The sequence below is a fragment of the Nocardioides sp. BE266 genome (genome assembly GCF_031457855.1).
In the GTDB taxonomy this organism is placed as follows: domain Bacteria; phylum Actinomycetota; class Actinomycetes; order Propionibacteriales; family Nocardioidaceae; genus Nocardioides.
The window spans coordinates 1-111633 of the sequence record NZ_JAURTI010000002.1; the positions used below are offsets into that span (position 1 = coordinate 1).

Genomic DNA, 111633 nt, shown 5'->3' on the forward strand with positions numbered 1-111633 from the left:
TCGGCGGCTGAGCGTGGCGGCGTCGGGGTGGGCCTGAACTTCCACGCGCTCGGGTGGAAGTCCATCGGCGGCTGAGCGTGGCGGCGTCGGGGTGGCCTGAACTTCCACGCGCTCGGGTGGAAGTCCATCGGCGGCTGAGCGTGGCGGCGTCGGGGTGGCCTGAATTTCCACGCGCTCGGGTGGAAGTCCATCGGCGGCTGAGCGTGGCGGCGTCGGGGTGGCCTGAACTTCCACGCGCTCGGGTGGAAATCCATCGCGGGGCTGGTCGCGGGCCCGCCAGAAAATTCGTCGGCTGGATCGGGAACACCCCGCCTCGCCGTGCGTTACATCGAGTGATGCAAGTTGAGCCGCTTCGACTCAACTGTTTTGCCTCTCCCGGCGCGACGCGTCAGGATGGCAGGCATCGGCGGGTGGCACAGCCACCCGCGCCCCAGACACAGACCCCGGACCGACCGGGGCGCAGCAGGAGGTAGACACACATGGCACGAGCGGTCGGCATCGACCTCGGTACGACGAACTCCGTCGTCGCCGTCCTCGAGGGTGGCGAACCCACCGTCATCGCGAACGCCGAAGGTGCGCGGACCACGCCGTCCGTCGTGGCCTTCACCAAGTCCGGCGAGGTCCTCGTCGGAGAGGTCGCCAAGCGACAGGCGGTCACCAACGTCGACCGCACCATCCGGTCCGTCAAGCGCCACATGGGCGAGGACTGGAAGGTCGAGATCGACGACAAGACCTTTACCCCCCAGCAGATCAGCGCGTTCGTGCTGCAGAAGCTCAAGCGCGACGCGGAGGCCTACCTCGGCGAGACCGTGACCGACGCGGTCATCACCGTGCCGGCGTACTTCTCCGACGCGCAGCGCCAGGCCACCAAGGAGGCGGGCGAGATCGCGGGCCTCAACGTGAGCCGCATCGTCAACGAGCCCACCGCGGCCGCGCTGGCCTACGGCCTCGACAAGGGCGAGGACCAGACCATCCTCGTCTTCGACCTCGGTGGCGGCACGTTCGACGTGTCCCTGCTCGAGATCGGCGAGGGCGTCGTCGAGGTCAAGGCGACCTCCGGTGACAACCACCTCGGTGGCGACGACTGGGACAACCGCGTCGTGGAGTGGATGGTCAAGAAGTTCAAGGACAGCAACGGTGTCGACCTCGGCGCCGACAAGATCGCCAAGCAGCGCCTCCAGGAGGCCGCGGAGAAGGCGAAGATCGAGCTGTCGTCGTCCAGCGAGACCACGATCCACCTCCCCTACATCACCCACGGCGAGGGCGGCCCGCTCCACTTCGAGGAGAAGCTGACCCGCAGCGAGTTCCAGAAGCTCACCGCCGACCTGCTCGAGCGCACCAAGGCGCCGTTCCAGTCCGTCCTCAAGGACGGCGGCGTCGCGGTCTCCAACATCGATCACGTGGTCCTCGTCGGCGGCTCGACCCGCATGCCGGCCGTCACCGAGGTCGTCACCGACCTGCTCGGCGGCAAGCAGCCCAACAAGGGCGTCAACCCCGACGAGGTCGTCGCCGTCGGCGCCGCGCTCCAGGCCGGCGTCCTCAAGGGCGAGGTCAAGGACGTGCTGCTCCTCGACGTCACCCCGCTCTCCCTCGGCATCGAGACCAAGGGCGGCGTGATGACCACGCTCATCGAGCGCAACACCACCATCCCCACCAAGCGGTCCGAGATCTTCACGACCGCCGACGACAACCAGCCGTCGGTCGAGATCAAGGTCGCGCAGGGCGAGCGCCAGATGTGGAGCCAGAACCAGCCCCTCGGCAACTTCGAGCTGACCGGCCTCCCGCCGGCCCCGCGCGGCGTGCCGAAGATCGAGGTCACCTTCGACATCGACGCCAACGGCATCGTGCACGTCTCGGCCAAGGACCAGGCGTCCGGCCGTGAGCAGTCGATGACCATCTCCGGCGGCTCGGCGCTCGGCAAGGACGAGATCGACCGCATGGTCAAGGAGGCGGAGCAGTACGCCGAGGAGGACGCCAAGCGTCGCGAGGCCGTCGAGGCCCGCAACCAGGGCGACCAGCTCGTCTACACCACCGAGAAGTTCCTCACCGACAACGCGGACAAGCTGCCCGACGACGTGAAGACCGAGGTCCAGGCCGACGTCGACGCGCTCAAGGAGACCCTCGCCAAGGAGGAGGCGTCCTCCGAGGAGATCACCGCGGCGGTCACCAAGCTCGGTGAGTCCAGCCAGAAGATGGGCGCCGCGATGTACGCCGCAGCCGAGGCCGACCAGGCCGCCGCAGGTGGTGCCACCGGCGCCACCGGCGAGGCCGACGACGACGTCGTCGACGCCGAGATCGTCGACGAGCCGTCCGACGAGCAGGCCGCGGACGACACCTCGGAGGGTGAGTCCAAGTGACCGGGTCCGGCAGCGCATCGTTCGGTGACGCGGCCGGCGAGATGGCCAACGAGACCGAGGTCGAGGTGCCCGTGGAGGGCGCCTCGGCCTCGGCCGGCCAGCCGGACGCAGCGTCCGACCCCACGTCCGACAGCACCACCGACCCCGGGACGGAGGGCGACATCAGCGGTGTCGACAACTGGCTCGAGGAGGGTGGCCCCCTGGAGCCGCAGGACCTGGCTGACGACGAGGTCGTGGCCCCGTCCGCCGACGTACAGCTCGCGGAGCGCACCGCCGACCTGCAGCGCCTGCAGGCCGAGTACGCCAACTACCGCAAGCGCGTCGACCGCGACCGCCAGCTGACCGCCGAGAACGCCACGTTCCGGGTGCTCGCGCCGATCATCGAGGTGCTCGACACGATCGACCGGGCCCGTGAGCACGAGGAGATCGAGGGCGGCTTCAAGGCCGTCGCCGACCAGCTCACCGGCGTCGTGACCAACCTCGGCCTGACCCGCTTCGGCGAGCCGGGCGACGCGTTCGACCCCAACCTGCACGAGGCGCTGAGCCACCTGGGCACCGACCCGGAGGTCAGCGTGGTGACGTGCAAGCACATCGCCAAGGCCGGCTACAAGATCGGCGACCGGGTGGTGCGCGCGGCGCAGGTCCTGGTGGTCGACCCTGTCGACGCCTGAGCCGATCCTGACGTCGTACCCGTTCGTGACCGTTCCGAGGACCGAGAGGAGGTCCACCCATGGCTGATGAAGGCTTCCGCAACGACTGGGCGACCAAGGACTTCTACAAGGTCCTCGGGGTCGCGCAGGACGCGAGCGCGGCCGACGTCAAGAAGGCCTACCGCAAGCTCGCCCGGGAGAACCACCCCGACTCCAACCCGGGCGACGACGCCAAGCACGAGAAGTTCAAGGCCGTCGCCGAGGCGTACGACGTCGTCGGTGACGAGGTCAAGCGCGCCAAGTACGACGAGTTCCGCGCGCTGCAGTCGCGTGGCGGCTTCGGCGCGGGCATGGGTGGTGGCGGCTTCAGCGGTGGCGGCTTCAACCTCGACGACCTGCTCCGTGACGGCAACGTCCGGTCGGGCGGCGGGCTCGGCGACATGTTCGGCGACCTCTTCGGGGGCGGCGCCCGCAGCCGCACCCAGCAGCAGGCGTCGCGTCCGCGCCGGGGCGCCGACGTCGAGAGCACGGCCACGATCGGCTTCACCGAGGCGCTCGAGGGGGTCACGGTCTCGCTGCGGCTGACCACCGACGCGGCCTGCCCGACCTGCCAGGGGACGGGCGGCAAGCCCGGCACCCGGCCGCACATCTGCCCCGAGTGCGAGGGCGCCGGCTTCGTGGTCGCGGGCACCGGCGGTGCCTTCTCGATCAACGAGACCTGCCCGGCCTGCGGTGGTCGCCAGCTGGTCTACGACGAGGCGTGCCCGACCTGCCACGGCAGCGGCCGCGGCACCTCCGCCCGGGCGATCCAGGCGCGGATCCCGGCCGGGGTCAAGGACGGCGCGAAGATCCGGATCAAGGGCAAGGGCGGTGCCGGCGACAACGGCGGCCCCGCCGGCGACCTGTTCGTCACCGTGAAGGTCACGCCCCACCGCGTCTTCGGCCGCAAGGGCGACAACCTCACCCTCGACGTGCCGGTCTCCTTCGACGAGGCGGCGCTCGGCGGCGAGGTGCGGATCCCGACCCTCGGCGGCTCGCCGGTCACCCTGAAGCTGCCCGCCGGCACGCCCAACGGCCGCACCTTCCGGGTGCGCGGCAAGGGCGCGACGCGGCGCGACGGCACGAAGGGCGACCTGCTCGCCACGATCGAGGTGCAGGTCCCGGCCAACCTCGACCCGACGGCCAAGGAGGCCCTCGAGGCCTACCGCACCGCCACCGCCGGGAAGCCGCTCCGCGAGGGCCTCTTCTCATGAGCACCCCGTTCGGCACGCCGTCCCCCGACGCCGCGGTGTACGTGATCAGCGTGGCGGCGGAGCTCACGGGGCTGCACCCGCAGACCCTGCGGGCCTACGAGCGGATGGGCCTGATCGCCCCCGGTCGCACCGGGGGCGGCGGGCGCCGCTACTCCCACCGCGACCTCGAGCGGCTGCGCGAGATCGCCGACCTCACGAGCGCCGGCATCGGCATCGAGGGCGTGCGCCGGATCATGGAGCTCGAGCACCAGATCGACGCGCTCCGCGCCCGCAACGAGGAGCTCGTCGCCGAGCTCGATGCCGTACGACGTGGGCTCGCCGCGCGCGCGGCCGCGGCCCAGCCGGCCAACAAGCTCCCGGTCCTCCACCAGGCGGTCGGCCAGTCGATGGTCGTCTGGCGTCGGGGCGGCTGACGCCCTCCGGGTCGCCCGGCGCTGTCGTGCCGGGCGGCTACGCTGCCCGCGTGCGGCAGCGTGGACTCGAGACGGCGGACCGGTGCGCGTCACCGGTTTGCTTCTCCGGGGCTACCCCGGGGACCACCGGTACGTCCGGGCACGGCACCGCGCGCGACCCGCTGCGCTCCGCTGCAGGTCATCGCGCGCACGACGGGACAGGTCGGGACGCGCTGCCGCACCCGAGCCACCGCGCCTGATGCGGGCCGACCTCGCGCGGGCCCTCGCGGCCGGCTTCCTCGCCGGCGAGTGGACCCAGGAGGGGCTCGTCGCGAGCGGCGTCGTCGTCCTCGGACGTAGGGCCCCGTGGCTGTCGCCGCTCGCCCGGCAGGTGCTCGCGCTCTACCCGCGCCCGCCCGCCGACCGCCCGCGCGAGCTGGCCGCCAACCTCGCGTCGCGACCGGCCGCGGCCAGGGCGCGTCGTGCCAGCCCGGTCGTCCAGCCGGTCGTCGCACCGCGGATGCTCACCAACCGGTGGCGGCTCCCGGCGCTCGACGACGTCGGCGCCCTCGCCGACTTCCTCCGCGTGACTCCCGGCGAGCTCGACTGGTTCGCAGACCCACGCCACCTCGCCCGCACCGCCTCTGTCGTGCCGCTCCAGCACTACCGCGTCAGCCACCGCGTCGCGCCCAGCGGTGCGATCCGCGTCCTGGAGGCGCCCAAGCCGCGGCTCAAGGCGATCCAGCGCCAGCTCCTGCGCGAGGTCGCCGCGCTGATCCCGCCGCACGACGCGGCCCGCGGCTTCCGGCCCGGAGGCTCCGTGCGGTCGTACGCCGCTCCCCACGCCGACCGGCCCGTCGTGCTCCGGCTCGACCTCGAGGCGTTCTTCGCCAGCGTCAAGGTCGAGCGCGTCTTCGGCATCTGGCGCGTGGCCGGCTACCCCGAGCCCGTCGCGCACTGCCTGGCCGGGCTGGTGACCAGCGTGCTGCCGCTCGCGCAGTGGCGAGCCGTGCCGCAGCCCGCGGACGACGGCCTCCTCGACGCCCACTGGCGGCTCGGGCGGCGGCTGGCGGCGCCGCACCTTCCGCAGGGAGCGCCGACGTCGCCGGCGATGGCCAACCTGGCGGCGTACCGGCTCGACGTGCGGCTCACTGCGCTGGCCGCGTCGTGGGGCGGGCGCTACACGAGGTACGCCGACGACCTCGCGTTCTCCGGCGACCGGGGCTGGGGTCGCGGCACCTCGCGGCTGGTCGACGCGATCGAGGAGATCGTGCGCGACGAGGGCTTCCGGCTCAACGCCCGCAAGACCGGCGTGATGCCGCGCGCCGGGCGCCAGCGCCTCGCCGGGCTGGTCGTCAACGAGCGGCCGAAGGTGGCCCGCGACGAGGTCGACGTGCTCAAGGCGATCCTGCACAACTGCCACCGCTTCGGGCCGAGCAGCCAGAACCGCGACGACGTCCCTGCCTGGGAGGAGCACCTGCGCGGTCGCATCGCGTGGGTCGCGCAGCACGATCCCGTCCGCGGCGCGCGGCTGCAGGCCGTGCACGACACGATCGACTGGAGTCGGTGACCGGGTGTGTCGGTGCGGCCGCGTAGGTTCTCCACCGTGAGTGAGCGATGAGCAAGATGGACAACCTGCGGGCGATGCGCGAGGCCCGCTACGCCGAGGCGCAGAAGCGGTCGGCGGCCGCGCCGGCGAAGCCTGCCGTGCGGGCGCCCGTGGCGCCGCCCACCCCGAAGAAGGCGCCCGAGCAGGCGGCCGCGGGTGACGACCTCTGCGGCCACCGCAACATCAGCGGCCGCACGTGCACGCGCGAGAAGGGCCACGCGGCCAAGAGCCACCGCTACTCCTGAGGCGCGAGCGCCTCCTCGGGCACGCCCAGCGGGTACGGCGCGACCTCGCCGCGGAGCTCGGCCACCCGTCTGACCAGCTCGGACATCACCTCGTCGGCGACCCGACGCACGGTGGCGTCGTCGACGTCGGTGCCGCCGGCGAGACGTCGTACGTCGATCGGGTCGCCGACCTCGACGCTGACGATCGGGCGGGTCAGCACGTTGCCGAGCAGACGGGCGAGGATGTTGCGCTTGCCGACCACGCGGTGCGCGCCGACCATCGCCACCGGCACGATCGGGGCGCCCGTTCGCAGGGCCAGCCGGACGGCGCCGGTCTTGCTGCGCTCCGGCCACTGGGCCGGGTCGCGGGTGATGCGGCCCTCCGGGAAGAGCCCGACGGCCTCGCCCGCGTCGAGCGCCTGGGCCGCGGCGTCGAGCGAGCCGGCGGCACTGCTGGTGCCGCGTAGCACAGGGATGAAGCCGAGCCGGCGCACGACCGGGCCGACCAGCCCGGAGCGGAAGACGCCGCCGGTGGCCATCAGGCGGAGCGAACGCCCGAGGCGGCGGCCGACGAGGGCGAGCAGGATGCCGTCGGCGAAGCTGGTGTGGTTGGCAACCACGATGACCGGCCCGTCGGGCAGGTCGTGGGTCGGCACGTTGCGGCGGGTCAGCTCGAACCGGCTGACCAGCGAGACCACCGACCCGAGGAGGCTCGCAGCGACCGCGTAGAGGAGGGCGGCGCGCAGGCCGGGGCGTTGCCAGGAGGAGTCCATGCGCCGAGTGTCGGGCACCGCGCGCCGCGCCGCCCCCGGTATGAACACTCAGATTCGGGTACACATGTGAGCCATGCGCCTGTTCCTGCGGATCCTCGCCGGCCTCGTCGCGCTCGTCGTCGTGGGCTACCTCGCCGTCAACGGCGCGGTGCTCGTCCGCGCGCACCAGCAGCGCGACGACATCGCCGGCCAGGTGACGACCGCGCTCGAGGAGGCCGTGCCGGCTGCGGCCGACCGCCAGCAGGACCTCGCGGCGGCAGCGGGTCGCGAGCCCGACGCGTACTGGATCGAGCAGGCGTGCGCGTTCGACACCGACGACGCCGGGTGGATGGTCCAGAGCTATCGCGAGGTCTGCGCGGTCCGCAGCGTCAGCGCGTGGCAGGTCGCGAGCCCGGGTGAGGGCCAGTCCCTGCTCGCGGTCGAGGGCCAGGGCGCGACGGCGTACGACGGGTGCCAGCCGCTCGGCACCGTCGACAAGGCCCAGGTGACGTACGTCGATGCCGGCACGGCGGACGGCGAGCCGTGGTGCACCCACAGCCTCGGCACCTCGTCCTCGGCCCGCGGCCTGGTCGGCGACCGCGCAGCGCTCGAGCCAGGTCGCTGGGTGCTGGCCATCGATGCCGAGCCGCTGGTCGACGAGCCGATCGGGTGCGTGCACTGGTCGGTGATCTTCTGCGACAACCCGTTCGGCGACCGGCACGCCTTCGGCGAGGCGCCGTCGCTCTAGCTCCAGTGGCCGGGGCGGCGCAGGCCGTTGGGCAGCCGGGTGGCGGCGTCGCCGGTCGCCGCGTTGACCTGCGGCTGGGTGAGGAAGAGCGTGGTGGAGAGGTCGCAGCCGCGGAGGTCGGCGTCGCGCAGGTCGGCGCCCAGCAGGTCGGCGTCGGTGAGGTCGGTGTCGCGCAGGTCGGCGCGGATGAGCGTCGCGCCGCGGAACGACGTCCCGCGCTGGTCGCCCGCGAGGCGCTGGCCAGCCAGGTCGGCGCGCGTGCGGTCGGTCGCGGCGGGGTGCGGGCGGCGTACTCGGGTGCTGGCGTCTGCGAGCAGCGTGCCGACGCGCTCGTGGAGGTCGTCGAGGTCGAAGGTCAGCAGCGCCTCGGGGTCACGGCCGGTGAGGTCCTCGATCTCGGTGCGCGCGGCGGTGGCTGCGGGGTCGGGGGAGCGGCGCTCGACCTCGGTGAGGTGGACGAGCATCTCGTGGAGAAAGCGCATCACCGAGAGCACGGCAGCCATCTCGGGGAGGTTGTCCTGGTCGCGCCAGGAGACACCGGCGTAGGTCACCTGCGAGACCTGCTGGCCCGCGCCGAAGCACTCGAAGACGGTGCACCCGGGCCAGCCGTCCTCACGCAGGGTGGCGTGGATGCGACAGCCGTCGTCGGCGGCGAGGTTTTGGCACGGCGTCCCGCCGGGCTTGTCGACCCCGAAGCCCGCCGAGGCGGAGAAAGGGAGCAGCACGCAGCAGAGGCCGAAGCACTGTGAGCAGTCAGAACTGAGCCCCGGTGTCGCCACCGGGGAATCGTGTCATGCGAGTGAGTCGACTAGTACCAACCGCTCTGGATCGCGAACGCGTTGAGGAACGAGAGCGCAAGGAACGCGACCACGACCACTCGGTTGTCGAAGATCAGCTTGCCCATACAGCAACTCTGCCCGACTGTCTCAGGAATGAAACAGATGGCCGGTAAAGATTCCGTCTGGTCTGGTCGCAGGCCGATCTTCGCCGGTCGAGTCCCGAGCGGAGCGAGGGGTGTCGAGACCCCTAGGCTGGCTCCGTGAGTGCGCTGCTGGTCGCCGGGACGACGTCGGACGCAGGCAAGACCATCGTCACCACCGCGCTCTGCCGGGCCTTCGCGCGTCGCGGGGTCAAGGTCGCGCCGTTCAAGGCACAGAACATGTCCAACAACTCGATGGTCTGCGCGACGCCGGATGGCCGGGGCGCCGAGATCGGGCGCGCGCAGTGGATCCAGGCGGTCGCCGCCGGTGCCGAGCCCGAGGCCGCGATGAACCCGGTGCTGCTCAAGCCCGGCGGTGACCGGCGCAGCCACGTCGTCGTGATGGGCAGCCCCGGCGGCACGATCGACTCGACGAACTTCGTCGGCGGCCGCAAGCACCTGCGCGACGCGGCCTACGCCGCCTTCGACGACCTGTCGTCGCGCTACGACCTCGTCGTGGTCGAGGGCGCGGGCAGCCCGGCCGAGATCAACCTGCGCGCCGGCGACTACGTCAACATGGGGCTCGCGCAGCACGGCGCCGTCCCGACCGTCGTGGTCGGCGACATCGACCGGGGCGGCGTGTTCGCCGCGTTCTTCGGCACGGTGGCGCTGCTGTCTGCGGCCGACCAGGCGCTCGTCGCGGGCTTCGTGGTCAACAAGTTCAGGGGCGACCTCGACCTGCTCCGGCCGGGCCTGTCCGAGCTGAAGTCGCTGACGGGACGTGAGGTGTACGGCGTCCTGCCGTGGCACCCCGACCTCTGGCTCGACTCCGAGGACGCGCTCGACCTCGCCGGGCGTCGCGCGTCCGAGGCGGAGACGCGGCTGCGGGTCGCGGTGGTGCGGCTGCCGCGGATCTCCAACTTCACCGACGTCGACGCGCTGGGCATCGAGCCCGGGGTGGACGTGGTCTTCGCGTCGGACGAGCGCGGGCTGGCCGGGGCCGACCTCGTCGTGCTGCCGGGCACGCGCGCGACGATCTCGGACCTCGTGTGGCTGCGGTCCCGCGGGCTCGACCGGGCGGTGCTCGCCCATGCCGCTGCCGGGAAGCCGGTGCTCGGGATCTGCGGCGGCTTCCAGATGCTCGGCCAGCGGATCACCGACCCGGACGGTGTCGAAGGGGCTCCCGGCGCCGACGTCGAGGGGCTCGGGCTGCTCGACGTCACGACCACGTTCGGCGCGGACAAGGTGCTGCGCCTGCCCACCGGTACGGCGCTCGGCGCTCCCGCCGGGGGCTACGAGATCCACCACGGGCGGATCGCCCGGCACGGTGGCTCGGAGTTCCTGGGTGGCGCTCGCGAGGGCGCGGTCTTCGGCACCATGTGGCACGGCAGCCTGGAGGGCGACGACCTCCGGGGGGCGCTCCTCGCCGACGTGGCTGCGGCGGCAGGGGCGTCGTACTCGTCGGCGGGGGTGAGCTTCGCCGAGATGCGGGAGCGGCGGCTCGACCTGCTCGGCGACCTGGCCGAGGAGCACCTCGACGTCGACGCGCTGCTCGCACTGGCGACGACCGGCGCGCCGGCCGGACTGCCCGCGCTCGAGCCGGGGGCGTCACGATGAGGGTGCTGCTGCTCGGAGGTACGAGCGAGGCGCGCGAGCTCGCTGCGCTGCTCGTCGAGGCGGAGGTCGACGTGGTGTCGTCGCTCGCCGGCCGGGTCGAGCGGCCCCGGCTGCCGGTCGGCGCGGTGCGGATCGGCGGCTTCGGCGGGGTCGACGGCCTTCGCTCGTGGCTGCTCGACCACCGGATCGACGCCGTGGTCGACGCGACGCACCCCTTCGCCGAGAGCATGTCGGCCAACGCCGTCGCCGCGTGCGCTGAGCTGGACCTGCCACTCCTGCGGCTGGCTCGCCCGGGCTGGTCCGAGGCGCCGGGGGCTGAGGGCTGGCACTGGGTCGACGACCACGCCACCGCCGCGTCGCTCGCCGCCTCGTTGGGTCGCCGGCCGTTCCTCACCGTCGGGCGCCAGCCGCTCGGGCACTTCGTCGGGCCGCTTTGTGGTCACCGGGTCGTCGCGCGCGTCGTCGACCCCCCGGAGATGGAGCTGCCCGAGCCGTGGGAGGTCTACCTCGACCGCGGCCCGTACGACCTCGCCGGCGAGCTCGCGCAGCTGGCCGAGCACGGCATCGACGTACTCGTCACCAAGGACTCGGGCGGCACCTACACCTGGCCCAAGATGGCCGCCGCCGACCAGCTCGGCGTGCCGGTCGTGGTGGTCCGCCGGGCCGGTGCGACCGACGGCGTCGAGACCGTGCCGGACGCTCCTGCAGCAGCGCGCTGGGTGGGCGAGCCCTTCGGCTGAGCTCGGGCATGGTGCAGGCAGTTCGCGCCCTGTCTGGCCGGCTCCACGCTCAGCCGTGCCGGATCAGCCCTGAACTGCCTTCGTGGTGCGCAACGCGATGAGCGCCGCGACAACGATGGCCCCGGTGCCGACGTGCTTCGCGAGCCGGACGGCGCGGTCGATGTCGTCGCGGGTCGGGGGAGGGCCGTCGCCGAGGAGCACGCGGTCCTCGGCGCCGTGGGCGTAGTGGTTTCGCCCGCCGAGTCGTACGCCGAGCGCGCCGGCGAAGGCGGCTTCGACGACTCCCGCGTTGGGGCTGGGGTGGCGCCTGGCGTCGCGCGCCCAGGCACGCAGGGCGGCGACCGGTGAGCCACCGACCGTCGAGGCGAGGGCCGCAGCGAGCAGGCCACTGAGCCGGGCGCCGGGCAGGTTGAGCAGGTCGTCGAAGCGGGCGGAGGCCCAGCCGAACCGGCCGTAGCGCTCGCCGCGGTGGCCGACCATCGCGTCGAGGGTGTTGGCCGCGCGGTAGCCCAGGAGCCCGGGCACGCCGAGCACGGCGCCCCAGACGAGTGGGGCGACGACGGCGTCGGAGGTGTTCTCCGCCACCGACTCGACGGTCGCCCGGCTGACCTCTCCCTCGTCGAGGACGGAGGTGTCACGACCGACGAGGTGGGTCAGTCGCTGCCGGGCTCCGGGAAGGTCGTCGGCGACCAGGAAGCCGTGGACCGCCGTGCCCTCGCGGCCGAGCGAGCTGCCGCCGAGGACGGTCCACGTGGCGGCCGCGGTGACGAGCGTGTGCGCGACCGGGTGATCCCGGGTGCGACGCTCCAGGCCGAGGCCGATCCCCGATACGGCCCCGGCCAGGAGGGTCAGGTGGACGACGCCGCGCGCCCGCGAGTCGGCGTACGTCTGCTTCTCCAGCGCCGCCGCAGCGCAGCCGAAAAGGGCGACCGGGTGCCCGCGGCGCGGGTCGCCGAAGGCCCGGTCGGCGAGGTGGCCGAGCACGATCCCGAGTGCCCGGCTCACCATTGCTGCCCTTGGTTTCGACACGCTCGCTGGCGCTCGCTGCTCAACCGGCGGGTGGGTCACAGCGATGCCGCGAGCTCCCGCTTCGCCTGGAGCGCGCTCTGCTGGCGCCAGGTGCGGTCGACGAGCGCGGTGAGGGCCGCGCCGATCACCGCCCACATCGCCAGCAGGGTCAGCAGCGACGACACCCGGAAGTCCCAGAGGATGCTGGCCGGGAAGTCGCCGAGCTCGTCGATCTTCGGGAACGCGACGGCGGCCACGGCCACCACCACGACGTACGTCGCTGCGCCGGCGAGGACGCCCGGCACGCCGGTCCACCGACGCGCCGCCCGGCGCGCGACGGACACGGCGGCGAGGACGCCGACGACCGAGATCGTGAGGAAGCCGAAGTAGACGGCCGTGCGGCTGTCGATCGTCTCCCCGGAGCCGACGGCGGGCGGGGTGGCGGGGTACTTCAGGAACGGCACCACGCTGAAGGACACCGCGGCCAGCAGCGCCACGAGGGCGGTGCTGGCGGCAGGACGCAGGCCGCCGAGGCGGCCCAGGCCGACCGCGGCGAGCAGGCCGGTGAAGCCGCCGAGCACGACGCCGAGGCCGAGGGTGCCGGTGGCCAGGCCGAGGGTCGACTGGGTGCTGCGGGAGACGACGGCGTCCTCGTCGTCGTGGGAGTGAGCGGCGGCGCCGTCACTGTGCTCGTGGTCGGCTGCCGTGGCGCTGGCAGCCTCCTCGAGGGCGATGGCCTTGTCGATCTGGGGCTCGCCGACGGTGTAGGCCACGACGAACGCGGCGACACCGGCGAGGAGACCAGCGAGGAGACCGTGGACCAGGAAGGTACGGGTGCTCATCCGGCCGTCAGTGGCAGGGGAAGCCGAGCAGGTGCCGGCCGTCGTGGACCCACTCGTGGATCGCAGTGCCCTCGGGGATGGTGATTGCGCCCTGCACCGAGCTGATCAGCACCAGCACGGTCATGGCGAACAGCGCGCCGAGGACGAGCCATGGAGCGAGCTCCTTGACCGGGATGACGAGGTCGGACGGTGCGGGGCCCGCGATGGGGCTGGAGATGGCGGCTGCCATGGTTCCTCCTTCGGGATGAAAGCGTCCCGGGTTGATGGGGAGTGACTTCCAGTCCGTCGGGTCTGACTTCACCGCTCAGAGCGGTGTCACAGTAGCGCCACTGTGCCGGATTCGCACCGGCTTCCTCAGGACTGGGTGGAGCGAGCGTAGCGCACCCAGCAGCTCGTCCGTCACCACCTTTCGTCGGGCTGAGATCCGGACCCATTCGTCGTCGAGCCCGGGGAACGTGTCGGCCCTCCGGACCGCGAAACCCAAGCCCCGCAAGGCTTCCCGGCTTCCGCCACCGGTGCGGGCGAGGACGTACGGCGCGGTGCTGGGGATCGTCTCGATGCCGAGCTCGCGCAATCCGTCTTCCAGGTGGCGGCGCCGGTCCGCCAGCTCCTCTGCCCGTCGTCGTGCCTCGTCCCTCGCCTGCTCAGTGCTGGTGGCGATGAGGGCGGCGATGGCGCTGGCGGAGACCGACCACGGCGTCTGGTGCTGCCTGAGCTCCTCGACTGTCCGGGGCTCGGCGAGGAGGTAGCCCGCGCGGATGCCGGGGATCGACCAGATCTTGGTGAGGCTCCTGAGGACGACGAGCCCGTCGATCCGCTCGTCGGTCAGGGTCTCGACGTCGTCGTCGAGGAAGGCCTCGTCGACGACGACCAGCCTGTGGGGTCTCGTCAGGCTCCTGATCGTGTCGGCCTTGTGGCGCACGCCGGTCGGGTTGGTCGGGTTGCCGATGATGACGAGGTCGGCGTCGTCGGGGACGTCCTCGGCCTTCAGCCGGAAGCCGTCTTGGTGGCTGAGCAGCACTTGGCCGGGGGTGTGGCCGGCCGTGCGGAGTGCGACCTCGGGCTCGGTGAACTGGGGATGTACGACGACCGGGTGCCGCCAGTCCCTCAGCCTCGCGATGAGGGTGAAGGCCTCCGCGGCTCCGGCCGTCGCGAGGACGTCCGCCGCGTCCCTTCCGTGCCTCGTCGCCACCGCCCGCTCGGCCTCGGTGGCGTCGGGGTAGGCGTCCGCAGCCTCGACCGACTCCCGGAGCGCGCGGTCGAGCCAGGTCGGGCGCGGGCCGTCGAAGACGTTGACGGCGAGGTCCACCAGGCCTTTGGTGGCTTCCTTGTCCCCGTGGTGGCGGAGGTCGGGGCCCTGGTGCTTCCTCGCGGCCTCGACGAACCGGCGGGCGAGCTGGGGGTGGCCGGCCCAGTGGGTGTGGAGGTACGACGCGTGCAGGCTCGGCGTCGCGACGCCCTCGTCGTGGGGGAGGCGCCAGGCCGGGTCGCCGGTCGCAGCCCGCGTCAGGTGGGTGCGGTGGAACTCGTGCCCGGTGATCTCCTCGTGGGCCCTCGCCAGGAGGTTGTCGGTCGCGGCCGTCGCGATGCGGTAGGACAACGTGAGCCGCGGCGCCATCTCGGCGACGGCGTCGATCGCGCCGACCATCGGGACCGCCGGACCGTCGGGCCCACGGACGGACTCGCAGAGGTAGAGCAGGCCCGCGCACTCGGCCACGGTCGGCAGCCCGCGCGCGATCGACGTACGGATGTCGCGGCGCAGCCGCTCGTTGGCCCCGAGCTCGGCCGCGTGCATCTCCGGGAACCCGCCGCCGAGGTAGAGCCCGGTCGTCCCCTCGGGCAGCCGGGCGTCGGTCAGCGGGTCGAGGTCGACGATCTCCGCGCCCGCCGCCCGAAGGAGCTCGACGGTCTCGGCATAGCGGAACGTGAACGCCCGCCCCCCAGCCACCGCGATCCGTGAGCCGTCGCCTGGTTTCGACACGGGCGCCAGGGCGCCCTGCTCAACCGACGGCGAGTGGCTCGCCGGTTGAGCAGCGAGCGAGTGACTCGCTGGTTGAGCAGCGAGCGAAGCGAGCGTGTCGAAACCAAGAGCCTCATGGGGATCCCAAGCCCGCTCGTGCAGATCCTCCGCCGCCGACGCCAGCCGTACGACCGCCTCCAGATCCACCTTCTCCGCGATCTGAGCGGCAAGCCGATCCAGCGCCGCCGCCGCATCCTCGCGCTCGGCGGCCGGCACCAGCCCGAGGTGCCGCGAGGGCGCCTCGATGCCGTCGTCGCGTTGGAGGATCCCGAGCACCGGCAGCCGGTCGCCGATCGAGCGCACCACCTCGTCCGCGTGCCGCGCGGAGCCCGCCTTGTTGAGGATCACCCCGACCACGTCGACGGGCGGCTGCGACCAGGTCATCAGGCCGTGGATGGTCGCGGCGATCGTGCGCGAAGCCGACGAGATGTCGACGACGAGGACGACGGGGGTGCGCGTCACGGCGGCCACGTGGGCCGTCGATGCGAAGCCGTCGCCACCGATCTGGCCGTCGTACAAGCCCATCACGCCCTCGATCACCGCGAGGTCAGCGCCGGCGGCGCCGTGCAGCAGCAGCGGGACGAGGCGCTCCTCGCCGACGAGGTGCGGGTCGAGGTTGCGGCCGGGGCGGGCCGTGGCGAGGGCGTGGTAGCCGGGGTCGATGTAGTCGGGGCCGACCTTGTGGCCGCTGACGGTGTGGCCGGCGTGGGCAAGCGCGGCCATCAGCCCGGTGGCGACGGTGGTCTTGCCGTGCCCGGACGCGGGCGCGGCGACCATGAGGCGGGGGAGGGCTACCACTCGATGCCCCGCTGGCCCTTCTGCCCGACCTCCATCGGGTGCTTCACCTGGCCCATCTCGGTCACGAGGTTGGCGGCCTCGATCAGCCGCGCGTCGGCGTGCCGGCCGGTGATCACGACGTGCTGGCGGCCGGGGCGGCCGACGAGCGCGGAGACGACGTCGTCGACGTCGACCCAGCCCCACTTCATCGGGTAGGTGAACTCGTCGAGGACGTAGAGGTCGTGCCGTTCCTCGGCGAGAGCCCGCTTGATCTCGGCCCACCCCTCAGCGGCGTCGGCCGCGTGGTCCTCCTCGGTGCCCGCCTTGCGCGACCACGACCAGCCCGAGCCCATCTTGTGCCAGGTGACCGGGCCGCCCTCGCCCGTCTCCTCGTGCAGATCGCCGAGCCGCTCGAGCACGGTCTGCTCGCCGATGCGCCACTTGGCGGACTTCACGAACTGGAAGACCCCGATGCTGAAGCCCTGGTTCCACCCGCGCATCGCGAGCCCGAAGGCGGCGGTCGACTTCCCCTTGCCGGGGCCGGTGTGGACCATGAGCAGCGGGCGGTTGCGCCGCTCGCGCGTGGTGAGCCCGTCGTCGGGGATCGTGGTCGGGACGCCCTGCGGCATGTCAGCCCCTCCAGCTCTCGAGGTGGATGGCCTCGTCGAGCGAGCGCCCCTTGCGCCAGCCGTGTCGTACGAGGTCGGGCACCGCCTGCAGGTGCCGCACCGGTCCGAGGCAGAGCCACGCGACCGGGCGTACGCCATCGGGCAGCCCGACGAGGTCGGCGAGGAACTCCTCCCGGTAGAACGACACCCACCCGACGCCGAGGCCCTCGGCGGTGGCAGCGAGCCAGAGGTTCTGGATGGCCAGGCAGGTGGAGTAGAGGCCGGTGTCGGCGATCGCGTGGCGGCCGAGCACGTGCTGCCCGCCGCGCTCGGGGCTGTAGGTCACCACGACGCCGAGGCCGGACTCGCGGATGCCCTCGACCTTGATCTTCTCGAAGGTCGTCCGGCGCTCGCCCTCGAGCTGCTCGGCGAAGGCCCGGCGCTCGGTCTCGACGTGGTCGGCGAACTGCTCGCGGGTGTCCTCGTCGAAGACGAGCACGAAGTCCCACGGCTGGCTGTGCCCGACGCTCGGCGCCTCGTGGGCAGCCTGGAGGACACGCCGCAGCTGCCCGAGGTCGACGGGCTCGCCACTGAACTCGGCACGTACGTCGCGCCGGCGGGCGATGACGTCGTACAGGTCTGTGCTCACGCCACCCTCGCCACGCCGGTCAGGGCTTGTGCGCTGACCTCGGCGATCGGCAGGTGGGTCGCCTGCAGCTGCTGGGCAAGCTGGGCGGCGAGGCCGAGCCGGATCGGGCCGTTCTCGCAGTCGACCACGACCGAGCTGATGCCCTGCTCGGCGATCCACTGCGCCGCCTTCCGGCTGCGGACGACGGGGTCGTTGCCGTGGGTGGCGCGGCCGTCCGTGATCACGATGAGCAGCGGTCGCCGTCGTGGGTCGCGCACCTTCTCGACCCGCAGCACCTCCGCCGCGGTCAGCAGGCCCTCGGCGAGGGGGGTACGCCCTCCTGCCGGCAGGTCGGCGAGGCGCTTGGCCGCGATGTCGACCGAGTGGGTCGGCGGGAGCGCGACCTCCGCGGTGTCGGCGCGGAAGGTGACCAGCCCGACCTTGTCGCGGCGTTGGTAGGCGTCGAGCAGCAGGCTGAGGATCGCGGTCTTCACCTGCTCCATCCGCTTGCGCGCGGCCATGCTCCCGCTCGCGTCCACGCAGAAGAGCACGAGGTTGGCCTCCCGGCCCTCGCGTCGTGCGGTGCGGAGGTCGGTGTCCTCGAACCTGATCCGGCCGTCGGTCCTACCGCGGCTCTGCTGGTGTGGTGCCGCTGCCCGGATCGTCTCGACCAGGTGGAGCCCGCCCTTGCCCGTCGGGTCGGACCCGACGCGTCCACCGTTGGTCGTCAGGGCCCGCGACCGCTTCCCCGACTCACCCGCGCCGGTCCCGGTGACCTCGAACCGCCGCACCTTGTACGGATCCGCCGCGCCCACAATCTCAGTTGGTCGAGTAGCCGACGAGGAACGAGGAGGCGTATCGAGACCCTCCTCGCGATCCGTCGGTTGAGCAGGGCGCTCCTCGTGATCCGTCGGTTGAGCAGGGCGCTCAGCGTGATCCGTCGGTTGAGCAGGGCGCTCAGCGTGATCCGTCGGTTGAGCAGGGCCCTCCGGGCCCGTGTCGAAACCAGGATCATCCGACCCGTCACCCTCCGGCTCCGGAGGCGCAGGCGGCTCAGGCTCCGGCTCCTCATCGCCGAGGATCTGGTCCAGCAACTCCTCATCCAGCCCAGGCGCATCGAACGGGTTCCGCCTCCGCCGGTGCGGAAGCGCGAGCAGCGCAGCCTGGCGGATGTCGGCCCTCGTGATGAAGGTACGACCGTGCCAGGCGGCGTGCGCGATCGCCGTACGTGTGGTGACGATGTCGGCGCGCATGCCGTCGACCTCGAAGGCGGCGCAGACCTCGGCGACCTTGGTCAGCACCGCGTCGGTGAGCTCGACCTCGGGCAGCAGCTTGCGGGCGGAGGCGATCCGGTCGGTCAGCGCGCGCTCGGCGTCGGCGTACGACTCCACGAACGCGTGCGGGTCTGCGTCGAAGGCGAGGCGACGGCGTACGACCTCGGCGCGCAGTTGAGGGTCGCGCGGTGCGGCGATCTCGACGGTGAGGCCGAAGCGGTCGAGGAGCTGGGGGCGGAGCTCGCCCTCCTCGGGGTTCATGGTGCCGACGAGCACGAAGCGGGCGGCGTGGGCGACCGAGACGCCGTCGCGCTCGACGGTCGAGCGGCCCATCGCGGCGGCGTCGAGCAGCAGGTCGACGAGGTGGTCGTGGAGGAGGTTGACCTCGTCGACGTAGAGGATGCCGCGGTGCGCGCGGGCGAGGAGGCCGGGCTCGTACTCGGCGACGCCGTCGGCCAGCACCTTGGAGAGGTGCAGCGAGCCGAGCACGCGGTCCTCGGTGGCGCCGACGGGCAGCTCGACGAGGCGTACGGGTCGGGTCTCGGTCTCCGCGTCACGCGGCCAGGTGCCATCGGGCGAGGTGTCGCCGGGGGCGCTGGAGAACCGGTCGCCGGCGACCACCTCGATCGGCGGTAGCACGGACGCGAGGGCGCGGACGGTCGTGGACTTGGCCGTGCCCTTCTCGCCGCGCACGAGGACGCCGCCGACCTCGGGGGAGATCGTGGTGAGGATCAGGGCGAGCGTCATGTCATCAGATCCGACGACGGCGCATAGGGGGTACTGCAGTGGCATGGGGGCTCCCGCTCTCGTTGCCAGGTTGGAACTGACTGGCGGGAGGCCGGTCTTCGGACTTCCGAGGTCGTGCCTCGGTCACCGCAGCGGGCCCTGTGCCGGAATCTCACCGGCTTCCCAGATTCTCCCCAGACTTCGGGGCACCTCTCGCCTTGTGCGCGTCACGATAGCGTCTGCGGCCATGTCGTCCACTGGTGTGCCCACGGAGATCGTGGTCGTCGGGATCGGGGCCGACGGGTGGGCCTCTCTTTCGCCGTCGTCGCAGGCCCTGGTGCGCGAGGCGTATGTGCTCTGGGGCGGCTCGCGGCACCTGTCTCTGGTGCCTTCCGTGCCGGGCCAGACGCGGGTCCCGTGGCCGTCGCCCTTGGCCTCTGAGCTGCCTTTGCTGCTTGCCGAGTACGCCGGTCGACCCGTCGTCGCGTTGGCCTCCGGCGACCCGTTGGTCTCCGGGATCGCGACAACCTTGCTCGAGTACGGCGCCCCGGTGCGGGTGGTGCCGGCGGTCTCGTCGGTGTCCCTGGCTCGGGCTCGGATGGGGTGGTCGTCCTCGTCCTGTGCGGTGGTGACGGTGGTCGGTCGGTCCGTGTCGTCCGTGCTCCGCGAGTGTGCGCCGGGGCGGCGGTTGCTGGTGCTGTCGTCGGACGCCTCGACCCCTGCCTCGGTCGCTGCGCTGCTGACCTCGTCGGGCTGGGGTGCGTCCTCCATGACCGTGCTCGGCGACCTGGGCTCGTCGTCGGAGTCCTCGGTGTCTGGTGATGCCTCATCATGGTCGGCTTCGTCGCCGGCTCTCAACGTCATTTGCATCGAGGTTTCTGGAAACGGCCTCGCTTCCTGGGCGCCTGGCCTCCCCGACCCGGCCTTCGAGAACGACGGCCAGCTCACCAAGCGCGACCTCCGCGCCTCCGCCCTCGCCCGCCTCATGCCCACCCCCGGCCAACTCCTCTGGGACGTCGGCGCCGGCGCCGGCTCGGTCGGCATTGAATGGATGCGGTCGCACCCCACCTGCCGCACCATCGCCATCGAGTCCGACCCCGAGCGAGCCGCTCGCATCGCGCGCAACGCTGAGGCCCTCGGCGTCCCCGACCTCCAGGTCGTCGAAGGCCGCGCCCCCTCAGCCTTGGATGGCCTCGAAGCTCCGGACGCCATCTTCATCGGCGGAGGGGTGACCCGGGAAGGCGTCCTCGACACCTGCCTCGCCGCCCTCAAGCCCGGCGGCCGCCTTGTCGTCCACGGCGTCACGTTGGAGACCGAGACGTTGCTAGCCAAGGCGTCCGCCGACCACGGCGGCGAGCTCACCCGCATCAGTGTCGAGACGGCCGCGCCTGTGGGGACGTTCACCGGCTGGAGCCCAGCACGGGCAGTCACTCAATGGGCGCTAACGACGTAGGTCCAAGTAGGTCTTCGACCTAGGGCACCCCGCCCAGAATGCTGCGTCGGCACGTGTCGCGTTCTCGTCCGACCGTGGGCGCCGACTGCTCTCTTATGGGGCGACAGCTCCGAAGAATCCGGCGGTTGATCGAGCTCGTCCCCTCCGGTCGGTCTAGTTGCGGGAAGTAGGCCGCGAGGCGATCACGCAACCCAGGCTTCTTGAGCGGCCTTGTCAGATGTTCACGGTGCCGTTGAGCTGTGAGAACAGCGCCGCGAACTGCTTCACCGTCTTCGGCTTGATCGATTCGAAGAACTCTTCGCGGTGATCAGTCAACGCGTGGGCCGGCACTGCGTGATCAAACGCTCCGCGGACACCCGTGATCTTCTTGATGATGGGCTCATCGGTATTGGGCAGGTCCGAGGCCTTGACGTCTTCGTTGAAGGCCCAGTTAAACAGCTTCAGGTAGTCGGCAACGTCGAACAGATCCTCGATGTCTGCGTTCGACGGCAACTTGTCGAGGTCGGAGCACACGACGATTGCATCTTCGCCGACCCCGTTGTGCCGCGCGGCCTTCTGGATTCTTTGCAACTTCGCGTTGGTCCGATCGCCATCAACGAGCGCCGTCACGGCGAGACGTCGTCCAAGCAGCGCCACGAAGGCTGGCATGTTGTCGATGCCGCCAACCGGCAGGATCGCCAGGCGTGGGTCGAGGCCATGGTTGTCTCCTTCAGGCTTGACGAGGAGGTACTCCGTTAGCCGCTGCAGGTAGACGAAGTCACTGCTGCCCTCGACGAGCAGGTGCTGCCCAGAGCCAATGAAGAGATGCTGGCTAACCGAATAGCCGAGTGCCGACTCCACCGGGAGCATCGTGGAGGGATCCGCGCTCAAACTGATCGGCGTCACGACGACTCCTTGGTCGGGATCAGATCGAGTTGCTCGATCGTGAACCCCACGTAGCTTCTCGTACTTGGTCGGGTCGACCATGTGTTGCGAGTGAGTCGTGTAGATGGTCTGCTTTGACGAGCCGAGCTCCTCGAAGATGAAACGCACGAAGTCGCGCTGGGCATCGCCGTGAAGACTGGTACCTGGCTCATCGAGCAAGACGATGATTGGACTCTTCGAGTGCTGGTACTCACTGAAGGCGGCGAAGAACGAGAAGAACCACTGGAACCCAGTGGAACGCGTTGAAAAGTTCGTCTCGACGTTTCCGTGGCGGCCGTCGCGCAGTTCGATCTTGAGGATGCGGTGCGGGCGCTCCACGCCATCAGGTTCCTCCACCATGATGCTGTCAGTGTCGAAGATGACGTCGAGGTCATTGTTCTGACGCCAGTACTCGAATACGTGCTGGCTGAGGTCGACGCTCGCCGCTTGAAGTTCCGCCTTCCGACTGTCGTAGTCGGAGTCCATGAAGTCCTGCGGCCTCTCGCCCGCGTGCGCGAGCAACGCGACTACCGAGCGCTCTCGGTCGGTGAGTGGTTTGCCAGCCGCGATCTTTGATGCGAGGTCGTTGAGGTCTGTTTCTCCGGGAAGCACGTTGTAGGAAGAGAAGTAGAAGAACTTTGGGAGCCGATCCCACACGGTGTCGACTTGTTCCTGCTCCCACCCGCCTTCGAGAAAGCCGTACTTGTTAAGAGCTGTGCCGAAAGCCGTCATCGCCTTTGCGCGCAAGGGCTCATCGGCGTCCTTGAGCGATTTTGCCTGCTCCTTCGCGACCGACCTTGCATCGACAAGGTCCTCGCAGGCAGTGAGGGCATCCAGGTCGTCGCCCGTGATTTCTACGTCCGCCGCAGCCTGAACAATCACGTCGGCATCGTCATAGGAGAACCAGATCTCAGCGTCGTTGTCGTAGTCTCGAGACGCATGCACACTGACATTCTCGGGAATACGCACACCAAATGTCCCCGCGAGGGCGTCAATGTCAGCTGCATCCAGTGCAAATGTTGCTTGGATAGGCCGTGTCTCAGACAGCCCAGAGTTCGCGCGGCGGTCGCGGGCAAGTCGCCACCGCGGATACTCCTGAGTCATGTTGAACTTCAGGCTGGTTCCGTTCGCGGGGTTTAGTCGGTGCGGTGCCTTAAGGACGGTGGTCTTCCCGGACTCATTCTTCCCGACAAGGCAGGTGACGTCATCCTCGATATGTATCTCTTGGTCTTCGACGAAGTTTCTGAATCGCCGGACCGTTATACTGGTCAAACGCATTATTGCTGCTCCTCAATGAAAGAATCAGTTTGGCAACAGGCAAACTTCCCGGCGAGCATAAGCGGAACCACCGACAGTCCGGCGCCACTCGACGAGAACCGACATCAACTCGCAGCCGTCATTGCCGGGGACACGAGCTGTGCCTGTGCGGCTTCTTCGAAGGCGTTCAGGGCGGCGGCCCGAGGTGCCTGGAACTTGGCTTGGATGTCTTCATCGCTAGGGCGGGGATGGTAGGTCCGCGAAGCGTTCATTAGCGCCTCTGCTGATGGCGCGAGAGCCGGGTGCAGCAGGCGGATGAGTGCCAATGCGCGGCGGCACTCTTTGAGCGCCGCCTCGATGCCCTCAAAAGCTCGCCCGCGCCTGTCGAAAAGGTCCTGTCGCCCGTTGCCGTTGCCGGTCTGCCGGCTGACCATGAGCTCCAAGTTGGTGAGACCTAGGTCTTGCTGGGCGACCCAGAGTGCGTCGCAGCCGCCCCAAAACTGCGCGATGAGAGCGTGCAACTCGTCTCGGCGCTGCAGCCCCTTGCTCGCCTCAATCTGCCTAGTCGCCACAACGGTCGCTGCCTTGGCGCCCACGAGCGCGCCAATCACGGCTCCCACTAGGCCGCTCAAGAGATTGCCCAGCGCCGCAACGTCCACAGCTGGTCCCCCCTTTTCGTCTTGTGGGACGCTACAACGTGGAGGGGATCTGGACTCCACATTCATGCGTATGCGAAGGACGCGGGGTCGGCCAGTGGCGCTCAAACGTTCGGGCGGCGACCGGCATTCCGCTTGGAAGTTCGACGAGCTGCGTGATGCCGAGACCGCGTCTTGGGTTCACGACAGCATGGATCACGAGTCAGGCATCGCTACGCCGTGCAACAGTGCCCTTCGTGACTGCCGAAGAAGCACCAAGCACTGACGCCAGCGGCGGCAGACAGACGGACTCGCCTGAAGGTCGAACGTACCTTCTCGAAGGCGTGTTGGGCTCAGTGCTGATTCTCGGTCCCGCGATCTGCGTCGGTGTCGCAATGGATGCTAGGTGGGGATCCATCGCCGAATGGGTTGCAGGTCTGGCAACGGTCGCAGCCTTCCTCGCCGCAGTGCTAGCGGCACGTTTTGCCGCCCGGGCACTCGAAATTGAGCAGGATCGCGAGAGGGATCGGCAGAACGCGATCATTCGAGAGCAGGCCGTACTCGTCGCTGCATGGATCGAAGTTGACTACATCAAGAGCTTGGCCGGAGCGCGCGTCCACGCGAAGACGATGACGTGCATCTTGCGTAACGCGTCGCCCGTTCCGGTTCATGACGTCGAGGTTCGCGTCTTGCTTGATGCGGCAGATGGAGTGGGTCGGAAGTTGATTGGGACGGTGAAACTCGCAACGCTCCCCCCATCCACAGACCCCATCTCGGAGCGGATAGCGCCATTTCAGAGGACCGACCCGATCGCCGCCGTGCGGGAACGAGCCGATGTGCCGGCTCTTCGTTGTTCAATGGACTTCACTGATTCTGCCGGGACTCGATGGTTCAGGGGGGCCAATGGTGAGCTCGAAATTGACCAGGACTACGACCCTCTGAAGCAAGGAGGTGCGTAGGAGCACGCATGGCGTGTCGGATGTGGCTCCGGACTGCGTCTTTCCGCCGCCTAACAGCGTGCCGCGAGGTGAGTTGCCTCTCTTCATCCGCACAGCACTATAGGGAGGCCAAGAGACCGGGATGCCAGTCGAGTCGTTCTTTAGCCCGACGTCTGGCCAGTCGGCGTCTCCAAGGTTCGCTGAGTTCTTCGTCTCTGCCGTTTGAGGCCTGGGGTCATAACGTGGGCTTTATGGCTTGCTTCGAGGAATGCGGCTGCACTTGTTACGAGTGGCCGGGGGACGCCGTCTTCGACTCCGCGATTGAGCGGGAGACCCGCATCAACATCACCCTGCGCGGCCTAGTCGAGACGCACCCGGGGTGGTACTCGGAGGGGGCGGACGGGATAGCCAACAACGATGTGACGTGGATCGGCCTCAGAAATGTGCCTGGTGTATACGTCCTATGGCAGCAGGCTGACTACTGCTCAGAACACAATGCTGACCACCTGCGGGCGTTCTACGTTGGCAAGGCCGGCAAGAACATTGAGGCCCGCCTCAAGGTTCATCAGGGCAAGAAGCAGATCAACGACATCCTCAGTACCCAGGTCTCGATTTGGCAGGGACCTAACCGCCTCGCCAAGTACATCGAGCAACTGCTCTTGGACTCATTCAGCTTCCCGCTCAACGGCTACGAGACGGGTGGAACCCTACCGTTGTGTCATCACATCCTCCCGGCCGCATGGAACTAGGGGTCATCGCTCCTCGGGTAGTCATGCCCGTCCGGTTGCGAATGGCCTTGAGTCACTTCGCCGCGTACCGTCCGGCGCGCGACATTGCGCCGCGTCCGGCACGGCAACGTGCCACGGCACGCATCTGCCGTGTATGGCGCGCCGCGCGCCTGCGCTCAGCACCAAGTGGTATCCATTCAGACCCGATCTCAGTTCGTGCGGTTCGTAGTAGTGCGGGCCGGCTTAGCTCGCTCCCGCCGGAAGAGGTTCCGGCTTGACGAGGTCAAGACCGCTGAGATGCTTGTCCAACCGCTTCGCCATTGGCCGGAACGTAGCGAAGGTCAAGCCGCCCGATGCGATGCCCCCGATCACAGGCACGAACTTGGCGACTCCGTTCGCGAAGATCTGCTTCGTCATTCGAGCGCCGAGTAGACCAGCCACCTTCTTGACTATGGGATAGACGGTTCCCTGTGTGAGCGCCTTCTGCGGAAGCTTCTTGACGACCTGGCCAGCCATCATGGCTGAGACCTTTGTAATCCCGGTCTGGGCTGTCTGAACGCCGAACATGACGCCGATGAAGAGTGTGAGTAACCCTGCCGTCGCCTCGTCGAGCTCCTCGTCGTCGGCGAACAAGTCGGGCCAGCTGTGGATGTAGGCCAGCTTCTGCGTGATGCGAATGACGTGCCCGAAGTACTGCGCCACGTCGGCGGGCACCGTGCCTGCCATCGCCATGCCACCGGGGATGCCGGCTGCCGCTGAGATTCCGGTGACCTTGGCTGTTTCGAAACGGATCGAGGTCCTGGCTACCTTCTCGATCACGCTGCGCGGGATCCCCGCCGCGGCTGGCGTTTGGGCAATCGCTTGAGCGATCTGTTCCTCAGAACAGTGCCGCTTCAAGGCAGTGCGGAGGTAGGCGGACCGGTCGATTCGGACACCTGGCAGCCGAGCTGACGCGTCGAGAATCTGCGTGAACTTCGTGCTGGCGACTTCAATCTCGTTGCTCCCCGTCATGCCCCGGATCGTAGTCACGGGGTGCGACGTCACGCTGGCGATCAAGTGACACGAGCGCGTTGCACGTTTCTCTGTGAGGATGTAAGCGCTTGCGCGTGTCCCATCTCGCCACAGGGAGGCAGACGTACCGCTTGCGATCCGTTCGTGCGTCAATCCGCCGCGTGACGGCAGCGAGCACTAGACCTTCACTTGGATCTTCTTGTACCGGGAAAAGCGAAGCTCGAGTCCGAACTCCTCACCCTCGAGCGTGAGTGCCCGGCCGTCGGTGTGACCGCCTTGCCACAACCAGGGAAGGACGAACCGAGTCGCGTCGTCCGGCGGCATGCTGTCGATCTCCGCAAGTGCGCGGTCGCGGAGCGCTTCGAGCGCTTCCGGATTCTGAGCGCCGACGCCTCGTTGGCGACCGTCGGCGGCAGTTGCGCGAGCGAGATCCAGCAACACAGGTGGACCCCCCTTTGAGACGTCTGTCTCCCGTTCGGAGACCACCCCGCGCTCCGTGGCAGTGGGAAGGTCGGGGCGTGGCAAGCCCAACACCACCTGGCGCTGCTCCGTGGGCTCGAGCAGGCTCAGGTTGCTCACGACCGAGGCGACCATCTTCACGTACGCCTCCACCTCTGAGCGTTGGTCGTCGCCCCAAGCGCTATCGACGAGGGGGAGGACGTTTTGCCAGGTGAGGTGGCTGTATCGCTGGCCCTGGAGCAGGGCTGGGGCGGGCTTGGTCAGAGGACCGGTGATATAGGTCAGATCCAGGTTGCAGCCGGGGTGTGCCGCGGCGGCGAGCCTCAAGTAGTACGGCAGTTGATCGGCGCGGTGGCTGCCGGCTTCCGTCTTCAGTTCGATGACCCACACGCGGTCATCAGATAAGACGGCCCAGTCCGGCCAGCCGTTCGCCGCTTCGTCCTCGAGCTTGGGTAGCAGGTACTCATCGATGAACACCTCTGGAGAACTCGACGATCCATCAGTGGCGTGAGAACCGTGAGCTGCTTCATCCAAGAGTTCGAGGAACCGTCGCCCCGCAGCGCCTGGTGACCGCGGCGTGTTCCACGGTGGCGCCTCGCCGTCGAGGATCAGCGTGGTGAGGAGCCGCTGGAGATACTCCTCGCGGCCCAGCTTCAGTCGTCCCCACAGGGCTGTCGGGCTTTCCCACATGCCGGCAGCGTAGGCCCGCGCCCTGACACTGATGTCGTAGCTCCGCGTCACTTCGCCGCCGGGCTAGCGGACGCCGACGAATTCCGCGAACGCCACACGATCCGCGCAGTCATCCCGCATCCTGTCGGATGTGAAGCGGGGTCAGGATCTCAAGGGAAACCCATCACTCTTGGCGGGGCGACCGTCGGCGCCTCGGTTCGCCGAAGGCAAGAAGTGCAGATGGTGCGACACGCCCGTGTTCGCCAGCCAGATGCCGAAGCCGCTCGGGCGCGGCAATTGGTCCCACGGCTCTGGCTGCGTCAGCGACCCAAAGCCGTTCGAGCTCGAGCGTGTGGCGGTGCGTCGGCTGCGGGACCGGGGAGTCGACGATGACCGCGACGCGATCTTTGCCGAGGTGGAGGCCATGCGGTTAGAACGCGACGCGCAACTGCTCGCGTACCTGGCTCACAGCATGCGCCCGGGAATTGGTGACCAGGAATGGGAGCAACTCAACCGGTCACTCCCAGACCGAGCACCGACGCCACAGATCCTCCAGGCGATGGATGTCGCCGGCGACACCGACACGACGCGCTGGCTTCGCACGGAAATGTACTACGACCACTTCAACCCTTGGGACGAAGGCGAGCTTGAGTACGAGTGACGCTTGATGTCGACTGGCCAAGCGCCATCAACCCGTATCGTCGACGTGCGTCTTACCGCCGCCCTTAGGCGTGTGACAGGTCGTGATGCGGGTGCTTCGTCGGTCAGACCATCGCGTCGATTCGTGAGCGAGTCCGTCTCCGGGGGAAGTAGCGTCCCCACATGACGCGGTACGAATACGACGAGGAAACCAGCGAGCGGCTTCACATGGACGTCGTCCTCGAGGTCGACGATCGGCCGACTCCTGTGGCGCGATGGGTCGACGCTATGCGTCGATTGAATTCGATCGACGATCCTCTCGCCCGCCGCGTTCTGGCTCTCCATCGAGATTGCGGATCTGGCGGTGGCACGTGCGATGGAGGCTTTGAAAGTGAGCCGATCTCTCGCAGAGTTGGTTGGGGTTGCGAGACCACGTCGGCGATCGCTGACCACTTCGGAGTCGACTACCCGGTGGCACAGCCCGAATCCGACTGAACGCTCCGCCCGCCGCTGATCAGGCGTGGTGTCCGGCCTTCGGCGAGCAGACAGAACGCGATGCGGATGGTTCAGCCGCGGAAACGGGCTCGGACCTGATCCGCCTGTTCCGCGGTCAGCGCCCAGCGGGCGTATGGCATGTTCTGCCAGCCCTGATCGCGGAGCCACTGTCGAATTGCTCTATCGCTGACGCCCAATTCGGCGGAGAGCTGTTTCGGTGTGATCGGCTCGGTCATCTGGTGAACCTAGGCGCCCAACGCAAGCATGTGAAGACGGATGCGCGCCCTGACCGGCCCGAATCCGCCGCCTTCGGGCCACCGAAAAGGGTCCGCCAGCGCGCGGGCGAGGCGACTCCGTTCGAAGCGGCGGCCCGGATAGCGTCCGGAGGTGGCCAGCTCCCGACGATCCAGCAGTCGTCGACGGAGCGTGCCCCCGCGCCGGAGGCGCACCACGCAGCCGCGACCGTTGCCGACAGCCGGGCGCGGCGAGCCGGTGTGGGTGCTGGATGTGCCGTACGGGACCCAGGTCGACGGCGCGAGTTGGCACCCGGCAGTGAAGACCCATCTATACGTCGGCAGAAGACTTCCCGAGCACCTGAAGCCGTACGCACCAGGGCCCCACACGCTCGGGCGGTTCATCGAGAACTCCCTCAACCCCGGCGATCCGGCGCCGAACCCCGAGCCTACGGATGCGCTCGAGCCCAGACGGATCCAGTTCGAAGCAGCAGATGCGATCGCGGCACGCGCGGAGGCGGGTGGGCGGCTGTTCCTGCTCGCTGACGAGCCCGGGGTGGGCAAGACGATCTCCGCGGTCCTGGGCGCGAACGCGGTCGGTGACATTCGAGGCGCGCAAAGAGTGCTGGTCGTCGCGGACCGGCCGCGATCACGATCGGCCACTGGTGCCGCACGATCACGGCGCTGGGCGACGGCGGCCTGGAGTGGGTCGTCATCACGTGGGACCGGCTGGAGAAGGTCAAGGACCACGCCTGGGACGTGATCATCGCCGACGAAGCCCACGCCCTGCGTCGTACGACGACGAAGCGGTGGAAGCTGTGGGCGCGGATCTCCGGGCACGGGAAGCCGCACGACACGGCGCCGTTCGTCATCGCGACCACCGCGACGCCGGGGCACACGCCGCTCGAGCTGCCGTACCTCGCGCCGGCCTATGCGCAGGTCCTCGGCGAGTCGATAAAGGAGTGGACGAGCGCCACGAAGCCCGGCGAGCTGTACGCCGACGCGCTCGAGCGCCACGGCGTCGGGGTGGAGCGGGGACGGTACGGCGCGGCGTGGACCACCGATCCCGCCCGGCGAGCTGCGGACCTCAAGCTCGTGCGCGGCTGGCTCGACGAGGAGCGGCCGCCGGCGATGCTGCACCGCGCGGCCCCGTGGGGAGCGGTGCCGATCTCCGGGATGCCGGTGGCGCTGTCGCCGGCGGAGCGGACGGCGTACGAAGCGGAGTGGGGCGAGTTCTGCCGGGAGATGGACATCGCCCGGCGCGGTCGCAACGTCGCGAAGGGGCGGGCCGCGCTCCTGCGCTTCCGGCAGAAGGCCGGGCTCATTCGCGTCGACTCGACGGTCGCCTGGATCGCCCAGCAGGTCGAGGCGGAGCGACAGGTGGCGTGCTCGGTCGAGTTCGTCGCCACGGCCGCGGACCCGATCGCCGACCGGCTGCGCGACTCCGGCATCGAGGTCGCCACGATCTACGGCCGCGATCGGTTCGACCCGGAGGCCGAGCGGCTCAAGTTCCAGACCGGGCAGGCGAAGGTCTGCGTCTTCACCACCGTCGCCTCGATCAGCCTGCACGCCGGCGAGACCCTCGCCGACGGACGCACCGCGAGCACCGAGCCGCGGGTCGGTGTCTTCCACCAGGCCCGCTTCTCCGGCATCGCCGGGCGTCAGGTCACCGGCCGCACGCACCGCGACCACCAGGTCTCGCCGTGGCACATCGCCTATGCCGAGGGCACCGTCGAGGAGCAGGTCGGCAAGGTGATGGTCGAGCGGATCGCCGCGGCCTCCGACACCGTGGGCAGCGACACCTCCGGCCTCACCGACCTCGCCGAGCTGCTGGGTGCAGACTGGCTGCCGGTGACGACCCTGACCGAGGACGGCACCTGACCACAGCCGCCAAAAAGGTGGACCAGTAGCGACAGCAGGACCCTGAGCCCCCACACTGGTGCACAGGCACGCACGCACCCGTGGAGGACACATGTCGAGCTCCGAGTACTTCCCGCACGAGGACGCCACGTCCGCGCCGGGCTTCGCGCCGGACGCATCGGCCGAGAGCCCCCGCGCCGTACCGACTCCCGCTGCCCAGGCAGACGCGTCCGCGGCACGCACGCTCGAGCTCGCTGCGATGACGGCCGACCAGCTCGTCGCCGACGCGCGGGCGGAGGCCGAGTCGCTGGTGAACGAGGCGCGGGCGTCGGCCGACGAGGCCGCGCAGGCCAGCCGCACCGAGTCGGACCGGGTCGCGGCGGAGCTGGCCAACGCCAGGTCGGAGCATGCTGCCGGCCTCGAGAGCGAACGTACGACGGCCCTGTCGGGGCTCGCCGACGAGAAGGCCGCCCTCGAGGCCGAGGTCGCGTCGCTCCGGCAGATGGCGACCGAGCAGCGCGACCAGATGCGACGACTCCTCACCGAGCAGCTCGCCTCCATCGACGAGACGCACCTCGAGCCGCAGGAGCGCCCCGCCGAGTGAGCGAGGCCGGCCTCAGGCCGGAGCGATGTTCTGGTTGTGCCGGAACAGGTTGCCGGGGTCGTACTTCGTCTTGGCCTGCTGGAGCCGCTCGTAGTTCCCCTTGTAGTTCACGCGGATCCGCTCCTGGTCGTCGTCGGCCATGAAGTTGATGTAGCCGCCCTCGTCGGAGTGGGGCGCGATCGCGGCGTAGTAGTCGCGCACCCACGCGGTGTTCTGCTCGTCGTCCGCTGCGTCCGGCCACATGCCCGCGATGACGGTCGCGAAGCTGGCGTCGCGGTAGGCGAAGGCCGTCGCGTCCGACTCGACCCGTTGGCAGGCGCCGTTGATCGGGTAGATGTGCATCGTCGACGTCATCGCCGGCACCTTCGCCCCGTGCTCGACGTGTGCGTCGATCGCCTCGTCGGTCAGCTCCGTGGCGAAGCTGGCCTTCCAGTAGTGCCTCAGGCCCGCCGGCAGGAGGTCGTCGAAGGCCATGTTGAGCGCCGGGTAGGGCATCGGGCCGACCATCTCGGCCACCGTCGGCGCCAGGTCACGGAGGGGCTTGAGCACCTGCTCGCCCTTGTCCAGGTCGCCCGCCCAGCACGCCACGAACAGCGCGAGCGTCGTGCCGTGCCGCTCCTCCGGGATGAACGGCAGGGGCGGCGCGATCTGGTAGGCCGGGAAGCCGCCGAACTGCTCCGGCGCGTCCGCGATGAACTCTCGGTAGAAGCGGAAGAGGTCGCCGGCCCGATCGAGCTCGAAGAACATCGGCCCTCCGTAGATGTCCTTCACCGGACTCAACCGGAACTCGAAGGAGGTCACCACCCCGAAGTTCCCGCCGCCGCCGCGGATCGCCCAGAACAGGTCCGCGTCGTCCTTCTCGCTCGCGAGGTGGAAGGTGCCGTCGGCCGTGACCACGTCGGCCGCGAGCAGGTTGTCCAGCGACAACCCGAGGCCGCGCGAGAGGTAGCCGATGCCGCCACCGAGGGTGAGTCCGCCGACGCCCGTGGTCGAGATGATGCCGCCCGTCACGGCAAGCCCAAAGGGGTACGTCGCCGCGTTCAGGTCGCCCCAGGTCGCGCCGCCGCCGACCCGGGCCGTGCGGGTCGTCGGGTCGACGCGCACGCCGCGCATCGCCGACAGGTCGACGACCACGGCCCCGTCCGCCGTACCGAAGCCGGGGACGCTGTGGGCGCCTCCGCGGACGGCGACCGTCAGGCCGTTGTCGGCCGCGAAGCGTACGGCGCCCATGACGTCGCCGGCGTTGGCCGCCTGTACGACGACAGCCGGCCGCTTGTCGATCATGCCGTTGCGCACTGCCCGAGCGGCGTCGTAGTCGGGGTCGGACGGTCCGGTGACCGTTCCCCTGGTCTGGGAGCGCAGCGTCTCCACGTCGATGCTCATTGATGACCCTCCTCGGGCTCGGACGGTGTCGGTCCGGGCGACAGGGGGCGTCGAGGAGCAGGTGCTGGGCGGGGCGTCACGAGCGCCGCGGTACGCGGCATTGGGTGGGGCCGACGTTAGTCCCGGGCGTCGGGCGCTCCCAGTTCCCAAAGAGGTCAATTGTCTGCGCCGTCGAGGCCCTCGGTTTGAGTGCGCGGGCGATCTTCGCAATGGTGGAGGGGACACATTCGCCATACGGGAGGAGAGCCATGCTTGCTCTCACCGAGAACGTGACCGAGATCGTCAACAAGCTCGCGGAGGAAGTGCCGGAGATGTCCGGCGTCCGCATCGCGACCGAGCCCGACGGGCAGTCGCTGTCCGTCAGTCCCGCCGACCACGCGGCCGCCGGCGACGAGGTGATCGAGCAGGACGGTGCGACCGTCTGGGTCGACGCCAACGCTGCCGAGGTCCTCGACGGCATGGTGCTGGACGGGGGCGTGGACGAGGACGGCAACATCCAGTTCGCGCTGGGTCAGCAGGCCTGACGTACTGCTCCAGGAGCCCCGGATCCCGTTGTGGGTCCGGGGCTCCTTGGTTTCGACACGCTCGCTTCGCTCGCTGCTCAACCGGCGAGGTGGCGGAGAGGTCGCGGAGGTGGCTGGCGGTAACGTCGCCACGTGCCCGAACCGTCCTTCGAGGTGCGGCTGGTGCAGGCCGACGACGTCGCGGCCCTGCACGCGCTGGTCGTGGCCAACCGTGAGCACCTGGCTCCGTGGGAGCCGCTTCGAGACGAGTCGTTCTTCACGCTCGAGCACCAGGCGGGTGTCGTCGCGGGGCAGGTCGAGCGCCACGCGCTCGGCCAGGAGCACCCCTTCGTGATCACGCTCGACGGCCACCTCGTCGGCCGGATGACCCTCTCCAACGTCGCCCGCGGTCCTTTCCAGAGCGCCAACCTCGGCTACTGGATCGACGCCGGCCACCAGGGTCGCGGACTCGCGACCCGGGCGCTCGAGCGCGTGGTCGAGGTGGCGCGCGACGACCTCGGCCTCCACCGGATCGAGGCCGGCACGCTGGTCCACAACGTCGGCTCGCAGACCGTGCTGCGCCGCTGCGGGTTCGAGGAGTACGGCATGGCGCCGGCGTACCTCAAGCTCGCTGGCCGCTGGCAGGACCACCTGCTGTTCCAGCGCATCCTCCACGAGTGAGGGGTGCGCGGGCTCCTTGGTTTCGACACGCTCGCTGGCGCTCGCTGCTCAACCGGCGGAGTGAGGGGTCAGGTGCGGGGGCGGTTGGACTTGTAGAGCCAGGACTCGGCGCCCTCCCGCGCTAGCGCCCAGCCGACGAGGATGACGGCTGCCTGCTTCAGGCTGGCCTTCTCGACCTGGTCGGCGATGTCGGCCAAGGTTCCCTTCAGCACGAGCTCGTCGGGCTGGGTGGCGCGGTGGACCACGACGGCGGGGCAGTCGGCGCCGTACTCACTCACCAGTGACTCCGCGAGCTCGCGGGTCCTCGTGATCGCGAGATGGAGGACCAGCGTCGCCCTCGTGGCGGCGAAGGCCGCGAGCGATTCCGTCGATGGCATCGCGGTGGATCGGGCCTGCGTGCGCGTCAGTACGACGGACTGCGCGACGAGCGGGACGGTGAGCTCCCGGCCGACGGCGGCGGCAGCGGCGGCGTACGCCGGGACTCCCGGGCACACGTCCCACGGGACGCCGGCGGCGTCGAGTCGTGCGGTCTGCTCGGCAAGGGCGGAGTAGAGCGACGGGTCGCCGGAGGTGAGGCGGACGACCTCGAGTCCGTCGGCCGATGCGTCGACCATCACCGCGGTGATCTGGTCGAGGTCGAGCTTCTGGGTGTCGACCTGGCGGGCGTCGGGGCAGTGGGAGAGGACCTCTGCGTCGAGGTAGGTCCCCGGGTAGAGCACGACGTCGGCGGCCGCGAGCAACGTTGCGGCGCGCAGGGTGATCAGGTCGGCCGCGCCCGGGCCGGCGCCGACGAAGTGGACGGTCACTCCGACTCCACGAAGCGCGGCGTCCAGACCTGGCCGGCGGTGGTCACCGTGGTCGAGGAGGCACCGACGATCAGCAGGCACTTCATGTCGATCGTGTCGGCCTCGAGCTCGGCGAGCGTCGTGACGGTCAGCGACTCCTCGGCCCGCCCGACATCGCGGCCGACCACGACGACCGTGTCAGGGCTGCGATGCTCGAGGAAGAGCTTCTGCAGGTCGGCGACGTGGCTGGTGCGGCTGCGCGAGGCGGGGTTGTAGACCGCGAGCACCAGATCGGCCTCGGCGATCGCGCGCAGGCGCTTCTCGATCACCGACCATGGCTTGAGCCGGTCGCTCAGCGACACGACCGCGAAGTCCGCGCCGACCGGAGCGCCGGCCTTGGCGGCGACGGCCTGGACGGCGCTGACGCCGGGCAGCACCTCGATGGGTACGTCGGGGTGGTCGGCCGCGGCCTCGAACACCGCACTCGCCATCCCGAAGACTCCGGCATCTCCGCCGGACACGACGGCCACCTTCTCGCCCTGCGCGGCCAGCTCCAGCGCGAGGCGGGCGCGGTCGACCTCGACGGTGTTGCCGGACGCGTGGCGGGTGAGGCCTTCACGCTGGGGGACGCGGGCGACGTACGGCCCGTAGCCGATGACGTGGTCGACGTCGGCGAGTGCCTCGGAGGCTTCGGGGGTGAGCCACTTGTCTGGACCCGGGCCGAGGCCGATGACTCGCAGTGGGTGGATGGGTCTCGATGCGCCCGCTCGTTCCTCGCGGGCTACTCGACCAACGAGAGAATCGCGGCGGCCTTGCGGGTCGGACGCGACGCTGTCGCCGGGGACGACGATCAACGAGAAGTAGGGGACCGTGGCTGGGTCCACGTCGACGACCGGCATCCAGCGCTCGGCGGGCATGGAGGCGCGCTCGACGTAGAGCGCGTGCTCGAGGCGACCCGCCTGGCGGAGGGCGTCGACGACGCCGGGGAAGCGGCGGCCGAGCTTCATGATGATCGCGCCGTCGGTGTCGGCGAGGCGGCGGGCGAGCTCGGGGACCGGGAGGGTGCCGGGGAGCACGGTGAGCACGTCGGTCTGGCGCACGAGCGGCGAGGCGAGGACGGCGGTGGCGGCGGCGAAGGCGGGCACGCCCGGGACGACCTGGGTCTCGAAGCGGTCGGCCAGCCGGTCGTGGAGGTACATGAACGACCCGAAGAACAGCGGGTCGCCCTCGGCCAGCACCACGACCATCCGGCCTTCGGAGAGATGAAGAGCCAGGCGCGAGGCGCAGGACTCGTAGAACTCCGCCATCGCGCCGGCGTACCCGCCCGGGTGCGCGGTCTCGCCGGTGGTGACGGGGTAGCGGAGCTCTTCCTCGATCGCCGTCGGCGGGATGAGCGAGGCGGCGATCGTGCGGGCGTTCGAGGTCTTGCCGACGCCGGCGTGGAAGGCGATCACGTCGGCCGACTCGATGAGGCGCGCGGCCTTGAGGGTGATCAGCTCGGGGTCGCCGGGGCCGAGCCCGACGCCGTACAGCCGGCCGGTCACTCCCGCTCCTGGGCGAGCGCGTTGAGCGCGGAGGCGGTCATCGCCGAGCCGCCGCGGCGGCCGCGGACGGTGAGGTACGGGATGTCGAGGTCGACCTCTTCGAGCGCCTGCTTGGACTCGGCGGCACCGATGAAGCCGACCGGGCAGCCGACGATCGCGGCCGGTCGGGGGGCGCCGTCGAGCAGCATCTCGAGCAGGTGGAAGAGCGCGGTCGGAGCGTTGCCGATCGCGACGACCGAGCCCTCGAGCCGGTCCTCGAGGAGCGAGAACGCTGCCGCCGACCGGGTCGTGCCCATCAGCATCGCGAGGTCGGGCGTGCGCGGGTCGTGCAGCGCACAGAGCACCTCGTTGTCCCGCGGGAGCCGCTTGCGGGTGACGCCGCTGGCGACCATGTGGGCGTCGGTGATGATCGGTGCGCCGGCCTCGAGCGCCCCTCGCGCCGCGCTGACGAGGCGCGGGTGGATGACGAGGTCGTCGGTGAGGTCGACCTGCCCGGTGCCGTGGACCATGCGCACGGCCACGCGCTCGGCGTCGGCTGGCAGGTGGTCGAAGCGGGCCTCGCGACGGATGGTCGCGAACGACTCGTCGTAGATCGCGGCGCCGTCGGCGACGTAGTCGAAGCGTCGGGTCGGACGGGACAGCAGGCTCATCACGGCTCCTCGGGGTTCTCGCCCCTGGTCGGCAGGTACGCCGCGCGGACAGTGTCTGGCTTGTTTCCAGTCTGGAAACTGACAGTGGCGGAACCGCCCCGGACTCGCACCGGGTTCCTGCGTCGCGTGACGGGGGCAGCCTAGGGCACGCGTCAGTCCGGGATCGACGCCGTGAGACGGAAGCCGGACCACAGCCGACCGCCGACCCCGTCGAGGACCTCGTCCGCGAGATCGACGAGCGCGTCCGGATCGCCTGCGACTGCGGCGTGCAGCCCGTCGTGGAGACGCGAGGCGTACGTCGTACCGCGGGCGGCGTCGAGCGCCTCCACCTCGCGGACCAGCCACTTGCCCGTGCCTGACCACCAGCCTCCGCAGGCGAGCAGGAGCTCGGCTGTACCTCGCCACACGTCGATCGCAACGGCATCGACGACACCCGCCGAACCTCCGCCGGCGAGGTCGTCGAGCTGGTCGGTCAGCGAGTAGCGCTGGAAGGTCAGCTCCTCCGCGCTGAGGGGGTCGGGGCCGGCGGCCACCGCCGCTGCGCACTCCGCCCGGAGCGCGGTGCCGCCGTCGCCGGGCACGAGCGGGACGCCGGTCGACACCAGGCGCGCCATCGTCGGTCGTCGACGTGCCCGGTCCTTGGCGACGAAGTGACGGATCGACGACTCGGTGTGCACGAACAGCTCCACCGGCCAGCCTTCGTGCACGAGCGACTCGCGATAGGTCTCGGTCTCGTCGAGCAGGACGGTGATGTCGAGGTCGGACGTCTCCGTCGCGTTGCCGAGCACCACGGACCCGCCCAGCCACGCCTGCCGCGCTTCGGGGAAACGCTCGGCGATCAGCGAGCGGGCGGCGGTCTCGGCGTCGGGTCGGGTCACGGGGCCAGTCTCCATCGGGCGGTACGGTGCGGACGCCATGGACCCCGTCGACCGCACCGTCAAGCGGTTGGAGCGAGCCCAGCTCCTCCGCAGTGCGGTGCCCCTCATCGCAGCCGGCCTCGGCGTGGCCGGGCTCTATGCCTACCTCGCCGCGTCCAGCGGGCTCGGTGCGTTCTGGATCGGGCCGCCGCTCGCGCTCGCTGGCAGTGCCCTCGCGACGATCGGCTACCGCGGCCGGCTGCGCGAGATCCGCAGCCCGTCGCCGTCGACCGGACGGCACTATCCGTGGCTGTTCCTCGGGTGGGTCTGCGTCGTTGCCGGTGCGCTGGTCCCGCCCTACGCGCTCGCCTGAGGGTCGGCGGTTCCTGGGACGGCGCAGCGGGCGGGCCGCTAGCGTCGGCGCTCGATCACAGGGGGACGGATGGACGGACCGCTCAAGCGGACGATTGCGATGCTGCTTGCAGGCGGCGCCGCGCTCTTCGCCGTGGGGCTCGCGGTGCTGCTTCGGGAGTGGCTCGAGTCGGGCACCTACACGGTGGATTTCATGAGCGACGGGACGCCTCCTCCCGAGGTCGATGACTACCAGGTGGGCCTACCTGTCGTGTTCGTCCTCGGATGTGTCATGGCTCTGGGTGGCGTGATGTCGGCGCTGACGGGTGCCGTGGCGGCGGGCGTGTGGCTCGGGAGCCAGCGCCGGGACGACCAGGGCTGAGGGGTTTCGAGGCTCGCTTCGCTCGCACCTCAACCAGCGGTGGTCGCTCGCGCCTCGGCGACTACTCGACCACCTGCAGGAGTGACTTCCACGGGGTGACGACGAGGTGCTCGGCGAGGCCGTCGAGGAAGCCGCGGTCGAGGACTCCGTCGGGGACCTCGAGGTGGGTGATGCCCTCCGCCACGTCGCCGTACGACGGCGGGGTGCTCGCGGCGGGTAGGTGCGGGTTGGCGTCGTGCGACGCGGGCGGGACGGGGAGCTCGTCGACGTGCCAGGCGGTGTCGCGGACCTGCTGGAAGGCGCGGGCGAGACCGGTGAGTCGGGCGGCTGCCTCGTGCAGCGGGACGACCGGACCCCAGTGGGTGCTGCCGATCCGCAGCTGGACCGTCTCCGCGTCGAGGGCGACGAGGCCGAGGTCGCACGAGCGATCGACGAGGTCGCCGCGCCCGTCGTCGAGGACGAGGAGGAAGCGGCCCGGGAGCTTCGCGAGCGACGGGGTCGCGCAGATGCGCTCGTCGAGCTCGGCGGTCACCGGGCGGAGGTCGGCGCGGCCGCCGTGGAGGCCGGTCAGCGGCGAGACGAGGATGTTGCGGACCAGCTCGTGGTCGGGGTGGGGGAGCAGACCGGTCGCGCGGATCGCCTCGACGACCTCGGCTGGCACGGCTCCGTCGACGAGAGGCAGGGCGCGGACCTGGAGGTTGGCCCGCTTGGTGAGGTGGACCCGGCCGTCGCCGTGCTGCTCCGCGACATCGACCAACGAGAGAAGCGTGGTGCGCGAGACGTGGCCACCGGGGATGCGGAGGCGGACCAGGGCTCCGTCGTCGGCCGGCCACGGACGGAAGACGCCCGGGCACAGGTCGCCTCGGGTCCGCTCCATGGGTCGAAGGATGGCACGGCCTGGGTTTCGACACGCTCGCTGGCGCTCGCTGCTCAACCGGCGGGGGAGAGGGGTCTCGATACGCCGCTCGTCCCTCGCGGCTACTCGACCACCGATGTGGGTAGGCTGCGCGAGCCACCTGCGTGGAACCCAGGAACCCGGTGTGAGTCCGGGGCGGTTCCGCCACTGTGAGGGCCCAGCAATGGGCTCGAGCCAGACACTGGACCACGCGGGATCCGACAAACGAGGGGCGAGAACCCCGCGGGAGGAAACCGTGCGCATCGCACTCCTGTCCACGTCCGACACCGACCTGCTGAGCGCGCGGGCGTCCGGCGCCGACTACGTCCTCGCCAACCCGGCGCGGCCCGGCCACCAGTCGATGGCCGAGGTCATCGAGGGCTGCGACCTCGTGGTCGGCCGACTGCTCGGCTCGCCGCAGGACCTGTGCTCCGGGTTCGCGCGCGTCGCCGCGACCGGCAAGCCCGTCGTCGTGCTCGGCGGCGAGCAGTCGCCGAGCGCCGAGCTGATGGAGCTGTCGTCGGTGCCGATGGGCGTCGCGGCCGAGGCCCACCGCTACCTCGCCGAGGGCGGTCCGGAGAACCTCCGCCAGCTCCACGCCTTCCTCTCCGACACGGTGCTGCTGACCGGGGAGGGCTTCGAGCCGCCGAAGGTGCTGCCGCAGTGGGGGTTCGCGGAGGGAGCGGGTCTCGATACGCCGCCTCGTTCCTCGGCGGCTACTCGACCGGCTATGGAGAAGGCTCGGATCGGGGTGCTCTACTACCGCGCCCACGAGGCGAGCGGGAACACCGCCTTCGCGCACGCGCTGGCCGACGCCATCGATGCGACGGGCGACGCCGTCGGGGTGCCGATCTTCGCGGGCTCCCTGCGGGCCGCGCCCGACGAGCTGTACGACGCCTTCGGCACGCTCGACGCGCTCATCGTCACGGTCCTCGCGGCCGGCGGCAGCACGCCGGCGGGCGCGAGCGCCGGTGGGGACGACGAGTCGTGGGACGTCGCGCGGATGTCCGCGCTCGACATCCCGATCATCCAGGGCCTGTGCCTGACGAGCAGCCGTGCGGAGTGGGAGGAGTCGGACGACGGCGTCAGCCCGCTCGACTCGGCGACCCAGATCGCGATCCCGGAGTTCGACGGCCGCATCATCACCGCGCCGTTCTCCTTCAAGGAGGTCGACGCCGACGGCCTGCCCCACTACGTCGCCGACCCCGAGCGGTGCGCACGCGTCGCCGGCATCGCGGTCCGCCACGCGCGCCTGCGCCGGATACCGAACGCCGAGAAGCGGCTCGCCCTCGTGCTGTCGGCGTACCCCACCAAGCACGCGCGCATCGGCAACGCCGTCGGCCTCGACACCCCCGTCTCCGCGATCCGGATGCTGCAGCGGCTGCGCGCGGAGGGGTACGACCTCGGCGACGGCAACGTCGTCACCGACATCCTGGACGGTCTCGATACACCGTCGCTCGTTCCTCGCGACGGCTACTCGACCAACGAGAGTGCGGCGGGCGACGCGCTGATCCATGCGCTCATCGCCGCGGGCGGGCAGGACGAGGAGTGGCTGACGCACGCGCAGCTGGCCGACGCGCACGTCCGGATCACGAAGGAGCAGTACGCCGACTGGACCCGCGACCTGCCCGAGGACCTGAAGGCCGACATGGTCGAGGCCTGGGGCGAGGCGCCCGGCGAGCTGTTCGTCAACGACCAGAACGAGCTCGTGCTCGCGACCGTGCGCGCAGGCAACGTGGTGCTGCTCATCCAGCCGCCGCGCGGCTTCGGCGAGAACCCGATCGCGATCTACCACGACCCCGACCTGGCGCCGACGCACCACTACCTCGGCGCCTACCGCTGGCTGGAGCACGGCTTCAAGGCCGACGCGGTGGTGCACCTCGGCAAGCACGGCTCGCTCGAGTGGCTGCCCGGCAAGAACGCTGCGCTGTCGGCGAGCTGCGGCACGGATGCGGCGCTCGGCAACCTGCCGATGGTCTACCCGTTCCTCGTCAACGACCCCGGCGAGGGCGCGCAGGCCAAGCGCCGCGCGCACGCCACGATCGTCGACCACCTCGTGCCGCCGATGGCGCGCGCGGAGTCCTACGGCGACATCGCCCGCCTCGAGCAGCTCCTCGACGAGCACGCCAACATCGCCGCGATGGACCCGGCCAAGCTGCCGGCGATCCGCGGCGAGATCTGGCAGCTGATGCACGCCGCCGAGATGCACCGCGACCTCGGGCTCGACGAGCAGCCCGACGCGGAGGACTTCGACGACTTCATCATGCACGTCGACGGCTGGCTCTGTGAGATCAAGGACGCCCAGATCCGCGACGGGCTGCACGTGCTCGGTGAGGCACCCGCCGGCGAGGCGCGGGTGAACCTCGTGCTGTCGATCCTGCGCGCTGCCCAGGTCTTCGGCGGGCAGGCGCAGGCGGTGCCGGGGCTGCGGAGCGCGCTGGGCCTGGGTCTCGATACGACCCCTCGTTCCTCGGTGTCTACTCGACCAGCTGAGGTGGAGACGACCGTGGAGACCGACCGCGTCGAGGCGATCGCGCGCGACCTGGTCGAGCAGATGGACAAGGCCGACTGGGACGTCGCGCGGGCGAAGGAGCTGCACGACGACCCGGAGGTCCAGCGGGTGCTGGAGTTCGCGGCCACCCAGGTCGTACCCAGGCTCGCGCGCACCACCGACGAGCTGGACGCCGTGATCCACGCGCTCGACGGAGGCTTCATCGCCGCGGGTCCGTCGGGCTCGCCGCTGCGCGGCCTGGTCAACGTGCTGCCGACCGGCCGCAACTTCTACACCGTCGACCCGCGCGCGGTCCCGTCGCGCCTGGCGTGGCAGACCGGCCAGGCGATGGCCGAGTCGCTCGTCGCGAAGTACGTCGACGAGACCGGAACGTATCCCCAGTCCGTAGGGCTCTCGGTGTGGGGGACGAGCGCGATGCGCACGAGCGGCGACGACATCGCCGAGGTGCTCGCGCTGATGGGCGTTCGCCCGGCGTGGGACGAGGGGTCACGCCGGGTGAACGACCTGCAGGTCATCCCGCTCGACGAGCTCGGCCGCCCGCGCATCGACGTCACGGTCCGGATCTCCGGCTTCTTCCGCGACGCCTTCCCGCACGTGGTCGCGATGCTCGACGACGCCGTACGCCTGGTGGCGGGCCTCGACGAGCCCGACGAGCAGAACTACGTCCGCGCCCACGCGCGCGCCGACCTCGCCGAGCACGGCGACGAGCGGCGCGCGACGACGCGCATCTTCGGCTCCAAGCCGGGGTCGTACGGCGCCGGGATCCTGCAGGTCGTCGAGTCGGGCAACTGGCGGGGCGACGACGACCTCGCCGAGGTCTACACGTCGTGGGGCGGTTTCGCCTACGGTCGCGACCTCGACGGCGCGCCGGCCGCCGACGACATGCGCACCAACTACAAGCGGATCAAGGTCGCCGCCAAGAACGTCGACACCCGCGAGCACGACATCGCCGACAGCGACGACTACTTCCAGTACCACGGCGGCATGGTCGCGACCGTGCGCGCGCTGACCGGCAGTGACCCGAAGGCCTATGTCGGCGACTCGACCACGCCCGACGCGGTGCGCACCCGCACGCTGCAGGAGGAGACCAACCGCGTCTTCCGCGCCCGCGTGGTCAACCCGCGGTGGATCGGTGCGATGCAGCGCCACGGCTACAAGGGCGCCTTCGAGCTCGCCGCCACCGTCGACTACCTCTTCGGCTTCGACGCCACCGCAGGCGTCGTGCACGACTGGATGTACGAGTCGCTGGCCAAGGAGTACGTCCTCGACGAGACCAACCAGCAGTTCCTGCGTACGTCGAACCCGTGGGCGCTGCGGGGCATCGTCGAGCGGCTGCACGAGGCCGCCGACCGCGGGCTCTGGGAGTCGCCCGACGCCGACGTGATGGCCGCGCTCCAGCAGGTCTACCTCGACGTCGAGGGCGAGCTGGAGGACCGATGATCGAGGCCGGTGCGGCCACCCGCGTGCGGGTCGTCGGGATCGGCTGCCACCCCGGGCAGCTGACCGGCGAGGCCCGCGAGGCGATCGCGGGCTGCGACTACGTCATCGCCGCCGACAAGGGGCCCGGCGACCCGCTGCTCGCCCTCCGCCGGGCGATCTGCGACGACCTCGGCGTCGAGCTGGTCGCCGTACCGGATCCGCCACGGGACCGCGACGACCCGGCCGACTACGACGGTGCCGTCCTCGACTGGCACGACGCGCGGGCGGCGGCGTACGGCTCCGTGATCGCCTCACGCCCCGGCACGGTCGGCTTCCTCGTGTGGGGCGACCCGGCGTTCTACGACTCGACGATCCGCGTGGTCGACCGCCTGGCTGTCGAGAGGGGCCTGGAGTACGACGTGCTGCCCGGTGTCTCCGCGCTCTCGCTCCTCGCGGCCCGGCACCGGGTCGTGCTCCACGAGGTCGGCCGGCCGGTGCTGGTGACGACGGGGCGCCGGCTCGCCGACGAGGTGGCCGCCGGGCACGACAACCTCGTCGTGATGCTCGACGGCCGGCTCCAGGCCACGACGCTCGAGGGGGAGTGGGACATCTGGTGGGGCGCCAACCTCGGCAGCCCCCACGAGGAGCTCGTCTCCGGGCGGCTGACGTCCGTAGTCGGTGACATCCAGGTCGCCCGCGCCCGGGCCAAGGACGCCGACGGCTGGGTGATGGACACCTACCTCTTGCGCCGGCGCTGATCGAGCCACCCTCAACCGCCAAGGGGGCGGGGCCGAACTTTGCGCCGGATCGCTGGGACACGCGGTGCGCGTCCGACGACACGCCGCGACATCGTCTCGGGACGGTCGAGAACTGGGCCCCGCCGGTTGGTCATCGTGGTTTCGAGGCTCGCTGCGCTCGCACCTCAACCACCGAGTGAGAGCCGACGAAATTCTCAAAGTTGAGGGGAATCGACTCAACTTCTGGCGCGTTGAACCAGTGTCGACCACAGTGGTCACACGCGCAGACATGGAGGAGATGAGTTGAGCACGTTCGGTGCCGAGAAGTTCACCACCCGCAGCCGCGAGGTCATCGAGGCTGCCCAGCTGGCCGCCACCACGGGCGGCAACAGCAACACCGAGCCCATCCACCTGCTCGTCGCCCTGCTCAAGCAGGAGGACGGCACCAGTCGGAGCCTCGTGCAGAAGGCGGGCGTCGACCCGGCGACGCTGCTCGCCAAGGCGGAGGGCGTCCAGCAGCAGCTGCCGCGCGCCACCGGCTCGACCGTCCAGCAGCCCAGCGCGTCGGCGTCGCTGACCCGCGTGCTCGCGAGCTCGCTCGACCTGGCCGGGTCGATGAAGGACGACTTCGTCGCCACCGACCACCTGCTCGTCGCCATCGCGACCGTCGAGTCGCCGGCGCAGAAGGTGCTGCTCGACGCCGGCCTCACCGCCGAGGGCCTGCGGGAGGCCATCACGGCCGTCCGCGGCAACCGTCGCGTGACCAGCGAGGCCGCCGAGGCGTCGTACGAGTCGCTGGAGAAGTACTCCGTCGACCTCACCCAGGCCGCCGAGGACGGGCGCCTCGACCCGGTCATCGGGCGTGACGCCGAGATCCGCCGCGTGATCCAGGTGCTGTCGCGGCGCACGAAGAACAACCCCGTCCTCATCGGTGAGCCCGGCGTCGGCAAGACCGCCGTCGTCGAGGGCCTCGCCCAGCGCGTCGTCGCCGGCGACGTGCCCGACTCCCTCAAGGGCCGTCGGGTGCTGAGCCTCGACCTCGCGGCGATGGTCGCCGGCGCGAAGTACCGCGGCGAGTTCGAGGAGCGGCTCAAGGCCGTCCTCGAGGAGATCAAGGACGCCGGCGGGCAGGTCATCACCTTCATCGACGAGCTGCACACGGTCGTCGGCGCGGGGGCCGGCGGCGACTCCGCGATGGACGCCGGCAACATGCTCAAGCCGATGCTCGCCCGCGGTGAGCTCCACATGATCGGCGCGACCACGCTCGACGAATACCGCGAGCGCATCGAGAAGGACCCGGCCCTCGAGCGCCGCTTCCAGCAGGTCTTCGTCGGCGAGCCCTCGGTCGAGGACACCATCCAGATCCTGCGCGGCATCCAGGAGAAGTACGAGGCGCACCACGGCGTCCGCATCACCGACGCCGCGCTCGTCGCCGCCGCCACGCTGTCCGACCGCTACATCACCGGCCGCCAGCTCCCCGACAAGGCGATCGACCTCATCGACGAGGCGTCGTCACGGCTGCGCATGGAGCACGAGTCCTCCCCCGAGGAGATCGACCAGCTCCGTCGCCAGGTCGAGCGCCTCAAGATGGAGGAGTTCGCGCTCGCGAAGGAGACCGACGCGGCCTCCGTCGAGCGGCTCGACGCGCTGCGCAAGGACCTCGCCGACAAGGAGGAGGAGCTGCGCGGGCTCGAGAGCCGCTGGGAGCGCGAGAAGGACCAGCTCCAGGGCGAGGGCGAGCTGCGCCGCCAGCTCGACGCGCTCAAGATCGAGGCCGACAAGAAGCTGCGCGAGGGCGACCTCGCGGGGGCGAGCGAGATCCAGTACGGCAAGATCCCCGAGCTCGAGCAGCAGATCACCGAGGTCGAGAAGGCCGAGGCCGTCGACCTCGAGCCGCTGGTCGGCGAGGAGGTCGGCGCCGAGCAGATCGCCGACGTCGTCGAGGCCTGGACCGGCATCCCCACCGGCAAGATGCTGCAGGGGGAGACCGCCAAGCTCCTCGAGATGGAGTCGGTCATCGGCGAGCGGCTGATCGGGCAGCGCGAGGCCGTCACCGCGGTCTCCGATGCCGTACGACGCTCGCGCGCCGGCATCGCCGACCCCAACCGGCCGACCGGCTCGTTCCTCTTCCTCGGCCCGACGGGCACGGGCAAGACCGAGCTCGCCAAGTCGCTCGCGGACTTCCTCTTCGACGACGAGCGGGCGATCGTCCGCATCGACATGAGCGAGTACAGCGAGAAGCACTCGGTCTCACGGCTCGTCGGTGCGCCTCCCGGCTACGTCGGCTACGACGAGGGCGGCCAGCTCACCGAGGCCGTGCGGCGGCGCCCCTACAGCGTCGTACTGCTCGACGAGGTGGAGAAGGCGCACCCCGAGGTCTTCGACATCCTGCTGCAGGTGCTCGACGACGGGCGGCTGACCGACGGCCAGGGCCGCACGGTCGACTTCCGCAACACGCTGCTGATCCTGACGTCCAACCTCGGCTCGAACTTCCTGGTCGACCCGAGCCTGATGCCCGACACCAAGAAGCAGTCGGTGATGGGCGTCGTGCGGGCGCACTTCAAGCCGGAGTTCCTCAACCGGCTCGACGAGGTCGTGATGTTCGAGGCCCTGTCCAAGGACGACCTCGCCCACATCGTCGACCTGCAGCTCGCGCTGCTGGAGAAGCGCCTCGCGGTGCGGCGGATCACCATCTCGGTGACCGATGCGGCTCGCGCCTGGCTCTCCGAGACGGGGTACGACCCGGCCTACGGCGCCCGCCCGCTGCGGCGGCTGATCCAGTCCGCGATCGGCGACCCGCTCGCGCGGATGCTGATCGGCGGCGAGGTCACCGACGGCGGCTCGGTCACCGTCGACACCGGCGAGGACGGGCTCACGCTGCTCGCCGGCTGATCGCCGCGAACCCCCCTGTAACGCCGGGTTAGCCCAACTACCCACCCCCATGCATCACGGTGGGTACAGGCACTAACCCGGCGTTACATGAGGACTGGGCCGTCCCAGTCCCAGTGGGGGAGCGGGAGGTCGTCGGGGACGTCGTCGCTCGAACGACCCCAGGCCTGGAACGGGCCGGTCGCGGCCCAGGTGACGTAGTCGGTGATGGCCCGACGAACAGCCGGGTCCTCGGGCACTCCGGCCTCGTCGAACGACGCGACCACGCACTGCACGAAGCGCGGGCTGGCCTCGACGGTGTACTCCGCCTCACCGGCGTGAAGCCGCTGCACGTGGGACTCGCTGCCGCCCCACTCGGTGGTGTACGACGGCGGCCCGCCGAGTGCCTCGGCCCAGTAGGCGGCCAGTCGCTCGGTGTGGTCGGGCTGGTTGTCGGCGTGGGAGAACGGGTGGTTGAGCAGGTCGTCGGCCAGGCAGCGCTGGTGGGTCGCCTCGGCCAGCCGGACGAAGACCTCGAGCCCGCCGGCCGCCTCGTAGATCGTGGGCATGCTCCGATCGTCGTACGTCCGGGCTGCGAGCGGAAGGCGAGTGGTTTCGAGGCTCGCTGCGCTCGCACCTCAACCAGCAAGGTGCGACGCGCCTTGACCGTTCGCGCAGGGCGGGGCAGGGTCGTGCGCACGCGCCGGGCCTCTCGGGATGGACCGGCACTTCTCTCGGGAGCTCCACATGCACCGTTCGACCCTGCCTGCGCGCCGCCGCGCGTGGCGTACTCCTCTTGCCGCGCTGGTTGCCCTGCTGGTCGCCGCGTCCATGCTCCTCGCGGCCGCGCCGGCCCAGGCGGCCAGCGCCTGGCCGATCACCAAGGCCGGCCAGCCGCGCAACAACAACGCGATGACCCTCCAGCACCTCCTCACCTCGCGCGGCTACCCGACCACCGCGGACGGCGCCTTCGGCAGCGGGACCACTGCGAACCTGAAGTCGTTCCAGTCGGCGCAGGGCATCTCGCCCGTCGACGGCATCGCGGGCAGCGGCACGTGGCCGCGGCTGGTCGTGACGGTCAGCCAGGGCTCGGCTGACGCCAACGCGGTGAAGGCCGCGCAGACGCAGCTCAACAAGTACGGCGCCAACCTCGTCGTGGACGGCGTCTTCGGCTCCGGCACCCGCGCATCGGTCGTGTCCTTCCAGGCCAACCGCGGCCTGCCGCAGACCGGCACCGTCGACACCGAGACCTGGCAGGAGCTGCTCGGCTGGAGCCAGACCTACGACCAGACGCTCTGCTACTCCACCGGCGGCTCGACCGCCTCGTCGCTCTCGACGGCGCAGGTCGCCAACGTGCAGTCGATCCTCACCGCCACCCGCGGCGCCGGCGGCAACCGCAACGCGCAGATCATCGCGCTGATGACGGCGATGCAGGAGTCCAAGTTCTGCAACATCCAGTTCGGCGACCGCGACTCGCTCGGGCTGTTCCAGCAGCGGCCGAGCCAGGGCTGGTGCTCCGGAGGGACGGCCTGCGTCAACCCGACGTACGCCACCCAGGGCTTCCTCGGCGTCTCGGCGTACACCAGCAACCGTGGGCTGTTCGACGTCTCCGGCTGGGAGACGATGAGCAAGACCCTGGCCACCGACGCGGTGCAGCGCTCGTGCTGTCCGAACGCCTACGCGCAGTGGGAGTCGATGGCCACGACGCTGGCCGACACGTACTGATGTGCGGGCCGGCCGCGTCGTAGACCGTGGGCATCCTCCGAACGTCGTACGAATTTCATCCCTTGGTCGAGGGTCTGCGCGCGCGGCTTGACCCTCCGCCGGAGGTCGCGGCAGGGTCGAGAGCACGCGCCCGGTCTGACCGAGGCCGGGCCTTCTCTCGGGGGTTCCACCATGAACGGTCCTGGTTCGCTGCGCCCGCTGCTCAAGCTCTTCGGAGCCGTGCTGGCCGTCCTCCTCGCGATGGGCGCCGTGGCCACCGCGGCGCCCACGCAGGCGGCGGGACCGGCCTTCTCTAGCGGCGGGTGAGACCGCGCTCGACGGTGGTGAGCAGCTTCTCCATGACCCCGGAGCGCTCCTCCTGGGTAAGGTCGCGCAGGGGGCCGTCGATCATCAGCACGGACAGTCCGTGCACCGCCGCCCAGCAGGCGGCGTCCGCGCCGACCCGGTCGGCGGGGGTGACCGCGCCCGCCTCGACGAGCTCGTCGAGCACGCTGCCCAGGAGCAGGTAGGCGCCGGCGTCCTCCTTCGAGTGCGGGCCGGACTCGAGCGGGCAGAAGGCGACGTGGAAGAGCCCCGGCTCGGCCACCGCGAACTCGATGTAGCCGCGCCCGGTCGCGCGGAGCCGGGCCGCGGCACGGCGGGCAGGGTCGGTCTCGTCGACCTCGTCGAGGCGGGTGCGCATCGCGCGCTCGAGGTGGTCGGCGGCGACGGCGGCGATCTCGCCGAGCAGCTCGTCGCGGTCGGCGAAGTGGCGGTAGGCCGCGTTGTGCGAGACGCCGGTGCGCCGGGCGACCTCGCGCAGCACCACGCCCTCGGGCCCTGACGCCCGCGCCAGCTCGGCGCCCGAGTCCACGAGCGCCTGCCGCAGGTTGCCGTGGTGATAGGGCTTCTCGGTCGTCGGCACGGGACCATTCTACTGCTCGATGTTGACAGCGGTCACATTGCGTGTCACCTTGATGTTGTCACTGTCCACATAAGGGGAACGTCATGCGCTCCAAGCTCCCGGTCCTGCTCACGGTCTGCGCGGCCGTGCTCGCCATCAACCTCGACACCACGATCGTCAACGTGGCCCTGCCGAGCATCTCCACCGACCTCGACGCCGGCACCCGTGCGCTGCAGTGGATCGTCGACGGCTACAACCTGGCCTTCGCCGCCCTCGTGCTCGCCGCGGGCAGCCTCTCCGACCGCTACGGCCGGCGCCCGGCCCTGATCCTCGGCCTGCTCGGCTTCGCTGCCGCCAGCACCGTCGGCGCGCTGGTCGACTCCGCCGGCGCGCTCGTCGCGGCCCGGGTGGCGATGGGCGCCGCCGCGGCAGTCATCTTCCCGACCACGCTCTCGATCATCAGCAACACCTTCCGCGAGCGCCGCGAGCGCGCTGCCGCCCTGGGCATCTGGGGCGCCGTCGTCGGCATCGGTGTCGCGGCCGGCCCCGTGACCGGCGGACTGCTGCTCGAGCACTTCGCCTGGGGCAGCGTCTTCTGGGCGCTCGTCCCGCTCGCGGTGGTGACGGCAGGAGCGGCGTACGTCCTGGTGCCCGAGTCGCGCGACCCGTCGGTCCCGCGCCTCGACCTCCCGGGTCTCGCGCTGTCCGTGGCGATGCTCAGCACTCTGGTGCTCACCATCATCGAGGCACCCGAGCAGGGCTGGAGCTCCCCGGAGATCATCGGCGGCTTCGTGCTGAGCGCCGTCCTCCTGCTGGGCTTCGTCGCCGTCGAGCGCCGCGCCGAGCACCCGATGCTCGACCTCAGCCTCTTCCGCGACCGCCGGTTCAGCGCCGCGAGCGGCGCGGTGACGGTCACCTTCTTCGCGCTGTTCGGCTTCATCTTCCTGATCACGCAGTACTTCCAGTTCGTCCGCGGCTACGGCACCCTCTCGACCGGCGCGCGGATCCTCCCGGTCGCGCTGTCGATCGCCGTCGCGTCCGTCGTGGGCGCGATCCTCGCGCCGCGGATCGGCACCAAGGCCGTGGTCAGCACCGGGCTGCTGCTCTTCGGGTCGGCGTTCCTCTGGGTCTCAACGGTCAGCGTCGATGCGTCGTACGCCACCGTGATCGTGCCGCAGATGGTGCTGATGGGCCTCGGCATGGGCTTCATCTCGACGCCCGCCACGGAGTCGATCCTGCTGGTGCTGCCGCCGTCACGCGCCGGCGTCGGGTCGGCGGTCAACGACGCCACCCGCGAGCTCGGCGGGACGCTCGGCGTCGCGGTCGTCGGCTCGGTGTTCTCGAGCGTGTACGCCGCCCGGCTGGGCGACGGCACCTGGGCGCAGCTGCCGGGTGACGTGCTCGCCAGCGCGCAGGACTCCGTCGGGGCCGCCGCTGCGATCGCGGCCGGTCAGCCGGGGCTGGGGGATGGGTTCCAGGACGCCTTCATGAGCGGCCTGCACACCGGCAGCCTGGTCATCGGGCTGCTCTGCCTCGCCGGTGCGGTCGTCGGGCTCTTCGCCCTCCCGGGTCGGGGCACCCACGCCCCCGAGGACACGCTCGTGGACGCGGTGCCCGTCCCGGCCTGACCTTGCTGGTCGAGGTGTGAGGAGCGCCAGTGAGGAGCCTCGAAATTTATGGTGATCCACGTGGTTTCGAGGCTCGCTCCGCTCGCACCTCAACCACCGAGGGAGGGCCTACTCGCCGGCGTCGACCTCTTCGGTCTCGAGCTCCTCGGCGCGGGCGGGCTCCGCGCGTCGGCTCAGCCAGCCGCCGCCCCAGAGCGCGGCGAGGACGAGCACGGGCTGGAAGAAGAGCCGGATGAAGCGGGCGCGGTCGGTGTCGAGGCCGAAGGCGTCGGTGCCCTCGACGTACTGCGCGACGTTGCCCGGGAAGATCGCGACGAAGAAGGCCGCGAGCAGTGCGCCGATGGTGCGCCGGTGCTTGGGGAGCGCGACGAACGCCGCGCCCAGGCCGATCTCGACGACGCCCGACCCGAGGACGGTGAGGTCCTCGTCGACCGGGAACCAGTCGGGCACCTGGGCCTGGAACTCCTGGCGTTGCGTGGTCAGGTGCAGCACGCCCGCACCCACCATGAAGGAGCCGAGCAGGACGCGTCCGAGGGTCTGTGCCTTCACGCTCCCACCCTAGTCAGGTGGCAGGAGCACGCCCGGGTTCATCAGCCCGTCGGGGTCCAGCGCCCGCTTCACCGCGCGCATCAGGTCCACCTCCACCGCCGACTTGTACGACGCTGCTGCCGCCGCCTTCGTCCGTCCGAGGCCGTGCTCGGCGCTGATGGAGCCGTGGGCCGCGGCGACCGAGTCGTAGATCGCCGTAGAGAGGTCGGCGGCCGCGGCGCGGAGGTCGTCGTCGCCACCCGCGGGAGCGTTGAGGTTGTAGTGCAGGTTGCCGTCGCCGACGTGGCCGTAGGTCACCGACCGCACGCCGGGGAGGATCTCCTGGAGCTGCGGGCCCATCGCGACGGTCCACTCGGCGAGGTCGGCGATCGGCAGCGTGACGTCCTGCTTCAGCGTCGCGCCCTCGACCTTCTGGACCTCGGAGATCCCTTCCCGCAGTGCCCAGAGCGCGGACCGCTGGGCGGGGCTGCCGGCGATCGCGGCGTCGGCAGCGAGCCCGTCCTCGACCGCGGCGCCGAGCACGGCCTCGAGGGCCTCGTCGAGCCCGTCGTCGGTCTCCGAGCCGGCGAGCTCGACCAGGACGTACCACTCACTGGGCTCCGCGAGCGGGTCGACGGCGCCGGGCAGGTGGGCGAGGACGAGGTCGATGGCCTGCCGGTTGGCGATCTCGAACGTCGAGAGGTGGACCCCGGCGTGCTGCTGCGCGAGAGCGAGCAGCGAGACCGCGGCCGCGACGGACGGCACGGCGACCCACGCCGTCGCGTGGCGCGGCGTCGGCGGGAAGAGCCGCAGGATCGCGCCGGTGATGACGCCGAGGGTGCCTTCCGAGCCGACGAACAGCTGGGTCAGGTCGTAGCCGGTGTTGTCCTTGCGGAGCCCGCGCAGGCCGTCCCACACCCGGCCGTCGGGCAGCACGACCTCGAGGCCGAGCACCAGCTCGCGGGTCATGCCGTAGCGCAGCACTGCGGTGCCACCGGCGTTGGTGGCGAGGTTGCCGCCGATCGTGCAGCTGCCCTCCGAGCCCAGCGACATCGGGAAGAGCCGTCCGGCCTCGGCGGCCGCGGCCTGCACGTCGGCGAGCACGACGCCGGCGTCGACGGTGATCGTCCCGGCGACCGGGTCGACCGCGCGCACCGTGCGCATCCGGCCCAGCGACAGCACGACCTGGTCGCCGGAGGAGTCGGGCACGCCGCCGCCCACCAGTCCGGTGTTGCCGCCCTGCGGCACGATCGCCACCCCGGCCTCGTGGCACGCAGCCACGACGGCGGCCACCTCGGAGGTCGACGCCGGCCGCACGACCGCCAGTGCCTGCCCGGTGTGCACGCCCGTCCAGTCGACGACGAACGGAGCCACGTCCTCGTCGGACGTCATCACGTGGGCGTCGCCGACGGCGTCGCGCAGCCGGTCGAGCAGGTCGGTCACGGGTGTCTCCTCGGGGTGGGTGCTCAGCCGAGCACGACGGCGACCAGCAGGGCAATGGGCAGCGAGGCCAGCGTCGTGATCAGGATGGTCTCGCGGGCGACGTCCTCGCCGACGCGGTAGCGGGTGGCGTGCAGGAAGATGTTCTGCGCGGTCGGCAGCGCAGCGGTGATGACGACGCCGAGCAGCGCGCGCCCCTCGATGCCGAGGCCGACCGCGACGGCCCAGGCGATCACGGGCATCACGACCAGTTTGAGCACGCTGGCCAGCAGCACCTCACCGTTGTGGCCGGCCTTGCCGAGCGGCGGGCTCAACCTCAGTGCGGCGCCGTACGACATCAGCATCAGCGGGATCGCGGCCCCTGCCATCAGCTGGAGCGGGTCCTCGACGACGCGCGGGATCCGCCACCCCGTCACCGCGAGCACGACGCCGACGACGGCGGCGAGGGTGAGCGGGTTGGTGAAGAGCCGCTTCAGCGCGAACGCGATGCCCTCGCCGCGGCCGGTGATCCGGTCGAGCACGATCAGCGCGATCGGCTGGACCACCATCATCTGCACCAGCAGCGCGGGCACGACCACGGTGATGTCGCCGACGACGTAGGCCGCCATGGCGATGCCGAGGTTGCCGGCGTTGACGTAGGCCGAGGACAGGCCGCCGATCAGCAGCGGTCCGGTCGAGAGCCGCCAGCGCAGCCGCGCCAGGGCGACGTACGCCGCGAAGGAGGCGGCCAACGACACCGACGAGGCGACGAGGTTGGCGGCCGCCGACTCGAGGTGGACCTGGCTGATCGTGACGACCATCAGCGCGGGGGAGGCGACGAAGAAGGCGATCTCGCCGAGGGTGCGCTGCGAGCGGCGGTCCAGGACGCCGACGTGCGCGAGCGCGGCACCTGCTGCGATGACCACCAGGATGGTGGTGAAGCCGATCAGCAGGTCCATGTCGTGCTCCATGCTCCCAGTGGCCGATCCGCGGTCGCGCGCGGGTGTCCATGCCCGATCGGCAATGGACGATGCCCGGCGGCCGTCCCTAGCGTCGCGGCGTGAGTGAGTCGACGGTGGTCATGGTGGGGACGCTGCGTCCGGAGCTGGTGGCGCGGCTGGAGCAGGACTACGGAGCCCGCGAGCTGGCTGCCCTCTCTGCCGGCGAGGCGGCTCGCTCCCGGGTCGCGGTGACCAGCGGCGTCTGGGGCGTGCGCACCGAGCACCTCGACCGGCTGCCCGCCCTCGAGGCGGTCGTGAACTTCGGCGTCGGCTACGACGCGACCGACGTCGACGAGGCCGCGCGCCGCGGTGTCGTCGTGTCGAACACCCCCGACGTGCTGACCGACTGCGTCGCAGACGCGGCCGTCGGGCTGGTCATCGACGTGATGCGCGGGCTCTCCGCCGCCGACCGCTTCGTGCGTCGCGGCTTGTGGGAGTCGGGGAGTACGCCGCCGCTCGCCCGTCGAGTGTCGGGCTCGCGCGTCGGCATCGTCGGACTCGGCCGGATCGGGCTCGCGATCGCCCGTCGGTTGGAGGGCTTCGGCACCACGATCAGCTACCACAACCGGCGCGCCCGGACTGATGTGTCGTACGCCTACGCGCCCGACGTGGAGTCGCTCGCCCGGGGCTGCGACGTGCTCGTGCTGGCCGCCGCTGGAGGTGACGCGTCGCGGCACCTGGTCGACGCCACGGTGCTCGACGCCCTCGGCCCTCGCGGGTTCCTGGTCAACGTCGCCCGCGGCTCGGTGGTCGACGAGGCCGCTCTGGTCGCCGCTCTCGAGGAGGGCCGGATCGCCGGCGCCGGGCTCGACGTGTTCGCCTCGGAGCCCCACGTGCCGTCGGCGCTGCTCGGCCGCGACGACGTGGTCCTGCTGCCGCACATCGGCAGCGCGACCGTCGAGACCCGGCAGGCGATGGCCGACCTCGTGCTCGCCAACGTGGCGTCGTACCTCGACGAGGGACGGCTGCTGACGCCGGTCGGCTGACACGTCTGCTCCCTGGGGGTTGACGAACTTGTGTAATGAGTTGCAAACTCATCATACAAGTTCGTGACGACCCGAGGAACCCCCATGACGCAGACCCTGACCCCGCCCGCCGTGGCCGCGCAGACGAGCACCGGCGACCGCATCCGCTCCATCAAGCTGTCGCACGTCGTGCTCCCGCTGCCCAACCCGGTGAGCGACGCCAAGGTGCTGACCGGCCGGCAGAAGCCGCTCACGGAGACGGTGATGCTCTTCGTCGAGCTCACCACCGAGCAGGGCTTCGAGGGGATGGGCTTCAGCTACTCCAAGCGCGCGGGCGGCAAGGCGCAGTACGCCCACCTCAAGGAGGTCGTCGACGTCGCGATCGGCCAGGACCCCAGCGACATCGCGAAGATCTACGAGTCGCTGATGTGGGCCGGCGCCTCGGTCGGCCGCTCGGGCGTCGCCACCCAGGCCGTGGCTGCGCTCGACGTCGCGCTCTACGACCTCAAGGCCCGCCGCGCCGGCCTCCCGCTGGCCAAGCTGCTCGGCGCGCACCGCGACTCGTGCCGCGTCTACAACACGTCGGGCGGCTTCCTCCAGGCCTCGGTCGAGGAGATCAAGGAGAAGGCCACCGCCTCGATCGAGTCCGGCATCGGCGGCATCAAGATCAAGGTCGGCCAGCCCGACTGGCGCGAGGACCTGCGACGCGTCGCGGCCCTGCGCGAGCACCTCGGCGACGGGCCGTTCATGGTCGACGCCAACCAGCAGTGGGACCGCGCCCGCGCCCGCCGGATGTGCCGCGAGCTCGAGCAGTTCGACCTGATCTGGATCGAGGAGCCGCTCGACGCGTGGGACCACGTCGGCCACGCCGACCTGTCGCAGACCTTCGACACCCCCATCGCCACCGGCGAGATGCTCACCTCGGTCGACGAGCACATGGGCCTGGTCAACGCCGGCTACCGCGGCATCGTGCAGCCCGACGCCCCGCGCATCGGCGGCATCACGCCGTTCCTCCGCTTCGCCACCCTCGCCGCGCACCACCGCCTCGACCTCGCGCCGCACTACGCGATGGAGATCCACCTCCACCTCGCAGCGACGTACCCCACCGAGCCGTGGGTCGAGCACTTCGAGTGGCTCAACCCGCTCTTCGAGGAGCGCATCGACATCCACGACGGCCAGATCTTCGTGCCGGACCGCCCGGGCCTCGGCTTCACGCTGACCGAGAAGATGCGCTCGCTCACCGTGGAGACCGCTACCTTCACGGCGTGAAGACTCTCTCCGCGGCTGTGGTCGCCGGCCTCAAGGACAAGATCCTGGCCGGCGACCTCGCCCCGGGCGCCAAGCTCCCCTCGGAGTCCGAGCTCATCGAGGAGTACGCCGTCTCGCGCACCGTCGTGCGTGAAGCGGTGACGCGACTGCGGGCCGAGGGCCTCGTCGAGACCCAGCAGGGTCGCGGGTCCTTCGTGCTCGCGGTGCCCGAGTCGTCGTCGTTCTCGGTCGAGTCGTCGGCGATCCGCACCCACGCCGACGTGATGGCGATGCTCGACTTCCGCATCGGCGTCGAGAGCGAGGCGGCCGCCCTGGCGGCGCTCCACCACACGCCCTCGGATGTCACTCTCATCGAGGACGCGATGTCGGGCTTCGTGCGGGCGGGGCACGAGGGCGCGGTCGAGGCTGACTTCGCCTTCCACCTCGCCATCGCCCGCGCGACCGGCAACCGGTTCTACGTCGACCTGCTCGGCTCGCTCGGCCCGATGATGATCATGCTCCCGCGCACCCGCCTCAACGAGGCGTACTCGATGACCGACGCCACCCACGTCGAGCGCGTGCAGCGCGAGCACGACAACGTCGCCGCCGCGGTGCTGGCCGGTGACGTCGAGACCGCCCGCGCCGCCATGCGCCTCCACCTCGGCAACACCCGCCGCCGCGTGGGCTGATTGGCCCAACCCTTCGTCGGTCGAGTAGTCCGCAAGGAACGAGCGGGCGTATCGAGACCCCTCGATCAGAAGCGGGTCTCGATACGCCGCTCGCCGAGGGCTCGCGGCTACTCGACCACCTATGGGGTGCGGCGGGCCTTCTTGCCGCGGGCGATCTCGGTGCCGAGGGCGTCGAGCTTGTGGTCCCAGAAGACGCGGAAGCGCTCGACCCAGGCGTCGACCTCCTGCAGCCCGGTGGGGTCGACGGCGTAGAGGCGGCGGGTGCCCTCGGCGCGTACGGTCGCGAAGCCGTTGTCGCGCAGCACGCGGAGGTGCTGGCTGACGGCAGGCTGGCTGATGCCGAACTCGGCACCCACTGCCGACGCCACGTCGCCCGCGCTGGTCTCGCCGTCAGCGAGCAGCTCGAGGATGCGACGGCGTACGGGGTCGCCGAGGACGTCGAAGGCGTGCACGCTCAGGCCGGCGGTTCGGCGCCGGTGTAGAACGCGGCGGTCCGCTGCGCGGCGGCTCGCGAGGCCTCCGGGTCGCCGGAGACGAGGGCGTCGGCCTCGCCCCAGCCGGTCGCCGAGCCGGTCATCAGCGACTGGCCGTCCGGCGAGGCGCCCCACGCCTCGAACTCGTCGTGGGAGACGCCTTCGCCGGCTGCGAGGTATTCCGCCAGGCCCATCAGGCCGAGCTCCCAGCCGACACCCACGGCGCCGGGTCCGAACCGCTCCATGTGCGGGTTGTCCCGCACGTCGGCCGAGTGGCGCAGGGTCAGCGTGGCGCCCTCGGCGGCCTCCTCGAGGTGTACGTCGACCCAGGAGGTGTCGCCGCCGAACTCCCACGTGATCGCGAGGTGCTTCGGCTGGTCACAGGCAAGCACCTCGCCGCCGGCGTTGTTCTCCACCTGGAAGCGACCGCCCAGGCGGAGGTCGCCGGTGACCGGCGAGAACCAGTTGGCGATCCGCTCAGGCGTGGTGACCGCGTGCCACAGGTCCTCGACGTCGGTCGGGTAGGTGCGGGAGGCGACCACGACCTTCACCGGCGTGCCCTCGTGAGTGCTGTCCTCGACGGCGCGAGTGACCGCGCCCAGGTGCTTGGCTACGTCGAACATGCAGCGACAGTTTCACGTGCGCCTTATATAAGTCAAGGTTGACCTATAGGTGGTCGAGTGCCGAGCGAGGAACGAGCGAGGTGTATCGAGACCCCTCGACGACTCAGGGATCTCGATACGCCCACTCGTTCCTCGCGGGCTACTCGATCACCTATGAGGAGCTCACCAGCGGGAGGTGTTGACCTCGAAGTCCGGCTGGATCGAGCGCATGTAGACGGTGTCCTCGCGACGTCGTACGCCGCAGGAGAGGTAGAGCTCGTGCAGCTCGCCCAGCTTGTCGCGGTCGAGGGTGACGCCGAGGCCGGGAGTGGTCGGCACGGCGACGGAGCCGTCGACGAAGGACAGCACGCCGTCGGTGATGACGTCCTGGGTCTTCCACGGGTAGTGGGTGTCGCACGCGTAGGTGAGGTTCGGCGTCGCGGCGGCGAGGTGCACCATCGCGGCGAGCGAGACGCCGAGGTGGGAGTTGCTGTGCATCGACAGCCCCAGACCCCAGACCTCGGTGATCGCGCCGAGCTGGGCGGACTTCCGCAGTCCGCCCCAGAGGTGGTGGTCGGATAGCACGACCTGCACGGCGTCCTGCGCGATCGCGGGCGGCAGGTGCTCCATCGCGATGACGCACATGTTCGTCGCCAGGGGTACGTCGGTGCCGGCCGCGACCTCCGCCATGCCCGGGATGCCGGGGGTCGGGTCCTCGAGGTACTCGACGACTCCGGCCAGCCGGGCCGCGACCTTCAACGACGTGGCAGGAGTCCACGCCCCGTTGGGGTCGAGCCGCAGCGGAAGAGAGGGGAAGGCGTCGCGGAGCGCCTCGATCGCCTCGCACTCCTCGTCGGGGTGGAAGACGCCGCCCTTGAGCTTGAGCGAGCCGAAGCCCCAACCGTCGACCATTCGGTGCGCCTGGTCGACCAGCTGCGCGGGAGTGAGCGCCTCGCCCCAGGCGTCGTCGGCGAAGCCGGGGTGGCCGGCCCACTTGTAGAAGAGGTAGCCGCTGAACGGCACCGACTCGCGGACCGCGCCACCGAGGAGCGAGCTGACCGGCACGCCGGCTTCGTGCCCCTGGAGGTCGAGGCAGGCGACCTCGAAGGGGGAGTAGACGGTGTCGACCGCGGAGTCCACGTCGAGCATCCCGCCGAACGACGCGCCGCCACCGCCGGTCTCCCGGCCGAGCACGTCGGTGACGAGTCGGCGCAGGCCGTTCAGGTCGTACGGGTCGTGGCCGGGCAGCGCCGAGGCGACCGCCTCGAGCCGGGCGAGGTGCACCTCGTCGGCGTACGTCTCACCGAGGCCGAGCAGGCCGGAGTCGGTGTGCAGCTCGACGATCGCGCGCAGGGCATACGGCTGGTGGACGCCGACGACGTTGAGCAGCGGCGGGTCCTCGAACGCGACGGGCGTGACGACGACCCGCGAGATCCGCGAACGGCTCACTTCGCGGGCTTCACGGCGAGGATCGGCACGTCGAGATCGAGCAGCAGGCGCTGGGCGTCGCTGCCGGTGACCAGCTTGCCGACCGGCGAGCGGCGGCGCAGGCCGATGACGACGAGCCGGGCGGACACCGACGAGGCGACCTTGGTGAACGTCTCGACCAGGTCCTCGCCGTGGTCGGCGTGGTCGACACGGGCGGTGACGCCGAGCGCGGCGGCGCGGGCCACCAGCTCGTCGGCCGCGGCCGCGCTGATCAGCTCGCCGTCGACGGTCGTGCGGCGCCTGGGGCTGTTGAGGATGACGACGTCGTCGTCGTGGGCCTTCGCCTCCGCGAGCCCGGCCTCGAGGGCCGCCTCGCCGACGGGGGTGGGGACGTAGCCGATCAGGACGGTCATCGCAGGGAGTCCTCTCGCTGGACGGTCTCGGGGGTGGTGGTCTCGGTGGCGGGGGTGTTCCGGCGCAAGCCCTTCCGGATCAGCGGGAACACGATGACCAGGAAGACGAAGGCGAGGATGGTGCCGGAGATCGGGCGGGTCACGAAGCCGGTGGCGTCGCCGTCGAAGATCAGCATCGACTGGCGGAAGCTCTTCTCGATGAGCGAGCCGAGCACGAACGCCAGGACCATCGGGCCGGGCTCGAAGCCCGTCTTCTTCATCAGGTAGCCGATGATGCCGAAGACGATCATCACGAAGACGTCGAAGATCGAGTTGTTGATCGTGTAGACGCCCAGGATCGTGATGAGCGCGGTGATCGGCGCCAGGATCGCGGGCCGCACGCGGAGGATCCGCACGAAGACGCCGACCAGCGGGATGCTCAGCAGCAGCAGGATCAGGTTGCCGATGTACATCGAGTTGATGACGCCCCAGAACAGGTCGGGGCGCTCGTCGATGAGCTGAGGTCCGGGCGTCACGCCGACGACCAGGAGCGCGGCGTAGAGCATCGCCATGGACGCGTTGGCCGGGATGCCGATCGTGAGCAGCGGGATGAACGACGACGTGGCGGCGGCGTTGTTGGCCGACTCGGGGGCGGCGACGCCCTCGATGGCGCCGCGGCCGAAGCGCTCGGGCTTCTTGGCCACCTTCTTCTCGGCGGCGTACGCAGCGAGCGACGCCATGACCGCACCGCCACCCGGCAGCACACCGAGCACGAAGCCGATGACCGAGCCGCGGCCGATCGCGGGGCCGGCCTCCTTGAGGTCCTTGCGCGAGGGCCAGATGTTGGCGATCGCGGCCGGCACGTGGGGCTTCCCGTGTCGCTCCTCGAGGTTGTAGAGGATCTCGCCGACGCCGAAGAGGCCCATCGCGACGACGACGAAGTCGATGCCGCCCTCGAGGTTGAGGCTGCCGAAGGTGAAGCGGTCCGCGCTGGTGAAGGTGTCGCTGCCGACGGTCGCGAGGAGGAGACCGACCGCCGCGGCCGCGAGGGCCTTGACCGTGTTGCCGTTGCCGATCGTGGCGACCAGGAGGACGCCGAGGAGGGCGAGCGCGGCGTACTCCGGCGGACCGAAGTCGAGGGCGTAGCCGGCCACGATCGGGCCGAGCAGCGTCAGGCCGATGATCGAGATGGTGGCGCCGACGAAGGAGCCGATCGCCGCGATGCCGAGGGCGGTGCCGGCCTTGCCCTGCTTGGCCAGGGCGAACCCGTCGAACACGGTGACGACGGAGCTGGCCTCACCGGGGATGCGGAGCAGGACCGACGTGATCGTGCCGCCGTACTGCGCTCCGTAGTAGATGCCGGCGAGCATGATGATCGCCGCGACCGGGTCGTGAGCGTTGTAGACGATCGGCAGCAGGATCGCCATCGTGGCGGCCGGGCCGAGGCCGGGCAGCACGCCGATGAGCATGCCGACGACGACGCCGATCAGGCAGTAGAGCAGGTTGCCGGGCTGGGTGACGACGCTGAAGCCGTCGAGGAAGGCGCTGAAGTCCATGGGGGTTCTCTCTTCTGACCTGGTGCCGCTCAGATGGCGATCAGGTGGGGCAGCGGGATCGAGAGGGCGTAGAGGAACAGCAGGTAGAACGCCGCGGTCGTGAGGACCGAGATGACGATCGTGCTGCGCCAGGACTCACCGCCGAGGAAGCGGAGCCAGACGATGCCGAGCAGGACGGCCGGGATCTCGAAGCCGACCAGGGGGAGCAGGACGCCGAGGGCCACGAAGCTCGCGGCACCGACCAGCACGAGCAGGCTGGCGCGGGTGAACTTCTCGGCGTCGTCGAGCGTGCGGCCCCGGACGAGCAGCACGACGCCGAGAACGACGATCAGGACCGAGACGACGAATGGCCACAAGCCCGGGCCGGGTCGCTTGAGCGACCCGAGCCCGTAGCCGTGCGCGAGCCATGCCGCCGCCAGCCCGAGCACCAGCACGACGACCGAGGAGACCAGCTGGTACGCCGGTCCGCCGGCAGGTGGCCGCTCGTCGGCCAGGTCCTGGGCGACCTCTGCCTGGAGCTCGGCCAGGATGTCCTGCTCCTGGGCGTCCGGGCGCGGTGTGGTCTCGCTCATGGGTCTCTCGTCTCAGTGCGGTGAGGGTGGGGTGCCCCCTCGGGTGGGGGTGGGGCCCAGGGATCAGCTGGCGTCGCCGAGGTCGATGCCGTACTGCTCGACGAGGTCGGCGTAGCGCTGCTTGTCCTCCTCGAGCTGGGCGACCACCTCGTCGCCCGACATCTCCATCGGGGTCAGGTTGTTCTGCTTGTTGAAGTCCTGGTACTCCGAGGTCTCGAAGGTCGCCTTCATCGCCTCGGAGATCTTGTCCTGGACCTCCTGCGGGGTGCCCTTGGGCACGGTCATGAAGCGGTACTGCGCGACCTCGACGTCGAGGCCCGACTCCTGCGCGGTGGGCACGTCGGGGAGGAACTCCACGCGCTCGGGGCCGAAGACCACGATCGGGGTGATCTTGCCGGAACGGATGTTCTCGATGGCCTCGCCGACCTGGAGGCAGGCGGTGTCGACCTGGTCGCCGAGGAGGGCGGTGAGGGCGGGGGCGCCGCCGTCGAACGGGATGGCCTCGGCCGGCGTCTTGTCGATGTTGAAGGTCAGCGCGCAGGCCAGCTGGGCGCCCGTGCCGACACCGGTGGTGCCGTAGGTGATCTTGCCGTCGGCGTCCTTGAAGTCGTCGATCGAGGTGAAGCCCGAGCCCTTGCTGGCAACCAGCACGTAGTCGTCGCGCGAGACGCCCTCGACGACGTCGAAGTCGTCGATGCTGGTGACCTGGTCCTCCGGGACGGCCAGCGGGGTGATCGCGAAGAGCGAGGCGTTCTGCACGGAGATGGTCGAGCCGTCCGCCTTCGCCTTGGCGACCTCGGCGGCGGCGAGCGCGCCGTTGGCGCCCTCGCGGTTGATCACCGGGAAGGAGCCACCGAGCTCGTCGGAGAGGCCACGGGAGATCTGGCGGCTGATCAGGTCGGACGAGCCGCCGGCGGAGGCGCCGACCGGCATGTTGACCGCACCGGTCGGGTAGTCGCCGCTGTCGCTGCCGCCGCCAGCTGTGGTCTGGACCCCGCCGCAGGCGGAGAGGGCGAGGGCGGCGCCGGTGGCGACGACCGCCAGGCTGAGGGTCTGCTTGCGCATGTGGTGGCTCCTGGTCTCGGGGTGTGACCACCGACACTAGGTTTGCACGACGATGCCGGTCCAAGCCCGATAGTGCATGGACTGATCCATCTGGAGCATCGTACTCTCGGGCCGTGATCACGCTCGACCAGGTCCGCTCCTTCGTCGCGGTCGCCGAGGAGCTCCACTTCGGACGCGCCGCCGACCGGCTCCAGATGACCCAGCCGCCGCTCTCGCGCCAGATCCAGAAGCTGGAGAAGTCGGTGGGCGCGCGGCTCCTCGAGCGGGACAACCGTCGGGTCGAGCTGACGGGCGCGGGGCGCGCCTTCCTCGACGAGGCCTACCGGCTGCTCAACCTGGTCGAGGGCGCCGGTGACCTCGCCCGTCGCGTCGACGCGGGCGCCGCCGGCGTCGTACGACTGGGGTTCACGGCGGTCTCCGCGATCTCGATCCTCGGCCCGCTGCTGCGCCGGCTCACCGCCGAGCTCCCGGACGTGGAGGTCGTGCTCTCGGAGCGGGTGACCAACGACCAGGTCGAGGGGATCCGCCGCGGCGAGCTCGACATCGGCCTGGCCCGCCCGCCGTTCGACACCTCGCTGCTCCGCTCGCGCGTGGTGCTGCGCGAGCCGCTGATGGCCGTGGTGCCCGAGCGCCACCGGCTCGCCGCGGCCGACCACCCGCTGGCCGCGGAGGACTTCGACGGCGAGACGGTGATCGGCTACAACCCCGACCAGTCGCGCTACTTCCACGAGCTCTCGGTCCGCTTCTTCGCCAACGCGCACCCCAAGGTCGACCAGCGCGTGCACCAGGTGCTGACCGCGATGCTGCTGGTCTCCGCCGAGCGCGGCCTCACCCTCGCACCGGCGTCGGCCGCTTCGCTCCACGTCGACGGCGTCGTGTTCAAGGAGCTCGCCCACCACGGCGGCGACACCCGCGTCGACGCCGACCCCGAGCGCCCGGTCGAGCTGCACGCGATCTGGTCGCGCCAGGCCGTCACCCCGGTCGTACGACGCGTGCTGGACGTGCTGACGAGGATGGACCCGTGAGCGAGCAGATCGACGCGGACCACCTGGTCGTCGGCGCGGGCGCGACGGGCATGGCGTTCACCGACGCGCTCGTCGACCACTCCGACGCGCGGGTCGTGATCGTCGACCGCCGCGCGGGGCCGGGAGGGCACTGGCGCGAGGCCTACCCGTTCGTCCGGCTGCACCAGTCCTCGGCGTTCTACGGCGTGCCGTCGACGCTGCTCGGCGGCGGGCGGCTGCAGGACAGCGGCCCGGAGGCGGGGCTGCAGGAGCGGGCCTCGCAGACCGAGATCGTCGAGTACTACGAGCGCGCCCTCGCCCGGCTCGAGGCGACCGGTCGGGTGCGGCTGATCACCGGCAGCGAGTACGCCGATGGAGAAGTGGTCTCGGCCGACGGCGACCGGTGGACCGTCGCGGAGCGCACCCGGGTCGTCGACGCCCGCTACCTCGCCCCCACCATCCCAGCCGAGGTGCCGGCGCCCTTCGCGGTCGACGGAGCGCGCGTGGTGCCGGTCAACGACCTGGCGCGGCTCGAGGACACCCCGAGCCAGTACGTCGTCGTCGGGTCGGGCAAGACCGCGACCGACGCGATCGTCTGGCTGCTCCAGCGCGGGACCGACCCGGGTGCGATCACGTGGGTGCGCCCGCGCGAGCCCTGGATGTTCAACCGCGCCGTGATCCAGCCCGACCCGGCCGTCTTCGCCACGATGGGCGCCGACGTCTGGGAGTCGGCCGCGCACGCCGAGTCGCTCGACGACCTGTTCCTGAGGATGGAGGCCGTGGGGGTGATGCTGCGCATCGACCGGTCGCTCACCCCGACGATGGCCCGGTGCCCGACGATCGGCGCCTGGGAGATCGACCTGCTGCGGACGGTCGAGGACGTCGTACGGCTGGGGCACGTGCGTTTGGCCGAGCGCGGCCGGCTGGTCCTCGACGGTGGCACGGTCGAGATCGCCGACGACGCGCTGGTCGTGCACTGCGCGGCGAGCGGCCTGCAGATCCCGCCGCTGGTGCCGGTGTGGCGTCCCGAGGCGATCACGCTCCAGCCGATCCGGGCCGGCTTCCCGTGCTTCGGCGCGGCGCTGGTCGGCTACGTCGAGGCGACCCGCGACGACGACGCCGAGAAGAACCGGCTCTGCCCGCCGAGCCACTACGGCAACACGCTGGCCGACTGGGTGGAGATGAACCTGCTCGGCACCCGCGCCACGGCGGCGTTCACGAGCGAGCCCGACGTCAAGGCGTGGGCCGACTCCGTGGCGCTCTACCCCTCCCGGGTCCCGGAGGGCTACCCACCGTCGCCCGTGCTCGACGCGGCGCGCGAGCGGCTGGCGGCGTACACCGCCCGCGGGATGGAGCGGGCGGCTGAGCTGGTCGCCGCCGCGCGCCTGTGACCGACCTGTGAATGGTGACGACTTCGCCGACACGGCCCCGCGATCCGGCTTTACCTGAGAAGGTGGCCCGGATAAGGACGACACCGATGCACGGGGGTGCAGGTGCAAGAGGCAGGTGCAGGTCGGATCACGGGTCAGCCGTGGTCCGACGACGAGACGCGCCAGCACCTCCAGGTGCTGGTCGAGGGCGTCGCCGTGCTCGCAGGCTTCGAGCAGGCGGCCATCAGCCTGCGCCTCGAGGACGAGTTCGAGGTCGTCGCGTGTGCCGGTGAGGGCCTCGCCGAGACGATCATGGGCCGGCGGCTGCCGTCACACCTCGTCGAGGGCGAGCTGGCCACCGCGGACGAGTGGGGGGCCTGGCTCTTCGTCCCCCACGAGCGGGTGAGCGAGGAACTCATCGAGCACAGCTTCATCCCCGAGGTCAGCGACGTCGAGGGTCCCGATGCCTGGCACCCGCTCGACACTCTCACCTCGCCCGTGCGCGACGACGACGGCGTCATCCGCGGGCTGCTGTCGGTCGACGTGCCCCACGACGGCCGGCGCCCCGGACCCGACCAGCTGGCACTTCTGCAGAAGTACGCCGGCCTCGCCCGCACGCTGGTCCTCCTCGCGCTCGAGCGGGGCGAGCTCTCCGAGCGGGTGCGCATCACCGCGCAGGCCCGCGAGATCGTGCGCCAGGCGCTGGGCGAGCCCTCGCTGCGCCAGGTCATCGAGGCCTGCCGCTCGACGGTCGTCGAGTGCTTCGACGCGCTCGGCATGTGGCTCACCGCCTTCGACGAGGAGGGTGGATCGTCCACCGTCTGGTACGCCGAGGGGGCCGAGGTCGACCCGCTCTTCTCGGAGATCGACGACGTCGTGATGCGGCTGGCGCACCGCTACTGGGCCGACCAGTACGTCGCCCCGTTCTCCTGGCACGGCGACGACCAGCCCGGCCTGCCGCCCCAGGACGCGGAGCGGCTGCTCACCTTCCTCGACGGCCTCGGCATCGGCTCGGTGCTGTTCGTGCCGCTCGGTGCCGGCCCGGAGTGCATGGGCTTCCTCTGCCTCACCCGCGCCCCCGGCAACCGCGAGTGGAGCGACGTCGAGTGCGACGCCGCGCGCGACATCGGGCGCGACCTCGGCCGGGCCGTCGCCAACGCCCGCCAGCTCGAGCGCGAGCGCGCGGTCGCCGACCGGCTGCGGATGATGGACGGCTACCGGCTCGAGCTGGTCAACACCCTCGGCCACGAGCTCCGCACGCCGCTCTTCTCGATGACCGCCAACCTCGAGATGCTCGACGTCGACAGCCTCGCCGACGAGGACCAGCGTTCTGTGGCCGCCGCCAACCGCGCCGCGGCCCGCATGCAGGCCGTCATCGAGGACCTCCTCAACGTCGCCCAGGTCGCCGACCCGCTCCACGAGTTCGTGCCCGAGCGGGTCGACCTCCGCCAGACCCTGCTCGACGTCGCCGAGGAGTGCCACCACGCCGCCATCGCCAAGGGGCAGACCTGCGACATCAAGGTCCCCGACGAGCCCGTGGCCGTGTCAGGGCGGCCCGAGGAGCTGCACCGGATGCTCGCCAACCTCGCCAGCAACGCGATCAAGTACTCCCACGAGGGCGGCACGATCAACGCCGAGCTCGTGCACGAGGGCGACGGGGTGCGGGTCACCTTCGAGGACTCCGGGATCGGCATCACCGAGGCCGACCAGCGCCAGCTCTTCCGTGAGTTCTTCCGCTCGACCAACCCCGACGCGCTCGCGCGGCCCGGCACCGGCCTCGGCCTGGCGATCGTCGACCGCATCGTGCGCCGGCACTCCGGCAGCGTGGCGCTCGCCTCCGAGTTCGGCAAGGGCACCACCGTGACGGTCAACCTGCCGTCGTACGACGACGACGAGTTCAGCCGACCCGCACCGTCATGAACGTGCTGTTCGGGTCCGCGACGTAGGACCCGAACGGCTCGCAGGGCACGAAGCCGGCCTTGGCGTAGAGGGCCCGCGCCGGCTCGAAGAACGCCATGGAGCCGGTCTCCAGCGACACCCGCCCGACGCCCCGCGCCCGGGCGTCGGCCAGCGCGTGCGCGAGCAGCCCGGAGGCGACGCCACGCCCGCGCACCCGCGGCTCGGTGCGCATGCTCTTGAGCTCCTCGTGCCCGGGCTCCAGCTCGGCCAGCGCCGCCGTGCCGACGATGCCCTCGGCATCGGTCGCCACCCACATCCGCACGTGCAGCTGCTGGAGCGCCGAGAGGTCGAGCGCGTGCCGGCTCTCCGGCGGCGCCGTCGGCTCCATGTCGTCGAGGTGCGCCTGCAGGAACGCCGCCAGCCGCGGGTCGCCGAAGTCGGCACGGGTGATGGTCACGGGGGAATCGTGCACCACTCGTTGGTCGAGTAGCCGAGCGAGGAACGAGCGAGGCGTATCGAGACCCATTGGTCAGCAGGGTCTCGATACGCCGCTCGCTGGCGCTCGCTTGCTACTCGACCAGCGACGAGGTGTACCCCTCGCGGTAGCTCGGCCGGCTCGGTGCCCAGCCGGTCGAGCGGAGGCGGGCGTTGGAGAGCCGCTTGCCGTGGCCTTGCGCGGGATCGGCCGTCGGGGGCTCGGGCGCGTCGAGCAGCCGCGCGAGGTGGGCGGCCACGTCACCCATCTGGGCGGGTACGTCGTCGGTGCCGAGGTAGAGCGGCTCGGGATCAGCGGCCATGGTGAGCAGGTGGACGACGGCCGCCGCGGCGTCCTCGCGGTGGATCCGGTTGGTCCAGCGGTGGGGGTCGGTGACCCGGCCCTCGCGGACCATGTCGAGCAGCCGCGTGCTGGAGCCGCCGTACAGGCCGGAGAGGCGGAGCACCGTGCCGCGGGGGAGCCGCTCGTGGAAGGCCTCTTCTGCGGCGACCAGCTGGCGACCCGGCCCGTCGGACGGCGCGACGGGCGACGTCTCGTCCTGGAGCTCCGGCAGGTCGCTGCCTCCGTGGACCGCCGTCGACGAGACCAGGACGGCGCGCTCCGGCGGCTCCGGCAGCGCGTCGAGCGCCCGCGCCATCCCGTCGACGTACGTCGCCCGGTAGGCCTCCTCGGTCCGCGGCCGTGCGGTGAGCGCGACGACCACGAGACGCGGGCGCACGTCGGACAGGTCGGGCGACCCGCTCGTCAGGTCGACCGAGCGGCCACGGAGCGGAGGCGGCACGAGCGAGGCGTTGCGGCGCAGTGCGAGCACCTCGTGGCCGAGGTCGGCGAGCCGGAGCCCGACCGCCGCACCGAGGTCGCCGGCACCGACGAGGAGGACGTCCGGGGTCACGGAGGCAGGGTAGCGAGTGCGTGGGCCCGATGCGTCTGATGCATCACTCGATCCAGAAACGGGCTTGGACAGGCATCATCGCGGCTTCCTAGGTTGGTGAGCACCGCCACACGAGTGGCGCCCACTGCACCCGCCTCGGACCGAAGGACGCCGCGTGACGAACTACAGCCCCACCGAGCTTGTCGAGACCCTGGGCAGCGGCCTGCTGTCGTTCCCGGTGACGCACTTCGACGCGGACCTGCAGTTCGACGAGCCGGCCTACCGCGAGCACCTCGAGTGGCTCAGCGGCTACCCCGTGGCCGGGCTGTTCGCCGCCGGCGGCACGGGCGAGGGCTTCTCGCTCAACCCCGAGGAGACCGACCGCGTGGTGCGCGCGGCGATCGCCGGCGCCGGTGGCAAGGTGCCCGTGCTGGCGCCCGCGACCGGGTCGACGGTCAACGCCGTGGCGCAGGTCCAGGCGGCCGAGAAGGCCGGTGCCGACGGCATCCTGCTGATGCCGCCGTACCTCACCGAGGCGGGCCAGCGCGGACTCGTCGAGCACATCAGCGCGGTCTGCGCCGCGACCGACCTCGGCGTCATCTACTACTCGCGGGCCAACGCGGTGCTCGGCACCGACGCGCTCGAGCAGGCGTGCCAGCGCAACGACAACCTCGTCGGCTTCAAGGACGGCGTCGGCTCGATCGAGCAGATGACCCGCACCTACGCCCAGCTCGGCGACCGGCTGATCTACGTCGGCGGCCTGCCGACCGCCGAGGTCTTCGCGCTGCCGCTGCTGCAGCTCGGCGTGACGACCTACAGCTCGGCGATCTTCAACTTCGTGCCGCAGTTCGCGCTCGACTTCTACGACGCCGTGCGCCGCCAGGACCAGGAGACGGTCTACGCGATGCTCAACGACTTCGTCATCCCCTACACGAAGATCCGCGACCGCGAGTCCGGCTACGCCGTGTCGATCGTGAAGGCCGGCCTCGCCGCCGTCGGTCGCCCCGCCGGCCCGGTCCGCCCGCCGCTCTCCGACCTCACCCAGGCCGAGCGCGACGAGCTGCAGACCCTCGTGGACAAGGTGGCAGGCTCGAAGGCCTGACCGGTCTCGACTGCGCTCGACCACCACAGGTCGCTCGACCACCACTACGTGAGAGGAACCCATGTCTGACCTCGCCACCTCGATCGCCCCGACCTCAATTGTGGCGGGCACCGAATCCGAGCAGCCCGACGTCGCCGCGGCCACCGCTGCTGCCGCCGAGGCGTTCGGCGCCTACCGCGCCACCACCCCCGAGGCGCGCGCCGCCTTCCTGGAGGCGGTCGCTGCCGAGATCGAGGCCGACCAGGACGCGATCATCCCGGAGGCCGTCCGCGAGAGCGGCCTGCCCGAGGGTCGGATCACCGGCGAGGTGGGCCGCACCACCGGCCAGCTGCGGCTGTTCGCCGGTGTCGTACGCCAGGGCGACCACCTCGGCGTGCGCATCGACCCCGCCCAGCCGGACCGCGCGCCGCTCCCGCGCGCGGACATCCGCCAGCGGATGGTGCCACTCGGCCCCGTCGCCGTCTTCGGCGCGAGCAACTTCCCGCTCGCCTTCTCGACCGCCGGCGGCGACACCGCCTCGGCCCTCGCGGCCGGCTGCCCGGTCGTGGTGAAGGGCCACCCGGCCCACCCGGTCACCGGCACGCTCGTGGCCCGCGCGATCACCCGTGCGGTCGAGAAGTCCGGGCTGCCCGCCGGCACCTTCTCCTTCGTCCTCGGCGGCATCGAGACCGGCCAGGAGCTGGTCGCCGACCCGCGCATCACCGCCGTCGGCTTCACCGGCTCGCGCGGCGGCGGCCTCGCCCTCGTGCAGGCTGCAGCCGCCCGTCCGGTCCCGATCCCGGTCTACGCCGAGATGTCCTCGATCAACCCCGTCGTCGTCCTGCCCGGTGCGCTCGAGGGTGACGTCACCGCCCTCGCGACGGCGTACGTCGGCAGCCTGACGCTCGGCTCCGGCCAGTTCTGCACCAACCCCGGCCTGCTCTTCCTCCCGTCCGGGGAGCAGGGCGACGCGTTCCTCCGCGCGGCCGGCGAGGCGGTCGCCGGAGCGACCGGCCAGACGATGCTCACCCCCGGCATCGCCGAGGCCTACCGCTCCGGCACCGCCACGCTGCGCGACGTCACCGGCGTACGCGTCGTGGCGCAGGGCTCCGCCGCCGGCGACCTCGCTCCCGCGCCCCAGGTCGTCGAGACCTCAGCGCTCGAGCACCCGGTCACCGATGAGGTGTTCGGCGCCTCCGGCGTGGTCGTCCGCTTCGACGACGTCGCCGACCTGCTGCCGCGGCTCGAGGGCCTCGAGGGCCAGCTCACCGCGACCGTCCACGCGACCGACGCCGACACAGAGGCCGCCGCCGCACTGCTCCCGACGTTGGAGACCAAGGCCGGCCGGATCCTCTTCAACGGCTGGCCGACGGGCGTCGAGGTGGGCCACGCGATGGTCCACGGCGGGCCCTTCCCGGCCACGTCCGACTCCCGCACGACCAGCGTCGGCAGCCTCGCCATCGAGCGCTTCCAGCGCCCGGTCGCCTACCAGGACCTGCCCGCCGCGCTGCTGCCCGAGGCCGTCCGCGACGACAACCCGTGGGGCGTTCTCCGCCGGATCGATGGGACGCTCGAGCGGTGACCACCATCGCGAAGGTCGACGTGGTCCCGGTCGCCGGGCACGACTCGATGCTGCTCAACCTGTCGGGCGCGCACGGGCCGTTCTTCACCCGCAACATCGCGATCGTCACCGACTCCGAGGGCCGCGAGGGCCTCGGCGAGGTGCCCGGCGGCGAGGCGATCCGGGCGACCATCGCCGACGCCGCCGACCTCCTCGTGGGCCAGCCGGTCGCGCGGTTCCGCTCGCTGCTCCGAGAGGTGGCGACCCGCTTCGCCGATCGCGACGCCGGCGGCCGCGGGTTGCAGACCTTCGACCTCCGCACCACGATCCACGCGGTGACCGCGCTGGAGTCGGCCCTGCTCGACCTGTCGGGCCAGGCGCTCGGCGTACCTGTCGCGGAGCTGCTCGGCGACGGCCAGCAGCGCACCAGCGTGCCGATGCTGGGCTACCTGTTCTACGTCGGCGACCCCGACAGGACCGACCTGCCCTACCTCCGCGAGCACGACGGAGCCGACGACTGGGCGAAGGTCCGGCGTGAGGAGGCGATGACCCCCGAGGCCGTCGTACGCCTCGCGGAGGCTGCGCAGGCCCGCTACGGCTTCACCGACTTCAAGCTCAAGGGCGGCGTGCTCCCGGGCGAGGAGGAGGTCGCGGCCGTCACCGCGCTGCACGAGCGCTTCCCCGACGCGCGCATCACCCTCGATCCCAACGGCGGCTGGCTGCTCGACGACGCGGTCCGGCTGCTGCAGGGCAAGGACGACGTGCTCGCGTACGCCGAGGACCCGTGCGGCGCCGAGGGCGGCTACTCCGGCCGCGAGGTGATGGCGCAGTTCAAGCGCCGCACCGGCCTGCGCACCGCGACCAACATGGTCGCGACCGACTGGCGCCAGATGGCGGACGCCGTACGCACCAACGCCGTCGACATCCCGCTCGCCGACCCGCACTTCTGGACGATGGCGGGCTCGGTCCGCGTCGCCCAGCTCTGCCACGACTTCGGCCTGACCTGGGGCTCGCACTCCAACAACCACTTCGACGTCTCGCTCGCGATGTTCACCCAGGTCGGCGCCGCCGCGCCCGGCGAGATCACCGCGCTCGACACGCACTGGATCTGGCAGGACGGCCAGGGCCTGACGACCGCACCGCTGGAGATCAAGGACGGCGCGATCGAGGTGCCGACCACTCCCGGCCTCGGCGTCACCCTCGACCGTGACCGGCTCGCCGAGGCGCACGAGCTCTACCTCGAGCACGGCCTCGGCGCCCGCGACGACGCGGTCGCCATGCAGTACCTCGTGGACGACTGGACCTTCGACCCGAAGCGCCCCTGCCTCGTCCGCTGAGGCCTGATGGATTTCCACCCGAGTGCGTGGAAGTTCATCCGGGGCTGAGCGTGGGCGACCCGATCAACGCCTGAACTTCCACCCGAGCGCGTGGAAATCCATCAGACGGTGGACAGGAAGGCGTCGACCTCGGCGGCCGTCGGGGCCGACTCCGGCCCGCGCCGGGTCACCTTGATCGCGGCCGCGGCGTTGGCGCGCCGGCAGCCCTCCACCCACGGCGTACCTGCGGCCACCTCGGCCAGCAGCGCGCCGGTGTGGGTGTCGCCGGCGCCGTTGGTGTCGACGGGCGTCTGCGGGAAGCCCGGGACGTAGGTCGTCACGCCGTCGACGTGCACCGCGCAGCCCTCCGGCCCGTCGCGGACGATCGCGACGGCGTCGCCACGGAGCAGGGGTGCGACGGCGGTCGTGAGCTCGGCGAGGTCCTTCGGCGGTTCCTGGACGGCCGCGCGCAGGATGTCCTCGGCCTCCTCCGCGTTGCTCGACCAGACGTCGGTGAGCTCGAGCATCGCCGCGCGCACGTGCGGGCTGAGGGTGGCGAACGCCGCCCCCGGGTCCAGTACGACGACCACGTCGGGATCGAGCGACGGCAGCCACGCGAGCAGGGGCTCGCCCGTCGCGGCCAGGGCGAGCGAGAAGCCGGTCACGCACACGAGGTCGCCCGGCCGCGGGTCCGAGGTGGCGAGCGACTCGACGCTGATGTGGCGCTCCGCGCCGAGGGTGGTCACGAACGTGCGCTCGGCGCTGGGCTCGACCATCACCACGCAGATGCCGGTGTCGAGGCCCTCGACCGGAGGGGCCGTCACCCCGATCCCGGCGTCGCTCAGTGCCGCGCGGATCAGGTCGCCGTGGGGACCGGTGCCGATGGCGCCGGCCTGGACGCACTCCGCGCCGAACCGGGCCGCCGCCAGGAGCACGGTGACCGTGCCGCCGGCGTAGTCGGTGGCGGACGTCGCCATCACGTTCTGGCCGCGGGCGGGCAGGTCGGGCACCTCGACCACGACGTCGACCAGCGCCTGACCGGTGTGGATCACCCGGCTCAAGCCAGGACCTCGGCGGTCGTCGCGAGGGTGATCTGCGGCGGGTAGAGCGCCATCACGTCCATCGCGGCCCGGTGGTTCTCGGGGGTCGAGCCGGCGCAGGCGTCGGTCACCACGGTGATCGTGGCGCCGGCATCGGCGGCGGCGAGCGCGGTCGAGATCACGCAGCAGTCGGTGGAGACGCCCGTCAGCACGAGGTGCGGCGTGGGCCCGGTGATCGCCTGCAGGGCGTAGCCCCACTTGCCGAAGGTCGGCAGGGACACGACCTCGCTGCCGATGCCGGCGAGCTCGGGCACGACCTCGAGCAGCGGGTCGCCCTCGGGCACGTTGGCGAACGGCCAGGCCTCGAGGTAGTCCGCCCAGCTGCCCTGCGGGTCCTCGGCGGGCACCCAGCGCGTGACCACGGTGCGCTCACCGGCTGCGGCGGCGAGTCGTCGTACGGGATCCACGATGTCGGGGAACATCGGCGAGCCCCACTGGCTCGCGCTGTCGGCGAAGATCCGCTGCGGGTCGACCACGACCAGCCAGGCGTCGGGATGCATGCCGCCAGCCTGTCAGAAGCGGGATATCTGAGGACACCGTGAACGGGCGCGGGTCACGAATCCGTCCACCACGTCCTCAGATACCCCGGCCGGTAGCGAGTTGCGTGCATAGGGTCCGTCCATGAGCGAACGGGTGGAGCACTACAAGGAGGTCGTCGAGGAGGCGGAGGTCGAGTCGCTGACCGTCGTCCTCGTCGCCGGCGCGACGGTGGCCGACGTCCGGGGCGTGATCGCAGCTGACGCCGGCCTGGCCGACGGTCAGGTGGTGGACGACGACGAGCTCTCGGCCTACACGTTCGCCGAGGTCGCCGGAGGGGTGCTGGCGATGGAGCACACCGGCTTCGCCGCGCCGACCGTCGAGGCGCTGAGGCAGCTCTCGACGGGCGGTCGGGGCGCGGCGGTGGTCGGCTCCGACATCCAGGCGTGGGACCGGTTCGGGTGCGCACGCGACGGGGTCGTGCTGTTCGACGACCCCGAGTACACCTACCTCGACGCCGACGACCTGTCCCGGGTGCCCGACGAGCTGCGACCGCTCTTCGACCTGGCATGGGTGGACCTCGACAGCGACGAGGAGGACGACGAGAGCGAGTCCCTCGCGTTCGCCGTCGGCCTGGCGATGGCCGAGGTCGTCACCGGGATCCGCATCACCGCGGAGGACCTGTACCGGGACTGGGAGGACGAGACGGTCGAGGTGCTACCGGTCCGCACCCTCGCGTACGCCGCCGAGCTCAGCGCCCAGCGCGAGGCCGACGAGCCGTGAGATGACGTCGGCGGCCACCGGTCCCCCGACCGGTAGCCGCCGACTCGCCTGAGGTGAGCAGGGGGACTGCTACTTCACCTCGGCACGCAGGACCGCGCGGAGCCCGAGGGCCAGCGGGATCCAGAGCCACACGAGGGTGGTGACACCGAGCTGCTGCCAGTACTCGGCGGTCATGGTGTTGTCGAAGAGGCGGGTGATCGCGAACTGCACGTCGACCCATGGCTGGAGGTCCGCGAACCACGACTGGAAGGCGGCCAGCGTGCCGAAGGCGATCGGCAGGACGAGCGAGTAGACGAAGTAGCCGACGACCGCGCCCGCGGAGGAGCGGAACAGCACGCCGAGCATGAAGCCCATCAGCATGCCGAGCGTGTTGGCCAGCACGATGTTGCCGAACTGGGCCAGGGAGATGTCCCACACCGCGTCCAGGCCGGTGATGGCCGAGCCGAGGACGTTGCCGAGGGCACCGACGGCGAGCGCGAGGAACATCGCGGCCACGCCGACGAGCAGGGTGCCGATCACCTTGGCGGTCATCACCCGTCCACGCCAGGGCACGAGGGTGTACGTCGTCAGGCCGGTGCGCTGGCTGTACTCACCGGTGACCGACAGGATCGCGATGATCGGCAGCACCACCGAGAGCGGCATGCCGATCGCGGAGGAGAAGGTGTTCTGGGTGATCGCCTCGTCGGGCGCCCACAGGATCACCGCCGCGGTGGCGAGGACGGTGACGATGCCGACGCTGGCCATCATCCAGAAGCCCGCACGGGTGTCGAACATCTTGCGCAGCTCGACGCCCACCAGTCGGGTCATCGGGATCGGGGCCACCGACCGCGCGGGGCGGGCGGGGGTGTCGACGGGCGTCGACGGGGAGAGGGTCGTGGTGGTCATGCTGCTGCTCCTTCGCGAGCGGTCTCGGCGGTGAGCTCGAGGAACATCTCCTCCAGGCCGGCGCCGTCGGCGGCGCGCAGCTCGCGCAGGACGACGCCCGCACGGTGTGCGGTCTCTCCCACGAGCTCGGGGTCGGCGTCGACGCGCAGGCCGCCGTCGATCGGGCTGGTGACGACGGCCGCTTCGTGCAGGGCACGGGCGAGGGTGTCGACGTCGGACGTACGGACGAGGGTGCCGGCGGCTGCGAGCAGCTCGGACTTGCTGCCCTGGGCCACGATCCGGCCCTGGCCGATGACGACGATGTCGTCGGCGATGACCTCGATCTCGTGGAGCAGGTGCGAGGACAGGAGGACCGTGCCGCCGTCGTCGGCGAAGCCGCGGAGCAGGTCGCGCATCCAGCGGATGCCGGCGGGGTCGAGGCCGTTGGCCGGCTCGTCGAGGATGAGGACCTGCGGGTCGCCGATGAGGGCGGTGGCGATGCCGAGGCGCTGGCGCATGCCGAGCGAGTAGTCGCGGACGCGGCGCGAGGCCTCGTCCTCGGTGAGGCCGACCCGGGCGAGGGTCTCGGCGACCCGCGACTTCGGCAGGCCCATGGTCTGGGCGGCGATCGCGAGGATCTCGCGGCCGGTGCGGCCGGCGTGCTGGGCGGAGGCGTCCAGCAGGACGCCGACCTCGAGGCCGGGGTTGAGGAGCTCGCGGTAGTCGCGGCCGGTGATGGTGACGCGGCCGGAGGACGGGCGGGTGAGGCCGACCATGACGCGCATGGTGGTGGACTTGCCGGCACCGTTGGGGCCGAGGAAGCCGGTGACACGGCCCGTCGCGGCCGTGAAGGACACGTGGTCGACGGCCGTGAAGGGGCCGTACTGCTTGGTGAGGGACTCGACGCTGATCATGGGCCCAACCCTCGCCTCGCACCACGTGCGCGCGCATCGGGGACAGCGCGGAGACGTCCCCTGAGAGCGACCCTGAGAAACCCCCGGACGGAGCCTGCGGGTGGGCGGATCGGCCCCTTGTCGGGACGCGTTGGGGTGCGCTTGGGACAATGGCCCGGTGAGCAAGCCCACCGAGCAGCGTCCGCCCCAGGTCAGCCTGGCGTCGGGCATCGTCATGTTCGCGTCGGCGCTGGTGCTGATCACGTCGTGGGAGCAGGTGTCCAGCCTCGGGTCGCTCGAGACCCAGCGGGCCATCGACACCTTCCTCTCCGAGCCGCCGTTCTCCTCGCTCGGCCTCGACATGGAGAGCACCCGGCAGCTCCTGCGCATCACCGCGATGGTCTCGGCTGTCGCTGCCTGCGCCACCGCGATCCTGGGCTGGTACGTCCGCAAGCCCGACCGCGGCGCCCGCCTCGGCCTGACGGTCTTCGCCGTCCCCGTCTTCCTCGCGGGCATGCCGTCCGGCGGCCTCGCGGGGGCGTTCGTCGCGGCCGGTGCCGCGATGCTCTGGATGGTGCCGGCGCGCGAGTGGTTCGCCACGGGGAAGTGGACGCCGCCCGAGCCCGCCCCGAAGCCCGACCCCGTCTCCCGTACGACGCCCGAGCCGGGCAACCCGGGCTGGACGACCCCGCCCGCCCCGACCGAGCCACGCCCGGCCGAGCGACCGTTCGGCACGCCGCCGATGGCACCCGGGTGGCCCGCTCCCGCCCAGCAGGGCCCGCCGCCCTCGTGGCAGGAGCACCAGGTGCTGCTGCACACCCGCCCCGGAGCGATGGTCACGGCCTTCGTGCTGACCGTCGTCATGGCAGGCGGGCTGCTGGCCCTGTCGTTGCTGTGGATCGCGATGGCCGGGCTCTCGCCGGACTTCTTGATGAGCGTGCTCGAGCAGCAGCAGCCCGAGCTGATCGAGGACGGCGTCACCCTCCAGCAGGTGCAGGGCACGGTCTACCTCTACGCCGGCGCCTTCGTCGTGTGGTGCATCGCCGCCCTGGTCTTCGCCGGGTTCGCGATGGCCCGGCGCGACTGGGCCCGTCGGGCCCTGATGCTCACCGCCGCGTTCAGCGCCGGCGGCTGCCTCGTCTTCGTGCTCAACACGGTGCTCGTCGTGGTCCCCGCCGCGGCCGCCGTCGCGACGGTCGTGTGCCTGCGCCGGGTCGAGGTCCGGCGCTGGTTCGCGCTCGAGCCGCGCTGACCCGCGACCGGCGGCGTGGTGAGATGTAGCCATGAGCGATCCCTACGGGCAGCAGCCCTACGGCCAGCCCGCCGGCTACGGACAGCAGCCCTACGGAGCCGCGCCCGTGCCCAGCGGTGACCAGCGACCCGGCACGGTCACCGCGGCCGCATGGATCGCGATCGTCTTCTCCGGGCTCATCGGCCTGCTCTTCGGCGGAATCGCGCTGGTGTCCCTCGCAGCCCGCGACGAGGTGATCGCCGAGCTCGAGCGCCAGCCCGAGTACCAGAACCTCGACGTCGACCTCGACCAGGCGTTCGGGGTCGGCATGGCGCTGATGCTCGGCATCGCCGTGTGGTGCGTCATCGCCGTCGTCCTGGCGGTCTTCGTGCTGCGGCGCTCGAGCGTCGCCCGGATCCTGCTCGTCATCTCCTCGGCCGTGGCCGCGACGCTCGCGCTGCTCGGCATCATGAGCGGCGTCTCGATCATCCCGCTCGTCGCCTGCCTGGCCACGATCGTGCTGCTGTTCGTCGGTGGGGCGGGGGCGTGGTTCAAGCGCGTCCCGCAGAATGCCGCCGCCTACCCGGGCGGCTACGGCGGCTACCAGCCCTACGGCGCACCCCAGGACCCCCAGGCCGGCCAGCAGCCCGGCCCCTACGGCGGCTACGGCGAGCAGCCCCAGCAGCAGGCGCCGCAGCAGGCCCCGCAGCAGGGGGCGGACTACCCGAACCCGTACGGCAACCCCTACGGCACGCCGCAGGGCGACCAGCCGAGCAGCTCGCCCAACCCCTACGGCCAGGTCCCGCCGACCCACCAGGACCCCGACAACCCGTCGGAGCAGGACGGCCAGGACTACCCGCCCCGCGACTACCCGGGACGCTGATCAGGGCTGCTGAGGCGGCAGCGCCTCAGCGGGCGAGGTCGGCGGCAGCGAGTCGTCGTACGCCGTCACGGATGACGTCGGGGACCTTGCAGAAGGCCCAGCGCACCAGCTGACGACCCGCTTCCTGGTCGTCGTAGAAGCCCTGCGTCGGGATCGCGACGACACCCGCGCGCTCGGGCAGGGCCAGGCAGAACTCGCGCCCGTCGGCCCAGCCGAGGTGGCTGATGTCGGTGGTCGCGAAGTACGTCCCCTCCGGCACGCGCGGGGCCAGCCCGGCGGCCGCCAGGCCGTCGCAGAGGAGGTCGCGGCGCGCCTGGAGGTCGCGTGCGAGCCCGCCCGGCCAGTCGCGCTCGTGGTCGAGCGCGTGTGCGACGGCCGGTTGCAGGGGTGCTCCCGAGGTGAAGGTGAGCCACTGCTTGGCCGCGAGCAGCGCCTGCACCAGCGGTGCCGGCCCGGTGGCCCAGCCGACCTTCCAGCCGGTGAACGACCAGCTCTTGCCGACGCTCGACAGGGTCAGGGTGCGCTCCCACATGCCCGGCAGGGTGGCGATCGGGACGTGTCCCTCGCCGGAGAGCGCGTCGTCGAAGACGAGGTGCTCGTAGACCTCGTCGGTCACCACCACGACGTCGTGCGCGATCGCGAGGTCGGCGATGACCTGGAGCTCCTCGCGGGTGAGCACGGTGCCGGTCGGGTTGTGCGGGGTATTGAGCAGGATCAGCTTGGTGTCGTCGGTGACGGCGGCGCGCAGCTCGTCGAGGTCGGGCCGGAAGGTCGGCGCCCGCAGCTGCACCGGACGGCGCCGGGCGCCGCACATCTCGAGCATCGCGACGTAGGAGTCGTAGTAGGGCTCCAGCACGACCACCTCGTCGCCGGGGTCGACGAGGCCGAGCAGCGCGGCGGCGATGCCCTCGGTGCAGCCGGTGGTGACCACGACCTCGGTCGCGGGGTCGGGCTCGAGGCCGTAGTGGCGCTGCTGGTGCCGCGCGATCGCCTCACGCAGCGCGGGTACGCCGATGCCGGGGGCGTACTGGTTGGCACCGCTCTCGAGCGCGCTCTCGGCAGCCGCGATCACCGACGCCGGGCCGTCGACATCGGGGAAGCCCTGGCCGAGGTTGAGCGCACCGGTGCGCACGGCCAGCGCGGACATCTCGCTGAACACGGTCGGCGGGATGTGGGCCAGGCGGGCGGCGGTCCGGGACATGTCCCGAACATAGCGAGCCGCCGCGTCGAGGACGTCGGGTGCGTCAGGAAGGGCTTGCCAACCAGGGCTCCCGCAGGTCGAGGAACGTCGTCTCGCCGATGGCGAGCTGGTCGAGCTCGGCCATCGCCTCGCGCACCGACTCGGGCGGCTCCTTCTGCTCGCCGGCGCGGGCGTCGGCCTCGCTGGTGAAGTAGATGACCATCGTCCACGCGTCCTCGCCGTGGACGGCCATCAGGCTCCCGAGCACGTCGGGCCGGTAGTCCTGCCACGCCGGGTCGTCGTTGTCGGTCAGCTCGCGCGCACGGGCGCTGTCGCTGGTGCGGCCCTGCATCACCTGCACGAACCCGGCTGCGTCGAGGTCGCCGTGCTCGTCGGCGACGATGTCGCTGCTCTCGTGGAACGCCGGCTCGCTGGTGAACAGCTGCTCGAGCTCGCCCCACCACGCGCCCTGCTCGGGTCGGTCGCTGTTGCGGCGGGCGGCGTCCTCCGAGTCGAAGCGCGCGACGCCGATGAACCAGTTGTCGTCGCCCGTGACGCCGGACGTGCTGCCCAGCCACCCGTCGGCGCCGGGGCTGAGGTCGGTCACCCAGCGGTCGAGCAGCTCCTTGACCTTCGCGGGATCGGAGACCGGTCCCTGGAACACCTGCACGAACATCGTCCCTCCTTGCCTCGCACGGTCCGAGAAGCCTCTCGACGCTACGCCCGGACCCGCCGTCCCGCACCCCGGTCCGGACCGGCTCCGGGGCGGCGCGCAGCAGGGTCGCCGGGCCGGCTGAGGCGGGTCGGCAGTCGTCGCTAGGCTGCGGGCGTGGTTGACGAGACGCTCGCACGCGACATCGACGCCGCCTGCCGCCTGACCGGGGAGTTCGTCCTGCGGTCCGGCCAGGTCGCCGACACCTACTTCGACAAGTACCTCTTCGAGGCGCAGCCGGCGCTGCTCGACCGGGTCGCGACCCGGATGCTCGACCTGCTCCCCGAGGGCACCGAGCTCCTCGGGGGCCTCGAGCTGGGCGGCATCCCGATCGCGACGATGGTCTCGGCGAAGACCGGGCTGCCCGCGCTCTTCGTCCGCAAGAAGGCCAAGGAGTACGGCACCTGCAAGCTCGCCGAGGGCCCGGACGTCGCCGGCCGGCGGATCACGATCATCGAGGACGTGATCACCACCGGTGGCGCTGTGCGCGACGCCACGAGGGAGCTGCGTGCTGCCGGCGCCACGGTCGAGGTCGTGGTCTGCGCGATCGACCGCTCACCCGCCGACGAGAACCCACTGGCCGACGTGGACCTCGAGGTCCGGTCGGTGCTCACCCGGGCCGACCTGGACGCCGTGCACCGCTGACGGGGGCGCCGGGGCGTCAGTCGACGTCGCGGCCGGTGATGTCGCGGTCCGGACCGCCGTCCTGCGGGCCGATCTCGGCGCCGGGGGCGTTGGTGCGCTTGTGCCGCCACCACTCGATCGCGATCGGGATGATGGAGAACGCCAGGATGACGATGACCAGCTTGTCGATGCTCTCCCCGAGGTGCGGGAAGGCGTCGCCCAGGAAGAAGCCGAGCAGGCAGATCGACACGACCCACAGCACGGCGCCGACCAGGCTCCAGAGGAAGAAGCGGTGCCGGTCCATCCGCGTCACGCCCGCGACGACCGTGATGTAGGTGCGCACGAAGGGCACGAACCGGCCGATGACCAGCGCCTTGTTGCCGTGGCGGTCGAAGAACGCCGTCGTCTGGTCGAAGTACTTGCGCTTGATGATCCGCCCGTCGCGCTCGTAGAGCGGGGGGCCGATCCGGCGGCCGATCTCGTAGCCGACGACGTTGCCGAGGAATCCCGCCCCGGTGAGGGCGGCGACCACGACCAGCAGCTCCACGAGCGGCGGGCCGGGAAGGAGGTCGAGCTGCCCGGTCGCGATGAACAGGCCGAGGGCGAAGAGCAGGGTGTCGCCGGGCAGGATCGGGAAGAACAGGCCGCACTCGATGAAGACGATGACCAGGCTGATCCAGAACAGCTCGGCGCCGAAGCGGTCCAGGAGCCAGTTGGGGTCCATCCAGTCGATGCCCAGCAGCAGCGGTGTCACGAGCCCGGCCGGGTCGAGGAGAGCGGTCACGCGCGCCACCCTAACCAGCGATCCCTAGCATGCAGGCATGCAGGACGACCATGCGCGCGACGGGGAGCGGGCGCCGTACGACCCGATGCCGCACGGACCGCCCGAGGTGGGCGTCGGCCCGTGGCAGGGGGAGTGGCCCGAGGGCGACCGGTGGGACCCCGACCTGCTGCGTGACGGCGACCGTCGCAACGTGGTCGACCGCTACCGCTACTGGAGCCTCGAGGCGATCGTGGCCGACCTCGACACCCGGCGCCACGGCTTCCACGTCGCGATCGAGAACTGGCAGCACGACTTCAACATCGGCACCATCGTGCGCACCGCCAACGCCTTCCTCGCCGCGGAGGTGCACATCGTCGGCAACCGCCGCTGGAACCGGCGCGGCGCGATGGTGACCGATCGCTACCAGCACGTGCGCCACCACGCCGACACGGCTGCGCTGGCGGCGTACCTCCACGCGCTCGACGAGCCGGTGCGGCTGCTCGGGATCGACAACCTGCCCGGGTCGCTCCACCTCGAGACGATGCAGCTCCCCGAGCGGGTGTGCTTCCTGTTCGGGCAGGAAGGCCCCGGGCTCTCGGAGGGCGCGCGCGAGGTCTGCGACGGCACCTTCTCGATCGCGCAGTTCGGCTCGACGCGCTCGATCAACGCCAGCGCGGCTGCGGCGATCGCGATGCACAGCTGGGTGCGGACCTACGCCGACCTCACCGGCGAGGACGCCTGGCGCGGGTGACTACTTCTTCGTCTGCGTGTAGCAGACCAGCGCCCGGTCGCCGACCGTCCAGTCGACCTTCGACGGCCAGCTGAAGCGGTAGGTGCGCGAGGTCGTGGCGTTGCGGCAGCGGTCGGTGCCGATGCGCTTCCACGCCTTCTCCTTGGGGTATCGGTTGGCCTTGATCTTGATCGCGGCAGTGGCGCGGTAGGTGTGCTTCGCAGAGCAGGTGGTGACCAGGAAGTCGCGGCCCGCGAGGCAGCGGGAGACCGACTTCTTGAACGGGTACTTCCCGACGTCGAGCTTCCCCGGGAGCGGCGTCAGCTCGGTGCCGCCGAGGAGGACGAGGTCGCAGCGCAGCCAGCGGGCGCCGGCGGCCTGCTGCTCGGCGCTCGGGCCGAACCAGCCGATGGCGTATGCCGTCAGCCGGGCGCCGAGCACGTTGGTGCCGAGCGCCTTCCTCTGGGCCGGGTAGCAGGTCTCGAGGGCCAGGTCGACCAGGTCGGGGCTGTCGTAGGTGAGGCCGTCGGGCAGCGTGGTGACCGCGATGACCAGGGAGGTGTGGGCGCCTGCGCAGTCCACGGGCGCCCCGGCGTAGGTCGGCTGGTCGAGCTCGGCCCGGGTCATCGGTGAGCACTGGCCGACGACCGGTGCCTGGAAGAGCGGGTCGGCCGCGGTCGCCGGTGCGCTGAAGGTGGTCAGGGCTGCGGCGAGCAGCCCGATGAGGGCGGCACTCGTCCCGAGTCGTCGTGTCATGGCCGTCAACCTAGGTGGCCGCGGGCGGCCGCGCCATCCACCTTCGGTACGACACTCAGGGCCGCTTGCCGAGCTCGGAGTACTGGGCGATGAACTCCTCCGCCGTCGTGGCGGTGGTCCCGGTCCGGCGCGCGGCGATCGCGGTCGACCTCGACTGGTCGTCGTACCTCTCGGACATGACGAACCACTTCTCGCCCTCCCACCTGACCAGCGCGACAGCGAAGACCGAGTGGCGCCGCTCGCGGAAGGCACCCATCCGGTGGTCGCGGTCGACGGCCTGGTCGACCACCTCCGCGCCGTCGGCGATCGGGATCATCACGCCGTCGTCGCCGACGCTCGCCAGCACCAGGCCGGGGGCACCCTCCTCCTGGAGCACCAGGTCGGTGCGCCACTGGTCGAAGGTCAGCCAGCGCGACTGCGCCGGGACCTCGCTGTAGGTGACCAGCTCGCCGTCGGTGCGGCGGACCGCCAGGACCCACCGGGCATCCCCGTCCGTCTCGAGCGAGAGGCCGATCGCGTCGGCGAGCTCGTCCGGGGCGTCGACCCGGTCCAGCACGGTGACCCCCGCACGGGGTTCGGGCAGGTCGGACCCGGGGACCGCCTCGAGCCAGGCCTTCAGGTGACGCGGGATCCGTACGACGGTGGCGGCGGCGGACGGGCTCGCGGACGAGGATGCTCCCGACCCGTTCGGCTCGTCGCGCGTCGCGGCGACCGCGGACCACGCGAGGATCCCGATCACCAGCGCGGCCACCAGACCGACGTACGTCAGGACGCGTCGGTGGCGCACGGGAAGGGTGGGTGCCATCGCACACCTCCTCACGGTCCGCGGCGCCTGTCACAGGTACGACGCCGCAGGGGCGCGATCAGTTGCTCAGCGGTGGCGGGAGAGGACCGCCTCCAGCGCGGCGAGCCCGCGGCTGCTGTGGCTCTTGACCGTCCCCTCGCTGATCTTCAGCTCCGTCGCGGTCTCCCGCACGGACAGTCCCAGCCAGTGCCGCAGCACGATCACCTTGCGCTGCTGCTCGGGCAGCGCCTGGAGCGCGGCGAACAGCGCCGAGCGCTCCTCCACGTCGGTGCCGCCGTCGGCCGGGAGGTCGGGCAGCTGGTTGCTCGGCCGCTCGCGCCGCCACGGTCGTCGCGACTCGTCGATGTTGGCCCGCACCATGATCTGGCGGACGTAGGCCTCCTCGCCGCCCTCGTGGCGGATCCGCGGCCAGGCGACGTACAGCTTGGTGAGGGCCGTCTGCAGGAGGTCGTCCGCCCGGTGCCAGTCGCCGCACAGGGCGTACGCGATGCGGCGCAGGTGGGTCTGCCGGGCGGCGACGAAGTCCGAGAACGCTGCGTCGTGCTTCATCGCATGCCGCCCTGGTCGGCCCGGTCGGCCATGAACGCGACGAACTCGTCGAGCGTGTCGGCGCCCCCGGCCTTGGCCTCCGCGACGGTCGTGACCGAGGCCCCCTCGGGGAAGCCCACGGCGAGGACGAACCAGCGCTCGCCCTGCCACTCCAGCAGTGCTACCGCCGAGGGGTGCTTGCCGGTGCCGTACCTCTCGAGGTCGGGGTCTGCGCGCTGGTCGAGGACCACGACGCCCGGAGCCGAGGCGGTGACCGTGCCGTCCTCGGCGAGGTCCACCAGGTCCAGGCCGGGGTTGCCGCTCTGCAGCGCCACCTGGTCGGCCAGCCACTGGTCGAACGTGAGCCAGCCGGAGTCGGTGTCGAGCGACCAGGAGGCCGCGTCGCCGCCCTGGGTGAGCAGCATCCACGTCGTGCCTTCGGCGGACTGGAGCACCAGTCCGAGCGAGTCGTCCCCCGGCACGGGATCGGGGACCTGCCTCACCACGGTGACCCTGGGAGCCGTCTCGAGCTTGCCCCCGCGCCAGGTGACCAGGCCATCGGCCATGCCGGGGTCGTCGTCCGCGGGGCCCGAGGTCATGCCGCCGTTGGCCACTTCGGCGCGGACGAACGCGTCGAAGGTGTCGAACAGCCCGTCCTCGGGACGCAGGGACGACATCGAGCTGCCGCCGCCGTCCCACTCCAGGACCAGCCACCAGCGCCCGCCCTTGTAGGAGATGTCGAGCGCGGCCGACTCGGTGTCCTTGCCGGGATAGAGGTCGTCGCGGCGCTCGTGGACGACGGCGCCCGGACGGATCTCGAGGCCGTCGGGCGTGGCACGCGCCGGCGGGTCGTTCTTGCGCCACGGGAACGTGGCAACCGGCTCCGGGGCGGCCGACGTCGGGCTCGAGGTCGGGCTCGCGGTCGGGTTCGGCTCGGTGGCGACCGGCGCGTCGTCGCTCCGAGGCGCCCCGCCGGGGGCCAGCGCCCAGGTCGTGCCGACCACGATGGCGGCGGCCACGCCGGCTGCCGCGACCGTGGCACGCCGACGGCGTACGGCCTGGTGCCCGACGGCGACGTAGTGGCCGACGGGGACGTCGTCGCCCGTGCCGAACGACTGCTCGAGCTCGCGTGCCCAGTCGATCTCGGTGTCCATGCTGGTCCTTCCCCCGGTGTGCAGTGTGCACCCGTCAACACGGACCAGCCGGCACATCGGTTGTCACGTGGTGAGACGGCTTCGGGCGAAGTTCCGGACTCGCGGGTAGCCACTAGGGTTGGCAGCGCCTGCCTGACCGCTTCAGAGGAGAACCCCGATGCCCATCGCCACCCCCGAGGTCTACGCGCAGATGCTGGACGCCGCGAAGGAGAAGTCCTTCGCCTACCCGGCCATCAACGTGTCCTCGTCCCAGACGCTCAACGCCGCGCTCAAGGGCTTCGCCGACGCCGGATCCGACGGCATCATCCAGGTCTCGACCGGTGGCGCGGAGTACCTCTCCGGCCCGTCGGTGAAGGACATGGTGACCGGCTCCGTCGCGTTCGCGGCCTACGCCGCCGAGGTCGCGAAGAACTACCCCGTCAACATCGCGCTGCACACCGACCACTGCCCCAAGGACAAGCTCGACGGCTTCGTCCGCCCGCTGCTCGACATCTCCGCCGAGCGCGTGGCCCGCGGCGAGCTGCCGCTCTTCCAGTCCCACATGTGGGACGGCTCGGCCGTGCCGATGGGCGAGAACCTCGAGATCGCCGAGGAGCTGCTCGCCAAGTGCGCGGCGGCGCACATCATCCTCGAGATCGAGGTCGGCGTCGTCGGCGGCGAGGAGGACGGCGTCGCCAACGAGATCAACGACCAGCTCTACACGACCCCCGAGGACGCCATCGCCACGATCAAGGCGCTCGGTGCCGGCGAGCGCGGTCGCTACATGACCGCGCTGACCTTCGGCAACGTGCACGGTGTCTACAAGCCGGGCAACGTCAAGCTCCGCCCGGAGATCCTCAAGACCGCGCAGGAGGCCGCCGCCTCCGAGCTCGGCCTCGGCGCCGACGCCCGCCCCTTCGATCTGGTCTTCCACGGTGGCTCCGGCTCGACCGCGCAGGAGATCAGCGACGCCGTCGACTTCGGCGTGGTGAAGATGAACGTCGACACCGACACCCAGTACGCCTTCACCCGCCCCGTCGCGGCCCACATGTTCGCCAACTACGACGGCGTGCTGAAGGTCGACGGCGAGGTCGGCAACAAGAAGGCCTACGACCCCCGCGCCTGGGGCAAGGCCGCCGAGGCCGGCATGGCCGAGCGCATCGTCGAGGCCTGCCAGAACCTGCGTTCGGCGGGGACCTCGATCGCCGGCTGATGCATCTGGGCGGTGGTCCACCTACATTCCTGACCGACGGAATGTAGGTGAGCCACCGCCCGCCGGCGCGTCGTACGCCGACACGACACGTGCGGTGCGTGACGGGGATTCCCAGCTCGGGAAATCCCCGTCACGCACCGCTCGTGAGTCGTCTGGAGGAGTACGTCAGTGCGCGGCGGGCGGGGCAGCCGGAGCCTGTGCCTCGCCGAAGTGCCGCGGGCGCTCGAAGAGCAGGACCGCGACGACGCCGAGGACGAGGACCGCGGGCAGGAGGTACATCGCCTGCGACATGGCCGTGCTGAAGGCCTCGTGCACGACCTCGGGCAGCGTGCCGCCCACGGACGCCTCGGACGTACCGCCGCCGCCGAGGCCGTTGGCCGCGAGCCGGCTGTCGATGAGTACGGCGATCGCGGCGGCGCCGACGACCGAGCCGATCTGGCGGTTGGCGTTGTAGATGCCCGCGCCGGCGCCGGCCTGGTGCAGCGGGAGGTTGCGGTTGGCCGTCGTGGTCAGCGGCGCCCAGACGAAGGAGCTGCCGACGCCGAGCAGCGCCATCGAGCCGAGCACCTGCCAGAGCGGGGTGTCGGCGCCGAGCGACGAGGCCAGCAGCACCAGCGAGATGGCCAGGACGGTCAGGCCGGTGCCGGCGAGGATCCGCGGGTGGACCCGGTCGGTGAGCCGGCCGGCGATCGGGGCGAGCAGGATCGACATGACCGCCATCGGGGCGAGCAGCAGGCCGGCCTGCGTGGGGGAGTCGCCCCGCACCAGCTGGGCCCACAGCATGAGCGGGAAGCCCATCGAGGCGAAGACGAAGCCGACGGTCGTGATGGCGAGGTTGGCGAGGGAGAAGTTTCGGTCGCGGAACAGCGAGAGCGGCATCAGCGGCTCGCGCTGGATCTTCGACTGCCACCACACGAAGACCGCACCGACGACCAGCCCGCCGACGATCATCGCGATGATCGTGCCGTTCCAGTCGAGGGCGTGGCCCTCCTGGATGCCGAAGACGAGCAGCAGCAGGGCGACACCGCTGAGCGCGACGCCGAGCCAGTCGAACGAGTGCTCGTGCACCTCGAGCGAGGGCACCAGGCGCCAGGCGAGGTAGAAGCCGATCACGCCGACGGGGATGTTGATGAAGAAGATCCACTCCCACCCGGCGGCGTCGACGAGCACGCCGCCGAGGATCGGGCCGACGAGCGTGGCGACACCGGCGGTGGCGCCCCACAGGCTCATCGCCGAGCCGCGGCTCTCGCGCGGGAAGATGCGGGTGATCACGGCCATCGTCTGTGGCGCGACGGCGGCGGCGCCGAAGCCCTGGAGCACGCGCGCGGCGACCAGCATCCAGATGCTGTCGGAGATCTCGAAGGCCAGGCCGCACCAGAGCGAGGCGACGGTGAAGACGACGAGGCCGCCGAGGTACATCCGCTTGGGGCCGATGCGGTCGCCGAGCCGGCCGGTGATCAGGATCGGGACGGCGTAGGCCAGGAGGTAGGCGCTGGTCACCCAGATGACGTCGTTGACCGAGGCGCCGTGCGGCGCGTAGGTCTCCAGGATCGCCGGCGTCGCCACCGACACGATCGTCATGTCGACCAGGATCATGAAGAAGCCGACGCAGAGGGCGCCCAGCGCGGGCCATGGCCTGATCTCGGTGTCGGTCGGAGTCTCGGAGCCTCGGGTGACAGTCACGATCCCAGTGAACACCCGCCCGGTGACATCGATTCCCCCGGCGCCCCTGCTGGTTGAGGTGCGGGCGCCCTCACACCTCAACCAGCGATGGATCAGCGGGCGGGTGCGTTGCCCGGGATGTCGTCCGGGTCGCCGTAGGGCTCGTCGTGCGAGCCGTGCTCGGCGAGGTCCTTCTGCACGCGCGGGTCGTCGGCGTCGGCGAAGTAGTCGAACGCGATGGTCTCGTCGTTGCCGTTGGAGACCTTCAGCGCGTGGAGCACCGCGCTCACGATCGCGGCGACGACCACGTTGAGCACGAACGCCGTCATCGCGATGTAGCCCAGGTCGCCGATCGCGGGGATCGGGTCGAGCGAGCCGCCGAAGTGGTTGATGCCGGCGCGCGGGTTGGCCACCTGCCACGCCTGCACGGTGCCGTAGACCATGCCGACCGCCCAGCCCAGCAGCAGCCCGTAGCGGTGGAACCACCGCGTGAAGAGGCTGAAGACCACGGCCGGGAAGGTCTGGAGGATCCAGATGCCACCGAGGAGCTGGAAGTTGATCGCGTTCTGCTTGTCGAGCGAGAGCACGAAGACCAGCGCGAACGCCTTGACCAGCAGCGACATCAGCTTGGAGACCTTGGCCTCCTGCGCCGACGTGGCGTCGGGCTTGATCCACTCCTTGTAGATGTTGCGGCTGAAGGTGTTGGCCGCGGCGATCGACATGATCGCTGCCGGCACCAGCGCGCCGATCGCGATGGCGGCGAAGGCCACGCCGGCGAACCACGACGGGAACATATCCTCGAACAGCTGCGGGATCACCAGCTGCGCGTTGGGCTTGCCGTCGAGGCCGATCGGCTGCGTGCCCGCGGCGATCGCGACCCAGCCGAGCAGGGCCAGCAGGCCCAGCACGAAGGAGTACGCCGGCAGGATGGCGGCGTTGCGCCGGATCGTGTTGCGGGAGTTGGAGGACAGCGACGCGGTCACCGAGTGCGGGTACATGAACAGCGCCATCGCCGAGCCCAGGGCGAGCGTGGCGTAGGCCCAGCCCTGGCCGACACCCGGGAGGAACGCGCCGTTGGGCTTGCCGTCGGCCGGGTTGGCGGCCGTCATCTTGTCCTGCGCGGCGCCGAAGATCGCCTCCCAGCCGCCGACCTTGCCGGGCAGGTAGACGATCGCGACGATGATGACGAGGTAGATCAGGATGTCCTTCACGAAGGCGATCACCGCAGGGGCGCGCAGGCCGCTGGAGTAGGTGTAGGCCGCCAGCACCGCGAACGCGATGAACAGCGGGGCGTCCTTCGCCAGGATGTTGTCGCCGCCGCCGAGGCCGGCGACCTCGAGCACCGCCTGGATGCCCACGAGCTGGAGGGCGATGTAGGGCATGGTGGCCACGAAACCGGTGACCGCGACGGCCAGCGACAGGCCGCGGTCGTCGTACCTGCCGCGGACGAAGTCGGCCGTGGTGACGTAGCCGTGGCGGTGGCTCACCGACCACAGCCGCGCCATGAAGATGAAGATGATCGGGTAGAGCACGATCGTGTAGGGCACGGCGAAGAAGCCGGCGACCGCACCGGTCGCGAACATCGCGGCGGGCACGGCGACGAAGGTGTAGGCCGTGTAGAGGTCGCCGCCGAGCAGGAACCACGTGATCCACGTGCCGAACGTGCGACCACCCAGGCCCCACTCCTCCAGCGACTCCATCGACTCCGCGCGCTTGAAGCGGCTGGCCATGAAGCCGGCCACGGTGACGAGGAGGAAGAGGACGATCAGCACCGTGAGCGCGACGCCGTTGACGCCGCCCGTGTCGGTGGCCATCACCGTGAGCTGCGGGGTCATCGGTCCTCACCCACCTTGTGGGTCGTCTTGCCGCGTGCCGACAGCGTGAGCCGGTAGGCCGTCCAGGTCAGCGCGGAGCAGATGAAGACCCAGAGGAACTGGTACCAGAAGAAGAACGGGAAGCCGAGGAGCTCGGGGTCCGCCTTCGCATAGCTGGGCACCCACAGGAGGGCGACGATGGGGATCAACAGCAGGACGCCGGCGATCGCCATCTTGGTCTTGTCGGTCGGGGGTGGGCCCTGGTCGGGGCGCGACTGTGGTGTGTTCCCGGAATTCACCCGCGCGACCTTACTCCCGGCGTGACGGCCGTCACTCACCCCTGGGAGGGGCCGAAATCATCGCGCCGACGAGCGGTCGGTCTGGCGCGACGAACGGTCGGTCCGGGATCAGAGCAGCTCGTCCGCCGCGGTGGTGCTGGAGTCGCGGAGGAAGGTCGAGCAGCGCTCCCACTCCTCGGTCTCGCCGATGGCGCGGGCCGCCAGCGCGAGGAGCGCGAGCGAGCGCAGGAAGCCGCGGTTGGGCTCGTGCTCCCACGGCACCGGGCCGTGGCCCTTCCAGCCGTTGCGGCGCAGCATGTCGAGCGAGCGGTGGTAGCCGACGCGGGCGTAGGCGTAGACCGTCACGTCGTCCGCACCGGCCTCCTGCGCCTGCTGCGCCAGGGCGGCCCACGCGGCCGGCGACGCGGGGTGACGGCGTACGACGGCAGCCGGGGCGTCGCCGCCGGCGAGCTCGGCGTCGGCAGGGTCGGCGGGCAGGTGGGTGGGCGGGGGACCGGCCATCAGGTCGCCGCCGAAGGAACCGGAGGTCATGGGTCAACCCTAGGACCGGGTCGGGGAGACTGCGGCCATGGGTGAGACCTTCACGACCGAGATCCAGGCACGTTTCCGCGACATCAACCTCGCCGGCCACGTGGACAACGTCGAGGCGGTCCGGGTGCTCGACGAAGCCCGCTACGAGTTCCTCCGCTTCGCCCGCCTCCCCGGCCTGCCCGAGGGCGCTGCGGGCCTGCTGCACCGGGCCGACCCGGGAGTCTCGGAGCTCGTCGCGTCGCAGACGATCGAGTACCACTCCGAGATGCGGTTCGTGCCCTACCAGCCGTTCCTCGCCGCGCTGTGGGTGTCGAGGATCGGGCGTACGTCGTTCACGGTGTCGGCCGAGCTCCGGGTGGAGGCGGGCGGGCACCCGGCCGCCGTCTGGGAGTGCGTGAACGTCCTCTGGGACCACCACGCGCAGTCCGCGTGGACCGTCAGCGACGCGGTCCGCGCCGACCTCGAGCACTACCTCGGGGAGCCGGTCAGCTTCCGCCGCTGACGAGGTTCGTCGGTGCTCGCACCCCGACTCGAGCGGACATATGGCCGCTCGAGCAGCGTCGTACGGCGCAGCAAGAGCCCAAAGGTGCGTCCTAGTCGTCTGTTCGCCCTCAGGCGGCTGACGCGAGGTCGGGCGTCCACAAGCCCGCGGGACGCCGGCGCGGATGCGCATCGGCGAACCTGCGCAGGTGGGCGGGGAGCTCTCGGCCGAATCGCGCTTCCGTCACGGCGTACTCCTTGCGCAGCCGCTGCTGGGCCCTCTCCCGACCGGCGCCGAAGCAGTCCGCCCAGACGATGCTCGACGCGCCCAACCCCTCGGCGCAGATGGCTGTCTGCCTGGCCTGCTGCTTCCACAGGACCTCTTCCGGGGGCTCGTCGGCCACGCCGCCCGCGCTGACCGGGATCAGCTTGAGCTTGCCGTGGCACTCGAAGATGTGGCAGCCCACGCGGAGATCGCACCAGACGATGCGGCCACCAGCGATCTGCACTGCGAACTGGGTCTCGATCTCGCCGAGTCCCAACGACGCGACGAGCTCGCGGCCCAAGGTTTCGAGGACGGACTCCGCGCCCGGGTCGGAGTCGCTGACCGCCGCTCGGGCACGTGCCACGTGGGGATGACGAACCATCCGCGAGAGCTCGGCGTCGAGATCGCTCAGTGGCACGCCCAGGTGGCGGACTGAGTCGATGGCGACCAATCCGTGGCGGTAGCCGTGCCAGCGTGCGATGTCGACAGCAGTGCGCGCGTAGGACGTGACGAGGAGGTCGTCGGCCCTCTCGGCGCACAACGGGAGGAGATCACGGTGGCGGGTCACGCCGCCGTTGGTCCGGCTCCCGGTCGGGCCCAAGATCGTGAGGTGGGTCGACTGGGTCGGCGGGTCCAGCGTGTCGATCCGGAGGACTCTGGCGGCCGAGTCGTGGCTCAAGATCGCCGGGCGCTCGCTGCTGAGCACGGCTGCACGGTCCTTGATGATCCAGCGCTCGCGCGTGTCGAGCTGGTCCAGGTCGAGTCGTTGGCAGTAGATGCCGTGCCGCACGACCGCCCAGATCCCGCCCGGCCTCGTCAGCGCCTTGATCTCCCGGTCGGTGTAGCCCGCGAGGAGGGCTTGTCTGCGACTGAACACGTCGCCTTGCGCGGCCGCTGCTGCCGCAAGTGCTGGTCTCATGCAGGCACGATGCGACGGCGCTGGGGTGAGGCGCGACCCTGCGTCGGCGAGGGGTGTGGACAGGCAGCGAATGGCGATGGCTGTGGATGACTCCCGGTCAATCCGGGGCGGGTGCGCAGTGACGTACTGGACGGGTGAAATGGTCGCTGGGTGAGCAGGACGACTCGACCCGAGCGGCCATATGTCCGCTCGAGTGGCCCCCAGGGGGCGCTCAGGCGCCGAGCAGCTGGCGTACCTTCTCCAGCCCGAGGGCGAGGACGAGGGTGGGCAGGCGGGGGCCGCGGTCGGCGTCGACGAGGAGGTTGTAGAGCAGCCGGAAGAAGTCCTTCTGGTCGGCCTTCACCTGGTCGTTCGGCGCGTCCTCGAAGCCGAGGCCGCGGGCGACCTTGGGCGTGCCGTAGACGACGGCGGTCACCGCGTCGAGGTCGGGCTCGGCCGGCAGGCGGTCGAGGAAGATCCGCAGCCAGAGCTCCTCGTCCTCGGTGAGCGACGCGAGGCGGTCGGTGTCGGGCGAGGACCGGACCGTCGTGCGCTCGTCGGCCGGCACGTGCTCGGCGGTCCACTGCATCGCCTTGGTCAGCCGCGGCTCGAGGTCGGCGACCGAGTCGTGCGGGAAGCCCGAGGACTCGATGATCCGGGAGATCAGGTCGGCGGACCCGGCGGTGACGTCGGCGACCGACGACAGGGTCCGAAACGGCACCGGGACCGTCGGCGTGGGCAGGGTGCCCGCCGCCGCGGTCGCCGAGGCGCGGTGCCAGGCCAGGGTCGCGACGTCGGACTTCTCCGCGGCCTTGCGGCCGAGCGCGTCCCACTCGTCGTAGAGCCGGACGACCGAGGCGCCGAAGTCGATGTCGAAGGCCTGCGTGGGCGCGCGGCGGACGTAGAGCCAGCGCAGCATCGGCGACTCGAGGATCCGCAGCGCGTCGGTCGCGGTGGGCACGCCGCCGGCCGAGGACGACATCTTCTGCACGCCGGCGAAGCCGACGAACGCGTAGATCACCCGCGCCGGTGCGCGCCAGTCGAAGATCGACGGCGCGATCTCGGTGCCGACGGTGTAGGAGGAGCCGGGCGTCATGTGGTCGCGGCCGGCAGGCTCGAAGTTCACCTTCTCGAAGGCCCAGCGCATCGGCCAGTCGACCTTCCACACCAGCTTGCCGTCGGTGTCGGTCGAGAGGTCGGTGGTGCCGACGAAGCCACAGGAGGAGCAGGTGTAGGACAGGGTCGTGGTGGCGTCGTCGTACGCCGTCGTGGTGACGGTGTCGCGACCGCACTGGCGGCAGTAGGGGCGGTAGGGGAAGCGGGCGATCGCGTCGGCGGAGGCGCTCGCGGAGGGGTCGCCCTCCTCGTCGTCCTCGTTGGCGACGGAGTCGGCGAGGTCGGCGGCCTCCTGCTCGGAGGCGTCCTCGGCGGGCGCGACCTTCTTGGTGCGGTGCTTGGCGAGCACGGCCTCGATGTCGTCGCGTCGCGACACGGCCAGCAGCACCTGGTCGCGGTAGGCGCCGGCGGTGTACATCTCCGTCTGCGAGACCTCGTCCATCTCGATGCCGAGCTCGCGCAGTGACTCCTGCAGCGGCGCCTTGAAGTGCTCGGCCCAGCTGGCGTGGCACTCCCACGGGTCGGGCACGGCCGTCAGCGGCCGGCCGATGTGCTCGGCCCACTCCGCGGGCACCCCGGCCGGCACCTTGCGGAAGCGGTCGTAGTCGTCCCACGAGTGGAGGTGGCGCACGGGCACGCCGCGGCGGCGCAGCTCCTCGGCGACGAAGTGCGGGGTGATGAACTCGCGCAGGTTGCCCAGGTGGATCGGGCCGCTCGGGGACGCGCCCGAGGCGACGGTGACGAGGTTGCCCTCACCGGCGTGGCGTACGGCGTCGTCCGCCGCGCGCGTCACCCAGTCGACCGGATCGCCCTGCTGTCCTCGTGCCATGCGCGCAAGGCTAACGGGGCCGGCGCGGCGCCCGACGCGCGGGCGAAGGCGGCGGACACGGCGTCCGGAGGCGTTGTGCCCGGGCCCGAAATCGAGGAAGCGCCGGAGTCGTCCCCCGCGGCGACTCCGACGCTGTGCTCCTGAGGAGCAGACCGCGTCGCACACCCCCGCACGCGACTGGTCGATCAAGTATGGGGTGGCCGGTCGCTGCCACACGGGTCGTGAGTGCCGCTGGCACTAAACTGCCAGCCATGCCCGGTGATCCGTCCTCCGTCCTCGCGGCGCTCGGCCTCGACCGGGCGACCGAGCACCTCTACTTCCGGCTGGTCCCCGTGTCGGGCCACACGCTCACGGGCGTGGCCCAGCTCGTCCCGGTCGAGCCGGAGAAGCTGCTGCGCGACCTCACGCCGCTGACCGACCGCGGACTGGTCGTGGTGACCGACGACCGCGTCGTCGTACCTCCCCTGGCGGAGGTGCTCTCGGAGCTCGTCCTGCACGAGGCGCGCACGGCCGCGGTGTCCGCCACCAAGCTGGCCGAGCTGTCGAGCGCGGTGCCGCACCTGGTGGCGGCGACGACCCGCCCGGACCGCCAGAACCTCAGCGAGGTCCACCCCCTCGACGGCGAGCTCAGCTCCGGCGGCAACCCGCTGGAGCTCCTGCAGCTCATGCTCAGCACCAGTCGCGGCGACATGCTGTGGCTGCGGCCCGACGCCTGGGCCATGCCGCGCGAGTCGCGGGTGAGCGAGATGCTGGCCGAGGCCATGGCGACGGGGCGCCGGTCGCGGGCGATCTACCCGGCGCGCGCGCTCACGGAGGCGCCGGAAGCCCTGCGTGTGCGCGCACGGCTGGGCGAGGAGATCCGCGTGATGTCGGAGGTGCGCACCCGGATGTTCATCCTCGGCGACGCCCACGCCGTGCTCCCCGAGCCGCTCGGCTTCGTCGACGAGCCGCGCGTGCACATCCGGCAGCGCTCGATCGTGGCCGCCCTGACGATGTGGTTCGAGTCGATGTGGGCGAGCGCCGCTCCGGTCCCCGAGCTCGAGTCGGGCGACATCAGCCTCGACGGACGGCAGTTCCTCCTCGAGCAGCTCATGGCCGGCGCGACCGACGAGGTCATCGCCCGCAAGCTCGGCATCGGCCTGCGCACCGTCCGCCGGCGGGTGGCGTCGCTGATGTCCGAGCTCGGCGTGGACACCCGCTTCCAGGCCGGCGTGGAGGCGGTCCGACGCGGCTGGCTCTGAGCGAGTCTGCTCAGGGCAGGATCATGGAGTACGCCGCCGGCTCGAGGCGCCAGCTGCGGCTGCGCTCGGGCCCGGAGATCTCGCCGTCGGCCGACAGCCAGAACTCGTCGCCGCTGACCTTGACGGTCCGCCCGCGCAGGGTGACGACGTCGTCGCGCTCGTCGTGCTCGCCCTTGCGGAGGCGGGCGACGTAGCCGAGCTTGGCGAGCGGCTTCACCGCGCGGCTGATCATCACGTCGAGCATGCCGTCCTCGGGGTCGGCGTCGGGGTTGAGCTCCGTGCCGCCGCCGACGTTGCCGCCGTTGCCGATCGCCACCATCAGGACGGGCCGGTTCACGTCGTTGACGACCTTCCCGTCGAGCTCGACCCGCAGCCGCCAGTTCGGCGGGTGGAAGGCCGACATCGCGGCGCCGATCGGGTAGCCGAGCTTGCCGAGGTTGACCTTGCCGACGCCGATCGAGCCGAGCCGGGTCTTCCAGGTCGCGCCCTTGCGGCTGGCCTGGGCGCCGACCCCGACGTGGACGTTGTTGACCACGATGCTGCCGGTCTCGTCGACGAGCAGGTCGACCGTGCGGGCCTCGCCGTCGAGCACGAGGCGGGCGGCGTCCTCGATCTCCAGCGGGATGTCGTTGCCGCGGGCGAAGTCGTTGCCGGTGCCCATCGGCAGCAGCGCGAGGGTCGAGCCGGCGAGCTCGTGGCGCTTGTAGAGGGCCGTGACGACCGCGTGCATGCTTCCGTCGCCGCCGGCCACCACGACCGTACGACCGCCGGCGCGGTGCAGGACGCCGTCGAGCTCACCGGGGTTGGACGTCTTGGCGACCTCGACCGAGGCGTCGGTCCGCAGGATCTCGAGGGCCGTGGCCAGGCGCTCCTCGTCGGAGGTCCCGGCGTCGGCGTTGGTGATGACGAGCAGCGATCGCACGGCCGGACACTAGCCCACCGGCCCGCGAGCGCTGTCCACCCTCAGGGGGTGCCGCTCGTCCGGGCCAGGTCCGCTGGCTCGGCAGGCCGGTCGAGGTGCGGTAGCGTGGCGTCGCAAGAGCCCCGGTGCCTTGTGCCGGGGCTTTCTGCATTTCCTGCACCGTTGATTTCTGCCGAATGACAGAGGAGGGCTGAGATGCCCGCGATCGTCGTGCTCGGCGCCCAGTGGGGCGACGAGGGCAAGGGCAAGGCCACCGACCTGCTCGCCACCACCGACCCGATCGACTTCGTGGTCCGCACCAGCGGCGGCCACAACGCCGGTCACACCATCGTCGTCAACGGCGAGAAGTACGCCACCCACCTGCTGCCCAGCGGCATCCTCACGCCCGGCGCCACCTCGGTGATCGCCGGCGGCGTGGTCGTCTCGCCCGAGGCGCTCTTCCGCGAGCTCGACGGGCTCGTCGAGCGGGGCGTGGAGGTGGCCGACCTCAAGGTCAGCGCCAACGCCCACGTCATCGCGAGCTACCACGCGACGATCGACAAGGTCACCGAGCGTTTCCTCGGCAAGAACCAGATCGGCACCACGGGCCGCGGCATCGGCCCGGCCTACGCCGACAAGATCAACCGGGTCGGCGTGCGGATCGCCGACATCTTCGACGAGAAGATCCTGACCCAGAAGGTCGAGGCCGCGCTCGACGTCCGTAACCACCTGCTGACCAAGGTCTACAACCGCCGCGCGATCGAGGTCGACGCGGTGGTCGAGGAGCTGACGTCGTACGCCGACCGGTTGCGGCCGATGGTCTGCGACACCTCGCTGCTGCTCAACCGGGCGCTCGACGCCGGCCAGACCGTGCTCTTCGAGGGCGCCCAGGCCACGATGCTCGACGTCGACCACGGCACGTACCCCTTCGTCACGTCCTCGAACCCGGTCGCCGGCGGCGTCTGCGTCGGCGCCGGCATCGGGCCCACGCGCATCGACCGGGTCATCGGCGTGATCAAGGCCTACACGACCCGCGTCGGCTCCGGCCCCTTCCCGACCGAGCTCTTCGACGAGGACGGCGTGCAGCTCCAGCAGCTCGGTGGCGAGATCGGCGTCTCGACCGGCCGCACGCGTCGCTGCGGCTGGTACGACGCCGTGGTCGCGCGCTACGCCAGCCGGGTCAACGGACTCACCGAGTTCTTCCTCACCAAGCTCGACATCCTCGGTGCCTGGGACCGGATCCCGGTCTGCGTGGCCTACGAGATCGACGGCCAGCGGGTCGAGGAGATGCCGATGACGCAGACCGAGTTCCACCACGCGACGCCGGTCTACGAGTACTTCGACGGCTGGAAGAGCGACATCTCCGGGTGCCGCTCGTTCGACGAGCTGCCCAAGAACGCGCAGATCTACGTCCAGGCGCTCGAGGAGATGTCGGGCGCGAAGATCTGGGGCGTTGGCGTGGGCCCGGGTCGCGAGCAGACTGTGGTGGTGCACGGCTGACCCCAGCCTCGGGTCGCCACGAGGAAAGGGACCCGCGCCATGACCGGCACCATCACTCCCCGCGAGGCCGCCGAGGTCGAGCGGGTGAACGCGTCCGGCCGCCGGCCGGTCCTCCTGGTCCACGGCCTCTGGTTGCTCGCCGGGAGCTGGGATGCGTGGATCACGCTGCTCGAGCAGCGCGGCTACGCCGCCCTCGCGGTCGACTGGCCGGGCGACCAGGCCGACCACGCGGCCGCGCACGCGAACGCGGACAGCCTGTCCGGGGTCGGCGTCGGCCAGGTGGCCGACCACGCCGCCGAGGTGGTCGGCGCGCTCGCCCACAAGCCCGTCGTCATCGGACACTCCTTCGGCGGGCTGCTCGCGCAGATCATCGCCGGCCGTGGCCTGTCGCTCGCGACGGTGAGCATCGACCCCGCGCCCAGTCGCGGCGTGCTGCCGCTGCCGTTCTCGGCACTGAAGGCGTCGTTCCCGGTGCTGGGCAACCCGGCCAACCGCAAGAAGACCGTCACGCTGACCTTCGAGCAGTTCCGCTACGGCTTCGCCAACGCGGTCGACGAGGCCGAGGCCCGCCGGCTGTACGACACCTTCCACACGCCTGCTCCGGGCCGTCCGCTCTTCCAGGCCGCGACCGCCAACCTCGACCCGCGCACCGAGGCGCAGGCCGACAAGCGCAGCCCGCGGCGCGGCCCGATGCTGGTGGTCTCGGGCGAGAAGGACAACATCGTCCCGTGGGCGCTGGCCAACGCCGCCTACAAGCAGCAGCGCAAGAACCAGCACGCTCCGACGGAGATCGTCGAGATCCCCGGGGTCGGCCACTCGCTGGTGATCGACCGCCACTGGGAGGCCGTTGCCGAGGCGTCGCTGGAGTTCCTCGCCCGGCACGGCGGCGGCCCCACCGAGTCCTGAACGGCCGGTCGGCGCCTGCGACGCCGCCGATAGGCTCGGCTCCCGTGAAGACCCTCGTCATCGGCACCGGCGGCCGCGAGCACGCCCTCGCCCTCGCGCTCGCGCGCGACCCTGCGGTGACCGAGGTGCACGCCGCTCCCGGCAACCCCGGCATCGGAGCGGTGGCCACCCTCCACGACGTCGACCCGATGGACGGCTCCGCCGTCGCGGCGCTCGCGACGTCGATCGGCGCCGACCTGGTCGTCGTCGGTCCCGAGGCCCCGCTCGTGGCCGGCGTGGCCGACGCGGTGACCGGTGCCGGCATCGCGTGCTTCGGCGCGTCGCTCGAGGCGGCACGGCTCGAGGGCTCGAAGGCCTTCTCCAAGGACGTCATGGCCGCTGCCGGGGTGCCGACCGCCGGCTCGCGCACGTGCACCACCTCCGACGAGGTGGCCGCGGCACTCGACGCCTTCGGTGCGCCGTACGTCGTGAAGGACGACGCGCTGGCGGCGGGCAAGGGCGTCGTCGTCACCCGCGACCGCGACGAGGCGCTGGCCCACGCCGCCGGGTGCGACCGGGTGGTGGTCGAGGAGTTCCTCGACGGGCCGGAGTTCTCGCTGTTCGTGGTCTGTGACGGCACGGTGGGGCGCCCGCTCGTCCCTGCCCAGGACTTCAAGCGGATCTTCGACGGCGGCCGCGGCCCCAACACCGGCGGCATGGGCTCCTACGCCCCGCTGACCTGGCTGCCCGACGGCACCGTCGACCTCGTCATGGAGCAGGTCGTGGCGCCGACCCTCGCGGAGATGCGCCGCCGTGGCGCGCGCTACGTCGGCTGCCTCTACGTCGGGCTCGCCCTGACCTCGGCCGGCCCGAAGGTCATCGAGTTCAACTGCCGCTTCGGCGACCCCGACATCCAGCCCGTGCTCGCGCTGCTCACCTCGCCGCTGGGTGCGTTGCTCTCCGCGGCGGCGGCCGGTGAACTCGGCGCGGCGCCCGAGCCGACCTTCGCCGACGGTGCCGCCGTCTCGGTCGTGATGGCCAGCGCCGGCTACCCCGAGGGCTCCAGCAAGGGCGACGTCATCATCGGCACGGAGACCCTCCTCGACGAGGACGACGTCGACGTGATCCACGCGGGGACGGCGCGCACGGAGGCCGGGCTGGTGACCGCCGGCGGCCGGGTGCTCGCCGTCCGCGCGACCGGCACCGACGTCGCCGACGCCCGCGCGAAGGCGTACGAGGGGATCTCGAGCATCAGCTTCCCGGGCGCGCAGTGGCGTCGCGACATCGCCGCCGAGCCGCTCGGCGCCGTGGAGGGTGCGGCCGTCCTCGAGTGACGGCTGCGCGTCGGGCACCCGGAGCCGCTCGTCGGTGCCGTGCTCCCGGCGTGGTCGAGGGTGTGGACGACGGACTGAACAACTGGACGGTTGGTTGATAAGTTCCGGCCATGGCACGCGACGCGGAGGCGACGAAGCAGCGCCTCCTCGAGGCGGCTGCTGCCGAGTTCGCCGAGCTCGGCATCGCCGGCGCCAGGGTCGACCGCATCGCCGTCGCTGCGCGGACCAACAAGGCGCAGATCTACCACTACTTCGGCAGCAAGGACGGGCTCTTCGAGGCCGTCCTCGCCGCGCTGCTGCAGGACGTGCTGGAGTCGGACCCGTTCGACGCCGACGACCTGCCGGAGTCGATGGGGCGGATCTTCGACCAGTTCGAGGACGACCCGTCGCTGGCCCGGCTGGCCACGTGGTACCGGCTCGAGCGCTCGGGCGACGACCCGCCCCATGCCGCGATCGTGCAGGCCAACTCCAGCAAGCTGGCGGCGATCCGCGCCGCCCAGCGCGCGGGCCGGGTCACCGACGCCTTCCCCGCCGACGTGCTGCTCGGCCTGCTGATCAGCGTCGCCACGTCGTGGGCCTCCCTGCCGCCGGAGTACATCCCGTCGGCCCGCAACAACACCCGGCCCAAGCGCCGGGCGTCCGTGGTGGAGGCGGCGCGCCGGCTCGTCTCCCCGTGATGGGAGAATGAGGGCCGTGAGCGTCCCCAACGTCCTGGCCACCCGCTACGCCGGCGCCGACCTCGCCGAGATCTGGTCGCCCGAGCACAAGATCGTCCTCGAGCGCCAGCTGTGGATCGCCGTGCTGAAGGCCCAGCGCGACCTCGGCATCGACGCCCCCGACGGAGTCGTCGAGGCCTACGAGTCCGTCGTCGACAAGGTCGACCTCGACTCGATCGCCGCGCGCGAGCGGGTCACCCGCCACGACGTGAAGGCCCGCATCGAGGAGTTCTCCGCCCTCGCCGGGCACGAGCACATCCACAAGGGCATGACCTCGCGCGACCTCACCGAGAACGTCGAGCAGCTCCAGGTACGTCGCTCGCTCGAGCTGGTGCGCGACCGCGCCGTCGCCGCCCTGGTCCGCCTCGGCCGCCTGGCCGCCGAGCACGAGGCCACCGTGATGGCCGGCCGCTCCCACAACGTCGCCGCCCAGGCCACGACGCTCGGCAAGCGCTTCGCCACTGTTGCCGACGAGATGCTCATCGGCGTCCAGCGGGTCGAGGAGCTGCTCGCCCGCTACCCGCTGCGCGGCATCAAGGGCCCGATGGGCACCTCCCAGGACATGCTCGACCTGCTCGACGGCGACGCCTCGCTGCTGGAGCAGCTCGAGGAGCGGGTGGCCGCCCACCTCGGCTTCGAGCAGGTGCTGACGAGCGTCGGACAGGTCTACCCGCGCTCCCTCGACTTCGACGTCGTCGCGGCCCTCGTGCAGATCGTCAGCGGTCCGTCCAACCTCGCCACCACCGTCCGGCTGATGGCCGGCCACGAGCTGGTCACCGAGGGCTTCAAGGAGGGCCAGGTCGGCTCGTCCGCGATGCCGCACAAGATGAACACCCGCTCCTGCGAGCGGGTCAACGGCCTCGCGGTGATCATCCGCGGCCACCTGTCGATGGTCAGCGAGCTCGCCGGCGACCAGTGGAACGAGGGCGACGTCTCGTGCTCGGTCGTGCGTCGAGTCGCGCTGCCCGACGCCTTCTTCGCCACCGACGGGCTCTTCCAGACCTTCCTCACCGTGCTCGACGAGTTCGGCGCCTTCCCGGCGGTCATCCAGCGCGAGCTCGACCGCTACCTGCCCTTCCTCACCACCACCAAGGTGCTGATGGCCGCGGTCCGCAACGGCGTCGGCCGCGAGGCCGCCCACGAGGCGATCAAGGAGGCCGCCGTCGGCACCGCGCTCGCGATGCGCGCCGGCCAGGCCGACAACGACGTCTTCGCCAAGCTCGCCGCCGACGCACGCCTCGGTCTCACCCGCGACCAGATCGACGCGCTCGTCGCCGACCCGATCGAGTTCACCGGTGCCGCCGTGGCCCAGACCCGCGCAGTCGTCGCCCGGATCGAGGACCTCGCCGCGCGCCACCCCGACGCAGCGTCGTACGTCCCGGGCGCGATCCTGTAGTCGCTCACCGCTGCCCACGCTGGCGTACTTGTCAGGCTCTCGCTGAACTTGTCAGGCCGTGCACGGGCCGACATGTTCAGCGATCCCCGGTCAGCCGGGGATCGCTGGAAGAGGCAGCAAGGGCCTCAGTCGCCGAGCCGCCAGGACCGTACGGCGGCAGCCAGCGCCACCGACAGGACCAACAGCGCCGCCAACAACGCCGAGCGTGCCGCGACGGGGGCGGACGTCACGGCATTGACCGACTGGTAGACCGTCATCAGCAGCGCGGCGCCGAACGCCGAGCCGATCCGCTGGCCGGTCTGCAGCGCTCCGCCCGCGGCTCCGCCCATCCGGGGCGGGACCTCGGACAAGCTGAGGGTGAAGTTGGGGGAGATGACCCCGCCGCCGCCGATGCCGGCGAGGAACATGGCGGGCGCGAGGGTCCACCACAGGGCGTCCGGCGGCGACGTCACCAGCCACGCGGCGAGCGCGGTGCCGGTCATCATGACCGAGAGCGCGACGAGGGTGACGCGGCGCCCGAACCGCCCGACCAGGCGCCCGGCGACCGGTGACGTGACGGCGGCGCCGAAGGCGAACGGCGTCATCAGCAGGGCGGTCCGCAGTGGGGTGAAGCCCTCGCCCTCCTGCAGGTGGACCGACAGCACCAGGAAGATCCCGGTGAAGCCGGTGAAGTAGAGGGTCCCGACCAGGAGGCCGTTGGCGTAGCCCGGCAGGCCGCGCAGCAACGAGACGTCGAGGAGCGGTGGGCGACCCAGCCGGACGGTGCGCACCTCCCAGCGTACGAACGCCCACGCCAGGGGCGGGAAGGCCAGCAGGAGCAGCAGCGGGAGGCCGGCCCCGCCCTCGATGCTGATCAGCGGGAAGAGCACGGAGAGCACGGCCAGCCCCAGGAGCAGGGCGCCGGGGAGGTCGACGCGCGGGTCCTTCTCGGCGTCGTCACCGCCCGGGTTGTCGGGAACGAGACGACGGATCAGGACCAGCGCCACGAGCCCGATGGGGACGTTGACGAGGAAGAGCGAGCGCCAGCCCTGCTCGTCGCCGAGCAGCGCGATGAGGGCGCCGCCGATCAGCGGGCCCGTCGCGGAGGCGACCGCGACCGTGAAGCCGAACATGCCGAACGCCCGACCGCGCTCGGGTCCGCGGAACAGCTGCTGGATCAGCCCGGAGTTCTGGGGCGTGAGCAGGCCCGCACTGGCGCCCTGCGCGAGCCGGGCCAGCACGATGGCAGCGGCGTTGGGAGCGAGCCCGACGGCCGCGCTCGAGACGATGAAGCCGACCAGCCCGATCGTCATCAGCCGGCGCCGGCCGTGGGCGTCGCCCAGGCGCCCGCCCGCCACGAGGGTCATGCCGAAGGCCAGGGCGTAGCCCGACACCACCCACTGGACGGTGGCTGCGCTGGTGTCGAGGCCGGCGCGGATCGACGGGACGGCGACGTTGACGATCGTGACGTCGAGCAGCGACATGAAGCCGACCACCAGCGAGACCGCCAGGATCCGCCAGCGCCGGGGGTCGGGCTCGTACGTCGCGTCGGCGGCGTGGTCCCGGGTCTGCTCGGTCATCCTCGCCAGCCTCTCACCACCGACCTGAGCCCCGGCCCACCCGCCGGAGCGGGGTCCGAGCGCCCCGACTGGACCACTGGTCCAGCCCGTTTGCCACCCCTCCCGGGAGTCGGAAGGCTGGCCCCACCACGGACGAAGGGCTGGGGGAGAAGATGCGCAGGATCGGGTGGCGGCGCGCCGCGGGAGCGGTGGTGCTGGTGGCGGCGACCGGGCTGGTCGGCGGCTGCGGCGGTGACTCCGCGGGCGACAAGGCCGGCGAGAAGCTCGCCGAGCAGGCCCTCGAGGACGCCGGTGAGGACGTCGACGTCGACATCGACGGCGACGAGGTCACCATCGAGGGCGAGGACGGCACCGTGAAGGTCGGCAGCGGAGAGGTGCCCGACGCGTTCCCCGACGAGCTGTCCATCGTCGACGGCGACGTGCTCTCCTCGGTCGACACCCCGGACGGCGCGATGGTCACCGTCGCGAGCGACGACGCGGTGGCGGCCTTCGACCAGGCCGTCGCGGACCTCGAGGCCAACGGCTGGACCAAGCAGCAGGTCACCGAGACCGGCGAGTCCCGCCTGGCGATGTACTCCAAGGGCGACCAGTCGGCCATGGTCGTGGCCGACGGCACGACCGGCCAGGTGACCTACACGATCGGCGCCGGCTGATCCGTCGCATGATGGGGGCATGAAGGCGGTCCAGGCACGGGTCAGTGGCCGGGTCCAGGGGGTCTCGTTCCGGTGGTACACGCAGGAGCAGGCCCGCTCGCTCGGCGTCGCCGGCTGGGTGCGGAACGAGCCCGACGGCTCGGTGCTCGTCCACGCCGAGGGCGATGCCTCCGCCGTTGATGCCCTCGTCGCGTGGTGCCACGACGGACCCTCGATGGCGCACGTCACCCACGTGGCCGTCCGCGAGGCGAGCCCGAGCGGTGCGACGACCTTCGCGACACGCTACTGACCCACCAGCCCCTGCCGCGGGTCAGTGCACGCACGCTCGCTCGGGCACCTCTCAATGTGCATCAGCCTTGTCGACTATCGTGGGTCCATGACGACGAGCACGGTCATCCCGCCGACCTACGACGACGTCGAGGTCGTCGTTCCCGCGCCCGGCGTCGGCGCCGGCAACTGGGCGGGGGCGGCCAGCGCCGTCCTGGTCGACGGCGTCTTCTGGCTCACCTGGCGCGTGCGCCGGCCGCTCACCGACGGCCGAGGCGTGTCCGTGGTCGTTGCCCGCTCCGACGACGGGATCTCCTTCGAGCAGGTCGCCGAGGTCTCGCGCGAGGCGTTCGGCGCCGAGTCGTTCGAGCGGCCGGCGCTGGTGCCGCTGATCGGGGGCGGCTGGCGGCTCTACCTCTCCTGCGCGACCCCGGGCTCGATGCACTGGTGGGTCGACAGCCTCACCGCCGACACCGTCGAGGACCTGCCGGAGGGTCGGCGCCACGTGGCGCACGCCGGCGACGAGCACACCGGCGTCAAGGACCCGGTCGTCACCGTGGGCGCGGACGGCTACGAGATGTGGCTGTGCTGCCACCCGCTCGACGAGCCCGGCCACGAGGACCGGATGACGACCCGGCGGCTGACCAGCGCCGACGGCCTGGACTGGCAGGACCACGGCGAGGTGCTCGCCGGCCGCGAGGGCCGCTGGGACGCGCGCGGTGCCCGGGTGTCCGCGGTCCTGCCCGACGGCACGGTGCTGTACGACGGTCGCCCCGACGCGGAGTCGAACTGGTTCGAGACGACCGGGGTGGCGACGTGGGACGGTGCAGCCCTGACCCGCACCGAGCACCCGCCGATCTCCTCGCCCCACTCCGACGGGGCCTTCCGCTACGCCACCGCGGTGCCGCTGCCCGACGGTCGGGTGCGCTACTACGTCGAGGCGGCCCGTCCCGACGGGGCGCACGACCTCGTCACCTGCGTGCGCTGACCTCTACAAGCGAGCGCTGATCGGCGTCACGGTCGCGCGCTCCTCGTAGGACCCGCGGCTCTCGGGGGAGAGCCAGTCGTCGAAGCGCTGCCCGGTCAGCTGCTCCAGCAGCGCGATGTCGTCGGCGTACGACTCCACGAGGCGCTCGCGGGTGCCGGCATCGAGCTTGGGCCGGTGCGCGTGGCGGCCGTCGCCGAGGAGGGCGACGAGCGACGGGTGCACGGCCCGCCAGACCTGGGGCGGGGCGAACTGGCCGAGGCGGGCGCCGCCGCGCACCACCGGACCGAGCACGCGCGGGCGCCAGCCCGGGGAGACGAAGCTGCGGGAGTTGTCGCGCGGGATCGCCTCGACCAGTCCCTCGCGGATCCCGAGGAAGCGGCTGACCCGGTCGACGGCGATGCGCGGGTCGTCGACGAGCTCGCGGTAGCGCAGCACGAGCACCCGGTCGGGGTCGACGTGGCGGAGGAGGTGGTCGAGCTGCTCGCCGTAGCGGCCGAGCTCGCGGTAGCGCCAGAACGGTGCCCACCCGGCCCGCACCCGCTCGTCCTCGCGGCCGAAGGCGGTCACGAAGTCCGGCTCGGGCTCGAGGCCGTCGGACCAGAGGTGCATCCAGTTGCTGTAGGCGCGGTCGATCGGGTCGCGCACGACCGCGATCACCTTGACGTCGGGCAGGGCTTCGCCGATCCGGCGGTGCGCGCCGCGGCTCCACATGTAGAAGGGCGTGCTCTCGCCGCGGACCTGGTGGGCGGCGGCGGGCTCGAAGAGCGGGAAGTACTGGTCGACGCGCCAGATCCACTCCTGCTGCGAGTGCTTGTCGCCGGGGCCGCCCCACGCCGGCGGAGGTGCGCCGTCGCAGAGCCAGTACTTCGGCTCCTTCGGCGTCGAGACGAACACGTCGGGGTGCTGGGCCAGGGCCGCGTGCAGGGCGGTGGTGCCGGCCTTGGGCGCGCCGATCACGAGGAAGTCGGGTCGTGGTGCTCGGGTCATCTGCGTTCCCCTCCCAGGGCGTCGGACTGAATCTAGAGTAAGTCAGTCGACAAATGCAGAACCAGAGGTGGAGTGGGCGGGATCTCGTCGTCCGCGGCTTCACTCCCGGCGACCCCGCGCCCGAGACTGGAGGCATGACCGCCCCCGTCACCGTGTCCGTCACCCGCCACGTCGACCCGTCCCAGACCACGCAGATGCTCGCGTGGATGCAGGCGGGCACGTCGATGGCGGAGAAGTTCGACGGCTTCCTCGGCTCCGGGTGGGTGCGGCCGGGCGTGGACTCGCCCGACTGGCACATGCTCTACCGCTTCGCCGACGCCGAGTCGCTCGCGGCGTGGGAGGCCTCCCCGCAGCGCGCCTGGTGGCTCGAGGCGGCGCAGGGGGACGTCGAGGAGAGCCGACGCGAGCGGCGTACGGGAATCGAGGGGTGGTTCGACGAGCCCACCTCGATCGAGGCGACGCACGCGGTCCCCGCGCCGCCACCGCGGTGGAAGCAGATGGTCATCATCTTCATGGGCTTCTTCCCGGCCAGCCTCGCGGCCAACTGGGTCATCGCGCACAGCGTCGTCGGCGGCTGGGCGCTGCCGCTGCGGGTGCTGGCGTCAGTGGCGGTGCTGATGCCGCTGATGACCTACGTCGTCCTGCCGTGGATCACGCGCAGGATGTCGTGGTGGCTGCACCGCTAGCTGCGTCGGCGTGAGCGGTCGAGCCGGGCGCGCACGCGCTCCTTGGCCTGCCGCTCCTTCTCCGCGAACCGCTCGGGGTTGCGCTTCCTCGCCGTCCACTCCCAGATCTTCGCGAGGGCCACGAGCCACGGCACGAGCAGAGCCGCGATCCACCCGAGGGTGCCGATCCACGAGAACTCCTCGCTGATCTCCCACGAGTCCGGCGAGGTCTCGTGCACGTGGACGGTGTCGCCGGGGCTGGGCGACCAGAACCACCTCTGCTCGGCCGACGCGGCGTGCTCGGTGCCGTCCTCGAGCCGGAAGCTGATGCTGCGCTCGCGGCGACGGTCGTTGTTGCTGACCCGCGGGCTGGTGCCGCCGACGTCGGTCACCACCGCCGGCTGGTCGTCGGCCGTGACGTGCCGCACGGTGTCGCGCACGAAGAAGCCCAGCAGGACGGTGCTCGCCGCCAGGACGACGAGCGAGAACACCCACGCCAGCAGCGGGGTGACGCGATAGCTGGCCCTCATCGGCCGTCGGCGTCCCGGAGGCGCTCGAGCTCGGCGTTGAGGACGTCGAGCTCGCGCTGCTGCTCGGCCATCTCGGGGTCGGTCGCCATGGTCGCGGCCAGGTGGTCGAGGTTGGCGGTGATCATCTGGCGCACCCGGATGCTGCTGGGGTGGTCGTCGGAGCCGTCGCGGACCGCCTCCCAGGTCGTCTCGCCCCGGTCGACGCGCTGCTGGACGCGCTGGACGTCGGGCCCGTTGTCGCCGCGGCGGTTGGCCTCCTCGCGCTCCGTACGACGACCGGCCGCCTCGGTCTTGAACTGCGCGTGGCTCCGGCGGATCGAGGCCGTGAGCGCCCGGATGTCGGCGACCGCCGCGCGGCTGGCCTCGTTGGAGCGTCGTACGGCTGCGCGCAGCTGGGGATCGTTGCGGTCCATGGTGGTCCCCACTCTAGAAGCCGGCGTCGGCGGTGTCGTCGACGTCGGTCGAGTTGTCGACGTCGCCCCCGACCTCGATGGCGTTGAGGACGAGGTTGGCGGTGTCGAACAGGGCGTTGAGGTACTTCATCGCGGTGATCGCGACCTTGGCGAAGCGCAGCAGGTTCTCGATGGCGTTCTTGCCCTGGCTGATGAGCTGGATGACCCGGCGCACCTTGCCCGGCGCGGACACGCCCGCCTTGACCCAGCCGGCGAACGGCACGGCCGCGTCGGCCAGGATCTCCTGGATGCAGGAGTCGATGAACTCCAGCGCTGCGCACACGCACTCGGCGGTGGCCTGGGCGACCTCGAGCATGTTGCCCATCTGCTCGGCGATGAGCTCGGCGGCGTCCTCCTGGCCCTGGTGGGCCTCGGCGATCCGGTCGAGGATCGCGTCGATCGAGGCGGCGGCCTGCCCGTCGAGGTCCGGCGCGATCTGCGAGCGCAGCGAGGCGTAGTTGTCGCCGACGGCGCCGCTCGCGCTCGCGACCTGGAGCCACCCCTTCTGCATCGAGGAGATGGCGTTGAAGTCACCGGCGATGGGCTCGAGCAGCTCGGCGAGCAGGTCGCGGTGCGCGAACTTCTTCACCGCCCACAGGATCGCCCCGATGATGAGGCCGCAGTCGTCGCGCAGGCTGTCGATGTAGTCGCCCATCCCGCCGTCGGGACGGCCGCCCTCGACGGCCTGGCTGGCGTCGTACCGCTCCATGATGCTCATCGCGCACCCCAGTCCTGCAGGTCCTTGTCCTCGTCGCGGTCGCGGAAGTCGTCGAGGTCCTCGGCCTGCTCGTGGTTCTCGCCGATGTTGTCGACGTGGTCGACCAGGTCGTTGACGTTGTCCTGCAGGTCGCTCGCCTCGTTGTAGAGGTCGTTGGCGTGGGCGCCCGTGCGTCCACCGAGGTCACGGCCGTCGTTGAAGTCGCGGTGGTCGCGGCTGGTGTCGCGGCGCGTGTCCTTGCCGTGGTCGCGGGCCTCGGCACGGCTCGCGCCGTCGGCCTTCGCCTCGTCGCGGGCCCGCTCTCCGGCGTCGCGGGCGTCGTCGCGCTGCCGGTCGCGAGCGTTCTCGTCGACGCGGCGCTCGTCGCCGTCCTTGTCGGTCTGGCGGTCCCACCAGTCCGAGTAGCGGTCCTTGTGGCTCTTGGCCCAGTCGGGCTGGTCGGTCTCGCGCTGGGTGTCGCGCAGCGCCTGGTCGCGGGCGGCGTCGCCGTAGTCGCCGTGGTCGAGCCCGTCGAGGTCGTCGTCGCGCCCGCCCGGGGAGGCCGGCGGCGGGGTGCCGCCGGGCTGGTAGTCGTCGCCACCGGTGGGGAACTGGTAGGGCGCGATCGCGGCGAGGTCGCCGAGGGCGTCGCGCATGCGCTTGTAGGCCTTCAGGTCGGTCTCGATGAAGTCCTCGCGGGTGGCGGACAGCTCGCGGCTCATCTTGTCGCCGATCTGCACGGAGTTCTGCAGGCCCTCCAGGGCGGCGTTGACGCCGGCGTTGTAGGAGCCCTCGAAGAGGTTGAGCACCCCGCGGAAGGCCGACGGCCGGTCGCACACGTGGCTGACGTAGGACTTGATCTCGGCGACGTGGTCGGCCTGCCCTCCGCACAGCGCCGAGGCGCCGGCCAGGGTCGAGAAGGTGATGCGTAGCAAGGAAACCCCCGTGGACATGTGGTTGCGCAGGTCAGATGCCCTGATGGCGCCTCCGCGAAACCCGAGCGAGGAGGACGGTACGTCCCCGACCCGCGGTGCGGGGCGGAACGTGCCACCTTGGTTGGATGGCCTCGTGGACGCCGCCGTCGAGACCTTCGCCGCCGCCTTCGACGCGTGCTTCGACCGCTGTGTCACCGGTGCGCTCGTCGAGGCGGAGTGGCAGGAGGAGGCGCTCGACGCCACCGCGGTCGCGATGGTGGAGGTCGCGGTCGGGATCCGCGCCGGCGAGCCGGAGCCGTGGAGCCGGGCCGAGCAGCGGGCCCGCGAGCTGGCCGCCGAGCGTCGCGGCACGAGGCCGGGCTCGCTCTTCCTCGACCGGCGGCTCACCGCCGCCCAGGACGTCGTACGACGTCCGCTCGGCGAGCTCGTCGACGCGCTCGAGGACCTCGACCTCGAGCCCGGCGACACGTTCACGACACCTGCTGCTGCCAGGAGCCTGCGCGACGACCTGCGTCACGCCGTCGCGACGCTCGTGCGGTAGAGGGCACGCGGCCCTTGCGCCCCGATAGGCTCAGCACGTGGCCGAGCTGAACATCCCTGCAGCCCCTGTCATCGAGGGCACGACCCATCTCCACTCGGGCAAGGTGCGCGACCTCTACCGCATCGACTCCGGCGAGCACGAGGGCCAGCTGCTGATGGTCGCGAGCGACCGGATCTCGGCCTACGACTTCGTCCTCGACACCACGATCCCCGACAAGGGCGAGATCCTCACCCGGATGTCGCTGTGGTGGTTCGACCGGCTCGCCGGCCTGGTCGGCAACCACGTCGTGTCGACCGACGTGCCGAAGGCCGTCGCCGGTCGCGCGGTGATCTGCGAGCGGCTGGAGATGTACCCCGTCGAGTGCGTCGCGCGCGGCTACCTCACCGGCTCCGGGCTGCTGGACTACCAGCGCACCAACGAGGTCTGCGGCATCGCGCTGCCCGCGGGGCT

The 111633-nt window shown here is 71.2% G+C and carries 112 protein-coding genes and 3 riboswitches (1 of these 115 only partly in view); of the genes, 54 read left to right on the forward strand and 58 right to left on the reverse strand.

What is annotated here, in order from left to right; all coding sequences use genetic code 11:
* Positions 1–479 precede the first annotated feature (479 nt).
* The 6 genes from dnaK to J2X46_RS04320 all read left to right on the forward strand — a co-directional run bounded on the left by dnaK (position 480) and on the right by J2X46_RS04320 (position 6506).
* Positions 480–2357: a molecular chaperone DnaK gene (gene dnaK / locus J2X46_RS04295; protein WP_310247335.1), complete on the forward strand. Its 1878-nt coding sequence runs from the start codon at positions 480–482 to the stop codon at positions 2355–2357.
* Complete coding sequence (grpE, locus tag J2X46_RS04300) at positions 2354–3028, forward strand: nucleotide exchange factor GrpE (RefSeq protein ID WP_310247337.1); 675 nt, start codon at positions 2354–2356, stop codon at positions 3026–3028. Before dnaK ends, grpE begins: the two co-directional genes overlap by 4 nt.
* A gap of 59 nt (positions 3029–3087) precedes the next feature.
* Positions 3088–4260, forward strand: coding sequence for a molecular chaperone DnaJ (gene dnaJ, locus J2X46_RS04305; RefSeq protein ID WP_310247339.1), 1173 nt, complete (start codon positions 3088–3090; stop codon positions 4258–4260).
* Positions 4257–4673 carry a heat shock protein transcriptional repressor HspR gene (locus tag J2X46_RS04310; RefSeq protein ID WP_310247342.1) on the forward strand — a complete coding sequence of 139 codons (417 nt, stop codon included), beginning with the start codon at positions 4257–4259 and terminating at the stop codon, positions 4671–4673. Before dnaJ ends, J2X46_RS04310 begins: the two co-directional genes overlap by 4 nt.
* 238 nt (positions 4674–4911) lie before the next feature.
* A complete protein-coding gene (locus J2X46_RS04315; protein WP_310247344.1) occupies positions 4912–6222 on the forward strand; it encodes a reverse transcriptase family protein in 1311 nt (436 codons plus the stop codon).
* Positions 6223–6269: 47 nt separating this feature from the next.
* On the forward strand, positions 6270–6506 hold the full coding sequence (locus J2X46_RS04320; protein ID WP_310247346.1) for a hypothetical protein: 237 nt from the start codon (positions 6270–6272) through the stop codon (positions 6504–6506).
* Here J2X46_RS04320 and J2X46_RS04325 read toward each other — a convergent pair.
* On the reverse strand, positions 6497–7258 hold the full coding sequence (locus J2X46_RS04325) for a lysophospholipid acyltransferase family protein (protein ID WP_310247348.1): 762 nt from the start codon (positions 7256–7258) through the stop codon (positions 6497–6499). The genes J2X46_RS04320 and J2X46_RS04325 overlap by 10 nt on opposite strands.
* Before the next feature lie 73 nt (positions 7259–7331).
* Here J2X46_RS04325 and J2X46_RS04330 point away from each other — a divergent pair, with 73 nt between their 5' ends.
* Positions 7332–7985, forward strand: coding sequence for a hypothetical protein (locus J2X46_RS04330; protein WP_310247349.1), 654 nt, complete (start codon positions 7332–7334; stop codon positions 7983–7985).
* Here the strand turns inward: J2X46_RS04330 and J2X46_RS04335 are convergent.
* Positions 7982–8710, reverse strand: coding sequence for a pentapeptide repeat-containing protein (locus tag J2X46_RS04335; RefSeq protein WP_310247352.1), 729 nt, complete (start codon positions 8708–8710; stop codon positions 7982–7984). The genes J2X46_RS04330 and J2X46_RS04335 overlap by 4 nt on opposite strands.
* A gap of 314 nt (positions 8711–9024) precedes the next feature.
* Between J2X46_RS04335 and J2X46_RS04340 the strand changes: the two genes are divergently transcribed.
* Together J2X46_RS04340 and J2X46_RS04345 are read left to right on the forward strand one after the other, a co-directional pair.
* Positions 9025–10521 (forward strand): cobyric acid synthase, encoded by a 1497-nt coding sequence (locus J2X46_RS04340; RefSeq protein WP_310247355.1) that lies wholly within the window; start codon positions 9025–9027, stop codon positions 10519–10521.
* Complete coding sequence (locus J2X46_RS04345; RefSeq protein WP_310247358.1) at positions 10518–11261, forward strand: cobalt-precorrin-6A reductase; 744 nt, start codon at positions 10518–10520, stop codon at positions 11259–11261. The genes J2X46_RS04340 and J2X46_RS04345 overlap by 4 nt, the downstream gene beginning before the upstream one ends.
* 63 nt (positions 11262–11324) lie before the next feature.
* On the opposite strand, the gene J2X46_RS04350 is transcribed toward J2X46_RS04345, so the two are convergent.
* The 7 genes from J2X46_RS04350 to J2X46_RS04380 form a co-directional block, all read right to left on the reverse strand.
* Positions 11325–12269, reverse strand: a complete 945-nt coding sequence (locus tag J2X46_RS04350; RefSeq protein WP_397212890.1) for a cobalamin biosynthesis protein — start codon at positions 12267–12269, stop codon at positions 11325–11327.
* 56 nt (positions 12270–12325) lie between these two features.
* On the reverse strand, positions 12326–13111 hold the full coding sequence (locus J2X46_RS04355) for a CbtA family protein (protein ID WP_310247363.1): 786 nt from the start codon (positions 13109–13111) through the stop codon (positions 12326–12328).
* Positions 13112–13118: 7 nt separating this feature from the next.
* Positions 13119–13340, reverse strand: coding sequence for a CbtB-domain containing protein (locus J2X46_RS04360; protein ID WP_310247365.1), 222 nt, complete (start codon positions 13338–13340; stop codon positions 13119–13121).
* A gap of 75 nt (positions 13341–13415) precedes the next feature.
* Positions 13416–15908, reverse strand: a complete 2493-nt coding sequence (locus J2X46_RS04365) for a cobyrinate a,c-diamide synthase (protein ID WP_397213494.1) — start codon at positions 15906–15908, stop codon at positions 13416–13418.
* 14 nt (positions 15909–15922) lie between these two features.
* Positions 15923–16537: a cob(I)yrinic acid a,c-diamide adenosyltransferase gene (gene cobO / locus J2X46_RS04370; RefSeq protein ID WP_310247372.1), complete on the reverse strand. Its 615-nt coding sequence runs from the start codon at positions 16535–16537 to the stop codon at positions 15923–15925.
* Between the two features lies 1 nt (position 16538).
* Positions 16539–17165 carry a 5,6-dimethylbenzimidazole synthase gene (gene bluB / locus J2X46_RS04375; protein ID WP_310247374.1) on the reverse strand — a complete coding sequence of 209 codons (627 nt, stop codon included), beginning with the start codon at positions 17163–17165 and terminating at the stop codon, positions 16539–16541.
* Positions 17162–19165 carry a VWA domain-containing protein gene (locus tag J2X46_RS04380; protein WP_310247377.1) on the reverse strand — a complete coding sequence of 668 codons (2004 nt, stop codon included), beginning with the start codon at positions 19163–19165 and terminating at the stop codon, positions 17162–17164. Before J2X46_RS04380 ends, bluB begins: the two co-directional genes overlap by 4 nt.
* Before the next feature lie 71 nt (positions 19166–19236).
* Positions 19237–19373: riboswitch (cobalamin riboswitch) on the reverse strand.
* A gap of 18 nt (positions 19374–19391) precedes the next feature.
* Here J2X46_RS04380 and cbiE point away from each other — a divergent pair.
* Positions 19392–20597: a precorrin-6y C5,15-methyltransferase (decarboxylating) subunit CbiE gene (cbiE, locus tag J2X46_RS04385; RefSeq protein ID WP_310247380.1), complete on the forward strand. Its 1206-nt coding sequence runs from the start codon at positions 19392–19394 to the stop codon at positions 20595–20597.
* Positions 20598–20810: 213 nt separating this feature from the next.
* Here the strand turns inward: cbiE and J2X46_RS04390 are convergent, their stop codons facing one another.
* Both J2X46_RS04390 and J2X46_RS04395 read right to left on the reverse strand, forming a co-directional pair.
* A complete protein-coding gene (locus J2X46_RS04390) occupies positions 20811–22778 on the reverse strand; it encodes an AAA family ATPase (protein WP_310247383.1) in 1968 nt (655 codons plus the stop codon).
* 104 nt (positions 22779–22882) lie between these two features.
* Positions 22883–23416, reverse strand: a complete 534-nt coding sequence (locus J2X46_RS04395; protein ID WP_310247386.1) for a hypothetical protein — start codon at positions 23414–23416, stop codon at positions 22883–22885.
* 233 nt (positions 23417–23649) lie between these two features.
* Here J2X46_RS04395 and J2X46_RS04400 point away from each other — a divergent pair, with 233 nt between their 5' ends.
* Together J2X46_RS04400 and J2X46_RS04405 are read left to right on the forward strand one after the other, a co-directional pair.
* A complete protein-coding gene (locus tag J2X46_RS04400; protein WP_310247388.1) occupies positions 23650–24351 on the forward strand; it encodes a hypothetical protein in 702 nt (233 codons plus the stop codon).
* 230 nt (positions 24352–24581) lie between these two features.
* Positions 24582–25079, forward strand: coding sequence for a hypothetical protein (locus J2X46_RS04405; protein WP_310247392.1), 498 nt, complete (start codon positions 24582–24584; stop codon positions 25077–25079).
* A gap of 222 nt (positions 25080–25301) precedes the next feature.
* Here the strand turns inward: J2X46_RS04405 and J2X46_RS04410 are convergent, their stop codons facing one another.
* On the reverse strand, positions 25302–26069 hold the full coding sequence (locus tag J2X46_RS04410; protein WP_310247395.1) for a hypothetical protein: 768 nt from the start codon (positions 26067–26069) through the stop codon (positions 25302–25304).
* Positions 26070–26246: 177 nt separating this feature from the next.
* Positions 26247–27218 carry a hypothetical protein gene (locus J2X46_RS04415; protein WP_310247397.1) on the reverse strand — a complete coding sequence of 324 codons (972 nt, stop codon included), beginning with the start codon at positions 27216–27218 and terminating at the stop codon, positions 26247–26249.
* Positions 27219–27453: 235 nt separating this feature from the next.
* Between J2X46_RS04415 and J2X46_RS04420 the strand changes: the two genes are divergently transcribed.
* Together J2X46_RS04420 and J2X46_RS04425 are read left to right on the forward strand one after the other, a co-directional pair.
* Complete coding sequence (locus J2X46_RS04420) at positions 27454–27858, forward strand: hypothetical protein (RefSeq protein WP_310247400.1); 405 nt, start codon at positions 27454–27456, stop codon at positions 27856–27858.
* 161 nt (positions 27859–28019) lie between these two features.
* Complete coding sequence (locus tag J2X46_RS04425) at positions 28020–28331, forward strand: hypothetical protein (protein WP_310247401.1); 312 nt, start codon at positions 28020–28022, stop codon at positions 28329–28331.
* Between the two features lie 71 nt (positions 28332–28402).
* Here the strand turns inward: J2X46_RS04425 and J2X46_RS04430 are convergent, their stop codons facing one another.
* Positions 28403–28567 carry a hypothetical protein gene (locus J2X46_RS04430; protein ID WP_310247403.1) on the reverse strand — a complete coding sequence of 55 codons (165 nt, stop codon included), beginning with the start codon at positions 28565–28567 and terminating at the stop codon, positions 28403–28405.
* A 756-nt stretch (positions 28568–29323) separates the two neighbouring features.
* Between J2X46_RS04430 and J2X46_RS04435 the strand changes: the two genes are divergently transcribed.
* Complete coding sequence (locus J2X46_RS04435; protein WP_310247404.1) at positions 29324–30445, forward strand: hypothetical protein; 1122 nt, start codon at positions 29324–29326, stop codon at positions 30443–30445.
* A 91-nt stretch (positions 30446–30536) separates the two neighbouring features.
* Entirely contained in the window at positions 30537–31028 is a 492-nt protein-coding gene (locus tag J2X46_RS04440; RefSeq protein WP_310247406.1) for a hypothetical protein, read from the forward strand.
* Between the two features lie 12 nt (positions 31029–31040).
* On the opposite strand, the gene J2X46_RS04445 is transcribed toward J2X46_RS04440, so the two are convergent.
* Positions 31041–32411, reverse strand: coding sequence for an FAD-binding oxidoreductase (locus J2X46_RS04445; RefSeq protein ID WP_310247407.1), 1371 nt, complete (start codon positions 32409–32411; stop codon positions 31041–31043).
* A 248-nt stretch (positions 32412–32659) separates the two neighbouring features.
* Here J2X46_RS04445 and J2X46_RS04450 point away from each other — a divergent pair, with 248 nt between their 5' ends.
* Entirely contained in the window at positions 32660–32935 is a 276-nt protein-coding gene (locus J2X46_RS04450; protein WP_310247410.1) for a Fe-S cluster assembly protein HesB, read from the forward strand.
* A 132-nt stretch (positions 32936–33067) separates the two neighbouring features.
* Entirely contained in the window at positions 33068–33595 is a 528-nt protein-coding gene (locus J2X46_RS04455; protein ID WP_310247412.1) for a GNAT family protein, read from the forward strand.
* A 68-nt stretch (positions 33596–33663) separates the two neighbouring features.
* On the opposite strand, the gene J2X46_RS04460 is transcribed toward J2X46_RS04455, so the two are convergent.
* The 4 genes from J2X46_RS04460 to J2X46_RS04475 form a co-directional block, all read right to left on the reverse strand.
* Positions 33664–34401, reverse strand: coding sequence for an SAM-dependent methyltransferase (locus J2X46_RS04460; RefSeq protein ID WP_310247414.1), 738 nt, complete (start codon positions 34399–34401; stop codon positions 33664–33666).
* Positions 34398–35924 carry a precorrin-2 C(20)-methyltransferase gene (locus tag J2X46_RS04465; protein WP_310247415.1) on the reverse strand — a complete coding sequence of 509 codons (1527 nt, stop codon included), beginning with the start codon at positions 35922–35924 and terminating at the stop codon, positions 34398–34400. The genes J2X46_RS04460 and J2X46_RS04465 overlap by 4 nt, the downstream gene beginning before the upstream one ends.
* On the reverse strand, positions 35921–36574 hold the full coding sequence (locus J2X46_RS04470; RefSeq protein WP_310247416.1) for a precorrin-8X methylmutase: 654 nt from the start codon (positions 36572–36574) through the stop codon (positions 35921–35923). The genes J2X46_RS04465 and J2X46_RS04470 overlap by 4 nt, the downstream gene beginning before the upstream one ends.
* Before the next feature lie 28 nt (positions 36575–36602).
* Positions 36603–36733, reverse strand: a riboswitch (cobalamin riboswitch).
* Positions 36727–37452: a nucleotidyltransferase domain-containing protein gene (locus tag J2X46_RS04475; RefSeq protein WP_310247417.1), complete on the reverse strand. Its 726-nt coding sequence runs from the start codon at positions 37450–37452 to the stop codon at positions 36727–36729. It overlaps the preceding riboswitch by 7 nt.
* A 37-nt stretch (positions 37453–37489) precedes the next feature.
* Here J2X46_RS04475 and J2X46_RS04480 point away from each other — a divergent pair, with 37 nt between their 5' ends.
* Together J2X46_RS04480 and J2X46_RS04485 are read left to right on the forward strand one after the other, a co-directional pair.
* The gene (locus tag J2X46_RS04480) at positions 37490–37804 is read left to right on the forward strand and encodes a hypothetical protein (protein WP_310247419.1); all 315 of its coding nucleotides are present in this window, start codon (positions 37490–37492) and stop codon (positions 37802–37804) included.
* A gap of 69 nt (positions 37805–37873) precedes the next feature.
* Entirely contained in the window at positions 37874–38164 is a 291-nt protein-coding gene (locus tag J2X46_RS04485; RefSeq protein ID WP_310247421.1) for a hypothetical protein, read from the forward strand.
* 61 nt (positions 38165–38225) lie between these two features.
* On the opposite strand, the gene J2X46_RS04490 is transcribed toward J2X46_RS04485, so the two are convergent.
* The gene (locus J2X46_RS04490) at positions 38226–39041 is read right to left on the reverse strand and encodes a nitrite reductase (protein ID WP_310247422.1); all 816 of its coding nucleotides are present in this window, start codon (positions 39039–39041) and stop codon (positions 38226–38228) included.
* A gap of 102 nt (positions 39042–39143) precedes the next feature.
* Positions 39144–39285: riboswitch (cobalamin riboswitch) on the forward strand.
* A 30-nt stretch (positions 39286–39315) separates the two neighbouring features.
* Between J2X46_RS04490 and cobN the strand changes: the two genes are divergently transcribed.
* From cobN to clpB, 3 genes are all read left to right on the forward strand, one after another.
* Positions 39316–43011: a cobaltochelatase subunit CobN gene (gene cobN, locus J2X46_RS04495; RefSeq protein ID WP_310247423.1), complete on the forward strand. Its 3696-nt coding sequence runs from the start codon at positions 39316–39318 to the stop codon at positions 43009–43011.
* Entirely contained in the window at positions 43008–43748 is a 741-nt protein-coding gene (gene cobF, locus J2X46_RS04500; protein WP_310247426.1) for a precorrin-6A synthase (deacetylating), read from the forward strand. Before cobN ends, cobF begins: the two co-directional genes overlap by 4 nt.
* A gap of 282 nt (positions 43749–44030) precedes the next feature.
* A complete protein-coding gene (gene clpB / locus J2X46_RS04505; RefSeq protein ID WP_310247429.1) occupies positions 44031–46619 on the forward strand; it encodes an ATP-dependent chaperone ClpB in 2589 nt (862 codons plus the stop codon).
* Positions 46620–46702: 83 nt separating this feature from the next.
* Here clpB and J2X46_RS04510 read toward each other — a convergent pair whose 3' ends face one another.
* On the reverse strand, positions 46703–47164 hold the full coding sequence (locus tag J2X46_RS04510; RefSeq protein ID WP_310247431.1) for an oxidoreductase: 462 nt from the start codon (positions 47162–47164) through the stop codon (positions 46703–46705).
* Between the two features lie 178 nt (positions 47165–47342).
* Here J2X46_RS04510 and J2X46_RS04515 point away from each other — a divergent pair, with 178 nt between their 5' ends.
* Both J2X46_RS04515 and J2X46_RS04520 read left to right on the forward strand, forming a co-directional pair.
* Entirely contained in the window at positions 47343–48320 is a 978-nt protein-coding gene (locus J2X46_RS04515; protein WP_310247434.1) for a peptidoglycan-binding protein, read from the forward strand.
* Between the two features lie 171 nt (positions 48321–48491).
* On the forward strand, positions 48492–48626 hold the full coding sequence (locus J2X46_RS04520) for a hypothetical protein (protein ID WP_310247436.1): 135 nt from the start codon (positions 48492–48494) through the stop codon (positions 48624–48626).
* Here the strand turns inward: J2X46_RS04520 and J2X46_RS04525 are convergent.
* The gene (locus tag J2X46_RS04525) at positions 48613–49224 is read right to left on the reverse strand and encodes a TetR/AcrR family transcriptional regulator (RefSeq protein ID WP_310247438.1); all 612 of its coding nucleotides are present in this window, start codon (positions 49222–49224) and stop codon (positions 48613–48615) included. The two genes, J2X46_RS04520 and J2X46_RS04525, sit on opposite strands and share 14 nt — an antisense overlap.
* An 83-nt stretch (positions 49225–49307) precedes the next feature.
* On the opposite strand from J2X46_RS04525, the gene J2X46_RS04530 reads away from it, so the two are divergent.
* Positions 49308–50831 (forward strand): MFS transporter, encoded by a 1524-nt coding sequence (locus J2X46_RS04530; RefSeq protein WP_310247441.1) that lies wholly within the window; start codon positions 49308–49310, stop codon positions 50829–50831.
* Positions 50832–50939: 108 nt separating this feature from the next.
* On the opposite strand, the gene J2X46_RS04535 is transcribed toward J2X46_RS04530, so the two are convergent.
* Genes J2X46_RS04535 through J2X46_RS04545 form a run of 3 tightly spaced genes read right to left on the reverse strand, consistent with a single transcriptional unit; the run spans position 50940 to position 53749 of the window.
* The gene (locus J2X46_RS04535) at positions 50940–51338 is read right to left on the reverse strand and encodes a hypothetical protein (protein WP_310249165.1); all 399 of its coding nucleotides are present in this window, start codon (positions 51336–51338) and stop codon (positions 50940–50942) included.
* 51 nt (positions 51339–51389) lie between these two features.
* Positions 51390–52802 (reverse strand): FAD-binding oxidoreductase, encoded by a 1413-nt coding sequence (locus J2X46_RS04540; RefSeq protein ID WP_310247443.1) that lies wholly within the window; start codon positions 52800–52802, stop codon positions 51390–51392.
* Between the two features lie 23 nt (positions 52803–52825).
* Positions 52826–53749 carry an AEC family transporter gene (locus J2X46_RS04545; RefSeq protein ID WP_310247446.1) on the reverse strand — a complete coding sequence of 308 codons (924 nt, stop codon included), beginning with the start codon at positions 53747–53749 and terminating at the stop codon, positions 52826–52828.
* An 89-nt stretch (positions 53750–53838) separates the two neighbouring features.
* On the opposite strand from J2X46_RS04545, the gene J2X46_RS04550 reads away from it, so the two are divergent.
* The 3 genes from J2X46_RS04550 to J2X46_RS04560 all read left to right on the forward strand — a co-directional run bounded on the left by J2X46_RS04550 (position 53839) and on the right by J2X46_RS04560 (position 56681).
* On the forward strand, positions 53839–54765 hold the full coding sequence (locus J2X46_RS04550) for a 2-hydroxyacid dehydrogenase (RefSeq protein ID WP_310247447.1): 927 nt from the start codon (positions 53839–53841) through the stop codon (positions 54763–54765).
* A gap of 84 nt (positions 54766–54849) precedes the next feature.
* Positions 54850–56013, forward strand: coding sequence for an L-talarate/galactarate dehydratase (locus tag J2X46_RS04555; RefSeq protein ID WP_310247449.1), 1164 nt, complete (start codon positions 54850–54852; stop codon positions 56011–56013).
* Complete coding sequence (locus J2X46_RS04560; RefSeq protein ID WP_310247452.1) at positions 56010–56681, forward strand: FadR/GntR family transcriptional regulator; 672 nt, start codon at positions 56010–56012, stop codon at positions 56679–56681. The genes J2X46_RS04555 and J2X46_RS04560 overlap by 4 nt, the downstream gene beginning before the upstream one ends.
* 119 nt (positions 56682–56800) lie before the next feature.
* On the opposite strand, the gene J2X46_RS04565 is transcribed toward J2X46_RS04560, so the two are convergent.
* From J2X46_RS04565 to J2X46_RS04595, 7 genes are all read right to left on the reverse strand, one after another.
* The gene (locus J2X46_RS04565; RefSeq protein ID WP_310247455.1) at positions 56801–57133 is read right to left on the reverse strand and encodes a metalloregulator ArsR/SmtB family transcription factor; all 333 of its coding nucleotides are present in this window, start codon (positions 57131–57133) and stop codon (positions 56801–56803) included.
* Positions 57134–57135: 2 nt separating this feature from the next.
* Complete coding sequence (locus tag J2X46_RS04570) at positions 57136–57777, reverse strand: SRPBCC family protein (RefSeq protein WP_310247458.1); 642 nt, start codon at positions 57775–57777, stop codon at positions 57136–57138.
* A 162-nt stretch (positions 57778–57939) separates the two neighbouring features.
* Complete coding sequence (locus tag J2X46_RS04575) at positions 57940–59205, reverse strand: glucarate dehydratase family protein (protein ID WP_310247460.1); 1266 nt, start codon at positions 59203–59205, stop codon at positions 57940–57942.
* On the reverse strand, positions 59202–59597 hold the full coding sequence (locus J2X46_RS04580) for a universal stress protein (protein ID WP_310247463.1): 396 nt from the start codon (positions 59595–59597) through the stop codon (positions 59202–59204). Before J2X46_RS04580 ends, J2X46_RS04575 begins: the two co-directional genes overlap by 4 nt.
* Positions 59594–61132, reverse strand: a complete 1539-nt coding sequence (locus J2X46_RS04585) for a tripartite tricarboxylate transporter permease (RefSeq protein ID WP_310247465.1) — start codon at positions 61130–61132, stop codon at positions 59594–59596. Before J2X46_RS04585 ends, J2X46_RS04580 begins: the two co-directional genes overlap by 4 nt.
* A gap of 29 nt (positions 61133–61161) precedes the next feature.
* A complete protein-coding gene (locus J2X46_RS04590) occupies positions 61162–61704 on the reverse strand; it encodes a tripartite tricarboxylate transporter TctB family protein (protein WP_310247467.1) in 543 nt (180 codons plus the stop codon).
* A 63-nt stretch (positions 61705–61767) separates the two neighbouring features.
* Positions 61768–62769: a tripartite tricarboxylate transporter substrate binding protein gene (locus tag J2X46_RS04595; RefSeq protein WP_310247470.1), complete on the reverse strand. Its 1002-nt coding sequence runs from the start codon at positions 62767–62769 to the stop codon at positions 61768–61770.
* A 113-nt stretch (positions 62770–62882) separates the two neighbouring features.
* Between J2X46_RS04595 and J2X46_RS04600 the strand changes: the two genes are divergently transcribed.
* From J2X46_RS04600 to J2X46_RS04610, 3 genes are all read left to right on the forward strand, one after another.
* Positions 62883–63794: a LysR family transcriptional regulator gene (locus J2X46_RS04600; protein ID WP_310247473.1), complete on the forward strand. Its 912-nt coding sequence runs from the start codon at positions 62883–62885 to the stop codon at positions 63792–63794.
* Complete coding sequence (locus tag J2X46_RS04605; protein WP_310247475.1) at positions 63791–65164, forward strand: NAD(P)-binding protein; 1374 nt, start codon at positions 63791–63793, stop codon at positions 65162–65164. The genes J2X46_RS04600 and J2X46_RS04605 overlap by 4 nt, the downstream gene beginning before the upstream one ends.
* 102 nt (positions 65165–65266) lie before the next feature.
* The gene (locus tag J2X46_RS04610) at positions 65267–67063 is read left to right on the forward strand and encodes a GAF domain-containing sensor histidine kinase (RefSeq protein WP_310247477.1); all 1797 of its coding nucleotides are present in this window, start codon (positions 65267–65269) and stop codon (positions 67061–67063) included.
* Here the strand turns inward: J2X46_RS04610 and J2X46_RS04615 are convergent.
* Together J2X46_RS04615 and J2X46_RS04620 are read right to left on the reverse strand one after the other, a co-directional pair.
* Positions 67041–67499: a GNAT family N-acetyltransferase gene (locus J2X46_RS04615; RefSeq protein ID WP_310247479.1), complete on the reverse strand. Its 459-nt coding sequence runs from the start codon at positions 67497–67499 to the stop codon at positions 67041–67043. The genes J2X46_RS04610 and J2X46_RS04615 overlap by 23 nt on opposite strands.
* Before the next feature lie 112 nt (positions 67500–67611).
* Positions 67612–68430, reverse strand: a complete 819-nt coding sequence (locus J2X46_RS04620; protein ID WP_310247482.1) for an NAD-dependent epimerase/dehydratase family protein — start codon at positions 68428–68430, stop codon at positions 67612–67614.
* A 154-nt stretch (positions 68431–68584) separates the two neighbouring features.
* On the opposite strand from J2X46_RS04620, the gene kdgD reads away from it, so the two are divergent.
* The 3 genes from kdgD to J2X46_RS04635 all read left to right on the forward strand — a co-directional run bounded on the left by kdgD (position 68585) and on the right by J2X46_RS04635 (position 72388).
* Positions 68585–69511, forward strand: coding sequence for a 5-dehydro-4-deoxyglucarate dehydratase (gene kdgD, locus J2X46_RS04625; protein WP_310247484.1), 927 nt, complete (start codon positions 68585–68587; stop codon positions 69509–69511).
* 61 nt (positions 69512–69572) lie between these two features.
* Complete coding sequence (locus J2X46_RS04630) at positions 69573–71072, forward strand: aldehyde dehydrogenase (NADP(+)) (RefSeq protein WP_310247486.1); 1500 nt, start codon at positions 69573–69575, stop codon at positions 71070–71072.
* Complete coding sequence (locus J2X46_RS04635; RefSeq protein WP_310247487.1) at positions 71069–72388, forward strand: enolase C-terminal domain-like protein; 1320 nt, start codon at positions 71069–71071, stop codon at positions 72386–72388. The genes J2X46_RS04630 and J2X46_RS04635 overlap by 4 nt, the downstream gene beginning before the upstream one ends.
* Before the next feature lie 101 nt (positions 72389–72489).
* Here the strand turns inward: J2X46_RS04635 and J2X46_RS04640 are convergent, their stop codons facing one another.
* Positions 72490–73419, reverse strand: a complete 930-nt coding sequence (locus tag J2X46_RS04640) for a PfkB family carbohydrate kinase (protein WP_310249167.1) — start codon at positions 73417–73419, stop codon at positions 72490–72492.
* 5 nt (positions 73420–73424) lie between these two features.
* A complete protein-coding gene (locus J2X46_RS04645; RefSeq protein WP_310247489.1) occupies positions 73425–73967 on the reverse strand; it encodes an isochorismatase family protein in 543 nt (180 codons plus the stop codon).
* Positions 73968–74088: 121 nt separating this feature from the next.
* Here J2X46_RS04645 and J2X46_RS04650 point away from each other — a divergent pair, with 121 nt between their 5' ends.
* The gene (locus tag J2X46_RS04650; protein ID WP_310247491.1) at positions 74089–74727 is read left to right on the forward strand and encodes a DUF6461 domain-containing protein; all 639 of its coding nucleotides are present in this window, start codon (positions 74089–74091) and stop codon (positions 74725–74727) included.
* A gap of 69 nt (positions 74728–74796) precedes the next feature.
* Here the strand turns inward: J2X46_RS04650 and J2X46_RS04655 are convergent, their stop codons facing one another.
* Both J2X46_RS04655 and J2X46_RS04660 read right to left on the reverse strand, forming a co-directional pair.
* Positions 74797–75612: an ABC transporter permease subunit gene (locus J2X46_RS04655; protein ID WP_310247493.1), complete on the reverse strand. Its 816-nt coding sequence runs from the start codon at positions 75610–75612 to the stop codon at positions 74797–74799.
* Entirely contained in the window at positions 75609–76505 is an 897-nt protein-coding gene (locus J2X46_RS04660) for an ATP-binding cassette domain-containing protein (protein ID WP_310247495.1), read from the reverse strand. Before J2X46_RS04660 ends, J2X46_RS04655 begins: the two co-directional genes overlap by 4 nt.
* Before the next feature lie 157 nt (positions 76506–76662).
* Between J2X46_RS04660 and J2X46_RS04665 the strand changes: the two genes are divergently transcribed.
* Entirely contained in the window at positions 76663–77736 is a 1074-nt protein-coding gene (locus J2X46_RS04665; RefSeq protein ID WP_310247498.1) for a hypothetical protein, read from the forward strand.
* Positions 77737–77767: 31 nt separating this feature from the next.
* Positions 77768–78598 (forward strand): hypothetical protein, encoded by an 831-nt coding sequence (locus J2X46_RS04670; protein ID WP_310247500.1) that lies wholly within the window; start codon positions 77768–77770, stop codon positions 78596–78598.
* Positions 78599–78623: 25 nt separating this feature from the next.
* Here J2X46_RS04670 and J2X46_RS04675 read toward each other — a convergent pair whose 3' ends face one another.
* On the reverse strand, positions 78624–79799 hold the full coding sequence (locus J2X46_RS04675; RefSeq protein ID WP_310247501.1) for a pyridoxal phosphate-dependent aminotransferase: 1176 nt from the start codon (positions 79797–79799) through the stop codon (positions 78624–78626).
* Between the two features lie 43 nt (positions 79800–79842).
* Complete coding sequence (locus J2X46_RS04680; RefSeq protein ID WP_310247503.1) at positions 79843–80454, reverse strand: hypothetical protein; 612 nt, start codon at positions 80452–80454, stop codon at positions 79843–79845.
* Positions 80455–80607: 153 nt separating this feature from the next.
* Here J2X46_RS04680 and pyrE point away from each other — a divergent pair, with 153 nt between their 5' ends.
* Complete coding sequence (pyrE, locus tag J2X46_RS04685) at positions 80608–81135, forward strand: orotate phosphoribosyltransferase (RefSeq protein WP_310247505.1); 528 nt, start codon at positions 80608–80610, stop codon at positions 81133–81135.
* A 16-nt stretch (positions 81136–81151) separates the two neighbouring features.
* On the opposite strand, the gene J2X46_RS04690 is transcribed toward pyrE, so the two are convergent.
* Entirely contained in the window at positions 81152–81898 is a 747-nt protein-coding gene (locus J2X46_RS04690; protein ID WP_310247506.1) for a VTT domain-containing protein, read from the reverse strand.
* Between the two features lie 37 nt (positions 81899–81935).
* On the opposite strand from J2X46_RS04690, the gene J2X46_RS04695 reads away from it, so the two are divergent.
* Positions 81936–82628 (forward strand): TrmH family RNA methyltransferase, encoded by a 693-nt coding sequence (locus tag J2X46_RS04695; RefSeq protein ID WP_397212939.1) that lies wholly within the window; start codon positions 81936–81938, stop codon positions 82626–82628.
* Here J2X46_RS04695 and J2X46_RS04700 read toward each other — a convergent pair whose 3' ends face one another.
* The 4 genes from J2X46_RS04700 to J2X46_RS04715 all read right to left on the reverse strand — a co-directional run bounded on the left by J2X46_RS04700 (position 82629) and on the right by J2X46_RS04715 (position 85850).
* The gene (locus J2X46_RS04700) at positions 82629–83363 is read right to left on the reverse strand and encodes a septum formation family protein (RefSeq protein WP_310247508.1); all 735 of its coding nucleotides are present in this window, start codon (positions 83361–83363) and stop codon (positions 82629–82631) included.
* 55 nt (positions 83364–83418) lie between these two features.
* A complete protein-coding gene (locus J2X46_RS04705; protein ID WP_310247509.1) occupies positions 83419–84168 on the reverse strand; it encodes a hypothetical protein in 750 nt (249 codons plus the stop codon).
* 66 nt (positions 84169–84234) lie between these two features.
* Positions 84235–84717: a SigE family RNA polymerase sigma factor gene (locus J2X46_RS04710; RefSeq protein WP_310247512.1), complete on the reverse strand. Its 483-nt coding sequence runs from the start codon at positions 84715–84717 to the stop codon at positions 84235–84237.
* Entirely contained in the window at positions 84714–85850 is a 1137-nt protein-coding gene (locus J2X46_RS04715) for a hypothetical protein (RefSeq protein WP_310247513.1), read from the reverse strand. The genes J2X46_RS04710 and J2X46_RS04715 overlap by 4 nt, the downstream gene beginning before the upstream one ends.
* Before the next feature lie 157 nt (positions 85851–86007).
* Here J2X46_RS04715 and fbaA point away from each other — a divergent pair, with 157 nt between their 5' ends.
* Positions 86008–87042 (forward strand): class II fructose-bisphosphate aldolase, encoded by a 1035-nt coding sequence (fbaA, locus tag J2X46_RS04720; RefSeq protein WP_310247515.1) that lies wholly within the window; start codon positions 86008–86010, stop codon positions 87040–87042.
* A 165-nt stretch (positions 87043–87207) separates the two neighbouring features.
* Here fbaA and J2X46_RS04725 read toward each other — a convergent pair whose 3' ends face one another.
* From J2X46_RS04725 to J2X46_RS04740, 4 genes are all read right to left on the reverse strand, one after another.
* Positions 87208–88725 carry a DHA2 family efflux MFS transporter permease subunit gene (locus J2X46_RS04725; protein WP_310247518.1) on the reverse strand — a complete coding sequence of 506 codons (1518 nt, stop codon included), beginning with the start codon at positions 88723–88725 and terminating at the stop codon, positions 87208–87210.
* Positions 88726–88817: 92 nt separating this feature from the next.
* A complete protein-coding gene (mctP, locus tag J2X46_RS04730) occupies positions 88818–90539 on the reverse strand; it encodes a monocarboxylate uptake permease MctP (protein ID WP_310247520.1) in 1722 nt (573 codons plus the stop codon).
* Positions 90536–90817, reverse strand: coding sequence for a DUF3311 domain-containing protein (locus tag J2X46_RS04735; RefSeq protein WP_310247521.1), 282 nt, complete (start codon positions 90815–90817; stop codon positions 90536–90538). Before J2X46_RS04735 ends, mctP begins: the two co-directional genes overlap by 4 nt.
* A 108-nt stretch (positions 90818–90925) precedes the next feature.
* Positions 90926–91348 carry a DUF3151 domain-containing protein gene (locus J2X46_RS04740; protein ID WP_310247522.1) on the reverse strand — a complete coding sequence of 141 codons (423 nt, stop codon included), beginning with the start codon at positions 91346–91348 and terminating at the stop codon, positions 90926–90928.
* 37 nt (positions 91349–91385) lie between these two features.
* On the opposite strand from J2X46_RS04740, the gene J2X46_RS04745 reads away from it, so the two are divergent.
* Complete coding sequence (locus J2X46_RS04745) at positions 91386–91850, forward strand: thioesterase family protein (protein WP_310247524.1); 465 nt, start codon at positions 91386–91388, stop codon at positions 91848–91850.
* A 109-nt stretch (positions 91851–91959) separates the two neighbouring features.
* Here J2X46_RS04745 and J2X46_RS04750 read toward each other — a convergent pair whose 3' ends face one another.
* Positions 91960–93012 (reverse strand): hypothetical protein, encoded by a 1053-nt coding sequence (locus J2X46_RS04750; protein WP_310247527.1) that lies wholly within the window; start codon positions 93010–93012, stop codon positions 91960–91962.
* Between the two features lie 211 nt (positions 93013–93223).
* Complete coding sequence (gene lysS, locus J2X46_RS04755) at positions 93224–94936, reverse strand: lysine--tRNA ligase (protein ID WP_310247529.1); 1713 nt, start codon at positions 94934–94936, stop codon at positions 93224–93226.
* A 251-nt stretch (positions 94937–95187) separates the two neighbouring features.
* On the opposite strand from lysS, the gene J2X46_RS04760 reads away from it, so the two are divergent.
* Complete coding sequence (locus tag J2X46_RS04760) at positions 95188–96177, forward strand: DNA-binding response regulator (protein WP_310247531.1); 990 nt, start codon at positions 95188–95190, stop codon at positions 96175–96177.
* 10 nt (positions 96178–96187) lie between these two features.
* Here the strand turns inward: J2X46_RS04760 and J2X46_RS04765 are convergent, their stop codons facing one another.
* Positions 96188–97099, reverse strand: a complete 912-nt coding sequence (locus J2X46_RS04765) for a YegS/Rv2252/BmrU family lipid kinase (protein ID WP_310247532.1) — start codon at positions 97097–97099, stop codon at positions 96188–96190.
* A gap of 195 nt (positions 97100–97294) precedes the next feature.
* Between J2X46_RS04765 and J2X46_RS04770 the strand changes: the two genes are divergently transcribed.
* The 5 genes from J2X46_RS04770 (at position 97295) to purB (ending at position 102909) form a co-directional block, all read left to right on the forward strand.
* Positions 97295–98578, forward strand: a complete 1284-nt coding sequence (locus J2X46_RS04770; RefSeq protein WP_310247534.1) for an adenylosuccinate synthase — start codon at positions 97295–97297, stop codon at positions 98576–98578.
* A gap of 39 nt (positions 98579–98617) precedes the next feature.
* On the forward strand, positions 98618–99484 hold the full coding sequence (locus tag J2X46_RS04775; RefSeq protein ID WP_310247536.1) for an alpha/beta hydrolase: 867 nt from the start codon (positions 98618–98620) through the stop codon (positions 99482–99484).
* A gap of 44 nt (positions 99485–99528) precedes the next feature.
* Complete coding sequence (purD, locus tag J2X46_RS04780) at positions 99529–100797, forward strand: phosphoribosylamine--glycine ligase (RefSeq protein ID WP_310247538.1); 1269 nt, start codon at positions 99529–99531, stop codon at positions 100795–100797.
* A gap of 110 nt (positions 100798–100907) precedes the next feature.
* On the forward strand, positions 100908–101474 hold the full coding sequence (locus tag J2X46_RS04785; RefSeq protein ID WP_310247541.1) for a TetR family transcriptional regulator: 567 nt from the start codon (positions 100908–100910) through the stop codon (positions 101472–101474).
* 7 nt (positions 101475–101481) lie between these two features.
* Positions 101482–102909, forward strand: coding sequence for an adenylosuccinate lyase (gene purB / locus J2X46_RS04790; RefSeq protein ID WP_310247543.1), 1428 nt, complete (start codon positions 101482–101484; stop codon positions 102907–102909).
* Positions 102910–103034: 125 nt separating this feature from the next.
* Here the strand turns inward: purB and J2X46_RS04795 are convergent, their stop codons facing one another.
* Positions 103035–104468, reverse strand: a complete 1434-nt coding sequence (locus J2X46_RS04795; protein WP_310247546.1) for an MFS transporter — start codon at positions 104466–104468, stop codon at positions 103035–103037.
* A 152-nt stretch (positions 104469–104620) separates the two neighbouring features.
* Between J2X46_RS04795 and J2X46_RS04800 the strand changes: the two genes are divergently transcribed.
* From J2X46_RS04800 to J2X46_RS04810, 3 genes are all read left to right on the forward strand, one after another.
* Positions 104621–105121 (forward strand): hypothetical protein, encoded by a 501-nt coding sequence (locus tag J2X46_RS04800; RefSeq protein WP_310247548.1) that lies wholly within the window; start codon positions 104621–104623, stop codon positions 105119–105121.
* A 19-nt stretch (positions 105122–105140) separates the two neighbouring features.
* Positions 105141–105410 carry an acylphosphatase gene (locus J2X46_RS04805; protein ID WP_310247551.1) on the forward strand — a complete coding sequence of 90 codons (270 nt, stop codon included), beginning with the start codon at positions 105141–105143 and terminating at the stop codon, positions 105408–105410.
* 87 nt (positions 105411–105497) lie between these two features.
* The gene (locus J2X46_RS04810) at positions 105498–106376 is read left to right on the forward strand and encodes a hypothetical protein (RefSeq protein WP_310247552.1); all 879 of its coding nucleotides are present in this window, start codon (positions 105498–105500) and stop codon (positions 106374–106376) included.
* Between the two features lie 3 nt (positions 106377–106379).
* Here J2X46_RS04810 and J2X46_RS04815 read toward each other — a convergent pair whose 3' ends face one another.
* Positions 106380–107363 (reverse strand): sulfotransferase, encoded by a 984-nt coding sequence (locus J2X46_RS04815; protein ID WP_310247555.1) that lies wholly within the window; start codon positions 107361–107363, stop codon positions 106380–106382.
* Positions 107364–107497: 134 nt separating this feature from the next.
* On the opposite strand from J2X46_RS04815, the gene J2X46_RS04820 reads away from it, so the two are divergent.
* Entirely contained in the window at positions 107498–108049 is a 552-nt protein-coding gene (locus tag J2X46_RS04820) for an antibiotic biosynthesis monooxygenase (RefSeq protein ID WP_310247558.1), read from the forward strand.
* Here J2X46_RS04820 and J2X46_RS04825 read toward each other — a convergent pair.
* The 4 genes from J2X46_RS04825 to J2X46_RS04840 are packed head-to-tail and all read right to left on the reverse strand — an operon-like array spanning position 108046 to position 110642.
* Positions 108046–108558: a hypothetical protein gene (locus J2X46_RS04825; protein ID WP_310247561.1), complete on the reverse strand. Its 513-nt coding sequence runs from the start codon at positions 108556–108558 to the stop codon at positions 108046–108048. The two genes, J2X46_RS04820 and J2X46_RS04825, sit on opposite strands and share 4 nt — an antisense overlap.
* Complete coding sequence (locus J2X46_RS04830; protein WP_310247563.1) at positions 108555–108971, reverse strand: hypothetical protein; 417 nt, start codon at positions 108969–108971, stop codon at positions 108555–108557. Before J2X46_RS04830 ends, J2X46_RS04825 begins: the two co-directional genes overlap by 4 nt.
* Positions 108972–108984: 13 nt before the next feature.
* On the reverse strand, positions 108985–109728 hold the full coding sequence (locus J2X46_RS04835; RefSeq protein WP_310247566.1) for a hypothetical protein: 744 nt from the start codon (positions 109726–109728) through the stop codon (positions 108985–108987).
* Entirely contained in the window at positions 109725–110642 is a 918-nt protein-coding gene (locus tag J2X46_RS04840; protein WP_310247569.1) for a hypothetical protein, read from the reverse strand. The genes J2X46_RS04835 and J2X46_RS04840 overlap by 4 nt, the downstream gene beginning before the upstream one ends.
* Positions 110643–110775: 133 nt before the next feature.
* Between J2X46_RS04840 and J2X46_RS04845 the strand changes: the two genes are divergently transcribed.
* Together J2X46_RS04845 and J2X46_RS04850 are read left to right on the forward strand one after the other, a co-directional pair.
* A complete protein-coding gene (locus J2X46_RS04845; RefSeq protein ID WP_310247571.1) occupies positions 110776–111183 on the forward strand; it encodes a hypothetical protein in 408 nt (135 codons plus the stop codon).
* Between the two features lie 37 nt (positions 111184–111220).
* Positions 111221–111633: the beginning of a phosphoribosylaminoimidazolesuccinocarboxamide synthase gene (locus J2X46_RS04850; RefSeq protein WP_310247574.1), read on the forward strand. 481 nt of this gene lie beyond the right edge of the window; only the first 413 of its 894 coding nucleotides appear in the window; the start codon lies at positions 111221–111223; its stop codon lies beyond the right edge, outside the window.

Bases quoted from the DNA above. Each gene is read 5' to 3' on its own strand.
- J2X46_RS04745 (WP_310247524.1), top strand. From the start codon at position 91,386: ATGGGTGAGACCTTCACGACCGAGATCCAGGCACGTTTCCGCGACATC.
- J2X46_RS04515 (WP_310247434.1), top strand. From the start codon at position 47,343: ATGCACCGTTCGACCCTGCCTGCGCGCCGCCGCGCGTGGCGTACTCCT.
- J2X46_RS04410 (WP_310247395.1), bottom strand. From the start codon at position 26,069: ATGACGGGGAGCAACGAGATTGAAGTCGCCAGCACGAAGTTCACGCAG.
- cobF (WP_310247426.1), top strand. From the start codon at position 43,008: ATGATCGAGGCCGGTGCGGCCACCCGCGTGCGGGTCGTCGGGATCGGC.
- J2X46_RS04810 (WP_310247552.1), top strand. From the start codon at position 105,498: ATGACGACGAGCACGGTCATCCCGCCGACCTACGACGACGTCGAGGTC.
- cbiE (WP_310247380.1), top strand. From the start codon at position 19,392: ATGTCGTCCACTGGTGTGCCCACGGAGATCGTGGTCGTCGGGATCGGG.
- J2X46_RS04650 (WP_310247491.1), top strand. From the start codon at position 74,089: ATGAGCGAACGGGTGGAGCACTACAAGGAGGTCGTCGAGGAGGCGGAG.
- J2X46_RS04535 (WP_310249165.1), bottom strand. From the start codon at position 51,338: ATGGTGGGTGCGGGCGTGCTGCACCTGACCACGCAACGCCAGGAGTTC.
- J2X46_RS04710 (WP_310247512.1), bottom strand. From the start codon at position 84,717: ATGAAGCACGACGCAGCGTTCTCGGACTTCGTCGCCGCCCGGCAGACC.
- J2X46_RS04770 (WP_310247534.1), top strand. From the start codon at position 97,295: ATGCCCGCGATCGTCGTGCTCGGCGCCCAGTGGGGCGACGAGGGCAAG.
- lysS (WP_310247529.1), bottom strand. From the start codon at position 94,936: ATGGCACGAGGACAGCAGGGCGATCCGGTCGACTGGGTGACGCGCGCG.
- J2X46_RS04440 (WP_310247406.1), top strand. From the start codon at position 30,537: ATGTCGAGCTCCGAGTACTTCCCGCACGAGGACGCCACGTCCGCGCCG.
- J2X46_RS04445 (WP_310247407.1), bottom strand. From the start codon at position 32,411: ATGAGCATCGACGTGGAGACGCTGCGCTCCCAGACCAGGGGAACGGTC.
- J2X46_RS04645 (WP_310247489.1), bottom strand. From the start codon at position 73,967: ATGCATCCCGACGCCTGGCTGGTCGTGGTCGACCCGCAGCGGATCTTC.
- J2X46_RS04470 (WP_310247416.1), bottom strand. From the start codon at position 36,574: ATGAGCCTGCTGTCCCGTCCGACCCGACGCTTCGACTACGTCGCCGAC.
- J2X46_RS04405 (WP_310247392.1), top strand. From the start codon at position 24,582: ATGGCTTGCTTCGAGGAATGCGGCTGCACTTGTTACGAGTGGCCGGGG.
- mctP (WP_310247520.1), bottom strand. From the start codon at position 90,539: ATGACCCCGCAGCTCACGGTGATGGCCACCGACACGGGCGGCGTCAAC.
- J2X46_RS04520 (WP_310247436.1), top strand. From the start codon at position 48,492: ATGAACGGTCCTGGTTCGCTGCGCCCGCTGCTCAAGCTCTTCGGAGCC.
- J2X46_RS04350 (WP_397212890.1), bottom strand. From the start codon at position 12,269: ATGGTGAGCCGGGCACTCGGGATCGTGCTCGGCCACCTCGCCGACCGG.
- J2X46_RS04660 (WP_310247495.1), bottom strand. From the start codon at position 76,505: ATGATCAGCGTCGAGTCCCTCACCAAGCAGTACGGCCCCTTCACGGCC.
- J2X46_RS04425 (WP_310247401.1), top strand. From the start codon at position 28,020: ATGACGCGGTACGAATACGACGAGGAAACCAGCGAGCGGCTTCACATG.
- J2X46_RS04380 (WP_310247377.1), bottom strand. From the start codon at position 19,165: ATGACGCTCGCCCTGATCCTCACCACGATCTCCCCCGAGGTCGGCGGC.
- J2X46_RS04450 (WP_310247410.1), top strand. From the start codon at position 32,660: ATGCTTGCTCTCACCGAGAACGTGACCGAGATCGTCAACAAGCTCGCG.
- J2X46_RS04585 (WP_310247465.1), bottom strand. From the start codon at position 61,132: ATGGACTTCAGCGCCTTCCTCGACGGCTTCAGCGTCGTCACCCAGCCC.
- J2X46_RS04320 (WP_310247346.1), top strand. From the start codon at position 6,270: ATGAGCAAGATGGACAACCTGCGGGCGATGCGCGAGGCCCGCTACGCC.
- J2X46_RS04365 (WP_397213494.1), bottom strand. From the start codon at position 15,908: ATGGTCGCCGCGCCCGCGTCCGGGCACGGCAAGACCACCGTCGCCACC.
- J2X46_RS04655 (WP_310247493.1), bottom strand. From the start codon at position 75,612: ATGACCACCACGACCCTCTCCCCGTCGACGCCCGTCGACACCCCCGCC.
- purB (WP_310247543.1), top strand. From the start codon at position 101,482: ATGAGGGCCGTGAGCGTCCCCAACGTCCTGGCCACCCGCTACGCCGGC.
- J2X46_RS04830 (WP_310247563.1), bottom strand. From the start codon at position 108,971: ATGGACCGCAACGATCCCCAGCTGCGCGCAGCCGTACGACGCTCCAAC.
- J2X46_RS04750 (WP_310247527.1), bottom strand. From the start codon at position 93,012: ATGAGACCAGCACTTGCGGCAGCAGCGGCCGCGCAAGGCGACGTGTTC.
- J2X46_RS04805 (WP_310247551.1), top strand. From the start codon at position 105,141: ATGAAGGCGGTCCAGGCACGGGTCAGTGGCCGGGTCCAGGGGGTCTCG.
- J2X46_RS04695 (WP_397212939.1), top strand. From the start codon at position 81,936: ATGCAGGACGACCATGCGCGCGACGGGGAGCGGGCGCCGTACGACCCG.
- J2X46_RS04680 (WP_310247503.1), bottom strand. From the start codon at position 80,454: ATGTTCGTGCAGGTGTTCCAGGGACCGGTCTCCGATCCCGCGAAGGTC.
- J2X46_RS04795 (WP_310247546.1), bottom strand. From the start codon at position 104,468: ATGACCGAGCAGACCCGGGACCACGCCGCCGACGCGACGTACGAGCCC.
- J2X46_RS04760 (WP_310247531.1), top strand. From the start codon at position 95,188: ATGCCCGGTGATCCGTCCTCCGTCCTCGCGGCGCTCGGCCTCGACCGG.
- J2X46_RS04820 (WP_310247558.1), top strand. From the start codon at position 107,498: ATGACCGCCCCCGTCACCGTGTCCGTCACCCGCCACGTCGACCCGTCC.
- J2X46_RS04530 (WP_310247441.1), top strand. From the start codon at position 49,308: ATGCGCTCCAAGCTCCCGGTCCTGCTCACGGTCTGCGCGGCCGTGCTC.
- J2X46_RS04510 (WP_310247431.1), bottom strand. From the start codon at position 47,164: ATGCCCACGATCTACGAGGCGGCCGGCGGGCTCGAGGTCTTCGTCCGG.
- J2X46_RS04815 (WP_310247555.1), bottom strand. From the start codon at position 107,363: ATGACCCGAGCACCACGACCCGACTTCCTCGTGATCGGCGCGCCCAAG.
- J2X46_RS04800 (WP_310247548.1), top strand. From the start codon at position 104,621: ATGCGCAGGATCGGGTGGCGGCGCGCCGCGGGAGCGGTGGTGCTGGTG.
- J2X46_RS04490 (WP_310247422.1), bottom strand. From the start codon at position 39,041: ATGGAGCGGACCCGAGGCGACCTGTGCCCGGGCGTCTTCCGTCCGTGG.
- J2X46_RS04480 (WP_310247419.1), top strand. From the start codon at position 37,490: ATGGACCCCGTCGACCGCACCGTCAAGCGGTTGGAGCGAGCCCAGCTC.
- J2X46_RS04330 (WP_310247349.1), top strand. From the start codon at position 7,332: ATGCGCCTGTTCCTGCGGATCCTCGCCGGCCTCGTCGCGCTCGTCGTC.
- J2X46_RS04835 (WP_310247566.1), bottom strand. From the start codon at position 109,728: ATGAGCATCATGGAGCGGTACGACGCCAGCCAGGCCGTCGAGGGCGGC.
- dnaJ (WP_310247339.1), top strand. From the start codon at position 3,088: ATGGCTGATGAAGGCTTCCGCAACGACTGGGCGACCAAGGACTTCTAC.
- J2X46_RS04310 (WP_310247342.1), top strand. From the start codon at position 4,257: ATGAGCACCCCGTTCGGCACGCCGTCCCCCGACGCCGCGGTGTACGTG.
- J2X46_RS04775 (WP_310247536.1), top strand. From the start codon at position 98,618: ATGACCGGCACCATCACTCCCCGCGAGGCCGCCGAGGTCGAGCGGGTG.
- J2X46_RS04825 (WP_310247561.1), bottom strand. From the start codon at position 108,558: ATGAGGGCCAGCTATCGCGTCACCCCGCTGCTGGCGTGGGTGTTCTCG.
- J2X46_RS04630 (WP_310247486.1), top strand. From the start codon at position 69,573: ATGTCTGACCTCGCCACCTCGATCGCCCCGACCTCAATTGTGGCGGGC.
- J2X46_RS04590 (WP_310247467.1), bottom strand. From the start codon at position 61,704: ATGAGCGAGACCACACCGCGCCCGGACGCCCAGGAGCAGGACATCCTG.
- J2X46_RS04675 (WP_310247501.1), bottom strand. From the start codon at position 79,799: ATGTCCCGGACCGCCGCCCGCCTGGCCCACATCCCGCCGACCGTGTTC.
- J2X46_RS04570 (WP_310247458.1), bottom strand. From the start codon at position 57,777: ATGTTCGACGTAGCCAAGCACCTGGGCGCGGTCACTCGCGCCGTCGAG.
- J2X46_RS04670 (WP_310247500.1), top strand. From the start codon at position 77,768: ATGAGCGATCCCTACGGGCAGCAGCCCTACGGCCAGCCCGCCGGCTAC.
- J2X46_RS04715 (WP_310247513.1), bottom strand. From the start codon at position 85,850: ATGGACACCGAGATCGACTGGGCACGCGAGCTCGAGCAGTCGTTCGGC.
- J2X46_RS04325 (WP_310247348.1), bottom strand. From the start codon at position 7,258: ATGGACTCCTCCTGGCAACGCCCCGGCCTGCGCGCCGCCCTCCTCTAC.
- J2X46_RS04740 (WP_310247522.1), bottom strand. From the start codon at position 91,348: ATGACCTCCGGTTCCTTCGGCGGCGACCTGATGGCCGGTCCCCCGCCC.
- J2X46_RS04360 (WP_310247365.1), bottom strand. From the start codon at position 13,340: ATGGCAGCCGCCATCTCCAGCCCCATCGCGGGCCCCGCACCGTCCGAC.
- J2X46_RS04545 (WP_310247446.1), bottom strand. From the start codon at position 53,749: ATGGAGCACGACATGGACCTGCTGATCGGCTTCACCACCATCCTGGTG.
- fbaA (WP_310247515.1), top strand. From the start codon at position 86,008: ATGCCCATCGCCACCCCCGAGGTCTACGCGCAGATGCTGGACGCCGCG.
- J2X46_RS04430 (WP_310247403.1), bottom strand. From the start codon at position 28,567: ATGACCGAGCCGATCACACCGAAACAGCTCTCCGCCGAATTGGGCGTC.
- J2X46_RS04595 (WP_310247470.1), bottom strand. From the start codon at position 62,769: ATGCGCAAGCAGACCCTCAGCCTGGCGGTCGTCGCCACCGGCGCCGCC.
- J2X46_RS04485 (WP_310247421.1), top strand. From the start codon at position 37,874: ATGGACGGACCGCTCAAGCGGACGATTGCGATGCTGCTTGCAGGCGGC.
- J2X46_RS04555 (WP_310247449.1), top strand. From the start codon at position 54,850: ATGACGCAGACCCTGACCCCGCCCGCCGTGGCCGCGCAGACGAGCACC.
- cobO (WP_310247372.1), bottom strand. From the start codon at position 16,537: ATGCCGCAGGGCGTCCCGACCACGATCCCCGACGACGGGCTCACCACG.
- J2X46_RS04700 (WP_310247508.1), bottom strand. From the start codon at position 83,363: ATGACACGACGACTCGGGACGAGTGCCGCCCTCATCGGGCTGCTCGCC.
- J2X46_RS04705 (WP_310247509.1), bottom strand. From the start codon at position 84,168: ATGGCACCCACCCTTCCCGTGCGCCACCGACGCGTCCTGACGTACGTC.
- J2X46_RS04415 (WP_310247397.1), bottom strand. From the start codon at position 27,218: ATGTGGGAAAGCCCGACAGCCCTGTGGGGACGACTGAAGCTGGGCCGC.
- J2X46_RS04315 (WP_310247344.1), top strand. From the start codon at position 4,912: ATGCGGGCCGACCTCGCGCGGGCCCTCGCGGCCGGCTTCCTCGCCGGC.
- dnaK (WP_310247335.1), top strand. From the start codon at position 480: ATGGCACGAGCGGTCGGCATCGACCTCGGTACGACGAACTCCGTCGTC.
- J2X46_RS04390 (WP_310247383.1), bottom strand. From the start codon at position 22,778: ATGCGTTTGACCAGTATAACGGTCCGGCGATTCAGAAACTTCGTCGAA.
- J2X46_RS04355 (WP_310247363.1), bottom strand. From the start codon at position 13,111: ATGAGCACCCGTACCTTCCTGGTCCACGGTCTCCTCGCTGGTCTCCTC.
- J2X46_RS04345 (WP_310247358.1), top strand. From the start codon at position 10,518: ATGAGGGTGCTGCTGCTCGGAGGTACGAGCGAGGCGCGCGAGCTCGCT.
- J2X46_RS04580 (WP_310247463.1), bottom strand. From the start codon at position 59,597: ATGACCGTCCTGATCGGCTACGTCCCCACCCCCGTCGGCGAGGCGGCC.
- J2X46_RS04785 (WP_310247541.1), top strand. From the start codon at position 100,908: ATGGCACGCGACGCGGAGGCGACGAAGCAGCGCCTCCTCGAGGCGGCT.